Consider the following 110,241-nt stretch of genomic DNA (forward strand, 5'->3'; position numbering starts at 1 on the left):
GAGGAGGCGGCGCAGGAAGCGAGCGGCTCGGCGACGGTCGTGCGCGGCCGGCTACGCGTCAATGTCGATCCGTTCTTCTCGCAGGTGGTGCTCGCCGAGAATGCCGCGCATTTCCTCGAACGCCATCCACACGTGCGGCTCGAGCTCATCATGCGCGACTCGGTCGGCGATCTCGTGGCGGATGGCTTCGACCTCGCGCTGCGCTTTGGCGAACCACCGAACGGCTCGTTCGTCGCGCGCAAGCTGTTCGAAACGCGCGTGCTCACGGTCGCGTCGCCGGACTATCTCGATGCTCATGGACATCCCACGCACCCGGGCGAACTCGCCGACCATGCAACGATCGACTTCTGGGACGCCGCGCATGCGCGCGCCTATGACTGGGTGTTCCAGCGCAACGGCGAAACCCTGCCCGTGCGTGTCGACGCGCGACTCATGACCTCGGATGCGCCGACCTTGCTCGGCGCCTGCCTCGCCGGCTGCGGCATCGCCCAGGTGCTCGAATTCGCCACTCGTGCCCCGATCCACGATGGACGGCTCGTCGAGATTTTCCCGGACTGGCCGGACGAGCGCTTCCCGCTCTACGTGCTGTATCCGTCCCGCCATCATCGCGCGGCGAAGGTGCGGGCGTTCATCGACTTCGTGGCTGGTTTGCTTCCCACGAACGAGAACTGAGGGTAGCGAAGCGCTTGGACGCTCGCGCCGCGCGAGTCGCCCGTGGCCCGCGATTCTCCATCGCGTCGGTTACATGAGCCCTTGCTCGAGGGCCTGGTACACCGTCCGTACGTGGGGACGAAAACCCAGGCTGCGCGCGCGCGTGCCATCCACGTGCAGATGCCAGGGGTTCTCCAGCGGCGCAGCCGAAGACTCCAGCGTCACGCCAACCAGCGCGGCGAGCTCATGGATCGAACTCGGTGCCTCGTCGGTAACATTGGCGATGCGGCCATCGAACATGCCGTCCATGGCCAGATTGATCGCCGTGGCGATGTCGCGATGATGGATCGTGCTGATCCGCTTGGCCGGATGCCACTTGCCTGCAATGGCGTGCTTGGGCAGTTCTTCCAGATGGCCATCGCAGTCGCCGTAAACGAACGGAAACCTCAGCACCGCCCAGGTCAGACCGCTTTGCCGCAACGCGTCCTCGGCCGCGACCTTGCTGGCGGGATAGGCGTGTCTTGGATGGACCGCATCGTCCTCGCGTCCAGGATGAGCGCTGTCGGCGTCGTACACGTTGCTGGTGCTCGCAAGGATGAAACGCGCAGCCGGCGCGCGCTCCTTCACCGCCGTGATGAGATTTCGCGTCCCTTCGAGATTGCTCTTCCAGATGAGGTCGGTGTCGGGTGTGCGGAAAACCGCCGCGAGATGGATGACGTCCGAGATACCTTCGACCGCCTGCCCCAGGATCGAACGATCGAAAAGATCGCCCTCGACGCCCGTCACGCCCTCAGGAAGCTCGCTGCGCCCGCGCACGAGGGCGCGGCACTCCACGCCCGCCGCGACGAGGCGAGGCAGCAGGCGGCTCCCAACCAGTCCAGTCGCGCCGGTTACAAGGACGGCCATGCGTCACTTCCCTTCCGAAAACTTCTCGAGCCGCTCGGTCGCCGTCTTGAGAATGTCGATCGCTGCGGCAACGGCGGCTTTGTCCATGCCGGCGAATGCGACCCGATGAATGGCCGCCAGATCGGGCAACGCGTTCCAGAGTTTGAGGCCCGCCTTGCTCATCCGCAGACGCTTTTGCCGCTGGTCGATGCCGTCGGGCACCTGCTCGACCAGCCCCTTGCGGACGAGCACGGCAACAACCGCGCTCAACGTCGCCCGCTCGACCTCGAGGACTCTCACCAGGTCGCGCTGCGGAATGGGTCCATCCTGCGCCAGATGGTGGAGCACGTACCACTGCGTGGCGCCCAGATCGTAGGGGCGAAGCATCGCCTCCATCGCGGCGCGACCCGCGAGGTAGCACCGCTTTGCCCAAGTGGCGACGGACCCGTGGTGAATGTCGCTGGTATTGTTAGCCACCTGACAATAATGTCAGGTCCCATACAAAAGTCAAGGCGAGCGCCAGCGACATGGATCGCGGTGCATTCCGCCCTTGAAGACGGGTAGAACGCTCGAAGAAGCTCCCCGAGCCCCCTTCACTCCCACTCGATCGTCGCCGGCGGCTTGCCGCTGATGTCGTAGACGACGCGCGAGACGTGCGGGATCTCGTTGATGATGCGGTTGGACACCGTGCCGAGGAAGTCGTACGGCAGGTGCGCCCAGTGCGCGGTCATGAAGTCGATCGTCTCGACCGCGCGCAGCGCGACCACCCACTCGTACGCGCGCGCGTCGCCGACCACGCCGACGGATTTCACCGGCAGGAACACCGCGAACGCCTGGCTCGTGCGGTCGTACAGGTCGGCCTTGCGCAGTTCCTCGATGAAGATCGCATCGGCGCGCGCGAGGATGTCCGCGTACTCGCGCTTCACTTCGCCGAGGATGCGCACGCCGAGGCCGGGACCCGGGAACGGGTGGCGATAGACCATCTCGCGCGGCAGGCCGAGCTCGACGCCGATGCGCCGCACCTCGTCCTTGAACAGCTCGCGCAGCGGCTCGACCAGCTTGAGCTTCATCTGCTCGGGCAGCCCGCCGACATTGTGATGCGACTTGATCACGTGCGCCTTGCCGGTCTTGCTGCCGGCCGACTCGATCACGTCGGGATAGATCGTGCCCTGCGCGAGCCACTTCACGCCTTCGAGCTTGTGCGACTCCTCGTCGAACACCTCGACGAACAGGCGGCCGATGATCTTGCGCTTCGCTTCGGGGTCGGCGACGCCGTCGAGCGCGGCGTAGAAGCGATCCGCCGCGTTGACGCGGATCACGTGCACGCCCATGTGCTCCGCCATCGTCGCCATCACCTGGTCGCCTTCCTTCCAGCGCAGCAGGCCGGTGTCGACGAACACGCAGGTGAGGCGGTCGCCGATCGCCCGATGCAGCAGCGCGGCGACGACCGACGAATCGACGCCGCCGGAGAGGCCGAGCAGCACGCGATCGTCGCCGACCTGCGTGCGCACGCGCGCGATCTGGTCCTCGATGATGTTGGCCGCGGTCCACAGGGTCGCGCAACCGCAGATCTCGGTGACGAAACGCTGCAACAGCGCACTGCCCTGCTTCGTGTGCGTGACTTCCGGATGGAACTGCACGCCGTACCAGCGCTTCGCTTCGTTCGCCATCGCGGCGACCGGAATGCGGTCGGTCTTCGCGGTCACGACGAAGCCGGGCGGCGCTGCAGCGACGTGGTCGCCATGGCTCATCCAGACGTCGAGCGCCGCGGTCGGCGCGTGATCGGTGAGCCCGGCGAGCAAGGCGTCCTTCGCGACGATCTCCACGCGCGCATGGCCGAACTCGCGCGCGTCGGCCGCTTCGGTCGCCCCGCCGAGCTGCGCGGCCATCGTCTGCATGCCGTAGCAGATGCCGAGGATCGGCAGGCCGCTGTCGAACGCGGCCTGCGGCGCCTTCGGTGCACCGGCGAGCGTGGTCGACTCGGGGCCGCCGGAGAAGATGATGCCCTTCGCACCCCACGCGGCGATCTCGGCAGGGTCGTGGTCCCATGCCCAGATCTCGCAGTAGACGCCGAGCTCGCGCACGCGGCGCGCGATCAGCTGCGTGTACTGCGCGCCGAAGTCGAGGATGAGGATGCGGTCCTGGTGGATGCGGTCCAAGGATCAGAACTCCAGGGTTGCGGAGAGGCGCTTGCGCATCTCGATGTATTCGGAACTGTGGTCGCCCTGCTCGTCGAGCGCGTCCTGCAGCACGAGCAGCCAGGCATGGTCGCCCTTGCCGAGCGCGAACACTTCGTGGCTGATCGTGCTCGTCGCCAGCCGCACCGTCGAGGCGACGCCGGTGAGCGTACCGGCGTGTTCGGTGCGCAGCACGGCCTTCGCATGCTCGGCGGGCGCCTTCGCGCCGAGCGTCTTCTCGAAGCCCGCGGCGACGTCTTCCGGATCGCGCGCCTGCGTGGCCGGCTGCTCGAACACCATGATCACGGCGTCGTTGCCGTCGAGCGTCCAGCTGCGTGGCGGCGACGGATCGCTCTCCCACGGGAAATGCCGCGGATAGTCGAATTGCAGCGAGCCCTGCACGAAATGCCGCCACGGCATCTCGTCGACGCGCAGCCTCGCCTTCCTGCCACCGACGTCGACCTCGATCGGCGCGCCGGCGCTCGTCACGTACTCCCGGCCGTCGAATTGGATGCGCAGTTGCGTCGGTGGTTCGTCGCTGGCCGCGCTGCACGGGATGGCGAACAGCGCGGCGAGGAGCATCGGCGTGGTGCGCACGTTCAATCCAGGCGGTAGTTGGGGGCTTCCTTCGTGATCGTCACGTCGTGCACGTGCGACTCGCGCACGCCGGCACTGGTGATGCGCACGAACTGCGGCCGCGTGCGCATGTCCTCGATCGTCGCGCAGCCGACGTAACCCATCGACGCGCGCAGGCCGCCCGACAGCTGGTGCACGATGTTGCGCAGCGGACCGCGATACGGCACGCGTCCCTCGATGCCTTCGGGCACGAGCTTGTCGGCGTCCGCCTCGTCCTGGAAGTAGCGGTCCTTCGAGCCTTTCTCCATCGCGCCGAGTGACCCCATGCCGCGATAGCTCTTGTACGAACGGCCCTGGTACAGCTCGACCTCGCCCGGCGCCTCCTCGGTGCCGGCGAACATGCCGCCGATCATCACGCAGTCCGCGCCCGCCGCGATCGCCTTGGCGATGTCGCCCGAGTAGCGGATGCCGCCGTCGGCGATGAGGCCGACGTCGCTGTCCTTGAGGGCCTCGGCGACCATGCCGACCGCGGAGACCTGCGGCACGCCGACGCCCGCGACGATGCGCGTCGTGCAGATCGAGCCGGGACCGACGCCGACCTTGACCGCGTCGACGCCCGCATCGACGAGCGCGCGCGCGGCGTCGCCGGTCACGATGTTGCCGGCGACCAGCGAGATGTCCGGGAACGTCTTGCGCACCCAGCGCACGCGCTCGATCACGCCCTGCGAGTGGCCGTGCGCGGTGTCGACGATGATCGCGTCGACGCCGGCCTCGACCAGCGCGGCGATGCGCTGTTCGGTGTCGCCGGCGACGCCGACCGCGGCGCCGACGCGCAGGCGTTCGTGCGCGTCCTTGCACGCGTTCGGATTGTCGCGCGCCTTCTGGATATCCTTGACGGTGATCAGGCCGCGCAGGCGGAACGCGTCGTCGACGACGAGCACCTTCTCGATACGGTGCCGGTGCAGCAGCGCGAGCACTTCGTCCTCGGCCGCGCCTTCCTTGACCGTGACCAGGCGTTCCTTGCGCGTCATGATGTTCTTGACCGGATCCTCGGGCTTCTTCTCGAAGCGCAGATCGCGGTTGGTGACGATGCCGACGAGCTGTTCGCCCTCGACGACCGGCACGCCGGAGATGTTGTGGCGCCGGGTCAGCTGCATGACGTCGCGGATCGAGGTGAGTGGTTCGACCGTGATCGGGTCGCGGATCACTCCGGCCTCGAACTTCTTGACCAGTCGCACTTCGGCGACCTGGCGTTCGATCGTCATGTTCTTGTGGATGATGCCCATGCCGCCGCACTGGGCCATCGTGATCGCGAGGCGTGCCTCGGTCACGGTATCCATCGCCGCCGAAATGATCGGCAGGTTCAGGCGGATCCTGCGGGTGAGCCGGGTGGAGAGGTCGACGTCGCGCGGAAGGACGGCCGAATGGGCCGGTACGAGCAGGACGTCGTCGAACGTGAGGGCGTCGGTGAGTATGCGCATGCCCTATTTTACAGGGGTATCGACCTCATCGCCACCCGCCCATTCCCGCTGCGAGGCTCCTGCGCGGTTTGGCCGCATGCGCCGGCCGACTTCCGTCGTCCGGCCTACGCGTGGATCGCATGCCCGACCAGCGCGCCTTCCCAGCCGAACGCGCCGAGCAGCCGCTCCCAGGCCGGATCGAGCGGTGCCTCGAGCAACAGGGGCTCGCCCGTCGTCGGATGGCGCACCTCTAGCCGCCAGGCGTGCAGCAGCAAGCGGTGCACGCCGTAGTGCTGGCGGATCAGCCGGTTGTGGTCGCCGCGGCCATGGCTCGTGTCGCCGAGCAGGTGGTGCGAGATGTGATGGAAATGGCGCCGGATCTGCCGGTAGCGGCCGGTTTCGGGCGACACCTCGAGCAGCGAATAGCGCTGCTGCGGATAGCGGCCCTGGGCGATCGGCACCTCGACCGTCGCGAGCCTGCGCCAGCGCGTGAGCGCCGGCTTGGCCTCGCCGCTGAGGCTGGACCCCGACAGCGGGTAGTCGATCTCGCCGGTTTCCGCAGGCCAGCCGCGCACGACCGCGAGATAGGTCTTCTCCACCGAGCGCGCCATCAGCTGGCGACCGAGGTCGGCAGCCGCCGCCGCGTTGCGCGCGACGAGCAGCACGCCGCTGGTCGCGCGATCGAGGCGATGCACCGCATGCAGCGGCCCTTCGACCTGCAGGCGCAGGCGATCCATGAGGTAGTCGTCGTCGGCGCCGACGAGACGGCTGCGATGGACCGCGAGCCCTGCGGGCTTGTCGATCGCGAGCACGTCGTCGTCGGCATGCAGCAGGGGCAGTGTTGTCATCACGCCATTCTAGCCGTGGATGATCCCTGCCCCGTCCGCATTGCGTACGTGAGGACGACGGCGATCACCGCCGAATGTCCGCCGGAGCCCGCCATGCGCACGTCCTCGTTGTTCGTCCTTCCCCTCGCCATCGCCGCCGCGACGCAGGCACGCGCGCAGGCCGTCGATGGGGTCCTCGACACCTCGTTCGGCGGCGGCAGCGGCCAGAACGTCGTCGCGTTCGACCGTGGCGCCACCAACAAGGACTACGCCCGCGCGATCGTCGTCGATGGCGCGGGACGCAGCTACCTCGTCGGCGACGTCGACACCTCGACCGGACGGAAGATCGGTATCGTGCGCCTCCTCGCCAGCGGCGCGGCCGACGAGTCGTACGGCACCGACATGAACGCGCGTGTCGTCGCCCCGACCGGGCAGACCTCCATCACCGTGACGAGCGCGGCGTTCGATGCACAGGGCTACCTGCTCGTCGCCGGATCGAAACTGATCTCCGGCACGGACACGAGCTTCCTCGTCTGCCGCTTCGCTCCCGACGGCACCCTCGCCAACTTCGCGGGCGGCCAGACTGCGTGCAGCCAGCCCGACTTCAACGTCGGCGGTTTCCACACCGACACCGCCAACTCGATCCTCGTGCAGCCCGACGGCAAGATCGTCCTCGCCGGCTATGCCTCGAGCGACACCGGCACGACGCTCGCGATCACGCGACTGCAGCCGAACGGCGCACTCGACACCGGCTTCGGCAATGCGGGCAAGACGACCTATACGGGCGCACCGTTCGTGTCGTTCGACGCGACGCGGATCCGCCTCAACCCGGATGGCTCATTCATCACCGCCGGCTCGGCCTACGACGCCAACGCCGTGCACTTCGGCGTGCTCGTGCATGTCGGCGCCGACGGCGTCGTCGACACGGCATTCTCGGGAAATCACGGCTACGCACGTTCGCCCAGTTCGAAAATGGACTTCACGGACGTGATCTGGGACCCCCAATGGACGAACTACGTCGCCATCGGCAACCACTACGAAACGTCGGGCACCTATGGCGAAACCCATTGCTACCTGAAGAGCGGCGGCGGCGTCTCCTGCCCACACAACGGCGGCGGCGACTACCACATCGGCCATGACGTCCACTTCACGACATTGTTGCGCCAGGCCGACGGTCGCTGGCTCGTCGCCGGCGCCCACCGGGCGATCGAGGACGGACCGACGGACCTCTTCCTCGCGCGCCTCGATCCCGCGCTTGCGCTGGATACCGCGGAGTTCACCGCTCCTTCGGGCTACGCGGTCCACGACCTCGGCCTGCCCGGCCACCAGGAAGTCGGCACCGCGATGGCGCTGCAGCAGGGCCGGATCCTCGTCGCGGGCGCCGCGCTGCGCACGATGAACACGAACAACTACGACTTCGGCATCGCGGCCTTCACCCTCGACCGCATCTTCCAGACCGGTCTCGAGAAGCCGTGAGCCGCTCAGGCCGCCTCGAGTTCCTTCTGCAGGAACGCCTTCGCCGCGCGCGTGTCGCGCTTGATCGTCGGTTCGGACACGCCGAGCAGTTCGGCGATCTGCTTGACCTCGAGCCCGGCGAAGAAGCGCATCTCGACGACCTGCACGAGGCGCGGGTCGAGCAGCGCGAGCTTCTCCATCGCGCGGTCCATGCCGACGAGCTGGGCGGCCTGCTCGTCGACCGGCAACGGCGCGCCTTCGAGCACGTCGAGCGAAACATGCTCGGCACCGCCACCGCGACGCTCGGCGAGGCGCGCGCGTGCGTAGTCGATCACGACCTGGCGCATCGCACGCGCCGCGGTCGCGAAGAAATGCACGCGGTTCTCGAACACGCCGGCATGGCCCTCGAACAGCTTGAGGTAGGCCTCGTTGACGAGCACGCGCGTGTTCAGCGTCTCGCCGCGCCGATGGCGACCCAGTTCGGCGCGGGCGATGCGCAGCAGGTCGTCGTAGACGAGTCGCAGTGCTTCCTCGCGCGCGGCCGAGTCCCGTGCACTGGCGGCGATGACGCGGGTCAGTTCCGGATTGTCGCTGCTCATGGGACCCTCCTGTGGCGATGGTAATGCGGCCCCCGCCCGGCGTCAGCATCGCGGCGACGGGCGTGGCGATCCGGCCGCCGGACGCGACGGCGTAGAATCGACGAGGGGATGCGGAGGGGACGGATGGACGCGCAACGCTGGCGCCGTGCACGCGAATTGTTCGATGCGCTCGTGGACACGCCGCAGTCCGAATGGCGCGCGCGCGTCGCCGAGGCGTGCGCCGACGATCCGCTCGTGCACGACGAGGTGCTCGCGATGCTGCGCGCGGACCAGGCCACCGGTTCGCGCGCCGATTTCGACACCTGCCTGCCGGCCGCGGTCGCCGAACTCGCCGGACGCATCGCCGATGCGGCGGAGGACGAGGCGTCGCCGGCATGCGAAGGCCGCGCGGTCGGGCCGTTCCGCCTCGTGCGCGAGATCGGTCGCGGCGGCATGGGCGCGGTGTGGCTCGCCGAGCGCGCCGACGGTGCGTTCCGCCAGCGCGTCGCCGTCAAGCTCATCCGCAGCGGTTGGGACGTCGACGAGGTGCTCGCGCGATTCCGCGCCGAACGGCAGATCCTCGCCGGCCTGCAGCACCCGAACATCGCCCACCTCGTCGACGGCGGCGTGACCGCCGACGGCAAACCGTGGCTCGCGCTCGAGTACATCGACGGCGAGGACCTGCGCGCCTGGTGCGACGGCCGCCGGCTCGACCTCGGCGCGCGGTTGCAGTTGTTCCTCACCGTCTGCGACGCGGTCGCGCACGCGCACCAGCGCCTCGTCGTGCACCGCGACCTCAAGCCGTCGAACATTCTCGTCGGCCGCGACGGCGTCGTGAAGCTGCTCGATTTCGGCATCGCCAAGCTGCTCGACGCGGCCGACGGCGGCATCAGCGCGACGCGCGTGTTCACGCCCGAGTACGCCGCGCCCGAGCAGGTGCGCGGCGAGTTGCTGACGACGGCGGTCGACATCCACGCACTCGGCCTGCTGCTGTACGAGCTGCTGTGCGGGCGGCGCCCGTTCGAGGCGGAGCATGCCACTCCGGCGGCGTACGAGCGCGCCGTGCTCGACCAGGAACCGACGCGGCCGAGCCTCGCCGTGACGCGCGACGGCGACGACGGCGCGACGATCGCGGCGAGCCGCGACCTCGCGCCCGCGCGCCTGCGCCGCGAACTGCGCGGCGACCTCGACGCGATCGTGCTGAAGGCGCTGCGCAAGGAGCCGAACCAGCGCTACGCGAGCGTGCAGGCGTTCGCCGACGACGTGCGCCGCCACCTCGCGCGGCAACCCGTGCTCGCCCGTCGTGGCAGCTGGCGCTACCGCAGCGCACGCTTCCTGCACCGGCACGCGCTCGCGGCGGCGCTCGCGGGCATCGCGGCGCTCGCGCTGTGCGGGGGCCTCGGCGCCGCGTTGTGGCAGGCGCACGCGGCGGGCGTGCAGCGCGACAGCGCGCGCGCGGCGCTCGCGTTCATGCGTTCGCTGTTCGACAACGCCGACCCGGCGCACCGCAAGGGCGACCAGCTCAGCGCGCGCGACCTGCTCGATGCCGGCACGCGCACGATGCGCACCGCCCTGCCCGGCGAGGACGCCGCACGCGGCGACCTGCTGCTGACGATGGCGTCGGCCTATCTCGGGCTCGAGCAGCTCGAGGCGGCGGCACCGCTCATCGACGAGGTGCGTACCACCGCCGAGGCACGCGGCGACCGCGCCCAGCTCGCGGCCGCGCTCGTCCAGCAATGCCGCCTGCGCGACCTCGGCAATCATTCGGACGAGTGCCCGTCCCTGCTCGACCGCGCGGAGAGCCTGCTCGATACGCGCGATCCCGCGCAGGCGCGCCTCGTCGCCTATTCGCTCGCCTTGCGCGTGTACGGCCTGCAGCTCGCGAACCGCTACGACACGATCGTCGATTCGATGCGGCGTGGACTCACCCTGCTCGGCGACGGCCGCGAAGACCGTTACCTGCGCGTCGAACTCGCCTCGCACCTCGCATTCGCATTGAATCGGCTGGAGCGCCCCGCCGAGGCCGAACGCGTGCTCGCGCCGTGGCTCGCCGAACTGCGCCACGACGACGACACCGAGCGCGTGCTGCTCGTCGATACGCTCGGCACGCTGTCGAGTTCGCTCGGCGCGCTCGGCCGGCACGACGAAGCGATCGCGATGCAGCGCGAGGCGGTCGACGTCGCCGAGAAGCTGTACGGACGCGACGACCCGACCGTCGCGGAGTCGTACAACACGCTCGCGCGCACGTTGAGCGGTGCCGGCAGGCTCGACGAAGCAGTCGCCGCGATGCTGCGCGCGGTCGAGCTCGATCGCGGCAACGAAGCCGGCGGCAAGAACCCCGAACTCGCGAGCGCGCTCTGCAACCTCGCGGTGTTGCTGGTCAAGCAGGAACGCTACGACGAAGCGCGTGCCCGTCTCGACGAGGCGATCGCGGTGGCGCAGACCGCCGAGTTCGACGCGGACCTCGGTCGAAGCCTCTGGTGGCGCGCCGTCGTCCACCTCGTCGCCGGCCATGCTCCTGCCGCGCGCGCCGACGAGAAGCGCATGGTCGACGTGCTCGCGCCGACCCACGCCGCCGACGACGAAGCGATGCTGCGCGGTCGTGCACTCGCATTCGCGGCCGACCTGGTCGAGCGCGGGCCTGCAGCGGCGAACGACTCCGCGTGCGCCGATGCCGCCGCGGTCGCGGACGCGTTCTCGCGCACGCCTCAGCCCGCCGGCGCCGATGCGCGCTTCGCGGCGCACCTCGCCGCGTTGTGTGCGCAGCGATCGCCGCCGGCAACGCCGGTGCCGCCGCTCGCCGCCCACTACGCGCGCATCGCCGAACGCATCGGCGAGCCGTGGGCGCAGGTGCGATGAGTACGAAGGCATGTGAGGGTCGACGGACGCACGACGCTGGAGCGCAGGCGGATCGATGCAGACGTAGCCGTCCATCGCGCGTCCGCGCATGACCAGGGGGCGCGTGTCGCGCCCTTTGCGAAACAGGAGTCCCCGCTTGGACGTGGCGCCTACGAGGTTGCCATGCAACATGAAGCCATTGCCGCCGGACATCCGCACTTCGCGCACGTCACCAACATCGCGCAACGCGTCTCGAACGTGATTCGTGGATACCGGTTCCGGCGTCATCCAATGCCGCCCGACCAAGTGCAGTGGACGCGCGCGATATATGCTTGAGCGGACCGCTCGTTTCCAAGAGGCACGACATGCGCCCAAGCTTCGAATTGATGATGTTGGCAGCCGCGGGTCTGTGGGGCTTTGTGCAGCTGGTCGCGGCGGCGCAAGCCGCGAACGTTCAATATGGCCTGAGATGGGCGGCGAGCCCACGCGATGTCGAGATGCCCCCCCTCGAACGCATCCCCGGACGCATCAACCGTAACTTCCGCAACTACATGGAGACGTTTCCGTTCTTCGTCGTCGCCATTTTCACCGCCGAGCTGACCGGTGTTCACGACGCGCTGACGCACTGGGGTGCGGTGGCCTATCTCGGCGGGCGCATCGTCTACACCGTTCTTTACATATCGGGAATACCGCTCGTCCGATCGCTGTTCTGGAACGTCGCCGCCTTTGGCATGCTGGCAGCCTTGGCCGCGCCTTTCCTGCCTCGCTGACGGGCCGCTCACCGCCTGTCCGCGAGACGAAAACAATCTCTCGGCACGCGCAGTGCGCCCTGGCCGCCTGCTGGATCGAGTTCGGGCAGCGATCGCCGGCGCGAAGATCGTCGCGCTGTCGGCCGGCCTAGTCTGGTGCCGGTCGAGGCGGACACGGTCGAGGACGCATTGCGGCGCCGGCGCGCGCCCGCCGCGGTTCACCGCACGAGCGCGAGCGAAAGCTCCGGCCAGTAGGTGATCGCGAGCACCGCGCCGAACAGGATCAGGAAGAACGGCAGGCTCGCGCGCACGAGCATGATCACCGGCTTGTCGAAGCGCATGCTCGCGATGAACAGGTTCATGCCGACCGGCGGCAGGAAGATGCCGAGCTGCAGGTTGGCGAGGAACACGATGCCGAGGTGGACCGGGTCGACGCCGTAGTGCAGCGCGACCGGCAGCACGAGCGGCACGAGGATGATGATCGCCGGGAAGCCCTCGAGCAGCATGCCGAACACGAGCAGGAACACGTTGAGGATGAGCAGGAACGTGCCCCGGCTCGTGATGTGCGCCTGGATCGCCTGGAACAGCTTTTCCGGCACTTCGGCGTCGATGAGCCAGTTGGTCAGCGCGAGCGAGAAACCGAGGATGACGAGGATCGCGCCGACCAGCAGCATCGCCTCGCGTGCGATCGCGGGCAGCTTGCGCAGCGGGATCTCGCGGCGGACCAGCACCGTCACGACCAGCACGTACAACGCGGTCGCGGCCGCCGCTTCCGATGCGGCGAGCTTGCCCGAATAGATGCCGCCGAGGATCACGAACGGCAGCGGGATTTCCCAGGCCGCGCCCCGCAGTGCGGCGAGCAGTTCCTTCGCACTGACCTTCGCATGGGTCACGCCGACGCGTCGCGCGTGCCAGACGCTGTAGATGCCGAGCAGCAGCACCATCAGCGCGCACGGCAGCACGCCGGCCTTGAACAACGCGTCGATCGTGACGGGCGGCGTCGTGTGGAACTGCTGCGCGACGACGCCGTAGAGGATCAGCGGCATCGAAGGCACGAGGATGAGGCCGAGGCTGCCCGACGCGGTGAGCAGGCCGAGCGAGAACTTTTCGCCGTACTTCTGCTGCAACAGGGCCGGATACAGCACGGCACCGAGCGCGACGATGGTGACGCCGGTCGCGCCGGTGAACGCGGTGAACATCGCACAGGCGATCACCGCGACGATCGCGAGGCCGCCCGGCAGCCAACCGAGCAACGCGTTGGTCACGCGCACCATGCGTTGCGGCGCCTGGCTCTCGGCGAGCAGGTAGCCGGCGAGCGTGAACAACGGGATCGCGATCAGCGCCGGCATGTCGGCGAGGCGGTAGAACTCGACCGCGACGGCGACACCCTCCTGCCCCGCCGCATGGAAGCCGAGCAGCGCGACCGCGGCGATCAGCGCGAACAGCGGCGCGCCGAGCGCGGCGAGGAGGAGCAGTACACCCGCGATGAGCCAGGTCACGGCAGCTCCGGCGCGAGCGCGGGCGCATCGCTGCGCGGCGGCATGAACGCGCGCAGCGCGAGGCGCAGCGCGAGCAGGCCGAAGCCGACCGGAACGATCGCCTCGATCGCCCAGTTCGGGATGCCTGCGGTGGACGCACCGGAGTCGACGTCGAGCTGCACGAGGCCGACGCCGTGCCACGCCATCGTCGCGGACACGGCCGCGGCGAACAGCAGCGTGACCACGCGCAGCACGCGTCTCGTGCGGCCGTGCACGAAGTGCGTGACGAGGTCGAGGCCGATGTGCTTGTCGTCGCGCGCGGCGGCGAGCGCGCCGAGCATCGCCGCCCACAGCACCATCGCGCGCAGCAGCGGGTCGGCCCACGACAGGCCGCTTTCGAACACGTTGCGCAGCACGATCTGCGCGCCGGCGAGCACGACCATCGCGAGCACGAGCGCGGCGACGAGGCCAGTCTCGATGCGCTCGATCCAGCGCACGAGGGTCGCGCCCGGCGTCGTCATTTGGCCGGACCGCCGCGCGCTTCGGCGAGCGCCGCAGTCAGTGCCTTGAGCATCTCCGGCGACAGCGCGCCTTCGCCCTGCAGTTGCTTGAACACGTCGTCGCCGACCGCCTGCCAGTTCTTGCGCTCGGCGTCGGACGGCGCATCGAAGCTGATGCCCTGCTGCTTGAGCGCGTCGCGCGCCGAGGTGTTGTCGTTGCGGTTGCTCGTCTCGAGGCGCGCGAAGCCGGCGCCGAACTCCGCCTCGACGACCTTCCGGTCGTCGGCACCGAGCGCGTCGAATGCCTTCTTGTCGACGACGACTTCGCCGACGACGTAGCTGAGCGGCAGGTCGACGACGTGCTTGATCTTCGTGTGCCACTGGAACGCGAGCGCACCGGAGGTGGTGTTCGCGGCGGAATCGATGAGGCCGGTCTGCAGGCTCGTGTAGACGTCGGACAGCGGCAGCGGGATCGGCGTGACGCCGGCCGCCTTGAACGCGAGTTCGGCCACCTTGTCGCCCTGCGGCACCCACACCTTGGCCGCCTTGAGGTCGTCGCGCGTCTTGATCTCGCGCGTGCTCATGAGATACGCGAAGCCACCGCCGCTGACGCCGAGCAGTTCGTAACCGTCCTTGGCGAATTGCTGCTTCAGGAGCGGATCGAGCTTGGCGCGCACCTTGTCGACCTCGTCCTGGCTGCGGAACATGAACGGCAGGCTGTAGATCTGCGCGTCCCGGGTCATGATCGACGCTTCGCCGCCGGTGAACGCGCCGCCCTGCAACTGGCCGATCTTCATCTTGCGCAGCACGGTCGCGTCGTCGCCCATGACGCCGCCGGGATAGAACTTCATCTCGACGCGGCCTTCGGTCTTGGTCTTGATCGCGTCGCCGGCGGCGCGCATCTCGCGCATCCACGCGGTCCCGTCCGGAGCGATCGTGGCGATCTTCAAGGTCGCGGCGTCGGCTGCGCCCGCGGCGAGCGCGAGGGCGGCGGCGATCAGGGTCTTGTTCGAGAGATTCATGGTCGTTTCCATCGGTTCGTATGCGGGCGCGGGCGCCCTCAGAAGAAATCCTTGCCCGATTCGAGCAGCTTGCGCGCGCGCTGCTGCGCGAGCGTGTTGATCAGCGTGAGCCCCGGTGCGTGCGGATCGGTCGCGAGCACTTCGTTCAGCAGCTTGTCGTGCAGCTCCTGGTCGAACACGAGCCGCGCATAGTGCTGCGCATACAGCACGCGCACCATCTGGTTGCGCCCGCCCGACAAAGCAAGCGCCTTCTCGAAATCCGCCTTGCCCTCTTCCGGCTTGCCGCCGAGGCTGGCCGGGCGCAGGGTCGCGAGCACGCCGAGGTACATGTAGGGCTCGCCCTGCGCGTGTTCGGGCGCGATCGCGACGACGCGCTCGAGCAAGGCCTGCACCTTCGGGATGTCGGCGATCGCCTTCCAGTCGTCGCTGTTGGCCTGGATGCGGCCAGCCCACGCCGCCGCGAGCGCGTACAGCGTCGCGGCGTCCTTGCTTCGTGCGACCTCGGCCTGGAACGGCTCGAACGGCGCGTCGATCTGCTGGCACAACGATGCGCTCGTGATGCAGGTCGCCCGCCGGGCGTAGTCGAAACTGCGCGCGGACAGGCGTTTGGCGCGCGCCGGATCGTCGACGAAACCGCCGGCGTAGGCGCCGTACAGGCGTGAACCGGCCAGCAACGCGCCGGTGTTCTCCGGATCACCGTGGATCACGCCGTCGACCAGCAGCAACCACGACGGAATGCCGTCGCGGGCGAGTTCGACGTCGTCCTGGTCGAGGACGCCGGCCGTCAGGCTGTCGGCAAGCCGCTGGCTCGCGCGGTTGACCACGCCGGCGCAGCCACCCAGCACGAACAGCGTGGCGAGGAAGAGGATTCGAATGGGCTTCATGCGCATCTCGGCGTTCCGGCGCGGGCGAGGCCCGCGCGCTGCTTCAGTCGAAAAAGGTCCCCGCGGCTTCCAGCGTATTCTCCATAAGCGTCGCGACGGTCATCGGTCCGACCCCGCCGGGTACCGGCGTGATCCACGACGCACGCGCGGCCGCGGCTTCGAACTCCACGTCGCCGACCAGCCGGCCGTCGTCGAGGCGGTTGATGCCGACGTCGATGACGACCGCGCCGGGCTTGATCCATTCACCCTTGACCAGGCCCGGCTTGCCGGCCGCGACGACGACGATGTCGCCTTCGGCGACCTCATGGCGCAGGTCTTGCGTGAACTTGTGGCAACCGGTCGTGGTGCAGCCGGCGAGCAGCAGCTCGAGGATCAGCGGCCGACCGACGTGGTTCGACACACCGACCACGACCGCCTTGCGGCCGCGCACCGGACGATCGGTGTGCGCGAGCAGGGTCATCACGCCCTTCGGCGTGCACGGTCGCAGGCCGCGCTGGCGCAGCGCGAGGCGACCGACGTTCTCGGCCTGGAACCCGTCGACGTCCTTGCGCGCGTCGATGCGGTCGATCAGCAGCGTCGGATTGATGCCCGCCGGCAGCGGCAGCTGCAGCAGGATGCCGTGCACGCCGGGATCCGCGTTGAGGCGGTCGATCAGCTCGACGAGTTCGTCCTCGCGCGTGCCGGCCGGCAGGTCGTAATCGAACGAGCGGAAGCCGACGTGCTTGCAGGCGCGGCGCTTGTTGCGCACGTAGACCGCCGACGCAGGGTCCGCACCGACGAGGATCACCGCGAGCCCCGGCGCCTGCTTGCCCGCAGCGACGCGCGCGCGGACGCGGGCGGCGACGCTGTCGAGCAGGTCATCGGCGATGCGGCGGCCGTCGAGGAGTCGCGCGGTCATTTCGATTCCATGCGAAAGCGGGCATTATCCCACGCCCGTGCGGCGCGGCTCAAACCGCGCCGCGCACAGGAGGCGCCATGTCCGATCTCGAAACCGAACTCGAAGCAGCCGCGTTCCGCCACCTGCTCGACCACCTGCGCCGGCGCACCGACGTGCAGAACATCGACCTCATGATCACCGGCGGCTTCTGCCGCAACTGCCTCGCGGACTGGTATCGCGAAGCCGCCGAGGAACGCGGCGTGGAACTCGACAAGGACGCCGCGCGCGAGCGCATCTACGGCGAACCGTTCGCCCAATGGAAGGCGAAGCACCAGCCCGAGGCGACGCCGGAGCAGCTCGCTGCGTTCGCAGCGGCGCGGCGTGACCACGCGTAGGCGTCGCGGCGACGATGCCGGCTGCGCCGCGCGCCCGGCCTACGCAGCGCAGATCCGCGCGACGTCTTCGTAGCCGCTGAACGTCGCGGCCGTGCCGCAACCGGGACAGTAGGGATCGCGCGGCAACCGCAGCTCGCGGAACGTGCCGGCGAGCGCGTCGTGGCACAGCAGGCGACCGACCAGCGGCTCGCCGACGCCGAGCACGAGCTTGAGCACCTCGTTCGCCTGCAACAGGCCGACGATGCCCGGCATCACGCCGAGCACGCCCGCCTCGCTGCAATTCGGCGCGTCCGCCGCGGACGGCGGTTGCGGGAACAGGCAGCGGTAGCACGGCGAATCCGCGCGACGCGGATCGAACACGCTCACCTGGCCGCTGAAGCGGTGCACCGCGCCGTACACCAGCGGCAAACCGAGACGCACGCTCGCGGCGCTGAGGAGATAGCGCGTCGGGAAATTGTCGGCGCCGTCGACGACGAGGTCGTGCCCGCGCACGATCGCCTCGACGTTCGCCGCACGCAGGCGCTCGCGCACGGTTTCCACGTGCACGCCGGGATTGAGTGCATTGAGCGCCGTGCGTGCGGAGTCGACCTTCGGCTCGCCGATGCGCGCGTCGGCGTGGATGACCTGGCGTTGCAGGTTCGAACGCTCGACGACGTCGTCGTCGACGAGCGTGAGCGTGCCGACACCCGCGGCGGCGAGGTAGAGCGCGATCGGCGCGCCGAGTCCCCCTGCGCCGACCAGCACGACGCGCGCGCGCGCGAGTTTCTGCTGGCCCGCGACGCCGACTTCCGGAAGCACGAGATGCCGGGCGTAGCGCTCGGTCGCGTCGGCGTCGAGCGCGCCGTGTTCCATCGGCAGCCCGAGCTGGCGCCAGCGCGCGTGGCCGCCGCGCACGGAGCGCGCGTTCGCGTAGCCGAGTCCGCGCAGGGTCTTCGCCGCAAGCAGCGAGCGCGCGCCGCTCGCGCAGATCGCGAGAATCTCGCGGTCGCGCGACGGCGCGAGGTCGGCGATGCGCCGCTCGATCTCGCCGCGTGGCAGGCCGAACGAACCGCTCGCATAGCCGCCCGCGCGCTCGTCGTCCTCGCGCACGTCGAGCAGCAGCGCGCCGCCGTGCTGGCGTTCGAGCGCGGCGGCCGCGTCGATTTCCAGTGTGTCGGCAGGGTCGGGATTCGGATTCATCGCGTTCAGCCCAGGCCCGGCAGCGGCAGGATATCGACGACGGCGCCCGCTTCGAACTCGCGCGCGCCTTCCGGCAAAGCAACGAGGACATCGGCGTCGGCGATGCCGCGCAGCATGCCCGAGCCCTGCTTCTCGAGCGGGGTCGCCCAGCTGCCGCCGTCGTCGCGCCATTCGAGGTGCGCGCGCAGGTATTCGGCGCGTTCGTGGCGTTTCGCAAGCGGCACGGCCAGGCGCGCCTTGCGCGGCGCTGCGTCCGCTTCGTTCGATCCCTGCAACGCGAGCAGCGCCGGGCGTACGAACAGCTGGAACGTCGCGAGCGTCGACACCGGATTGCCGGGCAAGGCGAACACGAGCGCACCGTCGATGCCGCCGCAGAGGATCGGCATGCCCGGTTTCATGCGCACCTTCCAGAAATGCACGTGGCCGAGTTCGGCGACGAGGCGCGGCATGTAGTCGGCCTCGCCGGCGGAGACGCCGCCGCTGCTGATGACGACGTCGCAGCGCCGGGCCGCATCGAGCAGGGCCGCGCGCAACGCATCGGGATCGTCGCGCAGGTGGCCGACCGGCTCGGGTTCGATGCCGAGTGTGCGCAGCATGCCGCCGAGGCTGTAGCGGTTGCTGTCGTGGATCTGGCCGTAACCGAGCGCCTGCTCCGGCGGCACGAGCTCGTCGCCGGTCACGAACAGCGCGACGCGTGGGCGCCGGGCGACGCGCGCGTGCGCGTGGCCGCAGGCGGCGAGCACGCCGAGGCGCGCGGGCGTGAGCGTGTCGCCGCTGCGCAGCGCCTGTTCCCCCGCGCGGATGTCCTCGCCAGCGGGCCGCACATTCGCACCCGCGTGCTCGCCGGCCGCGACGACGACCACGTCGCCGTCGACGCGCACGTTCTCCTTGATCACGACCGTGTCCGCCCCGCGCGGCAACGGTGCGCCGGTCGTGATGCGCACGCATTCGCCGCGACCGAAGGCGACGTCGGCCGGCGCGCCCGCGAACATCTGCGCGGCGACGCGGAAGCGCCGCTCGCCTTCGCGCGGCAGTTCCTCGCCGCGCAGGGCGTAGCCGTCCATCGCCGCGTTGGCGAACGGCGGCTGGTCGCACGCGGCGACGAGGTCGGCCGCGAGCACGCGGCCGAGCGCGTTCTCGAGCGCGACCCGCTCGCTCGCGTGCCGCCGCTCGGCGCACAACGCGAGCACGCGCGTGCGCGCGTCGGCGACCGACAGCCGGGTCGGGAACTCAGCCGATGGAGCGTGGCCTGGCGGCATGGGCGATGAAGTCTTCCGGCGTGTTGAGGTTGTGGAACTGCTGGCCGCGGTCGGCGAAATCAAGCTCGCGCACGCCGATCGCATCCTGCCACGCCCACACGCCCTGCGCCGACGCCGCGGCCGACGCGGCGGAACCGGCGAGTTCGCGCCGGTACAGCGCGAACAGTGGCTGGCGCATCGCGCCGTCGTGGGCGACGACCGCGGACGCGGCGTGCGCGAGCGCTTCGCGCAACAGGCGTTCGGCGAGGTCGGAGGGAGGATCGGGGCAGTCCACCGGCACGGTGAGCAGCCAGGGCGTGTCGCACGCGACGCACGCGGCGGCGATGCCCGCGAGCGGCCCGTGGCGTTCGCCGTCCGCGTCCGCGACCGTGCGCGCGTAGCGCGCATAAGCGTCGTGGTTGCGGTTCGCGACGATGAGCATCGCGTCGACGCCGCGCAACGCAGCGACGACGTGTTCGACCAGCGGGATGCCGGCGAGCGGCTCGAGTCCCTTGTCGCGTCCGCCGAGTCGCGTGCCGGCGCCGCCGGCGAGGATGGCTGCGGTGATCGCCGGCGCCATCGCGGCGTTCTAGCGCTTGCCGCGCTTCGCGTTGCGGATCATGCGCGTGCGCCGGCGCTGCTGGCCCTCGGTGAGTTCATTGCGCTTGCCGGCGTACGGGTTCTCGCCGTCGCGGAACTCGATGCGGATCGGCGTGCCCTCGAGGCGATAGCGCTTGCGGAAGAAATTCTCGAGGTAGCGTCGGTAGCCTTCGGCGATGTGCTTGGTGCGCGCGCCATGGATGATGATCGTCGGCGGATTCGAACCGGCCGGGTGCGCGTACTTGAGCTTGGGCGTGTGGCCGCGTACGAGCGGTGGCTGGTAGGCCTGGTACGCCTGCTCCACCGCGCGCGTGAGTTCGGACGAGGTGAACTTGTGGTTGGCCGACGCGTAGGCGCGGTTGACCGCCTTCATGAGCTCGGCGATGCCGCTGCCGTGCAGCGCCGAGATGTACACCTGGCGCGCCCACGCGGCGAAGTCGAGCTTGCGCGCGAGCGAGGTCACGCACTGCTCGCGCTGGTACTTGTCGAGGCCGTCCCACTTGTTGACCGCGACGACGAGCGCGCGGCCGGATTCGAGCACGTGGCCGATCAGCGTCGCGTCCTGCTCCGATACGCCTTCGCGTGCGTCGAGCATGAGCACCGTCACGTGCGCGGCTTCGACCGACTGCAACGACTTGATCACGCTGAACTTCTCGAGCGCGTCCTCGATGCGCGCACGGCGCCGGATGCCCGCGGTGTCGATCAGCGTGTAACGCTTGCCGTCGCGTTCGAGCGCGATGCGGATCGAGTCGCGCGTCGTGCCGGGCACGTCGGACGCGATCACGCGCTCCTCGCCGAGCAGGCGGTTGACGAGGGTCGACTTGCCGGCATTCGGCCGGCCGACGATCGCGACGCGGATGCCGTCGTCGGCGGTCTCCGCGAGCGCATCGACGTCCACCTTCGGCAGCAGCGACTGCACCGTCGCGAGCAACGGCGTCACGCCGCGCGAGTGCGCGGCCGAGGTGAGGAACAGGTCGGCGACGCCGAGCGCTGAGAATTCGGCGATGACCCCGTTCTCGTCGAGCCCATCGACCTTGTTGACCACGAGCAGCATCGGCTTGCCCGAGCGGCGCAGGCGATCGAGGATCGCGCGGTCGGTCGGCAGCACGCCGTCGCGCGCGTCGACCGTGAGCAGCACGAGATCCGCTTCGTCGATCGCGAACTGCGCCTGCCGCGCGGTATGGCTGTCGAGGCCTTCGGCATTCTCGATGAAGCCGCCGGTGTCGACGACGACGAACGGCGCGGCGCCGAGGCGGCACACGCCGTAATGGCGATCGCGCGTCACGCCCGGCAGGTCGTGGACGAGCGCGTCGCGCGTACGCGTGAGCACGTTGAACAGGGTCGACTTGCCGACGTTCGGGCGCCCGACCAGGGCTACTACGGGCAGCATCACTCGCTCCGCGGAAAAAAACGAACCCCGCGCCGGCTACGGCGCGGGGGTATCAGGATAGCGGCACGGCGCAATCGCCGCGCGGGGCCGACGGGCCCGGCGTGGCGCCGGACCCGATGTGCGGTCACTGCCGGGCGCGATAGGCGCCGATATGGCCCTTCACGTCCTCGACGTAGACGAGGTCGCCGACGACCAGCGGCGCGCCTTCGATCGGCTTGCGGCTCAGGCGCTCGCGCGCGGCGAACTTGCCTTCGTCGAGGCTGAGCCAGTGCACGTAGCCCTCGATGTCACCGACGACGACGTACTTGCCCTGGATCGCCGGCGCGGTCAGCCAGCGATACTTGAGCTGGTCCTGCTTCCACAGGTTGACGCCGGTCTCCCGATCGAACGCCCACACGTTGCCGTCCGCGTCGATCGCGACGAGCGTGTTGCCGCTGACCGCCGTGCCCGTGTAGCTGGAGAGGTCGCGCTGCCACACCGGGCGACCGCTGTCGAGCGCGATCGCCGCGAGCTGGCCGCGATAACCGGCCGCGTACAGTGCCTGGCCGTCGGAGACGATGTTGCCATCGACGTCGGCGAGGCGCTCGACCTCGGTGCGACCTTCACCGCCCGAGAGCGTCTGCGACCACAGCTCGTTGCCGTCGTCGAGGCGCACCGCGACGACGCGGCCATTGTCGTAGCCGTCGTAGACGACGCCATTGGCGATCAGCGGCGCCGAATTGCTGCGCAGGCTCAGCGCGGGCACCGACTGGTCGAAGATCCACTTGCGGCTGCCGTCGGCGGCGTCGAGGCCGACGAGGCGGCCATCGTTGCTGCGCACGACGACGATGCCGTTGGCGATCGCGGGCGCGGCGACGATTTCCGAACTCATCTGTGCCTTCCAGCGCTCCGAACCGTCGGCTGCCGACAACGCGTAGACCTGGCCGTCGAGGCCACCGACGACGACGAGGTCGCCCTCGGCGGTCGGGCCGCCGGACCAGCGCAGCGAATTGTCGCGACGCGACCAGAAGCGCCAGCCATGGCGCTCGCCGAGGCGCGTGTGCCAGAGCGTGCGGCCGGTCGTCGCGTCGATCGCTTCGATGCTGCCGTCGACGCCTGCGGCATACAGGCGACCATCGGCGACGCCCGGCGCGAGGCGTGCACCGGAGGCACCGGCGCCGGAACCGACGCCTTCGCTCCAGACGCGATCGACCTGCGTGGTCGGCGCGAATTCGACGAGTTCGGTCGGCGGCTGGACGTTGTCCTTCTTGCCGAGGCTCTTCAGCCAGGTGCAACCGGACAGCGAAACGGCGACGGCTGCAGCGAGCAGGAGGGTGCGCTTCATGGGGCCGGCTTCTCCATGGCCGGAACGACGACCGCTGCGGCCGCGGGCGCGTTGCCGCCGAGATCGTCGAGCTTCATCTTGAGCGCGCTGTCCTGCCCCATCATCATGTCGGCGGTGTTGGCGAGCGCTTCGGCGTACGCCTTGCGCGCGTCGTCCGTGCGACCGAGCTTGAGGTAGGCGTCGCCGCGGAGTTCCGCGGCCGACGATGCGTAGCTGTCCGCGGGCAGTGCTTCGACGAGCTTGAGCGCGCCGTCGGCGTCGCCCTGCGCGAGCTTCACGCGCGCGCTGCGCAGCGCGATCAGCGCGGCGAGGCTGTCGTCCTGCGCATGCTCGCGTGCCCAGTCGAGCGCGCTCGCGGCACCGGCGAGGTCGTTCTTGCCGACCGCGATCTCGGCCTGTTGCAGGGCGGCGAGCACCGCGTACGCGGACTTCGGGAAATCGCTGCGAAGGGTGTCGGCGACCTTGGCGGCATCGTCCGGCTTCTTCGCCTCGACCGCCTCGGCGAGCGCCTGGTAGCGGCTCGCGGCGGCTTCGTTCTGGCTCGCCTGGTGGCTGTTCCACTGGCGCCAGCCGAAGATCAGGACCAGCCCCAGCGCGATGCCTGCCGCGATCGCCGCGGCGTTCTCGCGCAACCACTTCTGGACCAGTTCCCCTTGCTCGTGTTCGTCAAGAACGTCGAAAGACATGCATTCACCCGGAAGGACATCGATGCGGAAAGCCGGTCGCGCGGCGCGCCGGCCCAAAGGCGGTCAAGGTTAGCAGGAAACCGCGGCGGCGCGCCCGGCGCTGCGGGCGGCACGATTCAGCGGGCGCTCACCCGCGCGCGGTGGCAGGCCGGCGGCTTCCGCGATCGCGGAAGCCAACCGGTTGTCATTGCTCGACGCGACTGGGCCGCGCGGCGCTGCCGTCGGCGAGCAGCCTGAAATGTGCGACGTTGCCGCGCTGGAACTGCGCAAGGTCGAAGGCGCTGCCGTCGACGCTCACTTCGGCGCCCTGGGCGTTGCCGATGCGTACGGATACCTGCGCGTCGCTGCGGTAGGCGTGTTCGCTGCCGGCCGAAAGCATGCCGTACTCGAGGCGACGGCCGTCGACGGTAACGATCTCGACCCAGCTCTGCTGCGCGAGCTTGAGGTGGATCAGGTGTGCGCCCTCACCGGTGACCGTCGCCGGTGCGGGCGCTGCTTCCGCCTTCGGTTCCGCCGGCGCGACCGATGGGAACGGCGTCATCGACGCGACCACGGGCGCCTGTTCCTGGCCGGTCGCATCCGCCTGCGCCGCTGCCGCGGACTCGGCCGGCACGGCGTGCGCGTCCGGCGAGGACGCCATCGCGTCCGTCGATCCCGCCGCGTTCGACGCGGCGCCTGCCGGGATCTCCGCGAGCGCGACGTGCGCGGGTGGATCGAGCGGCGTGGTGCGCACGAGGTTCTGTTCGATCCCGCCGTGCGTGGCCAGCCATACGGCCGGCACGACGATGATCGCGGTGAGCGCGAGGTACGTCGCACTGCCGGAGTAGCGCTCGACCAGGTAGCGCGTATGCGAGATCGTGCCGGTCGCGACGAGCGGGGCGGTCTGTGCATGCGCCGCCGCGACGCGCGTCGCCTGCTCCTCGGGCACGCCGACCAGGCGCGCGTACGCGGACAGGTAACCACGCAGGAATACGCCGTCACTGATCCCCGCGTAATCGTCGCGCTCGAGGCGCTCGACCAGCTTGAGCGGAAGTTTGAGGCGCGCAGCGACATCGGCGCTGCTCAGGCCGCGCCTCTCGCGCTCGGTCGCAAGGCGCTGTCCAAGCGGAGCTTCGACACGGTCGCGCAGGTCCATCGGCGCCGTTTCATGGACGTCCTGCGATGCGGAATGCTCGTTCACTTCGGTGGCCTCTTCGGCTCTCATCGGGTGGATTCCTCTGGACAGGGGCAGCGCCAGCTGGCTGCACTCCGCGTCCGCCTCGTCAGGCCCGCACGTCCGCTGCGGGCTCCCCTTCGCTGCATGCGCCGCGGTCGCGTCGACCGCGATCCCGGAATACCGTTCAGTACCACTCACCGCTTCCCTACCCCTGCGAATTCAGCGACCGCGCTTCGGAAGAATCCGGGAAGTTGCGCAACAACTTGCGTGAATACTCGCTCGCACCACTCGCATTGCCCAGGCGCAGCTCGATGTTGCGACCGAGCATGAGCGCGTCGGCACGCGGCTGGGCGAGCGACTCGAACCGCTGCACGAACGCGCGCGCCTTCATGTAGTCGCCCTTGCCGTACAGGATCGAGCCGAGCGCGAGCAGCGCTTCGGCGTCGTTCGGATTGAGTGCCAATGCCTGGCGCAGCACCTTCTCGGCTTCCTCAGTCTTGCCCGCCTTGGTCAGGCAAGCACCCGAGTTGCCCAACGCGAGCGCCGGGGTCTGGTAGAACGGATCGGACAACGCGCGCGTGAAGTACTGCTGCGCTTCGTCATAGTGCCCCTGCGTGCAGAGGAAGCGGCCGTAGTTGTTGTTCTCGGCGCCGCCCTTCGGCTTCAGCTGCGCGGCGCGGCGATAGTGTTCCTCGGCCTTCGGCAGGTCGTTGATGCTCTCGTAGAGCACCGCGATCACCGTGTGTGCGTCGACGTAATCCGGGTTGAATTCGAGCGCCTTGTTGAGCTTTTCGAGCGCGAGTTCGAGCTTGCCCTGCTGCAGGTACTTCTGGCCGAGTTCGGTGTGCACGCGCGCGGCATCGTCGCGCTGGGTCGCGGGGTCGTCCTTCTTCACCACGCTCTCGGGGCCGCTCTGGCAGCCACCGAGCAGGCCGATGGACGCCGCGAGCAGCGCCGCGCGGATGACATGCTCACGCGGCATCGGCGACGCCCCCTTCGAGCTTGCGGCGGAATTCCGCCTGGCGCCGCGTGCGGTCCATCACCTGGCCCTTGAGCTGGCCGCAGGCTGCGTCGATGTCGTCGCCGCGCGTGCGGCGCACCATCGTCAGCACGTCGGCGTCGAGCAGGATCTTCTGGAACGCGCGGATGTCCGCTTCCTCGGAGCGCTCGAAACGCGTGCCGTGGAACGGGTTGAACGGGATCAGGTTGACCTTCGCGGGCAGCCGGCGCATGAGCTTGATCAGCTGGCGCGCGTGCTCGGGCTTGTCGTTGACGCCCTTCAGCATCGTGTATTCGAACGTGATCGTCGTGCGCGGGCGGCGCGAGGCGTAGCGCGCGCACGCCGCGAGCAGTTCGGCGATCGGGTACTTCTTGTTGAGCGGCACGAGTTCGGTGCGCAACTCGTCGTTCGGCGCGTGCAGCGAAACCGCGAGCGAGACGTCGCTCGATTCGGACAGCTTGTCGATCATCGGCACGAGGCCGGCGGTCGACAACGTCACGCGCTTGTTGGCGAGCCCGAAGCCGAGGTCGTCGCGCATGACGTCCATCGCGGTGACGACGTTGTCGAAGTTCAGCAGCGGTTCGCCCATGCCCATCATCACGACATTGGTGAGCTTGCGCTGGTGGTGCGGCACGTTGCCGAGATGCTTCGCCGCGACCCACACCTGGCCGATGATCTCGGCAGCGGAGAGATTGCGGTTGAAACCCTGCGTCGCGGTCGAGCAGAACTGGCAGTTCAGGCCGCAGCCGACCTGCGAGGACACGCACAGCGTGCCGCGCGAGGTTTCCGGGATGAACACCGCCTCGATGGCGTTGCCGCCGTCCATACCGAGCAGCCACTTGTGCGTGCCGTCGCTCGCCTGCTTCTCGAACAGCGTGTTCGGCGGCGTGATCTCGATCGCATCGGTGAGCTTGTCGCGCAAGGCCTTGCCGACGTCGGTCATCTGCGCGAAGTCGGTGACGTGGCGGTGGTAGACCCACTTCATGACTTGGTCGGCGCGATACGGCTTCTCGCCGAGCTGCGCGAACAGGTCGCGCAGCCCCTTGCGGTCGTAGTCGAACAGGTTGGCCTTCGCCGTCGTCACGATCGCTTTCCTCAGCGCGCGCTGATCTCAGTGTCCGCGAAGAAATACGCGATTTCCACCTTTGCGGTTTCCGGCGCGTCGGAGCCGTGCACCGCGTTGGCATCGATGGAGCTCGCGAAATCCGCGCGGATCGTGCCCGGCGCAGCATCCTTCGGGTTGGTCGCGCCCATGAGTTCGCGGTTCTTCAGCACCGCGCCTTCGCCTTCGAGCGCCTGGATCATCACCGGGCCGGAGATCATGAATTCGACGAGCGCGTTGAAGAACGGGCGCTCGCGGTGGACCGCGTAGAAACCTTCGGCTTCCTTGCGCGACAGATGCTTCATCTTCGCCGCGATGATCTTGAGACCCGCCTTCTCGAAACGGGTGTAGATCTCACCGATGACGTTCTTCGCCACTGCATCGGGCTTGATGATCGAAAGGGTGCGCTCCAGCGCCATGTGCCGGTTTCTCCAGTCAGGTCGGTTTTCTCGGGGACGGCCGGGCCGCGTTCTGGCGCCCGGATGCCGTTATATCGCCAAATCCGCGCCAATCCGCGGGCTTAGCTCACATTATCGTGCAAGATTCTAGCTAATTAATGGCGCGTTGGACACAACTTCTGTTCAGCCATTTGACCCGCCGGCACCGACTCGCCTAGCATTCAAACGATCGTTTGACCCCGTTCGCGAAGGCCGTGCGCAACGCAACCCCCAGCTTTTCGACCAAGGAACGCATCCTCGGCGTCGCCGAAACCCTGTTCGCGCGGCACGGATTCGCCGGCGCCTCGTTGCGCCAGGTGACCGCGGCGGCGAAGGTGAACCTCGCCGCGGTGAACTACCACTTCGGTTCGAAGGAGAGCCTCATCGAGGAGGTGTTCCGCCGCCGCCTCGACGAGCTCAACCGCCATCGTCTCGCCGCGCTCGCGGCCGTGCAGGCGTGCGCGGACCACACGCTCGAGGACGTGCTCGACGCCTTCATCCGACCCGCGCTCGAGCAGTCGATGGACAGCGCCGGCGGCGCAGCCTTCGTGCGCGTGCTCGCGCGCGCCTACGCCGAACACGACGAACGCCTGCGCAAGTTCCTGTCCGACAACTACGGCCACGTGCTGCGCGACTTCGCCGCCGCGTTCGCCCGGCTGCTTCCGCAGCTGGACAAGGAGGAACTCTACTGGCGGCTGGACATCGTCGCCGGCGCGCTCACCTACGCGATGGCCGATTTCGGCATGATCAAGCGCAAGAGCGACGTCAGCGAGCGCAGCCATCGCGAGCAGGCCGCGCAGCATCTCGTGCGCTTCGCGGCGGCTGGGCTCAGAGCTTGATGCCATCATCCTCGATTGCGGCTCCGACGTGGCACATCGCCTTGCGCGGCACTTCGGGCTCGTATCGTTCAAAACTGCCATCCATGGCCTTCATCGACGGCAACGCATCGCCGGCAACACCGGCATCCATTCTTCAATCCGGAGTCTTTCCATGAGTCACCCGCCCCTCCGTATCCGCAAGGCGGCCGTGCTCGGCGCCGGCGTCATGGGCGCGCAGATCGCCGCGCACCTCGCCAACGCCGACGTCCAGACGCTGCTGTTCGACCTGCCGGCGAAGGACGGCGACAAGAACGGCATCGCGCTCAAGGCGATCGCCAACCTCGCCAAGCTCTCGCCGGCCCCGCTCGCCGAGAAGGCGAAGGTCGGCGGCATCACGCCGGCCAACTACGACGAGCACCTCGAAGCCCTGCGCGGTTGCGACCTCATCATCGAAGCGATCGCGGAACGGCTGGATTGGAAGCTCGACCTTTACAAGAAGATTGCTCCGTATGTATCTGATTCTGCTGTAATCGCGAGCAATACATCCGGCCTCTCGATCAACGCTCTCGCGGAGGCGCTGCCGGCCGCGCTGCAGCCGCGATTCAGCGGCATCCACTTCTTCAACCCGCCGCGCTACATGCACCTGGTCGAGCTGATCCCCGACAGCCGCACCGACCGCGGCGTCCTCGCCGGCCTCGAGGCGTTCCTGACCACGACGCTCGGCAAGGGCGTCGTGCACGCGAAGGACACGCCGAACTTCATCGGCAACCGCATCGGCGTGTTCTCGATCCTCGCGACGATGCACCACACCGCGCAGTCCGGCCTCGGCTTCGACCTCGTCGACGCGCTGACCGGCCCGGTGATAGGCCGGCCGAAGAGTGCGACCTATCGCACGGCCGACGTGGTCGGCCTCGACACGATGGCGCACGTGATCAAGACGATGGCGGACACGCTGCCGGACGACCCGTGGCACGCGCATTTCCAGTCGCCCGCATGGCTGTCGGCGCTCATCGCCAAGGGCGCGCTCGGCCAGAAGACGGGCGCCGGCATCTACACCAAGCGCGGCAAGGACATCGTGGTGCTCGACCTCGCCCAGCAGGACTACGTGCCCGCGGCGGCGAAGCCGTCGGACGAGGTCGCCGCGATCCTGGCGATCAGGAACCCGGCCGAGAAGTTCGGCAAACTGCGCGCGGCGTCCGATCCGCAGGCGCAGTTCCTGTGGGCGGTGTTCCGCGACCTCTTCCACTACTCCGCCTACCACCTCGCCGACATCGCCGACACCGCGCGCGACGTCGACCTCGCGATCCGCTGGGGCTACGGCTGGAAGCTCGGACCGTTCGAGACCTGGCAGACCGCGGGCTGGGCCGACGTCGCGAAATGGATCGCCGAAGACATCGCGGCCGGCAAGGCGATGAGCACGGCACCGTTGCCCGCGTGGGTCGGCAAGGTCGACGGCGTGCATCACGCCGGCGGTTCGTATTCGCCGCGCACCGGCAAGGACGAGCCGCGCTCGTCGCACCCGGTGTACGCGCGCCAGCTGTTCCCGGACGCGCTCGTCGGCGAGACGTTCGATACCGGCACCACGCTGTGGGAAAACGACGGCGTGCGCCTGTGGCGACACGGCGGCGAGCGCGTCGGCATCCTCTCGTTCAAGACCAAGATGAACACGGTCAACGACGCGGTGCTCGACGGCATCCAGCTGGCGATCGGCTACGCCGAGAAGAACCTCGACGCGATCGTGATCTGGCAGGACAGCGACAAGGCGTTCTCCGCTGGCGCGGACCTCAAGGGCATGCTCGGCTTCGTGCAGGCCGGGCAGATCGATCGCCTCGAGACGATGATCGCGAACTTCCAGAAGACGAGCATGCGCATCAAGTATTCGCTCGTGCCGGTCGTCGCCGCGGTGCGTGGCCTCGCGCTCGGCGGGGGTTGCGAGTTCCAGATGCACTGCGCGCGCACGGTCGCCGCGCTGGAAAGCTACATCGGCCTCGTCGAAGCCGGCGTCGGCCTGCTGCCGGCGGGCGGCGGACTCAAGGAAATCGCGGTGCGTGCGTCTCAGCGCACCGCCGACGGCGACGCGTTCCCCGAGATCAAGCGCATGTTCGAGGCGGTCGCGCAGGCGAAGACGTCCGGCAGTGCGTTCGAAGCGAAGCAGCTCGGCTTGCTGCGTCCGGACGATGTCGTCGTGTTCAATGGTTTCGAGTTGCTCTACGTGGCGAAGCAGGTCGCGGCCGCGATGGCCGAGTCGGGCTATCGCCCGCCGTTGCCGGCGAACGCGGTGACGGTCGCCGGCGATGTCGGCCTCGCGACGCTGCGGATGGCGCTGGTCAACATGCTCGAGGGTCGCTTCATCTCGGCGCACGACGACGTCATCGCGACGCGCATCGGCGACGTGCTCTGCGGCGGCGCGATCGAACGCGGCTCGCAGGTCGACGAGCAGTGGCTGCTCGACCTCGAGCGCAGGCACTTCTTCGAACTCGCGCAGATGCCCAAGACGCAGGAACGCATCGCGCACACGCTGGCCACGGGCAAACCCTTGCGCAACTAGTCGACGTCGTCCCGCCGAACGCCGGGATCCATTCGGCCTTCCCGACGCAACGACGATTGGATGCCGGCTTACGCCGGAGTGACGAAAACCGATGACGAGCGCAGCACCGCGCGTGCTGCGCGGGAGAACACAATGAGCAAGCAGATCCAGGACGCCTACATCGTCTCCGCCGTGCGCACGCCGGTCGGCAAGGCGCCGCGCGGCGTATTCCGCAACACCCGTCCCGACGACCTGCTCGCGCACGTGATCCGTGCCGCGGTCGCGAAGGCGCCGGGCATCGACCTTTCGCAGATCGGCGACGCCGTGATCGGCTGCGCGATGCCCGAGGCCGAGCAAGGCATGAACGTCGCACGCATCGGCGTGCTGCTCGCCGGCCTGCCGGACAGCGTGCCCGGCGTGACGATCAACCGCTTCTGCTCCTCCGGCGTACAGGCGATCGCGATGGCCGCCGATCGCATCCGTCTCGGCGAAGCCGACCTCATGCTCGCGGGCGGCACCGAAAGCATGAGCATGGTGCCGATGATGGGCCACAAGATCGCGATGAACCCGGCCGCATTCAGCGACGAGAACGTCGCGATCGCCTACGGCATGGGCATCACCGCGGAAAAGGTCGCCGAACAGTGGAAGGTCAGCCGCGAGGACCAGGATGCGTTCGCGCTCGCCTCGCACCAGAAGGCACTCGCGGCGATCGCCACCGGCGAATTCGCCGACGAGATCGCACCGTTCACGCTCGCCGACCACTATCCCGACGTCGCGACGCACACGATCCGCGACGACGCGCGCGTGATCGCGGTCGACGAAGGCCCGCGCAAGGACACGAGCCTCGAGGGCCTCGCCAAGCTCAAGCCGGTGTTCCGCATGGGCGGCAGCGTGACCGCCGGCAATGCCTCGCAGATGTCCGACGGCGCGGGCGCACTGCTGATCGCGAGCGAGAAGGCGATCAGGCAGTACGGCCTCACGCCGATCGCGCGCTTCGTCGGATTCTCGGTCGCCGGCGTCAAGCCCGAGATCATGGGCATCGGCCCGATCGCGGCGATCCCCAAGGCGCTCGCGCAGGCGGGGCTGAAGCAGGATCAGCTCGACTGGATCGAGCTCAACGAAGCGTTCGCCGCGCAGGCGCTCGCGGTGATACGCGACGTCGGCCTCGACCCGGTGAAAGTGAACCCGCTCGGCGGCGCGATCGCGCTCGGCCATCCGCTCGGTGCGACCGGCGCGATCCGCGCCGCGACCCTGCTGCACGGCCTGCGCCGCCGCAAGCAGAAGTACGGCATGGTCACGATGTGCATCGGCACGGGCATGGGCGCGGCGGGCATCTTCGAAGCCCTCTGACGATGATCGTCGGACCCGTCGCCGTCGCGCTCGCCGGCACTGCGGCAGGCGTCGCCTGCTGCAGTGCGTGGATGATCGCGACAGCGCATGGCGAAGGTCTCCAGGCACCTGCATTGCGAGGGGCCGCGGCGATCCTCGCGTTCCTCGCCCTCGTCCTCCCCTGGGTACAGCTCGGCCTCGGCAGCCTGTTCGGCGGTTCGCTCGAACGGATACTGTCGTTCGACACGAACGCCTATGGAAGCCGCCGCCACATCGTCCCGCTGCTCGGGATGTGGGCCTGCTTCGCGGCCGCGCTGGAAGCGATCGCCGTCGCTGCCGTGCTCGCGCTGCGCCGGCGCTCGTAGCGTCAGGCGAGCCGCGTTCCGTTCGGCACCGGTCGTTCGATCGCGCCGACGACGACGCCCTGCTCTGTCGGGAAACCCGTGAGCAGGAACTCCGAAACGAACGGACCGACCTGCTTCGGCGGGAAGTTGATCACGCCGACGACCTGCCGGCCGACGAGATCGTCCGGTGCGTACAAGGCCGTTACCTGTGCGCTCGTCTTCTTCTCGCCGTACGGGCCGAAATCGACCCAGATCTTGTAGGCGGGCTTGCGCGCCTCGGGAAACCGTTCGACGCGCGTGACCGTGCCGGCAACGAGCAGCACCTTCTCGAAGTCGCTCCAGGCGATATGTTCCATGAGGTTCCTGCCGTGCACGAACATGCGGCCACGGTCGGCCGCGGGTAGACGATTGAAGCGCGATCGCCGTCGATCCGCGGCTCGTCGGCGACTAGGGCGACGCCGGACCGATCGCAGCGGATTCCAATCCGACCTGCACCCAGCCGAGGTTGATGCCGATACGCGTCGCTTCCGGATTCGTCCACGCATAGGCGAGCGTGCGTCCGCTCGCATCGTCGACGACCGACAGCTTGAGCACCGGGACGTTGCCGTCGCGATAGGTCAGGCGCTCGAGCGCGAGCGAGTAGCCCGACGGACGACCGTCGCGGTACGCGAGCGCGTAGCGTCCGCCTTCGTTGCCGAGGCCGACCTTGCGATCGGTGTGCCAGTCGTTGCTGTCCGCGGCCGCGGTCGGACCGCCGCCGTTGAGGGCAGCCCAGCCCTGGAAGCGCCGCACGAGCCGAAGATCCTCGCGTGCTTCGGCGCCGCGCGCCTGGTCGACGTAGAGCCGCACGCGCAACCATTCGCCGTCGCGCTCGACCGCGAGTGGAAGCAACGCGGCGCTGGCGCCGACGCCCGGCGCGATCACTGCGCACGCGTTCACGTCCGCGGCGAGCTGCAGGCCGTGCGCGCCGGCGCGGCCACGCAGCGCGCACGCGTCCAGCGCGATCCATTGCGCGACATCGAAGTCCTTGCCGCGGCCGGGCTCGGCGATCGTCGGGCGATGCGGCAACCAGACGATGCTGCCGTCCGCGGCCGTCGTCCGGCGCAGCGCCCACGCGGCTTCGATCGGCGTCGAGGCGTCGAGGCGCACGTGCCAGATCGTCCAGTCCTCGCGCGGCGTGCCTTCGATCGCGACGAGCACGTGCGGCGGCGCGATCATCGCCGTGTTCTCGCGCGCGCTCCAGACCTGCTCGTGGTTGTCGTATTCGCCCTGCACGGACGTCGTCGCCGGCGACGCGGCACCCGCCGGCGGCCGACCGAGCGTCTGGCACGCGGCCAGGGTGAGCGCGCACAGCGCGGCGAGCATGAATCGGAGGTCCATCGCGCAAGCATAGCAGCCGCGACCAGCGCGGCGATTCGGCGACGGACGGCGCTTCGCTCGCGACCGGCCCTCGCTATAGTGCGCGCACTTCCCCGGGGGTGGCATGACGACCGATATCCAGCGCGCCGATACCCGCCTGCGCCGAACGACCGCGCTCGTGCTCGCGCTCGCCGTACCCGCGGCGGCCGCGCTCGTGTACTTCGCGCAGCGCTGGTTGATCGAACGCGCGATCGCATCCTCGATCGAGGATCTCGTCGTGCAGATGCGCCACTGGATCGGCATCGCCGTCGCCGCGAGCGCCGCGTGCCTGTTCGTGCTGGCTATCCACGCGCTGCGCCGGGCCCGTGCAGCGGCCGCGCAGCAGCGCTGGCCGGTGGCGGGCGCGCGCGTCTTGCGCGACACGCCCGTGCGCCACGGCGAAGCCGCATTGCGCGCCGCGCGCCTGCTCAAGCTGGTTTCGCTGCTGCTGTTCGTGTTCGCGGCGGCGACGTTCGCCCTGAGCTGGCGCCTGTTCGGGGTCTGACCGGCTCGGCTACAGCCTCTGCAGCGCCGCCTCGAGATCGCCGACGAGCACGTCGGGCTCTTCCAGGCCGATCGACAGCCGGACGAAATTGAGCGGCACGCCCTGCGCGGGACGCATCGCCGCGTCGCGCGGGAACACCGCGCAGACCGGGAACGCGAGCGACTCGTAGCCGCCCCACGACACCGTCATGAGGAAACGCGTGAGGCCGTCGCAGAATCGCTCGACGGCGGCGACCTCGTCGGTCGCGAGCTCGATCGTGAGCAGCCCGCTCGCCCCTTTCAGCTGCCGCTCGGTCAGGCCGAGCTGCGCGTTGTCCGATGCCCGCGGCGAATGCACGCGGCGCACGCGCGGATGCGCCTCGAGGTAGGCGAGCACGACCGCGGTCGTCGCGGCGATGCGCTGCATGCGGATCGGCAAGGTGCGCAGGCCGCGGATCATGAGCCAGGCGTCGTGCGGCGCGAGGATCGCGCCGAGCGTCATGTACGGCCCACGGAAGACCTCGCGGACGAGTTCGGTGCGGCCGCACAGCACGCCCGCGACGACGTCGCTGTGGCCGTTGAGATACTTCGTCGCCGAGTGCGCGACGAGATCGATGCCGAGCGCGATCGGCGACTGGTTCAGCGGCGTCGCGTAGCTGTTGTCGCAGAGCGTGCGGATGCCGCGCGCGCGCGCGAGCGCGGCGACCGCGGCGAGGTCCTGCTGCTCGAACGTCATCGAGTTCGGGCTTTCGAGCACGATCAGGCTGGTGCGTTCAGTGAGCGCCGCCTCGAAGTTCGCCATGTCGGTGCCGTCGACGAACGTGGTGGCGACGCCGAATCGCCCGAGCAGGTCCTTCAGCACCGCGCGCGTCCAGCTGTACGGCCGGGCGACGCAGACGACGTGATCGCCGCCGGCGACGCAGGCGATCACGCCCGCCGAGATCGCCGCGGCGCCGCTGCCGAACATGAGGCAGTCCTCGGCGCCTTCGAGCGCGGCGACCTTGCGGCGCAGGATCTCGACGGTCGGATTGTTGCCACGCGTGTAGACGTGCCGGCCGAACTCGTCGCGGAAACCCGCGCGCATTGCTTCCACGCTCGGGAACGCGAAGATCGACGATTGCACGATCGGTGGCGCGACCGCGCCGAAATAGCGTTCGCGCTCCTCGCCGAGCTGGTTCAGGATGTAGCTGAGATCCATGCCGGAACGGTCACGCGGCCGCGATCACGCTCACGAACCGTCGCCGTACGGCGTGTCGAAACCTTCACGGAAGATCACGAGCGCATCGCTGTCGGTCGCGCTGGCCGTGGTCGAGTTCCACGTGGCGCTGACCGTGTTGTCGATCGAGTCGCCGCTCGCGTCGACGCGCACGGGCGCGTGCACGAGCCAGGTCAGGCTGTTGCCGGCGGGAATCGCCATGTTCGCGTCGACGAGCGGGCCGGAGCCACTGTCGGTGCAGGTCGCGCCGACGCCGCTCGGCAGGCAGATCCAGGTCGTGAAGGCGGCATCGAGCTGCGGCGGGAATGCGTTCGCGAGGGTCACGCCGGTCGCATCGGCGCCGCCGGTATTGGCGACCGTGACGGTGTAGTCGAGGTAGCCGCCGAGCCGGGCGAAATCATGCGAGTCGTCGATCGTGACCGTCAGCGCAGCCGGGCTGCCGGCGACGGCGAGGCGACTCGCGATGATCGATGCGAGCACCAGCGAAGCCGCGACGCCGCGGCGAAACCGGTCGATCCCTTCCATCGTTAGAGTCCCCTGTGCCGGGCTGCGACGGCCCCGGTGGAATTCTAGGCAAATGCTACGGCATGCGCCAGCGATCGCTGCCTGTACTGCACAACACCTGCGCCCGCCCGTCGCGACGTCTCAGCGCACGTCCGCGATGAATTCGCGCGTCGCCGGCGCGAGTGCCGGATCGGCGAGTGCCATCGCGAGCGTCGCCTTGACCAGGCCGAGCTTGTTGCCGCAGTCGAAGCGCGTGCCCTCGAAGCGGTACGCGAGCACGCTCTGCTCGCCGAGCAGCGCCTCGATCGCGTCGGTCAGCTGGATTTCGCCGCCGGCACCCGGCGTCGTCTTCTCGAGCAGTTCGAAGATGCGCCCGGGCAGCACGTAGCGGCCGACGATCGCGAGGTTCGAGGGCGCGACCTCCGGCTTCGGCTTCTCGACCACGAGCTTGACCTTCGCGGCACGTTCGGACACGGGCGACGCGTCGACGATGCCGTACTTGTTGGTCTGGTCGCGCGGCACTTCCTCGACCGCGATCACGCCCGCGTGCTGCGCGTCAGCAAGTTCGGCCATCTGGCGCAACGCGCCGGGCCCCTTGCCGTTCCAGATGAGGTCGTCGGGCAGCACCACGCCGAACGGCTCGTCGCCGACCACGGGTTTCGCGCACAGCACGGCATGGCCGAGGCCGAGCGCCTCCGGCTGCGTCACGAACACGCAGCGCACGTGCTTGGGCAGGGTGCCCTGCACCATCGCGAGCAGGTCGTTCTTGCCGGATTGGGCGAGCTTGCTCTCGAGTTCGTAGGCCTTGTCGAAATAGTCGGCGATCGCGTGCTTGTAGCGATTCGTCACGAACACGAGCGTGTCGGCGCCGGCGTCGACCGCCTCGTCGACCGCGTACTGGATCAGCGGACGGTCCAGCACCGGCAGCATCTCCTTCGCGACCACCTTGGTCGCCGGCAGGAAACGCGTGCCGAGTCCGGCGACGGGGAAGACCACCTTGCGCAAACGCTTGCTCATGCGATTGTCCTTGTTCGATGTCCTTGGGTTGTCCGGTTCAGCGCGTGCCGAACGTGACGACGTTGTCCTGCGCCGCCTCGATCGAAGCGAACTCGGGCAGCAACTGGTCGAGGATGCGACGCAATGCCTCCTGGTCGAATTCGCGCACTGCCGCTTCGGCCTTGCCGAGCTGTGCGGTCAGCAGCGGCCACGCCATGCTGCGCGGCTGGGCGAGGAAGATCTTCGCATGCGCGGTATCGGTATAGCGCTCCTGCGGGTGGAACAGTTCCTCGAACAGCTTCTCGCCGGGCCGCAGGCCGGTGTACACGATCGCGACGTCGCTGCCTTCGTGCTTGCCGGCGAGGCGGATCATCTGCTCGGCGAGGTCGCGGATCTTCACCGGCTCGCCCATGTCGAGTGCGAAGATCTCACCGCCCTGCCCGAGCACCGCGGCCTGCAGGATGAGCTGGCACGCCTCGGGGATGGTCATGAAATAGCGCGTGATCTCCGGGTGCGTCACGGTCACCGGGCCGCCCGCGCGGATCTGTTCGCGGAAGCGCGGCACGACCGAACCGGCGGAATCGAGCACGTTGCCGAACCGCACCGTGATGAAGTGCGTGCGCGAGTGCTGCGCGAAGTTCTGGCAGAACAGTTCGGCGACGCGCTTGCACGCGCCCATCACGCTGGTCGGGTTGACCGCCTTGTCCGTCGAGATCAGCACGAAACTGTCGGTGCCGTGGCGGTCGGCCGCCTCGGCGACGACACGCGTGCCGAGCACGTTGTTGCGGAACGCCTCGCGCACCTGCCCCTGCAGCAACGGCACGTGCTTGTAGGCGGCGGCGTGGAACACGACTTCCGGTCGCGCCTCGGCGAACACGCGCTCGCAGGCCATCGCGTCGCCGCAGTCGCCGAGCCAGGCGTTGAGCAGCAGGTCGGGATAGTCGCGACGCAGTTCCTGCTCGATCGTGTAGAGGTTGTACTCGGACTGGTCGAGCACGCTCAGCGATTCGACGCCGAGGCGCGCGACCTGGCGGCACAGCTCGGAGCCGATCGAACCGCCGCCACCGGTGACGAGCACGCGCCGCCCGGCGAGCCGCGTGCGAATCGCGGTCCAGTCCAGGCGCACGGGTTCGCGCCCGAGCAGGTCCTCGATCGCCACTTCCTTGAGTTCGTTGAAGCTCGAGCGGCCGGCGACGACATCCTCGAGCCGCGGCACGGTGCGAAACGGCAGGTCGGTCGCTTCGCACAGGTCCACCGCGCGGCGCATCTGCACCTTGTTCGCGGCCGGCATCGCGATCACGAGCATTTCCGCGGCCGTCTCGCGCGCGAGCTGCGGCAATTGGTCGATCGAACCGAGCACGGGCACGCCGTGCACGCGCGCGCCGCGCAGCCCAGGATCGTCGTCGAGGAAACCGACGGCGGCGTAACGGTTCTCGCGACGCAGGTCGCGCACGAGTGCCTCGCCGGCCTTGCCCGCGCCGAGCACGAGCACCCGCTGGCTCGGCGCACGCGACACGAAGTCGAGCCGGCTGTCCTTCCAGTAGCGGTACAGCAGGCGCGGCGCGCCGAGCAGCAACGCGAGCACGAGCGGATAGACGACGAGCACCGTGCGCGGCACGGTCTCGAGGCGGTTGTAGATCGCGAGCGCCATCGCGATCGCGAACGCGCCGAGCACGGCCGCCTTGGCGATGTTCCAGAGGTCGGGCAGGCTCGCGAAGCGCCACAGGCCCTTGTACAGCCCGGTCCACCAGAAGATCGCGCCCTGCGCGGCGATCACGATCCACACCTCCGGCCCGAACAGCGAGACCGGCGAAGGATTCGGTGCGAGCGACCAGCGCATCATGCTCACCGCGCTCCAGGCGAGCCACACCATGAACGTGTCGTGCACGACGACCGCGAGGCGCGGGTGGATCGCGGCGACGGCCCTACGCGGCAGCATGGGCGCTCCGTTGGCGCACGCGACGCACGCACCAGCGCTTGCCGACCCACCAGGCGGCGACGGCGAGGGTGTAGACGGCGACGGAGGGCGTGAGTCCTGCGGGCATCGGGATCTGCGGCGTGCGATTCATGTAGAGAGCGACAGGCAGCGCGACCAGCACGTTCCAGCCCATGTAGAACGCGACGACCCGGGCGTGCGAGAAGCCGCTGCGCACGAGCCACTGGTACAGGTGCTCGCGGTGCGCACTATACCAACGCCGCCCGCCGAGCATGCGCGACAGCAGCGTGCAGGTCGCATCGGTCGCGAAGGCGGAACAGAGGACGAGGCCGCTCGCCGCCGCGATCGTGTCATTGGCGACTTGCCAGATCACGGCCACCGCGAGGGCGAAACCGAGCGCGCCGCTGCCGACATCACCCATGAAGATCAGCGCGCGCGGAAAGTTGAACGGCAGGAAGCCGATGCAGGCGGCCGCACACGCCATGCACAGGGTGGCGCCATCGCCCTCGCGCCAGGCGAACAGCACGGCGAGCGCGGCGAACACGAAGATCGCCTGCCACGCCAGCAGGCCGTTGATGCCGTCCATGAAGTTGTGCAGGTTGATCGACCAGACGACGGCGAACATCGCGATCGATGCGGCGATCACCGCCCATACGTCGACATGCGTGTCGGGAATCGGGATCCCCCAGGACAGCAGCAAGGGCCCGGCGCACACCCACGCTGCCGCGACCGCGTGCATGGCCAGGCGCTTGAGTGCCGACAGCCCGCCGTGATCGTCGAGCCAGCCGACCCACGCGACGCCGAGGAACGGCGGCAACAGCAACGGCAGGTAGTCCGATCGGCCTTCCCGGATCGCCAGTGCGACGCCACCGGCGATCATCGCGGCGACGATCGCGATGCCTCCACCGCGAGGCGTCGCCACGTCGTGCGAACGACGCTGCCCGGGCAGGTCGTACAGGTGCCGGCGATGCGCGTAGCGGATCGCCAGCGCCGTGGCGATCGCCGCGACCGCGGCGGAGGCGACGATCGTCGCGAAACTCGACAGGGACACGCCGTATCCACCGGCCATGCGCGAGGCCGCCGCCCTACTCGCCGACCACGCCGTGGATCGGCCGCACCGAACCCCAGCTCTTGCAGCTCGGGCATTGCCAGTGGTGCGCCTTCGCGCCGAACCCGCAGCGGTTGCAGCGGTACATCGCCTTGCCCTCGACGAGCTGGCGCGTGAGGTCGCGCAGGGTGAGGAAATTCTCGCGCGCCTCGCCGCTCGCGGTGTGCAGGTTGACGTCGATGAGCGCCATCAGCGCGCGCACCGACGGCCGCTGGCGCAGCATGCGGTTGAGGAAATCGACCGCGGCGTCCTCGCCGCGCGTGGTCGCGTACAGCTTCGCCAGCGCGAGCACGGGCGACACGCCCTGGTAGCGCTCGGTGATGTCGAGCAGGAATTCCTCGGCGCGCTGCATCCGCTGCGCGCGCGCGTAGCTGTCGAGCAACGGCGAGAGGATTTCCGGCACGTAGTCGATGTCGAGGTCGGCGACGCGCTCGAACGCGCGGATCGCCGCGTCGAGGTCGCCGTTGGCCGCCTCGATGTGGCCGAGGATCATGCTCGCGCGCACGCACTCGGGCTCGACCGCGAAGGCGTCGTCGACGTGGCGCCGCGCGTCGTCGCGCGCGCCCTGCGCGCGCGCCTGGTCGGCGAGCTCGCAATGGAACTGCGCGATCATCGCACTCTGCGGCTCGCCGGTCGCGCGCTCGAGGCGCTGTGCGTGCTCGATCGCCTTGTCCCAGTCGCGTTCGTGCTGGTAGATCGCGATGAGGTGGCGCAGCGCCGACGGCGCCAGCGCGTCCATCGCGACGAGGTCGGCGAACAGGGTCTCGGCCCGATCGAGCAGGCCGGCGCGCATGTAGTCCTCGCCGAGTTCGAGCAGCGCGACGGTCTTCTCTTCCTGGCTCAGGTTCGGCCGCGCGATGAGGTTCTGGTGCACGCGGATCGCGCGGTCGACCTCGCCGCGGCGACGGAACAGGTTGCCGAGCGCGAGGTGCGTCTCGACCGTGTCGCGATTGATCTCGGCGAGCTTGAGGAACACCTCGATCGCCTTGTCCTGCTGCTCGTTGAGCAGGTAGTTGAGGCCGCGGAAGTAGCTCGTCGACAGTTCGCTCACGCGCGCGCCCGAGGTGCGCTCGCTGCGCCGCCGGCCGAGCACCCAACCGGAGAACGCGGCGACCGGCAGCAGCAGGAACAGCAGGGCGATCACGTTGTTCATGCGTCGTCACGGCCTTCGGCGCGGTGGCGATCGCGCGCGTGGAGGTCACGGATCGTGCGTTGCTGCCGGCTCAGCCGCGGCAGGTGGCCGAGCCAGGCGACGAGGCCACCGAGCAGCCAGCCGAGCACGAGCGCACCGAGCAGCGCACCGCCGAGCGGCAGTTCGCAACGGAAGAAGTAGAAGTCGACCCCGACCGGCGCGCCGTTGAGTGCGCCGAACAGCGCACCGGCCACGACGACGGACAGGAGCAGGACGATCAGGATCAGGCGCATGGAAGATCGCGGCGTTCGGACTCGCGGATGATAGCGGGTCCGGTGCCGTCGCCGCGCACCAGCAGGGTCAGGAAGCGTCGGACGACGCGTCGCCGTTGCCGTTCACGCGCTCGCGCAATTCCTTGCCCGGCTTGAAGTGCGGCACATGCTTGCCAGGCAGCGCGACCGAGTCGCCGGTCTTCGGATTGCGGCCCATGCGCGGCGGGCGGTAGTGCAGCGAGAAGCTGCCGAAACCGCGGATCTCTATGCGTTCGCCGGTCGACAGCGAATGGCTCATCTGCTCCAGCACGCTCTTGACGGCGAGTTCGACGTCATTGGCGGCGAGATGCTTCTGACGCTGTGCAAGGGCCTCGATCAGCTCGGACTTGGTCATCGCGGTTTTCGAAAATGGAGATTGCCGGTCCAAAAAAACGCGCACCGTCGCCGGTGCGCGCATGCAGCGGAGCGGCGCGCGGTGGACCCGCGCGCCGCGTGAAGCATCAACGGTTCAGCTGTTCCTTGAGCAGCGCGCCGAGCTTGGTCGTGCCGCCGGTCGCACTCTGGTATTCCTCCAGCGTGCTGGCGAGCTCGTCCTCGTCCTTCGCGCGGATCGACAGCTGCAGGCTGCGGCCCTTGCGGTCCATGCCCACGAACTTCGCTTCGACCTTGTCGCCGACCTTGAGGTACTGCGTGGCGTCGTCGACGCGTTCCTTGGCGATGTCGTTCGCGCGCAGGTAGCCCTCGATGCCTTCGCCGATGTCGATCGTCGCACCCTTGGCGTCCACTTCGCGCACGGTGCCGGTGAGGATGCTGCCGCGCGGATGCGACGCCATGAACTGGCCGAACGGATCCTGCTCGAGCTGCTTGATGCCGAGCGAGATGCGCTCGCGCTCCGGATCGACCGCGAGCACGACCGCCTCGATCTCGTCGCCCTTCTTGAAGTTGCGGACGAGGTCTTCGCCGGTGGTCTGCCACGAGATGTCGGACAGGTGCACGAGGCCGTCGATGCCGCCGTCCAGGCCGACGAAGATGCCGAAGTCGGTGATCGACTTGATCGTGCCGGTGACCTTGTCGTTCTTCTTGTGGATCGCGGCGAACGCTTCCCACGGGTTGGCGCGGGTCTGCTTCATGCCGAGCGAGATGCGGCGACGTTCTTCATCCACGTCGAGAACCATGACCTCGACTTCGTCGCCGACCTGGACGACCTTGGCCGGGTTGACGTTCTTGTTGGTCCAGTCCATCTCGGACACGTGAACGAGGCCTTCCACGCCCGGCTCCAGCTCGACGAAGCAGCCGTAGTCGGTGACATTGGAGACCTTGCCGAACAGGCGCGTGCCGGTCGGATAGCGACGCGAGATCGCGACCCACGGATCCTCGCCGAGCTGCTTGAGGCCGAGCGAGACGCGGTTGCGCTCGCGATCGAACTTGAGCACGCGCACTTCGAGCTCGTCGCCGACATTGACGACTTCGCTCGGATGGCGAACGCGCTTCCACGCCATGTCGGTGATGTGCAGCAGGCCGTCGATGCCGCCGAGGTCGACGAACGCACCGTAATCGGTGAGGTTCTTGACCACGCCCTTGACGACGGCGCCTTCGGTCAGCTTGTCGAGCAGCTGCTCGCGCTCGGCGCTGAACTCGCTCTCGACGACGGCGCGGCGCGAAACGACCACGTTGTTGCGCTTGCGGTCGAGCTTGATGATCTTGAACTCGAGTTCCTTGCCCTCGAGGTACGACGGGTCGCGCACCGGGCGCACGTCGACCAGCGAGCCCGGCAGGAATGCGCGGACGTCCTTGATGTCGACGGTGAAGCCCCCCTTGACCTTGCCGGAGATGCGGCCGGTGATGGCGGCATTGGCGGTCTGTGCTTCCTCGAGCTCGTCCCACACCAGCGAACGCTTGGCCTTCTCGCGCGAGAGCATCGTCTCGCCGAAGCCGTTCTCGATCGCGTCGAGGGCGACCTTGACGTCGTCGCCGACATGGATTTCGAGCTCACCCCGCTCGTTCTTGAACTGTTCGATCGGGATGATGCCCTCGGACTTGAGGCCGGCGTTCACGACGACGACGTCGGAACGGATCTCGACCACGGTACCGGTGACGATCGCGCCGGAGCGCAGCTTGGCGAGCGATTGGCTCTGCTCGAACAGTTCAGCGAAACTTTCAGTCATGTTGATTCCAGTGGGAACAGGCCGCCGCCCGGACCGGGTCGACAACCCACCTTCAGAAGGTGCGTTAGACGCCGCACCGTTGCGTTTGCCGGCACACGCCGGCGTTTTCCCCTCGCGCGATGGCTCAGCCGGGTCGCACCACCGCGAGCACGCGCGCGATCACCTGATCGATCGGAATCGCCGTGCTGTCGATGACCACTGCCCCTGCCGCCGGCTTCAGCGGCGCCACCTTGCGGGTCGCGTCGCGTTCGTCGCGGGCTTCGATCTCGCGCAAAAGGGACGAGAGTGTAACAGTCAACCCCTTTTCCTTCAACTGCTTATAGCGCCTCCTTGCGCGCTCCTCCGCACTCGCGGTGAGGAAGATCTTGTGCTCGGCGTCGCTGAAGACCACGGTGCCCATGTCCCGCCCGTCGGCGACCAGCCCGGGCGACCGGCGGAACGCGCGCTGCTTGTCGAACAAGGCGGCCCGCACGGCGGGAATCGCGGCGATCGCCGAGGCGGCCGCCCCGCAGGTTTCCGTGCGCAGTTCGTCGGTCGCGTCGTGGCCGTTGACGACGACCCGGGTTTCGCCGCCGTCCTTCGGGTCGCGGAACACGATTTTCGTGGTTTCCGCGCAACGGGTGACCGCGGCAGCGTCGGACAGGTCGATCCCGGCCATGCCCGCCGCGTAGCCGACCGCGCGGTAGATCGCGCCCGAATCGAGCAGGTGCCAGCCGAGCGCGTCGGCGACCGCGCGGCTGATCGTGCCCTTGCCGGAGCCGGAAGGCCCGTCGATCGTGAGCACGGGGACGGGCTTGTCGGGCTTGGTCATGGCGGCTCGGCTAGGCGAAAGGCGGCAATTCTATGTTGAGAACCGCCCGAACCGTGATCCCCATCGCAGACCGGACGGACCGGCGCGGCGCCGCCGCGCGTTCAGGTTTCGGCGAGGGCGAGGCCGATGCCGCGGGCGAGCGCCGGAAACCCGGGGAACGAGGTCGCCACGTTGGCGCAGTCGTCGATGCGCACGGGCGCCCGCGCGACCGCGCCGGCGACCGCGAAGCTCATCGCGATACGGTGGTCGCCCGCGCTGTCGACCTCGCCGCCATCGAGGCGTCCCCCGGCGATCGTGGCGCCGTCCGGCGTCTCGTCGATGGTGATGCCGAGGCGCCGCAGGCCTTCGGCCATGACCGCGATGCGATCGGACTCCTTGACCCGCAGTTCGGCCGCGCCGCGCACGCGCGTCGTGCCGTCGGCGACCGCCGCGGCGGCGAACAGCGCGGGGAACTCGTCGATCATGTCCGGCACGAGGTCGAGCGGCACGTCGATGCCGCGCAGGCGGGCGTGGCGCACCTCGAGATCGGCGACGGTTTCGCCGCCCTGCTCGCGCGCGGCGTGCTCGCGGATGTCCGCCCCCATCAGCCGCAAGGCCTGCAGCAGGCCGGTGCGCCGCGGGTTGAGGCCGACCGCGCGCAGCAGAACGCGCGAACCCGGCACGATGCTCGCCGCGACGAGGAAGAACGCGGCAGAGGAAAAGTCCGCCGGCACGACCACGTCGGTCGCGCGCAGGCGATGCCCGCCGGCGAGGCGCGCCCTGCCCGGCTCGAACGCGATCGGCCAGCCGAACGCGGCGAGCATGCGCTCGGTGTAGTCGCGCGTCGGGTGCGCTTCGCGCACTTCGGTTTCGCCCTCGGCATAGAGGCCGGCGAGCAGCACCGCCGATTTCACCTGCGCACTCGCGACGGGCGTCGCGTACGCGATGCCACGCAGCCGGCTGCCACCGGTGATGCGCAGCGGCGGCAGCCCGCCGTCGCGTGTGTCGATGCGCGCACCCATCGCGGCCAGCGGCTCGGTCACGCGGCCCATCGGCCGGCGCGACAGCGATTCGTCGCCGACGAGGGTCGACGCGAACGCCTGTCCGGCGAGTACGCCGCAGAGCAGGCGCATGCCAGTGCCTGAATTGCCGCAGTCGAGCGGCCGCGCTGCTTCGCGCAGGCCGTCCAGGCCGACGCCGTGCACGACGCGGCGCGACGCGTTCGGCGTCTCGATGCGCACGCCGAGGTCGGCGAAGATGCGCGCGGTCGCGCGCGTGTCCTCGCCTTCGAGGAACCCTTCCACCTGCGAAGTCCCGTCGGCGAGCGCGGCGAGCATGATCGCGCGGTGCGAGATCGACTTGTCGCCGGGGACGACGATTTCGCCGGCGAGCGCCGACGCCGGCCCGGTGGTCCAGGTGTGTCCGCTCACGGCAGCGCGTCCAGCAGGCGCTGGTTCTCCGCGCGGCTGCCGATGCTGATGCGCACGGTATGGCCGAGGCCGTAGCCGCCCATCGGACGCACGATCACGCCGCACTCGAACAGGTGGCGCTCGAACGAGGCCGCGTCGCACGCGAGATCGACGAGCAGGAAGTTCGTCTGCGACGGCAGTACCGCATAGCCGCGCGCCGCGAGGCCGTCGCGCAGCCAGGCCCGCTCGTCGCGGTTGAACGCGCGCACGGACGCGAGATGCGTGCCGTCGGCGAGCGCGGCGGCGGCGCCGGCGAGCGCGACGTGGTTGACGTTGAACGATTCGCGCAGGCGTTCGAGCACGGCGACGACGCTCGCGTGCGCGACGAGGTAGCCGACGCGCAGGCCGGCGAGCGCGTACGCCTTCGAGAACGTGCGCGTGACGACGAGGTTCGGATGGCGCTCGGCGAAGCGCAGCGCGGTGCCGAGGCCGGGTGCATCGACGTACTCATGGTAGGCCTCGTCGACGACGACGAGTACGTCGCCTGGCACGCGCGCGAGGAAGCGCGCGAGCGCATCGTCGTCGAACCACGTGCCGGTCGGATTGTTCGGATTGGCGAGATAGACGATGCGCGTGTCGCCCTGCACCGCCGCGGCGAGCGCGTCGAGATCGTGGCCGAACGGCGCCGAGGCATGGTCGCGCGGCAACGCGGGCACGCGGATCGGCTGAGCACCGGCAGCCGCGGTCGCGATCGGGAACACGGCGAAGCCGTACTGCGAGAACACGATCGAATGGGCCGGGTCGGCGAAGCATTGCGCGAGCAACATGAGCAGTTCGTGCGAGCCGTTGCCGAGCGCGATGCGGTCGGCGCCGACGCCGAGCCGCCGTGCGAGCGCGTTCTTCAGTGCCGCACCGCGCGGATCCGGATAGCGCCAGCTCTCGGCGAGCGCGGCGCGCATCGCCTCGAGTGCGAGCGGGCTCGGCCCGAGCGGATTCTCGTTCGAGCCGAGTTCGGCGATGGCCGCGCCGAAGCGCTGCCGCAGCGCCGGCAGGTCGTGACCGGGGTCGTACGCACGCAACGCCGCCGTGGCCGGATTGGCGAGCCGGCTGGCGTCGAACGACGCGCCGTCGCGCCGGGGTTCGGCGCTCACGGCACCGCCACCGGGTAGGATCCGAGCACCTTCACCTGCGCGGCGTGCTCTTCGAGTTCGTGCAACGCGGCCTTCATCGCATCGTCCTCGACGTGGCCGGCGAGGTCGATGAAGAAGCCGTATTCCCACTTCGCCTGGTGCGACGGCCGCGACTCGATGCGGTTCATGCTGATGCCGTGCCGCGCGAACGGACTCAGCACGTTGAACAGCGCGCCGGGCTGGTCCTTGATGAAGACGAGCACGGACGTGCGGTCGTGGCCCGAGCTCGGGAAGACCTGCCGGCCGAGCACGAGGAAGCGCGTCGTGTTGTCCGCGTGGTCCTCGATCGACTTCATGATGACCTTCTTGAGGCCGTAGACGTGGCCGGCCGATTCGCCGCCGATCGCCGCGGCGTCGTCCGCGTTGCGTGCGCGGCGCGCGCCTTCGGCATTGCTCGACACCGGGATCTTCTCGACCTTGGGCAGGTTCGAGCGCAGCCAGCCGGCCGTCTGCGCGAACGACTGCGGGTGCGCGTAGATGCGCTCGATGTCCTCGATGCGACCCGAGCGCGACAGCAGGAACTGGTGCACGCGCAGTTCCACTTCGCCGCAGATCTTGAGGTTCGAGGTGAGGAACATGTCGAGCGTGACCTGGATCGTGCCCTGCCCGGAATTCTCGACCGGAACGACGCCGAAGTCGGCGTTGCCCGCTTCGACTTCCTGGAACACCTCCTCGATGCTCGCCATCGGCAGGCCGTGCGCGGAACGGCCGAAATGCTTGTGCACCGCCTGTTGGCTGAACGTGCCCTCGGGACCGAGGTAGCCGACCTTCAGCGGCTCCTGCTGGGCGAGGCAGGCCGACATGATCTCGCGGAACAGGTGCACGAGCACTTCGTCGCTGAGCGGCCCCTCGTTGCGGTCGACCACCATGCGCAGCACCTGCGCTTCGCGCTCCGGCCGGTAATAGTCGACCGCCGCCGCGAGCTTGCCCTTCGCCTTGCCGACCTGGTGCGCGAAATTCGCGCGCTCGGCGATCAGCGCCTGGATCTGGCGGTCGATGCCGTCGATGCGCGCGCGCACCTCGGCGAGATTGGGTGCGGGGGGCGTCGCGGCGTCGTCGCTCATGGCTTCAGTTTCCGATCACGCGTACGGACAGGATGCCGTCGATCGAGGCGATCGCGGCGACCAGCGACTCCGGTACCGGCGAGTCGACGTCGATGAGGCTGTAGGCGAGCTCGCCGCGCGACGCGTTGTGCATCTGCGCGATGTTCACGCCGGCTTCGCCGAGCACGTGCGACAGCTGGCCGATCATGTTCGGGCGGTTGCTGTTGGCGATGCAGATGCGCGCGCTGCCCGTGCGCGCCATGCGCGTCTCCGGGAAGTTGACCGAGTTGCGCACGTTGCCGTGCTCGAGGAAGTCGCGCAGCTGGTCGACCACCATGAGCGCGCAGTTCTCCTCCGCCTCTCCGGTCGAGGCGCCGAGGTGCGGCAACGCGATCACGCGCGGATCGCCGAGCAGGTCCGCCTCGGGGAAATCCGACACATAGCGGCCGATGCGGCCGTCGGCGAGGCCCTTGCGCAACGCGGCGGCGTCGACGATGCCTTCACGCGCGAAGTTGAGCAGAACGATGCCCGGGCGCACGCTCTCGAGCGCCTGCGCGCCGAACGCACCGCGCGTCTTGTCGTTGAGCGGCACGTGGAACGTGAGGTAATCCGACGCCGCGAACAACTCGGCGAGCGAACCGGCTTTCGCGACTTCGGCCGACAGCTGCCATGCGCCGTCGACGGTCATGTGCGGATCGAAACCGATCACGCGCATGCCGAGCGCGTACGCCGCGTTGGCGACCTTCACGCCGATCGCGCCGAGGCCGACCACGCCGAGCGTCTTGCCGGCGAGCTCGGTACCGACGAAACGCTTCTTCTCCGCCTCGACCTTGTGGTGGAGGTCACCCGACGCGTCGAGGTCACGCACGAAGCCGAGCGCGTCGGCGATGTTGCGCGCCGCGAGCAGCATGCCGGCGACGACCAGTTCCTTCACCGCATTCGCATTCGCGCCCGGCGCGTTGAACACCGGCACGCCGCGCGCGGACAGATCCGTGACCGGGATGTTGTTGGTGCCTGCACCCGCGCGCGCGATCGCCTTCACGCTCGCCGCGATCGGCGCCTTGTGCATGTCGGCCGAGCGCACGAGCACCGCGTCGGGCGCCGCGACTTCGTTGGCGACGCTGTAGAGGTTCGCCGGCAGACGATCGAGGCCGTTGCGCGAAATGTTGTTGAGCGTCTGGATCTTGAACACGTTCGATCAGGCCTCTGGGCGAATGTACGGTGAAGGAAAAGATTGAAACACGAAGGAAACGAAGGACACGAAGGAAGCAGGCTGGCGAACGAGAAGCGAAAGATTGAAACACGGAGCACGCGGAGCACACGGAGAAAGCAAGAGCATGGGCATTCACCGGGACAGCGTCCCTGCGTGGGCTCCGTGTGCTCCGTGTCTCAGGCTTTTCTGAACTCCTCTTCCTTCGTGTCCTTCGTGTTTCAGGCTTGGCTTCGTGGCGTGACGTCACCCGTTGCGCGCAGCGAAGTCCTTCATGAAGTCGACGAGTGCCTGCACACCTTCGAGCGGCATCGCGTTGTAGATCGACGCGCGCATGCCACCGACCGCGCGATGGCCCTTGAGCGCGAGCAGGCCGGCCGCTTCCGACTGCTTGAGGAACGCGGCGTCGAGTTCCTCGCGCGGCAGCGTGAACGGGACGTTCATCCACGAGCGCGCCGACTTCTCGACCGGATTGCGGTAGTAACCCGAGCGGTCGATGTAGCCGTACAGGAGCTCGGCCTTGGCGCGATTGCGCGCGGCCATCGCGGCGACGCCGCCCTGCGCCTTCACCCACTTGAACACGAGGCCGGCGAGGTACCAGCCCCAGGTGTTCGGCGTGTTGAGCATCGAGCCCTGCGCGGCGTGCTCGGCGTAGTTGAAGATCTTCGGGATGTCCTTCGGGCAGCGCTCGAGCAGGTCGTCGCGCACGACCATGACGACGAGCCCTGACGGCCCGATGTTCTTCTGCGCACCGGCATAGAGCAGCGCGTACTTGGACACGTCGAACGGCCGCGACAGGATCGTCGAGGAGACGTCGCCGATCAGCGGAGCGCCGCCGACGTCGGGGATGTCGTGGAATTCGACGCCGCGGATCGTCTCGTTGGGCGTCACGTGCACGTACGCAGCCGAGGCGTCGAGGTTCCATTCCGCGCGCGCGGGGATGCGGTCGTAGTTGCTGTCGGCGGAACTCGCGGCGATGCGCACCTGCGCGAGCGGCTTGGCTTCCTTCGCCGCCTTCTCGCTCCAGTCGCCAGTGAGCACGTAATCGACCGCCTGATCGCGGCGCGCGAAGTTGAGCGGGATCTGCGCGAAATGCTGCGTCGCACCGCCCTGCAGGAACAGGACCTTGTAGTTCGACGGCACCGCGAGCAGGTCGCGCAGGTCCTGTTCGGCCTGCTCGGCGAGCGCGATGAAGTCCTTGCCGCGGTGGCTGATCTCCATGACCGACGCGCGCGCACCGCTCCACTCGAGCAGTTCCGCCTGAGCTTGGCGCAACACGTCTTCGGGCAGCACGGCGGGGCCCGCGCTGAAGTTGTATCCGCGACTCACGTAACTCTCCTGACGCCGAACCGGGAGAGCATTCCTACCGCATTATGCGGCGCCGCAGCAAGCCCCTCGCAGGCCTTATGCGAATTGATCAGATGCCGCGGTGGATGAGCAGCACGAGCAGGACGGCAATCAGCGCGGCGGCACCGATCAACCACCAGATGCCGCCGTGGGCGGAAACCACCTCGCCGTCGGCCGCGGGCGTCCCGGCGTCGCCGGCCGCGGCGTCGACGTCGCCGAACGGATCGGTCGCGCCGCCGCGTGCCGGCAGGCCCGGCGCCTCGACGACGAAATGGCTGTGCTCGAACGCGAGCTGGTCGCCGGCGTGGATCGCGGCGTTGTGCACGCGGATGCCGTTGACGAGCGTTCCGTCGCCGGAATCGAGATTGCGCAGCCAGAGGCGATCGCCCTCGAGTTCGACCACCGCATGGCGCGACGCGACGCGCGACTCGTCGAGGACGAGGTCGCAACCCGCACCCGTGCCGACGACGAGACGCTGGTTGACCGCGATCGCCTTGCCGAAATGGCGCCCGGAAACACCGCGCAGGACGACCCGCGCGGGTTGCGTCGGTGCCGCGGCCGCGGCGCGCACGGGCGGCAGCGTCGCGGCGCCGATCGCATCGGGCTCGGCGCGCAGCACGATCACGGTGCTGCCGAGGCAGACCGTGTCGCCGCAGCGGAGCAGCGCCTTCTCACGCACGGGCCGACCGTTGACGTGCGTGCGTGCGGTCGGGTCCATCACCTCGAGCACGATGCCGCGCGCGTCGAGGGCGAGCCGCGCATGCCAGGGCGCGACGTCCTTGCCCGCGAGCACGACCCCGTTGCCTCCCGCGCTGCCGAGGTTGACGACACCGCCATCCATGCTGAAGTCGGCGCGCTCGCCGCTCGCAAAACTGAGTCGCATCGCATTGATTCACTGGCCTATTCGGAACTCTAGCACAAGGCCCGCTGGACCTCGTCCACGGCGGCCGTCCCCATCCGCGCAGCGCATCGGGCATCATGTGCGCCCCGCCCCACCGGAGCACGAGGCACGCATGGCCGTCATCGACATCAGGCGCTCGCACACGAAGCCGCTCAAGACCGCGAAGGCCGCCGTCGAACGCGTCGCCAAGTCGATCGCGAAGGAATACGGCATCGAGCATCACTGGGACGGCGACAAGCTGCTGTTCGATCGCAGCGGCGTGAAGGGACACATCGCGGTCGGCAAGGCCGACCTGCACGTGCGCGTCGAACTCGGTTTCCTCATGAGCGCGATGAAGCCGATGATCGAGCGCGAGATCGAACGCAAGCTCGACGAGCAACTCGCTTGAGGCCGCCGTTCGTGCCGCAAGGCGCGAGTCATTCGACGACACTCGGCGGACGGGCACGCCTAGTGTGTCTGCTCTAGGCGAAGCCGAAAAGATCGCGCCACTCGCGGCGGACGCCGCATCCAGTGGAGACGCGACGATGGCCAAGCCCAAACTGAAAGCCCGCAGCAAGTCAGCTCCAGAAGCCGTGAAGGACGCGCGCGGCATCAGCAAGACCGTGATGGATTCGGCCCAGCAGATCTGGCTCGCCGGCCTCGGCGCATTCGCCAAGGCGCAGGAGGAAGGCAGCAAGCTGTTCGAGGCGCTGGTCAAGGAAGGCACCGCGCTCGACGCGAAGACGCGCAAGTTCACCGAAGCCAGGATGAACGAGGCGCGCGGCAACGTCGAGACGACGCTCGGCCAGGTGCGCGAGCGCAGCCAGGAAACCTGGGACAAGCTCGAGAAGGTGTTCGAGGACCGCGTCTCGAAGGCGCTCGGCCGCCTCGGCATTCCGGGCCAGACCGAACTCAAGGCGCTCAACGCGCGCGTCGACGACCTCTCGCGCGAGGTGAAGAAGCTCGGCGGCAAGCCGGCGGCGACGAAGCGTCCGGCGGCGAAACGCGCGGCGAAGTGACGCCACGCGGATTCCAGCGGTGATTCACGGGAGCGGGCTTCGGCCCGCTCCTTCGTTGAGGGCCGGCGAATACGACACCGCGCGCGGAGGATCGGCCGTCGTCATTCCGCCCAAGCGGGAATCGATGTCCACCGGCACGTCGAAACGTCACGAATGCCTGCTTCGCGGGCATGACGATGCGGCAGCAGTGAATCCGGGCGCAGTCGTTGCGACGCTTGCCGCTCACGTCGCTGGCTCGCCGGAACGGTGCAAGCGATGCCGGGGTTACGCGAGCCTTCGCCAGCAGCCGTGCATGGCCCACTGCCGCTCGCCATCCATGGCTCGCCGGAAACTCCTGCGCACGTTGCCTCAGAGCCGCGTGCAAGCGCATGAATTCTACCAATGCACCCCGCGCATGAGCGCGGCGAACGCGATCTGTTCGCTGGTCGGCTCGGATTCCGAGCGTCCCTTCATGCCCTTCGACGCCTGCGAGTCGGGGAACAGGCGGAACGCGGTGTTCATGACGATCTCGTAGACGCGCGGCGCGAGCGCGTAGAACACCTGCGCGAACGTGCCGAGGCGCGTCGCGATGCGCACCGGACGCTCGACGATCGCTTCGATGACGATGTCCGCGGCTTCGTCGGGCGTCAGCGTCGGCACCGACTCGTACATCTTCGTCGGCGCGATCATCGGCGTCTTCACCAACGGCATGTTGATCGTCGTGAAGCTGACGCCGTTGTCTGAATACTCCGCCTGCGCGCAGCGCGAGAACGCGTCGAGCGCGGCTTTCGAGGCGACGTAGGCCGAGAAGCGCGGCGAGTTGGTCAGCACGCCGATCGACGAGATGTTGATGATGTGCCCGCGGTGGCGTTCGGCCATGCCGGGCAGGAAGCCCATGATCAGGCGCAGCGCGCCGAAGTAGTTGAGCTGCATCGTGCGCTCGAAATCGTGGAAGCGGTCGTAGCTCGCGCTGATCGCGCGGCGGATCGAGCGGCCCGCGTTGTTGACGAGGACGTCGACCGCGCCGTGGTCCTTGAGCACCTGGGCGACGAACGCGTCGCACGAAGCCATGTCCGACAGGTCGACCTGGTAGGTGTGGCAGGCTCCACCCGCCGCTTCGACCTCCTGCTTCGTCTCGGCGAGCTCGTCCGCGCCGCGTGCGCAGATGACGAGCTTGGCGCCGGCGGCGGCGACCTTGAGCGCGGCGGCCTTGCCGATGCCCGACGAGCCTCCCGTGACGACGACCACGCGCCCCTTGACCTTGCCACCGAGCGAATGGTCGACGAAGAGATCGGGGTCGAGGTGGCGTTCCCAGTAGTCCCACAGGCGCCAGGCGTAGTCGTCGAGCTTCGGCAAGCGGATCTTCGTGCCCTTCAGCGCGCGCTCGGTTTCGCGGCAGTCGAAGCGCGTCGGGTAGTTGATGAACTTCATCACCGACGCGGGGATGCCGAGATCGCGCAGTAGCACGTTCACGACGCGGCGCACGGGCGGCAGGCTGCCGATCGCCGCTCGCACGCTGCCGGGGATGAAGCCGAACATGCGCGCGTCGAGGCGCATCGTCATCTGTGGCGCATGGCCTGCGCGCGCGAACAGGTTGAGCACCTCGCCGATGCGCCGCGGCGCGGGATCGGTCAGGTGGAACGTGTGGCCGTCGAGCGCGGGCTTGTGCGCGATGTGGTCCATCGCCGCGGCGACCCAGTCGACCGGCACGAGATTGAGGCGCCCACCCTCGAGGCCGATCGTCGGCATCCACGGCGGCAACGTCTGACGCATCTTCTTGATGAGCCGAAAGAAGTAGTACGGGCCGTCGATCTTGTCGATCACGCCGGTGCGCGAATCGCCGATCACGATGCCGGGGCGGTAGATGCGGTACGGCCGTGCGTAGTACTTGCGCACGAGCCCCTCGGAATCGTGCTTGGTGCGGAAGTACGGGTGGTCCAGTTCCTCCGCCTCGTCGAACATGTCCTCGCGGAACACGCCCGGGTAGAGGCCCGCGGCGGCGATCGAACTCACGTGGTGGAAGCAGCCGGCCTTGACCGCCTCGGCGAACTCGAGCGCATGGCGCGTGCCTTCGACGTTCGCGACCACCTGGCTCTGCTCGTCGGCGGCAAGGTCGTACAACGCGGCGAGGTGGAAGAAGTGCTTGATCTTGCCGCCGAGCTCCTTCTGCGCGGTCGGCGCGACGCCGAGCTTCGGCTTGGCGAGATCGCCGACCACGGCCACGAGGCGCTTTTCGTCGGCGCCGAGTTCCTCGCGCAGCGCCTTGAACTTCGCCAGTGACTCCTTGCGCACGAGGCAATGGATCGTGCCCTGGCGCTCGAGCAGGCGCTCGAGCAGGTGTCGCCCGATGAATCCGGTTGCACCGGTCACGAAATAGGTCATCGCCGCCGCTCCCCTGCCAGATCGATCGTCGCTCAAGCATAGCCTCGCACGATCGCCGATGGCTACGCGGGCGTGCACGGCATGACGCTCGCGCCGGCATGTTGCGATGCAATCGCCGCCGATCTTCGCGTCGCGCGATTGACCGCGCGCGGGGGCGCTGATGTAAGCTCGTGCTCCAGCCGACGCCCAGCGACCGGAACAGCCATGGCAGACATCAAAGCTCGCTTCGAAAAAGCCGCCGAAGACGTCAAGAAACTGTCCGAGCGGCCCGACAACGACACGCTGCTGAAGCTCTACGCGCTGTACAAGCAGGGCTCGGACGGCGACGTGTCCGGTCCGAAGCCGGGCTTCTTCGATTTCGTCGGCACCGCCAAGTACGAGGCCTGGGCGAAGCTCAAGGGCACCAAGCCCGAAGAGGCGCAGCAGAAGTACATCGACCTCGTGAAGAAGCTCGGCGGCTGACGCGAGCACCGCTTCGCCGCCGATGGCGGCTCCCTTCCGTTCCCGCGCGATGCGCCATCGATCACCGGCGCCTGCGCCGCGCGCAACCGCGACCCCCATGGCACGCCAGACCCGCGAGCGCATCCTCGAAACCAGCCTCGCGATGTTCAACGCGCAGGGCGAACCGAACGTCACGACGAACCACATCGCGGACGAGATCGGCATCAGCCCCGGCAACCTCTACTACCACTTCCGCAGCAAGGACGACATCGTCGAGCACCTGTTCGCGCGCTACGAGGCGCGCGTCGGCGAGGCGCTCGCCCTGCCCGACGGCCGCGCGCCGAACCTCGAGGACATCTGGCTGCAGTTGCACCTCGTGTTCGAGTCGCTGTGGAACTACCGCTTCCTCTACCGCGACCTCGTCGACATCCTCGCCCGCAACCGCAAGCTCAAGCTGCGCTTCGCGCGCATCATGAACCGCGCCGCCTCGAGCGCGACGGACCTGCTGCGCGGCCTCGTGCGCGCCGGCGTCATGCGCGCGAGCGCGGACGAGATTCACGCGCTCGCCGAGAACATCCTGCTCGTGGCGACGTTCTGGATGAGCTTCGATGCCGTGCGCGGCGGCAAGCACGAGGCGGGTGAAGTCGACCTCAGCCGCGGCATCCATCGCGTGATGATGCTGATCGCGCCGTTCCTGCGCGATGCCGAGCGTTACCACCTCAACACGCTCGCCGCGACCTACGTGCGCTGAACACCGGGCCGTGAAGCTCACGATCGGCTACCGCCTGTTCCTCGCGATCGCGGCGTCGATGGCCGTGCTCGCCGGCATCGGGCTCGGCGTAGTGCGCTGGCGCCTGTTCGCGGGGCCCGCGGCGGGTCCCCAAGCGATCGAGTCGACGGACGCCCTCGCAGCGTCCCTCGCCGCGCAGCATGCGTTGCATCGCGACTGGTCGTTCCTGCCGGCGGAACCCGGCGCGCGAACGGGCTGGTTGCGCGACGAATGGAAACGCGTCGCCGACCCCGCCGCCACGGCGGTACCGCTTCAGGATCGACGAATCGGCCTGCTCGACCAGGATGGCCACTACCTCGCCGGCGTCGTCGCGAGCCGGTTCCTGGTCGCATTCGCCTCGATCGACACCGTGCGCCGCGCCATCGAGCACGATGGCCGCACGGTCGGCTACCTCGTGCTCGCCACGCCGCAGGGAGCGGACGATGCGCTGGCGGTCGCGTTCCTGCTCGACCAGCAGGCGAACCTCGCGCTCACCGCGTTCGCGGCGATCGGGCTCGGCATGCTGGTCGCGGCCCTGCTCGCGGCGCACGTGCGCCGGCCGATACGCCGCCTCCTCGAGGCCACGCGCGCGATCGAAGGCGGACAGCTCGACCGCCGCGTGTCGCTGCGCCGAAGCGACGAACTCGGCGAACTGGCAGCCGCGTTCGACCACCTCGCGGCGAAGCTCGCCGACGCCGAAGCGTCGCGCCGGCAATGGGTGGCCGACACCTCGCACGAACTGCGCACGCCGCTGGCCGTCCTGCAAGGCCAGCTCGAGGCGCTTCAGGACGGCGTGCGCGTCCCGACCGCGGACAACGTCGCGCTCATGCTGCGCCACGTTCGCACGCTCGACGGGCTGGTCGACACGCTGTACCAGCTCGCGCGCGCCGACGTCGGGCGCATGGAGTTCGACCTGCGCGCCTGCGACGCCTGGCAGATCGCGTGCGAATCGATGCAGGCATGCGCCGACCGGTTCGTCGCAGCCGGCCTCGAGGCGCGTTCGGCCGCAGCGCCGGTGCGGGCGATCGTCGAAGGCGATGCGGAACGCCTGCGCGGCGTCTTCGCGAACCTGTTCGAGAACGCGCTGCGCTACACCGATCGCGGCGGCCGCGTGGAATTGTCCGGAACGGTCGTCGACGGCCATCTGCAGGTAAGCATCGACGATTCGCCCCCCACGGTTCCCGCCGCGCTGCTCGCGCGCCTCGGCGAACGCTTCTTCCGCGTCGATCCGTCGCGCAGCCGTCGATCGGGCGGCAGCGGCCTCGGCCTTGCGCTGGCTCGCGCGATCGTCGAGGCACACCGCGGCCACCTCGCGTTCGCCGCCTCGCCGCTCGGTGGCTTGCGCGCGACGATCGTGCTTCCGCTGGCGTCGCCATGAGCGCCGCGATCCTCATCGTCGAGGACGAGCAGGACCTCGCGTCGATCATCGCGGACTACGTCACCGCCGCCGGATATCGCGCCGACGTCGTCGCCGACGGCCACGCCGCGCTCGCCCGCATCCGTCGCGACTCACCCGACCTCGTCGTGCTCGACCTCATGCTGCCCGGCACGGACGGACTCGCCGTCTGCCGCGAAGTCCGCACGTTCTCCGACATCCCGGTGATCATGGTCACCGCGAAGGTCGAGGAGATCGATCGGCTGCTCGGCCTCGAAACCGGCGCGGACGACTACCTGTGCAAGCCGTTCAGCCCGCGCGAGCTGGTCGCGCGCATCAAGGCGATCCTTCGCCGCAGCGGGAAACCCGTGGAGGCGCCGCCGCTGGTGCGCATCGACGATGCATCGCGCACGGTCTTCGTGCGCGCGCGCGCGCTCGCCCTGACCGCGACCGAGTACGCGCTGTTCGTCGCGATGGCGCGACGCCCCGGCGTGATCTTCTCGCGCGCGCAACTGCTCGATCTCGCGCGACGCGACAGCTACGACGTGACCGACCGCGCGATCGACACGCACATCAAGAACCTGCGCCGCAAGGTCGCGGCCGTCGCGCCCGTCGATCTCATCCATTCCGTCTACGGCGTCGGCTACCGCGTCGAGCCGTAGCACCTCGTAGGCGAGCCGCGCGGCCCGCCCCCACAATGTCCTCACAGTGTTGTCGCAGCCTGCTCGGGTCGGATGCCGACATTGCAGACATGAGGACTCCATGCAACGCAAGCACATCATCGCCGCGACGCTCGCGCTCGCGGTCACCGCGGCGCTCGGCGTCGTGGCCTTCGTCGGCGCCGGCATGGGCCGGCACGGGCCGCCGCAGAAGGACCGCGCGATCGACGCGGGCGAGCGCGCGGCGCTCGTCGAGAACGCGATCGCCTTGCTCGACCGCTCTTACGTATACCCGGAAAAAGCCGCTGCGCTCGCCGTTTCGCTGCGCGCGCAACTGCACGAAGGCGCCTTCGATTCGATCGACAGCGCCGAGGCGTTCGCCGACGCGTTGACCGACGCGCTCCAGCACGACACGCAGGACCGCCACCTCGAGGTGCGATACTTCGAACAGAGCGTGCCCGACCGCCCCGCCGGCGAGGACGAATCGGCGGAGGACCAGGCGGCCGAGTTCCTGCAGCAGCAGCGCCTCAATTTCGGCTTCGCGGAAGTGCGTCGCCTGCACGGCAACATCGGCTATCTCGACATCCACCAGTTCGGCCGGCCGCAGGGCAGCGCCGAGCGGATCGCCGCGGCGATGACCCTGCTCGCCGACACGAGCGCGTTGATCATCGACCTGCGCAAATGCGGCGGCGGCGATCCGGACAGCGTGAAGCTCGTCGCGAGCTACCTCGTCGACCATCGCACGCACCTCAACGACATCTATTGGCGCGAGGAGAACCGCACCGAGGAACGCTGGACCCAGGATGACGTACCGGGCCGGAAATACGGCTCCGCGCGTCCGCTCTACGTGCTGACCAGCGGCGACACGTTCTCCGGCGGCGAGGATTTCGCCTACGCGCTGAAGAACGCGGGCCGCGCGATCCTCGTCGGCGAAACCACCGGCGGCGGCGCGCACCCGGGCAACCCGCGACGGCTCGCCGAGCACTTCATGATGTTCGTGCCGTCGGGTCGGCCGATCAGCCCGGTCACGCACACCGACTGGGAAGGCGTCGGCGTCACGCCGGACATCGCGGTCCGCGCGGGCAAGGCACTCGACATCGCGCAGATCGCGGTGCTGAAGCAGCTGATCGCGACGGAAGCGGATGAGGAATGGAAGGGGCGCCTGCAGGAGACGCTCGCAGAGCTCGAGTGAGCGCGCACAGCCGGCGCGACGAATCGGCCGCTCGATCTTCACATCGGCCGGCGTCAACGCAAGGCACGCGAGTGCGTTCCGCTTTCGAACGTCCATTGCCGCGAACGAGGCCGAACGATGCGAACCCTGCCGTCGACGACGATGACCGTCATCCTCGCACTCTGCCTCGCCGGCACCGACGCAGGCGCCCAGGGTTTTCCCGGCGGTGGCCGTGCAGGCGGTCGCGGCATGGGCGGCGCCCACGGCACGCACGCGCCCGCGGGCACGCCGCCTTCGGCGGCCCGGCAGGCCGCGGACCCGCTCGTCGTGTTCCTGCAAGGCCTCGGCGCGCTGCGCATCGACCTGCTCGTGCGTGCCGAGCAGGTCGATGCCTGGAGCGCGATGCACGATGCGCTGATCGTCGTCGCCGACGTCGAGCGCGACGCAGCCGCGTCGCGACCGGTCGCAAACGACGCTTCGCTGCAGCTGGATGCGTTCGTCGACGGCCTGCGCCGCCGCGCGGACGCGGCGAAGGCGGCCGGCGAGCGGATCAAGGCGGTGATCGGCCTGCTCGACGAGCGGCAGAAACCCGCGTTCCTTGCCCGTCTCGCCGACGCGATCGGCGCCAGCGAATCGCCTCCGACACCGTGAGCATCGGGCGACCGCGCCGTCGCCGGCACGGTCGCCACCGATGCCCGATGGTGCCTATTGCGGCGACGCGGCCGCGTGGATCGGCTCGCCGACGTCGATGCGATTGCCATCGGGATCGGCGAACACGAAACAGCGCAGGCCGAAGTCGGCGTCGCGGATCGCCTTGACGATGCGCACGTTGAGCGCTTCGAGATGCGCGTACAGCGCGGCGGCGTCGTCGACGAGGAGATGGGCGACGTTGAGTGTGCTGCCCTCGTGGCCGCGCTTGAGCGTGAGGTGCAGTTCCGCGCGGTCCTTCTCCAGGATAACGAAGCCGGCAGGACTGCCGTTCTCGAACGTCTTGGTGAACCCGAACACGCTGCAGTAGAAGTCGACGGCCTTGCCGATGTCGCTGACCGGGACCGTGGGCGCCATCCGCCCGAAGCGGACGGTCGAAGCATCACTCGTCATCGGCGCTCTCCGGAACGAAGCGCGTGGGGACGATCGAGGCGGTGCCCGAGGCGTCGACGCGCTTCAGTGGCGGAGCGGTGTCCGCAACGGGTGGAGTGTAGCAGCGGGCAGCGTCTGCCCGTCGTCGTCGCTCCGTCGCGGATTCGCGCCGGCTCGTCGCATCCTCGGCCGCGGACGCGATGGCAAATCCCGCGCGGCGCCGATGGCGTCCGTGAAGCGGGCCGCCGGCCCGCGACTTCCGGAGACGCCATGACCTGTTCCGCCACGCTTCGTCGACGCGCGACGCGATTCGCCCTGCTCCTCACGCTCGCGTTCGATGCGAGCCAGGCCACCACGCTCACCGTGACCAACACGAACGACTCGTGCACGTCGTGGCTGCTCGGCGGGCGCTGCCTGCGTTCCGCGATCGCCTACGCCAACCTGTTCGACGACACCGACCGGATCGAGTTCGCGATCCCGGGCAACCCCGAGCATTTCCAGCGCATCCTGCTGCAGTCGGGCCTGTCGATCACCGAGCCGCTCGAGATCGATGGTTACACGCAGCCGGGCGCATCGCCGAACACCGCGACGGACGGCATGAACGCGAAGGTCCGCATCGTCGTCGACGCGCTCGCGACGAGTGGCGCGGCCTTCGAGATCGCCGACACGACGGACCTGCGCGGCCTCGCGATCATCAACAGCGGCGGCCCGGGCGTGTACATCCGCGCGTGGGCGCCGGAGACGCGCGTGCGCGGCAACTACATCGGCACCGAAGCCACCGGCTTCGCCGCGGGCAACCGCGGCGGCGGCGTCATCGCCGACGGCGACTTCTGCGTGATCGGTGGTTCCGACGCCGGCGACCGCAACCTCATCTCGGCCAACCGGTCGTTCGGCATCCGCTCGACCGGACCGCGCAACGTCGTCATCGGCAACCTCATCGGCACCGATCCGTTCGGCAGTCCCGTGCTCGGCAACGACGTCGGCGTGGTCGTCACCGCGGGTCCGACGCGCGTCGGCGACTTCGGCGTGCCGCTGCCGAACGTGATCGCCGGCAACCGCTGCGACGGCGTGCGCGTCGCCGGTACCGACGTCGAAGACGTCTGGGTCGGCTCGCTGCTGTACGCGAACGCCGCGGACGGCGCGGACTGCCGCAGCATCGCGCTCGGCGGCAGCACCTACGTCAACGATGTGGACGATCTCGACGACGGCGCGAACGGCGCGCTCAACCATCCGGAGATCTCGTCGGTGCGCGAATCCGGCGGCGACCTCGTCGTCGAGGGGCGCATCAACTCCGCTGCGAGCACCGAGTACCACGTCCAGCTGTTCGCCGATTTCAGCGCGGGCGCCTGCGCGGATGCCGGCGCCCCGGGCGAAGGCGAGGCGGCGATGGCCGAGTTCACGGTCGCCACGCCGGCCGGCAGTGGCGTGCGCACCTTCACCTGGCGCGCTCCGTTCGCCGGCCTCGGCATCCGCGCGGTGGCCGCGACGGCGAGCGTCGGCGCGGCTGAAGTCGCGGCGTTCTCGACTTCGCCGTTCAGTCCGTGCGTGCTCGTCGCAACGGATGACGGCATCTTCCTCGACGGCTTCGAGCCAGCGACGAAGCTCGCTGCAGGGACGGTCGTCCTGCACTGACCGGAGGCACCGGCGGCGTATCGGGTGATCCGCCGCCGGTGGGAACGCATGAGCGTGCGCCTAGCGGCCGGGGCGTATCTGCTGCCGTTCCTGCTGGCGGTCCCACGCGCGCAGTTCGTCGCGGATGTGCGCGATGCGCTGGCGACCGAGCGCGTTGCGGCCTTCGTCGAGCACTTGCGCGTCGAGCAGTTCGGCGAGCCGCTGCGCGGTCGGCAGCAGCATTTCCCATGCGTCGAGCGCGGGCAGAGGGCCCGGCAAGGTCATGAACAGCGTGACGCCGGGCGTCTGCACGTCGTCGAGCTGGGCCATGTCGAAATGACCGGGCTTGACCATGTTCGCCATGCTGAACACCGGGCCGTCCGCCTTCTTGCCGAGCACGAGGCGGTGGAAGATCCCCATGTCGCCGAATTCGAGGCCGGCCTTTTCGGCGGCGACGACGATGTCGGGGCCGGCGAGCGGTTCACCCGCGCGCGATGCGACGAACAGGGTGACGATGCGTTCGATCGCCCGGTCGGGGCGCGCGCCGACGCTCGGGCGCGGCGATGCGGGACGCGCGGCCTCCGCCTCGCGGCCGGCCACGCTGGCACCGAGCCGCTCGAGTTCGCCGGCGAGCGAGACGTCGAGTTCACCCTGCGCCGGCGTCGCGTCCGGATCGCCGAACGTCGGCTCGACGCGCTCGTTGTCCAAACCCGAACGCCGCGGGGGCCGCCGCTCGCCCTGCTCGGGCTTCTTCGGCCTGCCGAACAGGTAGATCAGCAACAGCACGATCGCGCCGAGGACGATCAGCGGTATGCCGACGCTCGCGTTCCATTCCATGATGCTCGCCTCCGCCGTGGAACCGGGCGGCCCGCTCAGGCCGCGCCCGCGAGTTTAGCCGCTTCGGCGAGGTCGACCTGCACCAGGCGCGACACGCCCGGTTCGCGCATCGTCACGCCGCAGAGCTGCTTCGCCGCTTCCATCGTCGCCTTGTTGTGGGTGACGAAGATGAACTGCACCTGTTCGCTCATCTCCGAGACGAGCGACGAGAAGCGTCCGACGTTCGCCTCGTCGAGTGGCGCGTCGACCTCGTCGAGCAGGCAGAACGGCGCGGGGTTGAGGCGGAAGATCGCGAACACGAGCGCGACCGCGGTCATCGCCTTCTCGCCGCCGGAGAGCAGCGAGATCGAACTCACTCGCTTGCCCGGCGGGCGCGCCATGATCGCGACGCCGGTCGACAGCAGGTCCTCGCCGGTGAGCTCGAGGTAGGCGTGGCCGCCGCCGAACAGGCGCGGGAACAGCTCCTGCACACCCGTGTTGACGCGGTCGAAGGTTTCCTTGAAGCGCGCGCGCGTCTCCTTGTCGATCTTGCGGATCGCGCCTTCGAGCGTCTCGAGCGCGGTGCCGAGGTCGGTGAGCTGCGCGTCGAGGTAAGTCTTTCGCTGCGACTGCTCCTCGTACTCCTGGATCGCGGCAAGGTTGACCGGCTCGAGGCGGCGGATCTTCTGGTCGAGTTCGCCGAGGTCGGCCTGCCACTGCCCCGCGTCCGCCTCGCCCGGCAAGGTCGCGATCAGCGCCTCGTAGTCGAAGCCCGCTTCCGCGATCGCGCCGGCGAGCGCCTGCGCACGCAGGCGGTGCTCCTGTTCGCGCAGGCGCAGCTGCGCGACTTCCTCGCGCTGCTCGGCGAGCCCGGCCTCGAAGCGGTGCCGCTCCTGCTCGAGGCGACGCAACTCGGCTTCCTGCTCCTGCTGCGCCTGGCGCGCCTCGACCATCTGGCGGTCGACGAGCAGGCGCTGGTTGAGGCAGGTCTGGCGTTCGTCTTCGAGGCCCGCGAGCGGATCGTTGCTCGAGGCGAGCTGCGCGGCGATCTCGCCGCGGCGCGCGTCGAGTTGCGCGAGCTGGCCGTGCATGCGCTGCAGCGACTGCTCGAGCGCACCCGCGGCGGTGCGCCGCGACTCGGTCGACAGCGCCGCCTGGTGCGCGGCGTCGCGCGCCTCGCGCGCGTTCATGCGCGCCTCTTCGCGCGCCTCGAGCAGCTTGCGCCGCTCGCCATCGAGCGCCTGGCGGCGCTGCTCGAGGTCGCCCATGTGGCCGACCGCGGTCTCCAGGCGGCCGCGCGCCTCGCGCGCCTGCTCGCGATCGGCGTCGAGCTTGGCGACGACGTCCTCGAGTTCGCGCGCGACGCGGTTGAGGCGCTCCTGCGCGCTGTCGATGCGGCCGCGTTGGCTCTGCAGCTGGCCGCCGACTTCGGCGAGGCGGCGGTGCGAGGTGTACAGCTCGCGCTGCGCGTCCTCGCGCGCGCGCTCGGCGTCGATGCGCTCGAGCTTGCCGCGCTCGAGCGCATCGGCGTGCGCGTCGATCTCGGATTCGAGCGCGGCGATGCGTTCGCCGAGTTCGCGGATCTCGCGCTCGCGCGCGAGCACGCCGACCTGCGCGCCGGAGCCGCGCTGCACGCGCACCGTGCCGTGGCCGAACCACTCGCCTTCGGCGGTGACGATCGACTCGCCCGCGGCGAGCGTGGGCGCGTGCGTGCGCGCTTCGCCGAGCGAAGCCGCCGTGCGCACGCGCGCGAGCACCGCGCACGCGGCGGCCGGGCCGCGCACGTGCGCCGCGAGCGTTCCGGCCGCACCGCTCGCGCCGTCCTCGCGTGCGCCGATCAGCGCGACGTCGGCGTCGCGCAGCGCGGCGAGTTCATCGGCGAACGCGGCCGGCTCGTCCACGAGCACGGCTTCGAGCCAGCCGTCGAGCACGGTCTCGACCGCGCGCTCCCAGCCGGCGTCGACCTGCAGCGCCTCGCCGAGTCGACGTGCCTGGCCGAGGCCGAGGCCGTCGAGCCAGGTCTTCGCGGCGCCGCCCTCGCCGAGCGCGGCGTGCTGCAGCGTTTCGAGCGAACCGAGGCGGCCGCGCAGCTTCTCGAGCTCACCGCGCTTGCCGCTGAGCATCGCCTGCGTCGTGCGTTCGAGTTCGAGCGCGGCCTCGGCGGCGTGGCGGCGCTCGTCGAGGGCGGCCGTGTGCGCTTCGACGTGCTCGCGCAGCGCCGCGTGCTCGGTGTCGAGCGCTTCGAGCGCCTGGCCGAGTTCGTCGATGTTCGCCGCGGCCCGCTCGGCTTCGAGCGCACCGCGGCGCTGGTCGGCGGCGAGGCACTGCTTGTCGAGGTAGTCGAGGCGCGTGCGCTCGACTTCGGCCGCCTGCCCCGCCTGCGAGGTCGCGAGCGTGTGCTGGTCCCACTGCGTCTGCCATTCGGACAGCTGCAGCTCGCTCGTGCGCAGCGCCTCGGCCGCGGCCTCGTCGGCCTCGCGCAGGGTTTCGAGCTGCGGCGCGGCGTCGGCGAGCAACGCGCCGAGTTCCTCGAAGCGCTGGCGGTCGGTCTCGATGTGTTCGGCGAGTTCGGCGTGCGCGCGTTCGGTCTCGTGGCGCGCGCGGTCGAGCTGTTCGGCGAGCTGCTTGCTGTGCTGGATCTGCTGCTCGACGCGCGCGATCTCCGCGCCGACCTTGTACACCTCGCCCTGCACCGCGTTCATGTGCTCGACCGCGGCGGCATGCTTCTCGCGCCCGGTCTCGAGCGCGGCTTCGGTGTGGCGCTGCTCGGCGAGCTGCTGTTCGATCGCGAGCTCGGCCTTGCGCAGCGCGCCCGACTGGCCGTCGACTTCGGCCTGCGCCGAGCGCAGCGAAAGCGCCTTGACCTCGGCTTCCTTCTTCTTCTGCTCTTCCTTGAGCTGCTGCCAGCGCTCGGCGGTCTTGGCCTGGCGCTTGAGGTGCTCGAGCTGCTTGTCGACCTCGTCGCGCACGTCGCGCACGCGGTCGAGGTTCTCGCGCGTCGCCTTGATGCGGTTCTCGGTTTCCTTGCGGCGCTCCTTGTACTTGGAGATGCCCGCCGCTTCCTCGAGGTGGTTGCGCAACTGCTCGGGATCGGACTCGACGATGTCCGAGATCATGCCCTGCTCGATGATCGAATAGCTGCGCGGACCGAGCCCGGTGCCGAGGAACAGGTCGGTGATGTCGCGCCGGCGGCAGCGCACGCCGTTGAGGAAATACTGCGACTGGCCGTCGCGGCTGACCAGGCGCTTGACCGAGATCTCGTTGTAGCTCGCGTACTCGCCGACGATGAGGCCGTCGGAGTTGTCGAACAGCAGCTCGACCATCGCGCTGCCGACCGGCTTGCGCCCGTTCGAGCCGGAGAAGATCACGTCGGTGAGCGCGTCGCCGCGCAGGCGGCTCGCCGCGCTCTCGCCCATGACCCAGCGGATCGCGTCGATGATGTTGGACTTGCCGCAGCCGTTCGGACCGACGACACCGGTCATGTTGGTCGGCAGGTGCAAGGTGGTCGGGTCGACGAACGACTTGAATCCGGCCAGTTTGATCGTAGTCAGACGCATCTAGCGGTTACCTCGGGAATCCATGACGCGAGCTCCCCGCTCGCGGACGTGCAGGCGGCGATCGACTCAGCCCTCTTCCGGCGCTCGCGCGTCGATCGCGAGCGCGTGGATGTCGGTCTGCATGAGCTCGCCGAGCGCGGCGTACACGGCGCGGTGGCGCGCGAGCGGCAGCTGGCCGCGGAATGCGGCGCTGACGACGCGCACGCGGAAATGACCGCGGCCATCGCGCGCACCGGCATGCCCCGCGTGGCGATGGCTCTCGTCCTCGATCGCGAGTTCGAGCGGCGCGAGCGCGACGGTCAGGCGCTCGCGGATGCTGTCCACGCGCGCACTCAAGGCGCCACCTTGCGGAACGGCCGCACGCTGACCTCGGCGTAGACGCCGGCGGCAACGTACGGGTCGGCGTCGGCCCATGCCTTCGCCGCGGCGAGGTCGGCGAACTCGGCGACGATCAGGCTGCCGCTGAAACCCGCCGGGCCGGGATCCTCGGCGTCGATCGCCGGGAACGGACCGGCGAGCAGCAGCCGCCCCTCCTCGCGCAGGCGGTTCAGGCGCTCCAGGTGGGCCGGGCGCACCGAAAGCCGGCGCGCGAGGGAGTCGGGCACGTCGCTGCCGACGATCGCATACCACATGAACGGGGCATCCTGCGGACAAAGACATATGTTAGCCGAAGCGTCGCGCAACTCGGCGGCGACATGCGGCTGTCACGGCATTTGCGCATCGACGCGTTTCCCCGTAGTCTAGGGGTGAATCGAGAGGGCGGAGTCCCGCGCGCGCCGACGCGGAGCGTTTCCAGCCCACCTCCCGACCTTTTTAGGATTGCCGACCTCCGGATTCCCCAGGAACCGGGCGTCCTCGTTGCAGGCCTTGCGCGCCGACGGCGGTTGTTGCCGCGTGCGTCCGGCCGCACGCCGTGATCGTTGCACGACCCGCCGCGCCGTGAGGCGCCGGATGGCGTGGAATCGGGATCATCGATCGAGCATGAACCAGACCGCCGAACAGCCCAGCACAGACACACCGGCCAATACGTTCCCGCAGGTGCCGCAGCAGCAGGAGATCCCGCTCGCGGTCGTGCGCGGGCAGCCGGTGCTCGAGATCCCGCAGGACCTGTACATCCCGCCGGATGCGCTCGAGGTCATCCTCGAGGCGTTCGAGGGGCCGCTCGACCTCCTGCTGTACCTGATCCGGCGGCAGAACCTCGACATCCTCGACATCCCTATCGCCGAGATCACGCGTCAGTACGTCGACTACATCGAGATGATGCACGAGATGAAACTCGAGCTCGCGGCCGAGTACCTGGTCATGGCCGCGATCCTCGCCGAGATCAAGTCGCGCCTGCTGCTGCCGCGGCCGCCGGCCGAGGAAGGCCTCGAGGAGGACCCGCGCGCCGAACTCGTGCGTCGCCTGCAGGAGTACGAGCGGTTCAAGAAAGCGGCGGAGGACATCGACGCGATGCCGCGCCAGGACCGCGACTTCGCGCCGGCGCACGTCGTCGTCGACGACCGCAACGTGATCCGCCTGCCGCCGCCGGTGGAACTGCGCGAACTGCTGCTCGCGCTCAAGGACGTCATGAAGCGGGCCGAACTGTACGGCCATCATGCGATCCAGCGCGAGGCGCTCAACGTGCGCAGCCGCATGAGCGACGTGCTGAACGCGCTCGGCGACGGCGAATTCCATCGCTTCGAGCAGTTGTTCGACGCGACCGAAGGTCGGCGCGGCGTCGTCGTGACCTTCCTCGCGATGCTCGAACTCGCCAAGGAACAGCTCATCGAGATCGTGCAGGAAGCATCGCTCGCGCCGATCTACGTGAAGTCGCTCGCGACCGCCGACGGCAAGGCCGCGTCGTCCGGCGAGGCCGCGAACGACGCGCCCGAAGCCAGCGACGAACCGGCGAGCCAGGCGTCCTGAACGCTACACGGATTCCACCGCGGTCGACGCGACCGCACCGACAGGCCAACGAAATCCACCACTGATGGAACCGCAGCTACTCAAACGCATCATCGAGGCCGCCCTGCTCGCCTCCGCGCAGCCGTTGTCGCTGCCGCAGCTGTCGGGCCTGTTCGACGAGTTCGAGATGCCTTCGCACGAGGACCTCGCGAAGGCGGTCGAGGAACTCAAGGCCGACGCCGAGGGGCGCGGCATCGAACTCGTCGAGGTCGCCTCCGGCTTCCGCTACCAGGTGTGCAACGACGTGCACGCGCACGTCTGCCGCCTGTGGAGCGAGCGCCAGACGCGCTATTCGCGCGCACTGCTCGAGACGCTGTCGCTGATCGCCTATCGCCAGCCGATCACGCGCGCGGAAATCGAGCAGATCCGCGGCGTCGCCGTTTCGACCAACATCGTGCGCACGCTCGAGGAACGCGAATGGGTGCGCGTGGTCGGTTACCGCGACCTGCCCGGCAAGCCTGCGTTGTTCGGCACGACCAAGCAGTTCCTCGACTATTTCAACCTCAAGTCGCTCGACGAACTGCCGCCGCTCGGCGAGCTGCGCGACATCGAGGAACTCGACCCGCAGCTCGCGCTCGACGAGCCGCGCGGGCCGATCCACGCCCAGGTGGCGCCCGACGTCGCGGGCGACACCGCGGCCGCCGGCAGCGAACACGCTGGCGAAGACCCCATCGACGAGACCGCCATCGCCGCCGTCGCCGAGCACGGCGACGAACCGGCTCCCACCGACGACCGCGAAGCGCCGACCGACGGCGACGCACACGAAGACACCCCGGAATCCATCGCATGAGCACCTCCGCCCGTTCCATCCTCAAGCTCAAACGCCCGGCCGAAGCCGCCGATGCGCCCGCCGTCGAGGAGCGCCTGCACAAGGTGCTCGCGAACGCCGGGCTCGGCTCGCGCCGCATGCTCGAGGCGCGCATCGAAGCCGGCGAGGTACTGCTCAACGGCGGCGTCGCCACGCTCGGCCAGAGCGTGCGCAGCGGCGACCGCGTCGAAATGGATGGCAAGCGCTTCGTCGTCGTCGCCGACAACGCCGAGCACGCACAGGTCCTGCTCTACAACAAGCCCGACGGCGTGGTCGCCACGCGCGACGATCCCGAAGGCCGCCCGACCGTGTTCGAGCAGTTGCCGCAGCTCAAGGGCGCGCGCTGGATCGCGGTCGGCCGCCTCGACATCAACACGACCGGCCTGCTGCTGCTGACGACCGACGGCGATCTCGCCAACACGCTCATGCATCCGCGTTCGGAGATCGAGCGCGAATACATCTGCCGTGTGCACGGCGAGGTGCCCGACGAGGTGCTCGAGCGCCTGCGCACGGGCATCGAGCTCGAGGACGGTCCCGCGCACTTCGACGAAATCGGCGTGATCAGCCGCGGTGCGAGTCATTCCTGGTTCCGCGTCGTGTTGCGCGAGGGACGCAACCGCGAAGTGCGCCGCATGTGGGAATCGCAGGGACTCATGGTCAGCCGCCTCAAGCGCATCCGCTACGGCAGCATCGAGCTGCCGCGCGGACTGCTGCGCGGCCATTCGACCGAACTCGACGTCGCACAGGTCGCCGCGCTGCGCGAACGCTGCGGCGTCGGCACGCCGGACCCGCGCCTCACGCTCGCCCCGGTGATCGGCCAGCGCCGCGCCGCGCCGACCGAATTCCGGCCGATGCCGAAGACGCAGCAGGCCTGGACCGGCGCGCGCGCCGACGAAGCGCGCGAGTTCGCCGCGTTCGACCGCATTCGCGACGACGGCTGGCGCGGCGCCACGGCGAAGCCGCGCAAGGCGCGCGGCGGCGGCCCCGGTCGCAAGGGACGCCCCGGTGCGCAGGATGCGCAGACTCAGGGACAACGCCCCGCGCGCGGTCCGCGACAGGGACAGCGCCCGGGCCAGGGTCCGCGCCAGGGCCAGGGACAAGGACAGCGCCAGGGTCAGGGACCACGCCAGGGCCAGGGCCGTCGCGGCCAGGGCCAGGGACAAGGCCAGAACCAGGGCCACGACGCGCCGCGCGCCGCATGGGCGGCCGAACCAGGCCTCAGCCCGGCGGTGCTGCGCAGCTGGTTCCCGGAATCCGCACCGGGCCAGAAGCGTCGCGGCGCGCGCCCAGGCATGGAGCAGCCGTACCATTCCGGCCAGTTCCATCCGCAGGGGCGCGACGATCGCCACGGCAATCGCGCGGCACCGCAAAATCCGGGACGTGGCCCGCGCCCGCAGCGCAGTGGTTCACCCGGCAACTCCGTGCACGAGCTCCCGTACGGCCATCCCGATTCGCGTCCGCAGCACGGCGGCCCGCGTCGCGGCAGCGGCGCGCCCGGCAACTCGACGCATGACGCGGGCAACCGCGCACCCGGCGGCAACCGCGCGCCGGGCGGCAATCGCCCGCCTGGCGGCAATCGCCCACCCGGCGGCAATCGCGGGCGTGGTGGCGGCGGTGGCCGTGGCGGTCCGCGCTCGCGCTGACGCGGCCGACGACGAGCCCACCGCGCGCGCAGTGGGCAAAAAAAAGGCGGGCCGAAGCCCGCCTTTTTCATTCCTTCGAAACCGTCCTCAGTCGAGCTTGAGCGACTTGCGGTTGCTGTCGCGGCGCTTCTGTTCCTTCGCGTCGAACTCCGACTCGCAGCTGCCACGCTTGACCATCACGCAGTCGAGGTAATCGCTGATCTCGACGAGCGCGGCACCGATCGCCTTGCCCGCCGGCGTGTTCGACTCGTGCGCGAGGTCGCCGCCGAAACCGCCGCGGAACACGCCCACGCTCACGCCGCCGCCCGAGCTGCGACCTTCGATCGCGCGCGAGAAGTCGACTTCACCCGTGGTCGCGTTGACCACGCGCACGTCGATGCGGATGTACGCCTCGGACTTCTTGCCGCCGAGCGAAATGCCCTTGAAGCTGATGCCGCCGCCGGTGCTCGCGGTGTTCTCTTCGTACGCGGTCACCGTGCCGAACACGAGGTAGTCGGCGCCCGTGACCTGGCCCATCTTCGCGCCGGTGCCCGAACGCACGCGACCGGACGCGGCGAGGTTCTGCTCCTCGAGCACCTTCTCGAGCTTGGAGCGCTCGACCATGCGGAAGTCGCCCGTGCTCGACAGCTCGTTCGACAGCATGCCCGACAGCTCCCAGCCCACACCGCCGCGCCACCAGCCGGCCGCGGATTCGTTCTTGAACTCGGCGACGCCGATCGCCGGCTTGTTGGCCGCGAACGCGGCGCCGCAGGCGAATACGCCGGCCAGGGAAAGCATGACCGCACAAAACGACTTGCTCATCTCTCTCACTCCCATGGATGGAACCCCGATGCCCCCGTTCAGCAGGCCGCCCCAGAGACAGGCATGGGCCACCAGCCCTTCCGCGCCGGTCGCCCGCGTCGCCGTAACGATTGGAGACATTCTAGCAAACGGTTTTTGATGCCACCTCGGACACGTTCGGCGGACCGGGGCGGAACTGGTTCACGTCACGGGCGTGACGCGAGCGGCGTCGCGTGGAAAAAAAGAGGCCATCCCGGGAACTGCGCGGCGGGGAGAACGCGCAGGCGGGATGGCCGGGAAACCGGTCCGGCCGGAAATCAGAAGCCCGGCGGCGCGTCGAAGCCGTTGGCGAAGATCCGGTCCGGATCGCCGAACAGGCGCAGCAGGGCGAAATCGTGCGGCGCTACGTTCGGACGCGAGGTGTAGCCGCCGGCGAGGATGTCGCCGGAGACCTCGACCGCGACCGCGTAGGCGCCGTCCTCGACGGTCGACACCTGCGCGACCTTGAGTCCCTGCTCGCCGTAGGTCGTGTCGATGCTGCCGTCGGCGTTCCAGCGGCCGACGAAGAAGTCCTGGTGCGCCGCACCGGTCGCGCGGTTCGTCGCCGAACCCGCGGCGACGATCCTGCCGTTGCCCTGCAGCGCGAGCGCCGCCACGACATCCTCGTCCGCACCGCCGCTGAACTTGATCAGCGAGCGTCCCTGCTGGCCGAAGGTCGTGTCGAGCGAACCATTCGCGTTGAACCGCATCACCGCCATGCCGCGATCGTTGCCTTCGCCGGCGACGACGATGTGGCCGTCCCTGGTCAGGCGCGCCGACGCGAGCATGTACAGACCGCTGTAGACGCCACCGCTGTTGGCGGCCTGGAACGTCACGCGACCGGTGCCGTTGAACGTCGTGTCGACCGCGCCGTCCGCGGTGAGCCGGGCGAGGAACGAGGTGTTGCGGCCGAAGGTGTAGCCGCCGACGACGATGCGGTCGTCGGCAGCGAGGTTGCCGGCCTGGTCGAGCGCGATCGTGCTCAGCGTGTCGCCGGCCGCGCCGAAGAACGGCGCGAGCACGACGTAGCCCTGCCCGCCCGCGAACGTCGTGTCGAGCACACCGTCGGCGGTGAACCGTGCGACCGCGACCTGGCCGTACCAGAAGCCGTCGTGGAACACGCGCGTGATGCCCGCGAGCACGATCTTGCCGTTGCGCTGCAGCGCCATCGCGTACGGGTTGTCGTGCACGTCGGGACCACCGATGTCGAGGCGCACGTAGCCTTTGCGCGCGGCGCCTGCGTCGGCTTCGCCGAACGTCGTGTCGAGCGAACCGTCGGCGCGCAGCTTGACCACGCCGTAGTCGGAGTGCGAAGCGGTCGAGAGGGTGCCGCCGACGAGCACGCTGTTGTCCGACAGCACGCGCAGCGCGCGGCCCTCGTCGGACGCGCCGTCGACGTCGAGGTGGATCATTCCGCCGCTGCCGAAGCTCGCGTCGAGCGTGCCGTTCGGCAGGTAGCGCGCGACCGCGAGGTTCTCGCTGCCGCCGCTGCCGTTCGCGTTCGCGCCGGTGACCTTGCCGGTGACGACGAAGCGGCCGTCGCGCATCGGCGCGATCGCGTAGATCTGCTCGTCGGTGCCGAAGAAGTCGTTGGTGACGAAGCCGCCCTGGCCGAAGCCGCCGTCGATGTCGCCCGGGTGCGCGGCGAACGCGGCGCCGGTCGTGCATGCGAGTGCGATCAGGGTTGCGCCGAAGCGACGCACCAGCGCGCCGGGACGAACGCCCGTCGCGAGGTCATGGCAGGAACCGCGGCTCGCGGGCGGGTCGTTCGTGATTCGGTTGCGAGTACACTTCATCTTTCATCTCCCGTTCGGATTCGGTGGCCGCTTCGTCCGGCGGTTCGCCGGCATGCATCGGCATCCACCGGATCAGTACGGGAGGGCGGAAGATTTCCTATCATCGGCCGCAGGCGACGTGCGGACAGGCGCATGAACGAACCCTACGCAGCGAACGACGGACAGGACCAGCAGGCGGTGACGCGCCTGCTGCACGCATGGAACGACGGCGATGCCGCCGCGGCCGAACGCCTCACCGAACTCGTCTACGCGCAGGTGCGCGCGATCGCCGGCAAGCACCTGCGCCAGTTCGGCGGGCGCATGACCCTGCAGCCGACCGAACTCGCGCACGAACTGTTCCTGCGCCTCATGAACGCGGACGTCGCGTGGCAGGACCGGCGCCACTTCTACGGCGTGGTCAGCGTCGCGATGCGCCGCATCCTCGTCGATGCCGCGCGCGCGCGCGGCGCCGAGCGGCGCGGCGGCGGCGAGGTGCACGTGACGCTGTCGGCCGCCGACGAGGCCCCGGACACGGACGCGCAGGGCGAAGCATTCGCGCTCGAGGAGGCGCTCGCGGCGCTGCGCGAACTCGATGCGCGCAAGTGCGAGGTGATCGAACTCAACTACCTGCTCGGCCTCAAGCGCGAGGAGATCGCCGAAGTGATCGGCGTGTCGGTGCCGACCGTCGACCGCGAGCTGCGCTTCGCGCGCGCGTGGCTGAAGCAGAAGCTCGCCGCATGAGCGACCCGCGCTGGGAACGCCTGCAGATCCTGTTCGAAGGCCTGCTCGCGCGACCCGCGGGCACGCGGGAAGCCTGGCTTGCCGACGTCGAACCCGATCCGGACCTGCGCGCGGAAGCACTCGCGCTCGTCGCCGCCGAGGACGTCGGCGAAGACGGCATCACGCGCCAGCTGCGCGAAGCGGCCGCGCGCGTCATGTCGACGCCGACCAGCGGCCGCCAGCTCGGGCCGTACCGCCTCACCGGCGAGATCGGCAGCGGCGGCATGGGCACGGTGTTCCTCGCCGAGCGCGTCGACCAGCATTTCGACCAGCGCGTCGCGATCAAGCTGTTGCGCGGCTTGCCGACGCGAGAGTCGACCGAACGCATGCGCCGCGAACGGCAGATCCTCGCCGACCTCAGCCATCCGCACATCGCGCGCCTGCTCGACGGCGGCACTACCGCCGACGGCCAGCCCTATCTCGTGATGGAGTACGTCGACGGCGTACCGCTCAACGAGTTCTGCCGTTCGCACGACCTGCCGCTGCGCGAGCGCCTGCAGCTACTGGCGAAGATCTGCGGCGCGGTGCAGTACGCGCACCAGCGCCTGGTCATCCATCGCGACCTCAAGCCCGCCAACGTGCTCGTGCGCGGCGACGGCGAACCGGTGCTGCTCGACTTCGGCATCGCCAAGCTGCTCGGCGAAACCGGCGGCACCGCGCAGCAGACCGGCCTGCCCTGGTTCACGCCCGCCTACGCCAGCCCGGAACAGCGCAAAGGCCACCCGGTGAGCACGGCGACGGACGTGCACGGACTCGGGCTGCTGCTCTACGAGACGATCAGCGACAGCGTGCCGGGTCGCGACGACACCGGCCGGCTGCCGCCGCCGAGCCGCGTCGCCAAGCGTCGCCTGCCACCCGAACTCGACCTCATTGTCGCCAAGGCGACGCACGTCGAACCGGAGCGGCGATACGTGTCCGCGTCCGCGCTCGCCGACGACGTCACGCGCTTCCTGCGTGGCCGCCCCGTGCACGCGGCGCCGGACCGCCTGCACTATCGCCTCGCCAAGTTCGTGAGCCGGCACCGCCTCGCGACCGCCGCCGGCATCGCCGCGATCGCGCTCGCCGCATGGTTCACCTGGCGCCTCGCCAACGAGCGCGACCGCGCGCTGCGCGCGGAGGCGCTCGCGCAACAGCAGTCGGCGACCGCGAACAGCGTGGTCGACTACCTCGTCGCGCTGTTCCGCTCGGCTTCGCCCGAGGAAACCGGCACGCGCCCGATCGCACCGCGCGACCTCGTCGACCGCGGCCGCCGCGAGATCGACGCACGCCTCGCCGACGCGCCGCAGCAACGCGCGCGCCTGCTCGGCGCGCTCGGCAAGATCTACCTCGAACTCGGCCTGCCCGACGACGCGGCCGATAGCCTGTCGCGCGCGGCCGAACTCGAACGCACGCACGGCACGCCGCGCCAGCGCGCCGCGTACCTGTCCGACCAGGGCTACGCGATGAACCTCGCCGAACGCCCGGCTTCGGCGGAGCCGGTCTTGCGCGAGGCGATCGCCACGCTCGGAACGGTCGCGCCGGAAGACCGCAGGCTCGCCGCCGACATCCTTTCCACGCTCGGCCTTTCGCAGGCGCGCAACGGCGACGCGCAGGGCGGTATCGCCAGCGCGCGACGCGCGATCGACTACGCGGCCGCCGCGGAGGGCTCCGACAGCGTCAGCTACGCGCAGTGCCTGTACGCGCTCGCCGAAGCCGAGATGCGCAGCGGCCGTTTCGACGACGCCGAGCGCGACGCGCTGCGCAGCATCGAGACGATGCGCAAGCGCCTGCCCGACGACGCCGACGAAGTGATCCAGGCGAAGGGTTTTCTCACCGAGGTGTACGAACAGCAGGGACGTTACGCCGACGGCGAGCGCCTGCTGCACGAGATGCTCGAGACGCGCCTGCGCACACTCGATCCGGGCAGCGCCTGGGCGGTGACCGCGCGCAACAACCTGGCACAGGCGATCCAACTGCAGGGTCGTATCGTCGAGGCGACCGCGCTGCTGCAGCAAAACGTCGACCTCATGCGCGCGAACCACCAGGAGCAGACGCCGTCGTACGCGATCGGCCTCAACAACCTCGCGAGCCTGCTCGAACAGGCGGGCGACACCACGACATCGCTCGCGATGTTCCGCGAAGTGCTCGACAACGCGCTCAAGCAGTCGGTCGAAGCGGACGATCCGCGCCTGCCGATCTACCGGCAGAACCTCGGCCGCAGCCTCATGCTCAACGGCAAGCTCGACGCCGCGCGCGTGATGCTCGACATGCCGGTGGAAGGCAACGCGGACTCGATGGACCTGCGCATCGAACGCGCGCGCCGGCTCGCCCATCTGGGCGACTGGATGCGCCGCAGCCACCACTACGACGAGGCGATGAGCTACCTCGACCAGTCATCCGCCGCGTTCGCCGAACTGTATCCGCCGACGCACGCGCGCCATGGCGCGATCGCCCGCCTGCGCGGCCTCGTCCAACGCGATCGCGGTCGCCTCGGCGAAGCGGAGTCGGAATTGCGCCGCGCCGTCGAAATCCTGTCAGGTAGCGCCGGACCGCAGGCCAACTCGACCATCGACGCGAAACTGCAGCTCGCCGACGTGCTCGTCGCGCGCGGCAACCGCGAGGAAGCTCGCGCGCTGTATGACGCGATCACGCCGTTGCTCGCTACGCGTTTCGTCGAAGGGTCGTCCACGCGCCGACAGCAGATCGAACTCGGGCGCAAGCTCGGTGCGACCGTCGCTACCCGCGGTTGACGAGGTCGGCGTAGTCGGGATGGCGCTGGATCCACGCGGCGGCGTAGGAGCATGCCGGCACCACGCGCCAGCCTTCCCTACGCGCGGTGTCGAACGCGGCCGACACGAGCGCGCCCGCGATGCCGCGGCCGCCGACCTGCGCCGGTACGCCGGTATGGGTGATCGTCATCACGCCATCGTGCAGACCGTATTCGAGTACGCACGAAACGCCGTCGACGACGGCCTCGAAGCGGCGCTGCGCCGCGTTGTGCACGACATTCACTGCCATGGTTCCTCGTAGCGATCCACCGCGGCGGCTGCCGCGAAATCGCACGATACGTGTTTTCGCCACGGCGTGCGCGGTGTAGGCTCGGCGCTGCATCGAGGAGCCGCCGCATGGCCTTCGTCACCTTCGTACCGCCGCCGCCGTTGCATCCGTCGATCGAGCGGATCTGGGACTGGCGCGTCGAACCGGGCGAGCTGCGTTTCGAGCGCATCCTGCCGCAACCCGGTTCGGCGCTGATCCTCAACCTGCTCGAGGACGAAACGCGCGTCTACGACGACGACGGCGGCCACCATTGCGAACGGCTCGCGGGATCGGCCTACAGCGGCCAGTTCACGCGCAGCTTCGTCATCGACACGCGCGAACAGGTCGCGGTCATGGGTGTCGCGTTCCGCCCTGGCGGTGCGCGCGTGCTGCTGCGCGAGCGCATGGACGTGCTCGGCAACCGCCACCTCGCGCTCGAGGATCTGCTCGGGTCGACCACCCGTGCGCTGCGCGATCGCCTGTTGCACGCGGTGGACGCGCGCGAACGATTGGGCGTGCTCGCGCGCTGGCTGCTGCGCGGCTGCATCGGAGCGACGCTGCACCCCGCGGTGTCGCAAGCGCTCGCGACGATCGAGCGCGCACCGAGCCTGCCGCTCGTCGCGCGCCTCGCCGCCGACTGCGGCGTCTCGGCGCGCCGCCTCGGCACGTTGTTCCGCGAGCAGGTCGGCGTCGGCACGAAGGAATACCTGCGCCTGCAGCGCTTCCGTCGCGTCGTCACCGAAGCGCAGCGCTGCGGTGGCGTCGACTGGGCACGCGTCGCCGCGGACTGCGGTTTCCACGACCAGCCCCACCTTGCTCACGAGTTCCGCGCATTCTCCGGCATGACGCCCGCGGCCTACGTCGCGCGGCGCGGTGCGTACGTCAACCACGTCGAACTCGCCTGACGCGTTCCGAAATCTACAAGACGCACGCGAACCGCGACGCTACGCTGCCGACCCAGCCATCGACCGGAGCCGCCATGACGACGCTCGCCGCGAATACGACCTCGACGATCATCCCGAGCCTGCGCTACCGCGACGCGCCCGCCGCGATCGAATGGCTGTGCCGCGCGTTCGGCTTCGAGAAGCATGCCGTGCACGCCGACGGCGATGTCATCCACCACGCCCAGCTCGTGTTCGGCAACGGCATGGTCATGCTCGGCTCGGTCGCGAACCGCAGCGCCTGGGGCGAACGTATCGCGCAACCGGACGAGATCGGCGGACGCGAGACGCAATGCCCGTGCGTGATCGTCTCCGACTGCGCGGCGCACTACGCCCGCGCGAAGGCGGCCGGCGCGATCATCGTCGACGAACTCGAACACAAGGACTACGGTGGCGCCGGCTATTCCTGCCGCGACCCCGAAGGCCACCTCTGGTGGTTCGGCGAATACGATCCTTGGGGCGCGGAAGCCTAGAGGCTGGAAGATCCGAAACCAGAAGCCTGGAAGATTGAAACACGAAGGACACGAAAGACACGAAGGAAACGCAAAATCAGGAGGAAAACTTGAAACACGGAGCACACAGAGCACGCGGAGGAAGAGCTATCAGACAGGAAGCTCTTCCATCGTGGCCTTCGTGCTTCAAATCTCTTGCCCTTCGCTTGTTCACGACTCGTCGCGGCGACCGATGATGATCCGCGCGTGGCGCTGGTAGGTGACGTACGACCAGATCCACTCCGCCATGACGACGAGACGGTTGCGGAAGCCGATCAGGAAGAACACGTGCGCCCACAGCCAGAAGAACCAGGCAAGCGCGCCCGAGAAACGCAGTCGACCGAGGTCGACGACCGCCGCCATGCGCCCGATCGTGGCGAGGTTGCCGTAGTCGCGGTAGTGGAACGCGCGCGTCGCACCGCCCGCGATCCGCTCGCGGATCATCGCCGCCGCATGCGCGCCCATCTGCTTCGCCGCCGGCGCGACGCCGGGCACCGGCTTGCCGTCCTGCGCCACGGCGGCGAGGTCGCCGACCACGAAGACTTCCGGATGCGCGGGCAGCGAAAGGTCCTCCGCGACGCGCACGCGGCCGGCGCGATCGCGGTCGCCGCCGAGTTGCGCGCCGAGCGGCGACGCGGCGACACCCGCTGCCCACAGCACGGTGCGCGCGTCGATACGTTCGTCGCCGAGGTCCACGCCGCGTTCGTCGATCGCGGTCACCGGCTTGCCGAGGTGCACGCTCACGCCGAGCCGTTCGAGCTGCCGCCGTGCGCGGTCCGACAGCGACGGCGGCATCGACGCGAGCACGCGCGGGCCGGCTTCGACGAGATGGATCTTCGAACGGCGCGGGTCGCTGTGGCGGAATTCGCGCGGCAACGTATGGCGCGCGATCTCCGCGAGCGTGCCCGCGAGCTCGACGCCGGTCGGGCCGCCGCCGATGATGACGAAGTCGAGCCACTCGGCCTGCGCGCGCGGATCGACGGCGCGCTCGGCCGCCTCGAACGCCTCCAGCATGTGGCGGCGGATGTGCAAGGCGTCGTCGAGCGTCTTCAATCCCGGCGCATGGCGCGCCCATTCGTCGTGGCCGAAATACGCATGGCGCGCGCCGCTCGCGACGACGAGATAGTCGTAGTCGAGCGAGCCGCCGTCGAAGCGGACGCGACGATGCTCGACGTCGATCCCGCGTGCGACGTCCATGCGCACGACCACGTTGTGCTGGCGGCGCAGGATGTGACGCAACGGTGCGGCGATGTCGGGCGACGACAGGCCGGCCATCGCGACCTGGTAGAGCAGCGGCTGGAACAGGTGGTGGTTCGTGCGATCGACGAGCGTCACGCGCACGGGCGCCGAAGCGAGCGCGCGCGTCGCCCACAATCCGCCGAAACCGCCGCCGATGACGAGTACGTGGGGTAGCGCGTTGTCTGCCATCGCCTGGTCGCGTCGTGCCGCAGGCAGCTATTCTGCCCGAACGCGCGACGACTCCGCAGCCGCGCGCGGCGCGAGGCGATCGAAAGCGACGACGAGCAGTCCCGCGGCGACGAACAGCACAGCGATCGCAGCGGCGTTGCGCAACACGACCGCGATGCCGAGTGCATCGACGTCGATGAACGGATACGGATACTCGTGCAACCATGCGCCGCGCAGCAGGCTCCAGCCGAAGAACACGGCCGGGAACAGCAGCACGAGCAACGGGTCCATCCATTGCAGCCGTCGATGCGGCACGCAGGCGACCCACCAGCCGACGTAGAGCACCGGCACGACGTAGTGCAATGCAATGTCCGCGACGAGTTGCAGGCCGTGCGGCGACCAGGTCGAGGCGAGCAGGAAATGGTAGATCGCGCAGACGATCGCGATGCAGAGCGCGGTGCCGCCCTGCACGCGCGCGCTGCCGAAGAACCGCTGCCAGGCGGCGGCTCCGCCGCGCCAGGCCGCGCTCGTCGTCAAGGCGACGGCGAAGTTGCTCAGGATCGTGAAGAAGCTGACGTAGCGCAGCGTGCCGAGCCAAGGCCCGATGTCGCTCCAGGTCGCGACGATCAGCAGCACGTACTGGAGCACCAGCGTCGACCATGCGATCGTCGCGACGACGAGCGCGAACCTGCGTCCCGCGGATGGCATCTGCATGTTCCTCCGCCGCCGTGGCATCGGCTTGCCTGCGCTGCCATCATAGCGTGCCGCCGCCGACGATCACGATGCGATGAACGCACCCTCTTCCGACCTGTTCGCGAACCCCGCCGCGAACGCACCCGTCCGTGTCGGCATCGGTGGCTGGACCTACGCGCCGTGGCGCAACAACTTCTACCCGGCCGGACTCGTGCAACGACGCGAGCTCGAGTACGCGAGCCGGCAGGTCAACGCGATCGAGATCAACGGCACCTACTACGGCGCGCAGAAGCCGGCGACCTACGCGAAGTGGCGCAGCGAGACGCCCGACGGCTTCGTGTTCTCGCTGAAGGCGCCACGCTTCAGCACCGACCGCCGCGTGCTCGCCGACGGGGGCAAGACCGTCGATGCGTTCGTCCATGGCGGCCTGGCCGAACTCGGCGATCGGCTCGGCCCGATCAACTGGCAGTTCACCCCGGACAAGGCGTTCGAGCGCGACGATTTCGCCGCGTTCCTCGACCTGCTGCCGCGCGAGCTCGACGGCCGTCCGCTGCGCCACGTGCTCGAGGTGCGCCACGCCTCGTTCCTGTGCGACGACTACCTCGCGCTCGCACGCGCGCACGGCGTCGCCAGCGTGTTCACCGACTCGCCGAAGTACCCGTCGTTCGCCGATGTCACCGGCGACTTCGTGTACGCGCGGCTCATGCGCAGCGAAAGCGCGAACGCGACGGGCTATGCACCTGCCGCGCTCGATGCGTGGGCCGAGCGGGCGCGTGCGTGGGCCGCGGGCGGCGATCCGGCGGACCTGCCGCGCGTCGCGGCGCCATTGCCGTCCGCGGTCTCGCGCGACGTGTTCGTCTATTTCATCAGCGCGGCCAAGGAACGCAACCCTGCCGCGGCGATGGCGCTGCTGTCACGGTTCTGATCGTTTCGAAGGCGGTTTCGCCGCGAACCACGGTTGCAGCGATACCGACCAGATGTTGTAGTTTCCGTCGTCCCAGGCGAGCATGCGCGCGGTGTCGGCGTCCGCCTGCGCGCGCGTTCGCGGGAACGCGACCGGGACGACGCGCTCACTGCTGAAATACAGCGTCGCGTGATCGGCCCCCAGACGCGGCTCCGCGTCCGAACCGCTGCTGTTGACCCTGTCGCCGAGCCAGACCGGTTCGCCCCAGCCGTCGCCGTCGCGGAACGCGATGAACAGGTCGATGCCGACCTTCGGCCTGCGACCGGAACCGAAAACGACGAACGACTCGTCGGGCGCCACCGCAGGGTCGACGTCGGTCACGCTGCCGTCGCTGAACGGCAACGGCTTGGCCGCCTCGTAGCGGCCATCGCGGAACTGCGAGCGATACAGGCGGAACTTGCCGCTCGTCGCGTCGGGCGTCATGAACCAGAGGCTGCCGTCGCCAGCGACGCTCGGCGCGAACGTCGACGGATTCGGATTCACCGCATCGGGCAATCGCACCGGCTCGCTCCAGCCGCTGCCCTTGCGTTCGACGCGCCAGAGATTGCCACCCTTCTGCGTACCGCCGTTGTAGCTCGCCTCGATCGGCACTCCGCCGGGCTTCGCCGGCCGGTTCGACACGAACACGATCCAGGAACCGTCCGGCGCGAACGCGGGCTCCATGTCGTTCCACTCGCCCGAGAACGACGCAACGCCAGGTTCCGACCAGCGCTCGCCCTGCTTGCGCGAGACGTAGATCGTCGATTGCGCGGCGTTACTGCGCGTGAAGTAGACGGTCGCGCCATCGGGCGTGAACGCAGGCGCCGAATCGTGCGCGGGTCCGGAGATCGTACCGGGCGCGAACACGGCCGGCGGGTAGTGGATCGCGTCCACGATGCCGGCCGGTTCGAGCGCTACCGCGAGCGTCGTGCGTGCAACCCCTGCGGCCGCCGCCGCCATCATCATCCTTCGCATCGCCATGGACCCCGCCGATCGACCAGCCTCCTCGACCGCATCCGGCGACGAGGGTTCCCGTGGTCAGATCGGCTGCCACGGGTGCACGGCCATGCAAGCATCGAGCAGCGCGCGGGGTTCGGCACCGGTCGCGAACGGGGTGCCGTCGATGCTGGCGATCGGCATGACCGTGCACGAGGTGTTGGTGAAGAACGCTGCGCGGAATGCGCGCAGCCCGTCGAGGTCGATCCTGCGCACCTCCGTCGGCACGCCGCGCTTGCGCAACCCGTCCTGCAGCAGTTGCATCGAGATGCCCTGCAAGGCGGGCGCGTCCGGCCAGACGACGCGCTCGTCGTCGAGGAAGCCGACGTTCCAGATCGAGCCTTCCGCGACCGCCCCGCTGGCGTCGACGAACAACGCATCGTCGTAGCCGGCCGCCTGCGCGAGCCGCTTCTGGTGGTACAGGCCGAACGTTCCGACGTGCTTGATGTGCGGCGCTTCGCGCTGGTAGCGCACGCTGCGCACGTGCAGCGGCGTGGGAGCGAGCGTGCGCGCGGGCGCGGTCGCGACGAGCACGTCGGGCGCGGCCGGCTCTAGCAGGTGATCTCGATCGAGCGCGCGCGAGAACACGGTCACGCGCAGCGACAGCGCGCCACGCGCGCCGGCGACGGCCTGGCGCATCCATGCGCGCGTCGCATCGACGTCGAGTGCGGTCGAGAACAGCTCGTGCGTCGCGCGCCGCAGGCGCTCCAGGTGCAGGTCGAGGCCACGCACACCACCATCCTGCACCTGCATCGAGCTGAAGTGGCCGTAGTTGACCAGCGCGAGCACACGCAGGCCGTCGACGTCGACCGGACGGCCATTGAGTTCGATGCGCATGTCCATGCGACCCCCGTGGTGGAAAATTCGATTGACGCGCCCGGGCGACGCCCTAAGATGCGACTCCCCTCCGCATTCTCCCAAGACGTGACCACGCTGTCTCCCACGACGAAGGCGCAGCTGCAGATCCATTTCTGCGTGCTGCTCTGGGGTTTCACCGCGATCCTCGGCAAGCTCATAACGCTCGACGCACTTGCGCTGGTCTGGTGGCGCATGCTGGTCGTCGTCGCGGCGCTCGCGCTGCTGCCGCGCGTCTGGCGCGGCCTGCGCGCACTGACGCCGCGCCTGCTCGCCGCCTACGCCGGCGTCGGCGTGCTCGTCGCGCTGCACTGGCTTACGTTCTACGGGTCGATCAAGCTCGCCAACGCGTCGGTCGGCGCGACCTGCATCGCGCTCGCGACGCCGTTCACCGCGCTGGTCGAACCGAAGCTCGCGGGCCGCAAGTTCTCGCTGCGCGAACTGCTGCTCGGCGTCGCGGTGCTGCCCGGCGTCGCGCTCGTCGTCGGCGGCGTACCAGGCTCGATGCGCGTCGGCATCGCGGTCGGCGCGCTGTCGGCGCTGTTCGTCGCCCTGTTCGGTTCGCTCAACAAGCGCCTGGTCGAACACGCCGACGCGCTCGCCGTGACCGGCCTCGAACTCGGTGCCGGCGTCGCCGCGCTCACGCTGCTGACGCCGGTATTGCCCCACGTGTTCCCGGTGCTCGCCGGCAACCCGTTCGCGCTGCCCGGCCTGCGCGACACCGGCCTGCTGCTCGTGCTCGCGCTCGCCTGCACCCTGCTGCCGTTCACGCTCGCCCTGGTCGCGTTGCGCCACATGAGCGCGTTCGCCGCGCAACTGGCGACGAACCTCGAGCCGGTCTACGCGATCGTGTTCGCGGCGATCCTGCTCGGCGAGCAGCACGAGCTCACACCGACGTTCTACTGCGGTGCCGCGATCATCCTCGGCGCGGTGTTCGTCCACCCGTTGCTGCAGCGCCCGCAACGGATCTCCCATCCCGAAGTGCTCGGTACTTCCGAGGCGCACCGCGCCGACTGACGAACGTCCGCGCTCAGAACAGCGCGGACACGACCATGACCAGGCCGACCAGCGCGACCGCCCATACCGCGGTGCGCAGGAACGGAATGCCGATCGCATAGGCCGGAAGGTAGGCGACGCGCGCCCAGAACCAGATCTGCGCGCCGAGCATGGTGTGCTCGTTGCCCTTCTGCAGGAACGCGAGCATGAGCACGGCCGCGGCGAAGAACACGAACGTCTCGAGGAAATTGCGCGAGGCACGATCGAGGCGTCCGGCCAGTCCGGTCAGTGGGGCGGGCACGCCGTCGCGCGGCCCAATGTTCCACAGCAATCCGCGCTGCGCGGTCGACAGGCTCGCCGCGACCAGGACGTGCACGAGGCCGAGCACGATGGACCACGCCAGGATTTTCATTTCGATCGACATCGTCGCGTCTCCGATGGACTGGGTTGCAGTCGGGCGCGCCGGCGCGGGCGCGTCGGCGGGATCGTCGGATCGGCGTCCTCCCCGCGGCGAATCTTAACGGACGCCGACGCTCGTCCGGTCGCTTGTCGATCGGCGGGCTCCTGCTTCGTCGGGAAAGTGCGGCCATCGTCGCCGCCCACCCCAGAGGAGTCCGTCATGTCCTACGTCGATGGTTTCGTCGTCCCCGTGCCGAAGAACAAGCTCACCGCCTATCGCCGCCTCGCGCGCAAGGCCGGCAAGGTCTGGCGCGAGCACGGCGCCCTGCACTACGTCGAATGCGTCGCCGACGACGTCAAGGCGGGCAAGGTCACGTCGTTCCCGCAAGCGGTCAAACTCAAGCCGGACGAGGTCGTCGTGTTTTCGTGGATCGTCTACGCCTCGCGACGCGAACGCGATCGCGTGAACAAGAAGGTGATGTCCGACCCGCGGCTCAAGATGGACCCGAAGGACATGCCGTTCGACGGCATGCGCATGTTCTGGGGTGGATTCAAGCCGATGCTCGACCTTTGACCGCTGCGGCACGGTCGCGGCGATCACTTCTGCAGGCGGCTCGCATGACTCGCGGCGAGCTTCCAGCGGCCGTCGCGCCGCACCCAGGTGTCGGTGAACTGGAAGTCGGCCGCGAATGCGTCCGTGCCGGAGATGCCCTTGACCTCGGTGATGCCGGTCACGATTGCCGCGTCGCCGTACAGGCGCACCTTCTGCTCGCGGTTGCGGAACACCTCGTAGCGCGGCTCGCGCCGCGCGATCTCGTCGAGGTTCTGCGTCCGGTCGGTCACGCCACCGTGCGAATCGGTGAGCGTGAACGTTTCGTCGAGATCCTTGCGCGCGGTCGCTGCGTCGCCGCTCTCGAAGGCTCGGCAGAGTTCGGCTTCGACGCGCAGCAGGTCGCGCGTGTCCGCGGCGGCGTCGCGCGCGGACGCAGCGCTCGCGGCACACAGGGCGAACGTGGGGATCCACAGCCAGCGCATCGGCGTCATCGTGTCCTCGGCTTTCGGGGGCAGGTACCCCAGTGTAGGCTCGATCGGTGCGACGCAAGTGACCACGCTTGCGCGCTCGCGCTAAACCCTGCCCGCGCCGCGGGCATCGAACGGGACGTCATCCACCACTGCCCGGGCCTTTCCCTTGAACGATTTGCTGCAGCGCCTGACTGTCCTTCTCCTCGCCGCATCGATGTCGCACGCGTTCGCCGCCGAGCCGGCGGCACCTGCGCCTTCGCGGAGCATCGCGTTCGTGCACGTCAACGTCGTGCCGATGGACCGCGAACGCGTGCTGCGCGACCAGACCGTGGTCGTCGACGGCAACCGGATCGTGGCCGTCGGCTCGGCAATCGAGCTGCCTGCGCAAGCCGTAGTCATCGACGGCGGCGGCACCGCCTATCTTTCGCCGGGCCTCGCCGACATGCACACGCATGCCGACAGCGCGCGCGACATGGCGCTGTATCTCGCCAACGGCGTGACGACCGTGCTGAACATGGGCGAGGCATCGAACGAATTCCTCGCGCAGGTGCGCCCCGCGATCGATCGCGGCGACAAGCCGGGGCCGCACATCCATGCCGCGTTCCTCGTCGACGGCTCGCCGCGCTACGGCCACTTCACGGTGACGACCGCCGACGAGGCGCGCGCGATCGTGCGCCTCGCCAAGACCAACGGTTACGAATTCATCAAGGTGTACAACAACCTCTCGCCGACGACGTTTCGTGCCCTCGTCGACGAGGGGCGCCGGCGAGGCCTGCCGATCGTCGGCCACGGCGTCACCGCGGTCGGCATCGAACGCCAGCTCGACGCGGGCCAGCTGATGGTCGCGCACGCCGAAGAATTCCTCTACACCTACCTGCTGCAGCCGCGCGCGGGCCATCCCGATCCGCTGCCGGACGAAGCACGCATACCCGGCGCGATCGCCGCCGTCCTGCGCAACAAGGCGTTCGTGACTGCGGACCTCGATACCTACGAGACGATCGCGCGGCAATGGGGCAAGCCCGCGGTGGTCGAGCAGTTCCTGCGCATGGACGAAGTACGCTACCTCTCGCCCGACCGGCGCCTTTCCTGGCGGCACGCAGGCTACGCCGACCGCAACGGCAACCTCGACGACAACGTGGCATTCCTGCGCCGCTTCACCAAGGCGATGAGCGACGCCGGCGTCGCCCTCGTCGCCGGTACCGACGCGCCGACGATCCCCGGCCTCGTGCCGGGCTGGTCGCTGCACGACGATCTCGCCGCGCTCGAACAGGCCGGCCTGTCGCGCTACCAGGTGCTCGCGACCGCGACGCGCACGCCTGGCCTATTGCTGCACCGCGCGGCGCCGACTGCGATCGAATCGGGAACCGTGGAAACGGGCCGCCGCGCGGACCTGCTGCTGTCCGGAAGCAATCCGCTCGAGGACCTCGCGACCTTGCGCCGGCCGCTAGGCGTCATGGTCGACGGGCGCTGGCATGACGCGACCACGCTGCGCCGCATGCTCGAGGGCATAGCGGCCGACTACGCGGCAGCGGCGAGCCCGCGTTGAGCACCGGCGCTAGGCGGCGTCGCTGTCGACCGGCGCGGTCAGCGCGTAGAAGCGGTAGAGTCGCGATTCCTTCTCTTCGAGGTAGCGTTGCAGCACGCCGCGCGCCTCGTCGACGAGCGATGCCGGCGGCATGCCGGGGCGCGCACGCGAGAACAGGCCTTCGACGAGCCGCATGAAATGCCGCGCGAGCGCATTCGACTCGCGCCGCAGCGACGCGACCGCGGCGGCGCCGTCGGGATCGTCGACCATGCGGCGCGCGATCGTCGGGTAGAGCCGCAGCGCTTCGATGCGTTGTACATCGTGCAACTGGCGCGCACACCGCCTGATCGCCAGCGCCGCCGCCTCGAAAGACCCGCGCCGCCCCGCGTGCAGCGCGACCGAGTAGCTCATCGCGAGTTCGCGATTCGCGCGCCGCAGCTCGTCGATCAGGTCCGGATCGTGCCGCAGCGGCGTGCTCCAGGTGAACGGAGCGCCCGCATCCGCCTTGCCTACCATGGTCCACGCTCCCTAGCAGACATGAGGCACGCGCGGGTCGCGGCGGCACCCGGCCCGGTGCCGGGCGGGGACGGATGCCGCCGGCCCTCCTGCACGCCGACGGTTGCCTTCCCGCCGTCGATGCAACGCACTCGCCGTGGACGGACGCTCGTCCACCGCGAACGGTGCGTGCAGGTTCCTCCCCAACGCCGAATCTGCGTGCGGTACGGACGCTAGCAATCCGGGTCACCACGGTTCAAGACAGCTGCGGCGTTAGCACTGCTAACAGCAGCGACGCGATAGCGCAGGAGTCATGGCCGGCCGCGCACACGACGCAACACGCGCCGCGTGCATGCGCGCGCGATTCAGCGCCGGCCGGGGCGCACTTCCTCGAGCAGGTTCACGAGCATCTGCTTCGCGCGTGGCGACAGCAGGCGGAAGCGCTCCAGCAACACTTCCTCGGTCCAGTCCTGCGCGTAGACGTCGAGCTTGAGCGCGGGAATCGAGTCCGGATGCGGCCGCTTCTGGCGCCGTTCGCCGCGGCCGGTGGCGAGCCATTCGAAGCTGACGCCGGTCGCGGCCGCGATCTCCTGCAGGCGCGGCGTGCCGGGACTGGTGCCGTTCGGATGCTCCCATTGGGCCGCCGCACTCGGCGTGACGCCGACGCGCTCGGCGAGCGCGGTCTGGGTGAGTTTCGCGTCGCGTCGCGCCACGCGGATGCGCCCCGCGAGCTTGACCCGGTCATCCGAAGCCGTTCTTGAAATTTTCATGCAGCACCGATGTATTCGAAGAGGAACTATATACAGCGCGATGCGGAACTCTAGGGCACCCGAGCCCAGGTTGCCATCGTTTTTCGTCGGCACGGGCGCCCTGGCGACCCGCCTCAGCGTCCGATCGAGAAGACCGGCGGGTCCTGCAGCCACGCCCGCAACGCCACCCGGGCGAGTGGCGGGCTCACGTGATAGCCCTGCGCGAAGTCGCAGTGGTAGCGGCGCAACTGCTCCATCACCTCGCGCGTCTCGACGCCCTCGGCGACGATGCTGCGGTCGAGTTCGTGGCCGAGGTCGATGGTCGAGCGGACGATCGCCGCGTCCCGCTCGTTCGCGAGCATCTCGCCGGTGAACGAGCGGTCGATCTTCAGCTCGGTGAACGGCAAATGGCGCAGGTGCATGAGCGACGAGTAACCCGTGCCGAAATCGTCGATCGAAAGGCCGACGCCGATCGTGCGCAGGCGCTGGAAGATGTCGGTGGCGAGGACCGCCTGTTCGAGCAGGCTGCTCTCCGTGATCTCGATCGTCAACCGCTGCGCCGGCAAGCCGCCGCCGGCGAGCTCGCGCGCGATGAAGTCGGGCAGGTCGGCGTCGCGCAGGTTGTGCGCCGCAAGGTTGACCGAGACGCCGACATCGATGCCCGACTCGACCCAGTCACTGCAGTCACGGATCGCCGTGTGCAGGACCCAGCGCGCGATGCGGTCGATCAGTTCGCTCGACGCGACGAGCGGCAGGAACTCGTCCGGCAGCAGCAGGCCGCGCTCCGCATGATTCCAGCGCAGCAGCGCCTCGACGCGCGCGACCTTGCCGCTGCGCAGGTCGACCTGCGGCTGGTAGTGCAGTTCGAATGCGTCGCCGCCGATGCTGCCGCGCAATTCGTTGACGAGGCGTATGCGCGCCGGCGAGTGTGCGTCCTGCTGCGGGTCGTAGATCGTCGCGCCGGCGCGCGCGTTCTTCGCTGCATACATCGCGATATCGGCGCGCCGCATCAACGTGGTCGGATCGGTGCCGTGCTCGGGGCAGTGCACGATGCCGATGCTGGCGCCGACGACGAGCTTGTGACCCTCGACCTCGAACGGCTGCTCCAGCGTCGCGAGCAGCTCCGCGGCGGTGCGCCTCGACGCCTCCACGTCGTCGGCGTGGTCGAGCAGCACGGCGAACTCGTCGCCGCCGAGGCGCGCGATCACGTCCGCCTCGCGCAGGCGCGCGCGCAGGCGGTTGCCGACCTTCGCCAGCAGCGCGTCGCCGGCGAGGTGGCCGAACGTGTCGTTGATCTCCTTGAAACCGTCGAGATCGAGGAACAGCAACGCGAAGCGCCGGCCGTGACGGCGCATGCCGAGGATGCCCTGCTCGATGCGATCGTGCAGCAGCACGCGATTCGGCAAGCCGGTGAGCGCGTCGTGCAGCGCCTGGTGCTTGAGTGCGTCCAGGTGCGCCTTGCGGTCGCTGACGTCGCGCAGGATCGCGATCCAATGCGGCGGCTGGCGCACTTCGCTCGGCACGGGCATCGCGTGGAATTCGAGCGCGTAGACCGACGCGTCCGGCCGCACCGCGACGGCTTCCGCCTGGAACGGCTCGCCGCGGCGCACGCTGTCGGCGAGCGCGGCGAAGATGGCGCCCTCGCCCGCCGCGAGTCGAAGATGCGTCAGCGAACGGCCGACGACGTCGCTCGCGGGATAGCCCGTGATGCGCGAGAAGCCGTGGTTGACGAACACGATGCGCAACGGATCGTCGCCGTCGTGCTGTTCGAGGATCACGAAGCCTTCGGTCGCGTTCTCGACCGCCGATCCGAGCAGACGCAACTGTTCGGTCGCGCGTTCGAGCTCGCGCGCGCGCTTGTGCACGCGCGCCTCGAGCTGTTCGTTCGCTTCGCGCAGCTCTTCCTCGAGTCGCTTGCGCTGGAAGAACTCGGGCACGATACCGAGGCGCCCGCCGGCCGCCCTGGCGACGTGCGTGCCGCCGCGGCGTGCGTACGCTTGCAGGTGCCGTTCGATACTCGTGGGCGGCGCCATGATGAAGCGACAGTGTTCGCCACCCGCGGCGAGGCATTCGACCTCCACCGAGACGAGCGGCATCCCGAAACTCTCTTCGCACCATCCGGACGAATAGCCGGCGTTCATGATGCAGACGGGCGTCTCGCTGCGCTTGTGCTTGGCTAGCCACGAATGCGATTCGAACGAGAACGGGTGGTCGTACAGCAGGAAGTAGTTCTCGTCCGGCGACGGTCTCGACTCCGGCGAAATGTCGACGAACGCCCAGCCGGAGAAGGCGAAATGGATCGGCCCCGCGGAAAGGTTCGCGATCGGGTCGTGCAGCGACATCTTTTCGCGGAACGCACGCGCGTCGGCCCGCCCGAGCGCGTGCGCGAGGTCGAACAGCAGGTTGTTCGCGACCGCGCGCGCTTCGTCGACACCCTTGTCCTGGTACAACTTCATGACGAGTTCGACGAACTCGACCGACAGCGACGCCGCGCGCAGCAGCACATAACGCTCGCCGGCGATCGATATCGTCGCGGTGTCCGGGTGTTCGACCCGGTCGGCGAAGTAGCGCGCGACGTGGGCCTGCGCGTGCAGGAACGGCTGTTCGAACTCGGGCGGCACCTTGACCGTGGTGAGGCGGTCGATCGATGCACCAGCGCCATCCGTGCGCCGGCGGCGATCGAGTTCGGCTTCGAGTTCGGCGATGCGCGCGAACAATTGCTCGCGCGTCGGTTCCGGAGTGGAAGACGCGGACGCAGCCGACGGCGGCGGATTCACACGCTTCGTTCCCATGCCCCCCGGCCCGAAACAAGCGATGGCCGCAGTGTAGTGCATGGCGGGTCGCGCGGCGCGCGCTGTTTCGCGCGGCGGCCGTCCTTGGTCGCCGCGCCCCCGGGGAACGTGCCTCAGTGCAGCGACAGGCTCCCGTGCGGTTCTCCGTTGGACCGGCCCTTGGAATTCGCCGGTCGCCAAGCGAGGATCTTGTCGAACGACAGCGGCAAGCCGTAGACGTCGATGAAATCGTCGTTGCGATAGACCGCGTCCTGCCACTCGCCGTCACGCAGCTTGACCTCGATCTTCTGGCCTTCGATCGGCAACTGACTGTTCATGCGTTCTCCTCGCAGTGAGTGCGGATCGAACGTAAGCGAAAGCACCTAAGCGCCGCCTGAAGCGTGGCGCCCGGCTGTTCAGGGTGCAGTCGGAAAGTCAGGGCTCGAAACCGCTGCGGAAGATCAGATCGGGCTGGCGTTCGTACGCGCCGACGTCGACCGCGCCGCCGCGCGGCGCGCCGCGCTGGTCGGTCGCCGGTGCACCTGCAGTCGATCCACCGTCGATCGCCGGGCTGCCGGGCGGCAGCGCCATCGTCTCGGTCGGACCGCCGTTCGCCGCGGGGTCGGCGAGATTGGCGTTCGCGAACACGGTCCCCGGAGCGACGGCCGGTTCGCCCTGCCCCGCTGCGGGACGCGCCTGCGGCCATTGCAGGTTGCCGGCACCGTTCGCGGCGGGATGCAACATCGCCCATGGGTTGTAGGCGTTGCCGCCGACGTTGTCTTCGAACAGCACGTTGCGCAACGTCAGCGACGCTCCGCTGTCATTGGCGATGCCGGCGGCGAAGCATCCCGCGCACGGTGCGGCGTTGTGGGCGATCGTGAGGTTCTGCAAGGTCAGCGCGCTCGCCGCCTGGATCGCCATCGCACCCCCGAGGCCGCCGCGTGCGAGGTTGCCGACGAACGTCGAGTTGCTGATGCTGCCCTCGAGCACCCCGCCGTAGCCGAACAGCGCGAGGCCGGCGTAGCCGTTCGCGTCGTTGTCGCGGAACGTGCTGCCGCTGATCGCGATCGGGCTGCCCTGGATATACGCGCCGCCGGCGAGCTTGTCCGCCGCGCTGCTCGTGTTGCCCTGCACGGTGGAGTCCTGCAGTCGCGTGTGCGACGCATTGCTGTAGGTGACGGTGAACAGGCCGCCGCCGAACGCATTCGCCTCGTTGTCGATGAGCCGGACGCGACAGAGGTTGACGAAGCGGGCGTCGCCGTCGACGCCGATCGCGCCACCGTTGCCGCCGTTGCCTGGATTGCCGCCGCTGCCGGTCGCATGGTTGCCGGTGAACACGCTGTCGTAGAGGTTCACGCGCTTGGAGCCGAGCGAATAGAAGGCACCGCCGTTCGAACCGCTGTTGCCGTCGAACTGCCCGCGTACGACCGCGACTTCGGCCGCACCGACGACGTAGAGCGCGCCACCGCCGTCGTCCTGCGCGGAAGCGATCGCGTGGTTGCCGCTGAAGCGCACGTCGAAGAATCGCAGCGTCACCGCCTGCCACGGCCCGCCCGTCGCCTTGTAGAGGCCCGCTCCGCTCGCCGTGGGCGTGCTGCCGTCGGCGATGCTCCCGTGCGACAGCGTGAACGCGTAGGTCTGGTTCGCTGGATTCTGCACCTCGATCACGCGGCGCACGTGGTCCCCCGAGAGCGTCGCGCCGCCGAGATCGAACGTGGTCGCGCGCGTGACGCGCAAGGTCGCGCCGAGCGCGAGCGTCGACGCGCCGATGTCGAGGCGGATCGGCCCGCCTGCATCGAGCGCCTGCTGCACCTGCGCGGTGGTCACGCTGCCGGCGCCGCCGTTGCCGAGCACCACGGGCGCGACCAGAGACGGTGTTGCAGGCGCGACGCAGTCGAACGAGACCTGCGCGATACCCTCATCGGGGACCAGCGCTGCCGCGCATGTCAGGGCGACCGCGAAAGCGCGCGCGACGGCCGCCGCCATGGGATTCATCGTCCTTCCTCCGATCATGCGGCCATCGTAGGCCGATGCGCCCGGCGGTGGCGTGACGGTATCGTCATCGGGCGCGTCCCGCTGGTGCGCCGCCGTCGTGGTGCGAGCGCTACCTGCGGTACCGTCGATGCGACGAAACGCACCGCGGACGCGCCCGTCTGCAGTGGCTCCGGCTCGCGTCGCTGCAAGTGGTCCTGTTGCTGCGGGAGGTCGGACGCAAGACTCGGATGGATCGGACGGTGGCCGCGCCGCACGATGTCGCCCGCCGCCACCCGTCGAGGTCCGCATGAAAGCGAAGTTGCCGCCGTGCATCGTGTTCCCGCTCGCCCTCGCCATCGCCGGCTCGCCGGCGCGCGCGGAGGAAGCGCCGCAACTCGTGTACGGCTACGTGCAGCTCATGAACAACTACATCGGCCGCGGCCTTTCGCAGAGCGTGGGCGAGCCTTCGGTGCAGGCGGAGGTCGACGTCAACCCCGGCGAAGGCGTTTACGGCAATGCGAGCGCGGTGCGCATCGGCTGGATCGACAAGATCACGCCCGGCAATCGCGTGCACTACGAGATCGATGCCGTGCTCGGCTATCGCTGGCTGTTCGGCCACAGTGGCGAGGTCCGCGCCGGGGTGCTGCAACTGCAGTTTCCCGGTCACTACGTCGCGCACGCGCGACGACCGGACACGACCGAAGTCTTCGCCTTCGTCGGCTGGCACGGCCTCAATGCGCGCATCAACTACGACGTCACCGATTCGTTCGGCACGCCCGATTCACGCGGTTCGTGGTACCTCGACACCAACGCCAACTGGCCGGTCGCGCCGCGCTGGAACCTCGCCGCGCACGTCGGCCGGCGCCATTCGCGCGGCACCGACCCGCAGACCGGTGCGAGCAACGAGAAGCGCTTCTCGTACACCGACTACAAGCTGTCGGTCGCGCGCTCGTTCGTCCACGCGACGAGCCTCACGCTCGCGTACTCGTGGACGACGGCCGATCCGGCGATCTACACGCTCGACGGCTACGACGTCGGCGGCCGCCATGTTTCGGTCGTGCTCGAGAAGGATTTCTAGTCGCCGTTGCCCGCGGCGATCGCCGCGGGCACGGCGCTGTCGTCACAGCTGCAGCGTCTGCTCGACGTCCTGGGCACCGCGACGGGCCAGCGCGAGGTTCGACTTCGACTTGTCGAGCACGAGGTAAATGAACAAGCCGACCTTGGCCGCGACCGGGCGGATGATGTGGTACTGCTTGCCGAGCGTGATCAGGATGTCCTCGATCGCGTCGTTGAGGCCGAGCGACTTCATCGTCTTCATCTTCGCACGCACGACCTCGGTGTTGCCGGCCGCCGCTAGATCGAGGTCGAGGCCCGTCCCGATCTTTCCGAGCAACATGCCGCTGTTGGCGTCGACCACGGCGGCGCAGAGCGCGCCGTCGACTTCGAGCAGCTTCGCAAGACTATCGTTGATGTTGGCCATTGCCTTGTCTCCGAGACATCGGGTTGTATCGCCGCGAGCGGTGCCTCATCCGGCCGCGACTCATGGATCCAGCAATTTCGCCAGCGCCTGGCAGCAGCGTTGGGTCGCCCACAACAATTGCCCGAGCACCGCATCCTTGCCGGCGACGACGGCGAGCGACATCGAGCGGCTGCTGCCGACGCGCATGATCGTCACGGCGCCGCCGTTGCTCTCGATCGTGGTGCGCTCGAAGTCGCCCAGGCCCGCCTCGCCTGCCAGGGCGGTGCCGAGCGCGGCGAGCGAGCTGCCGATCGCCGCGAGGCGCGCCGACGCGGCGGCATCGGCCGCGTGCGACGCGATCTCGAAACCGTCCGAAGAGAACAGCACGGCGCACTGCACGCCGGCGACTTCGCCGTAACCCTCGAGCACCTTTCGCGCGAGTTCGCGCGACAGCTTGGCGGGTCGCACCTTGCTCATGCGGGCACCCCGTGGGCCGTGTGCGAACCGAGGATGCAGACGAGCGTGCGCACCAGCATCATGACGTCACCCTGCCTGCGCACGTCGACCGACAGCACGGGCGCGACGATGCCGCGCGCATCGAGGCGCGCCGCGAACGCGTCGGTGCTCGGCGCGTTCGGCACGTCGGTGCGACCGACGCCGACCACCAGCGCACCGTGCGCGACGTGCGGAATGAACGCGTCGACGAACACGTCGAGCTGGACGAGCGCGCCGGGCGCGCTCGCGTCGAGCAGGACGATCACGCCGGCCGCGCCGCGTCCGAGGATGTCCCACATGAAGCGATAACGCACCTGCCCGGGCGTGCCGTACAGGCGCACGACGCTGCCGTCGGCGAGCGTGATGCGGCCGAAGTCGAAGCCGACCGTGGTCGATTCCTTCGCGTGCGCGACGCGATCGGTGTTCTCGACCTCGGTGCGCACCGGTTCGCCTTCGCTGATCGCGGCGATCGCCGTGGTCTTGCCCGCGCCCATCGGCCCGGTGAACACGATCTTGAACTCGCCCGCTTCCACTCCGCTCATGCGGCGAGCCCCAGGTGGCGCCGCAGTCCGCCGAGGAAACGATCCCAGCCGCTCTGTACGCGACCGCGCGCGAGCAACGCCGGCGCCTGCTCGCTGCCATTCGCGACGAGCAAGCCGGCGAGCGAAGCCGCCGCGAGGAAGCGGTGCACGTCGGCCGCGGGCTGACCGCTCGCCTCGACCAGCGCAGCCGGCGTCCATGCGCGCACCGTGCTCATCGCGCACAGCTCGAGCATTCCGGTATTCACGCCGAGCCGACCGAAGTCGGGCCATCGCCGCAGCCGGTAGGCGACGTCGGCGAAAAGCCAGGGCGCGAGCCGCGCAGGCCCGCTCAATCCGACGTACCAGGCGAAATCGCAGGCGGCAATCGCCGGCGCATCGGCAGGCGGGCTCGTTCCCGTGGGATGGAACGCAGCGAGTTCGAGTTCGCCGGCGCGCAACCTCGCGATCGTTCGCGCCGCCGCCCTCACGAGGCCGTGGCCGAGCCACACCTCCTCGCCGAGCGGCGTGCGTGTGACGTGCCAGGCCGCATTGCCGGACTGCGGCATCAACGCGCGCAGCGATTCCGCCGCGCTCCAGCGGCTCGGGTCGCCGCGCTCGCGCCCGGGCGATGCGGCCAGCAGGTCGGCGACGTCGTCGAGCACGGAGAGCAGTTGCATCACGCGGAACGGGTGGCGCAACACGAACGGCGCGGGCGGCCAACTGCTGCGGTCGTCGATCACGAGCACGACCGGCTTGCCGGTGGCGCCCCATGCGGCGAACGTGCTGCCGTCTCCTTCGGAGGACGCGAACAGCACGTCGGCATGTTCGATCCCGGCGACCTGCCAGGCCGCCTTCGAGCGGCCAGCGACGATCTTCAACATGGAATGGAATGCGTGCGACGTGTCGGGTTGCAGACCCACGTCACATATCTTCAGCGTCTGCATCGGCGGCCTCCGTTCTCGCTCGCGGCTCGCCGCGCGGTTCGCCGCGCGACGCCGGGACACTTGTTGGCAGAATTTGTCCACATGTGACGTCGACCCCCTCCTCCTGAGTGCATCGAACCATCGCTGCGCCGCTACCCCGACGGCGCCTGCATCCGCCTTCGTCCGCTGGTGCCCGACACCTCCCCTTCCGTCGTCGTGCGACGCATCCGCCGCAGCGCTGATCACGACGATGCAATGCGTGAGCCAATGTATACGTCCACACATGTAGACTGCGGAAGAGGGTTGGAACCACCTCGGGCGCAGCGTGGACCCGATCGACAGCGACGCTGCGATCACAGCCGTATCCGCGCACTTCGATCAGTGCGGCTGATTGCGTCGGCGTAACGGCATGCTTGCCTTTCCTTAACCCGATGCATCGCATCCTTCGCGCGGCCGCATCATCGCGGCGATGTCGACGAGGGAGTCGCGGATGTGGACGGCGACGATGCGGAAGGCGACGTGGTGAGGCGTGCGTGGATGTGGGTCGCGGCACCGATCGGAGCTGCATTGGCGAGCAAGGTCGGCTCGACGGAAGCGGGAGCGAACCCGGGCGGTTGTCCCGGGCTCGTCGCGCACGTGACGCTCAGCGACTACGACGGCACGCACAGCCTGCCGCTGTGCGTGGCTCCCGGCGGCTTCAACGTCAGCGGCGGCGTCGTGACCTTGAAAGTCTACGACCCGGCATCCGACGGAATATTCCACAATGACTTCGATGCTTCCTAGTCAACACGGAATCTTAGTCGACACGTTTTGCCGCCCTTCCTTGCGTGGGGCGACGTCGGACGCGTTTCGAGGGATTCTCCGCGCCGAACCGCGCGGTTTTCCCGGCTGTGCCGGCCGATCGTTTGGTCTAGCCTGTGATCCACCCGAAGGAGAGCCGCCCGGTCGGCCGCCGCCAGCGAGGTAGCGGACGCCGGATGTTCGGGCCGCCGCAGCACCAGTGATCGAAGGCCAAGGGAGGGCTACTTCGAACTGGTGCTGCGGACCTTCCCCCTTCAACCCGCCCGGGTCACGATGCGCACGGCACCCTGCAGGGTCCGGTGCACGGGGCAGCGCTCGGCGATCTGCAGCAGGCGTTCGCGTGCGGGTTCCGGCACGACGCCGTCGATCCATATCGTGCGTTCCAGCCGGTCGATCTTCGCGCCGGCGTCCGTCTCGCAATGTTCGCAATCGACTTCGTGCACTTTCTCGTGCCGCACGAGGACGCGGATGCCCGAGACAGGCAAGGCCTTGAGCTTCGCGTAGGAGTGCATCGTCATCGCCGTGCACGCGGCAAGTGCTGCCGACAGCATGCCGTACGGCGAAGGCCCCTGGTCGGTGCCGCCGAGCGCGACCGGTTCGTCGGCGATCGCGGCGTGCCCCGCGATGTCGAGCGTCGTACGGAAGCCCGTGTTGTCGGATACCGCGTACGCCTCCCCTTCGCCGAGCGGCGTGCGCCCGGCGTCGAACCCTGTTCCGCCCATGATCGTCTCCTGCCGATGCGGGCGACCATGCTACCTTCGAAGGGCGCGGCGCGCCTCGCGCCGCGCGAACAGCATGCGCGACCCGCGTATCCGCCGGATGGTCACGCGCGACTCCAGGCGCATCCATCGATGCCGCACGATCGAATCGTCGAGCGGTTGCCGCGCGGAACGCCATCCGCAGCGCACACGATGCAGACTCGCCGATCGTGGTCCGCATTGCGCACGACGCGCCGCGTTGCAACGTCGCAGGTTCAAATTCCGTTTGTTGCGACGCGTTCAGCAACGCGATGCGAAACTGATCCTGCAACGATTGGTGAAACTCCCTCCCCTGAGTCAATCCCACGTTTGCGCCGCGCGTGAGCGCCGCATCAGGACAAGTCGCAATAATCGATCGCCATGGACGCGGCGAGGAGACGGCGGATCCGGCGCGAGTCGGGCCCGCCGTTTCCATTTGGTGAACCGAGATCGCGCATCGCGATCTCCGCCCGCTCGCACATGCGACGTTCAGCCAGGGTCGCCTAGCGTTGCCGGCGGGAAGACGGGTACGGAGAACTCTCCATGACGAAGATCGACATTCCCGATCTCACCGGCGGCAACGGCATGCTGCTGCAGTGCCCGCACTGCAATGCCTACAACCTCGATACGCCGCTGCTGCCGCGTGGAGACGACTACGTCGAATGCCTCACGTGCGGTGAGCTGTTCACCTATTCGTTCGTGGAGTCGTGCGCGCTCGCGAGCACGCGCGAGATGCTCGCCCGCGAGTTTCCGAACCTTCCGCTCGATCCGCTTTGACGGATTGCGCCGCCGCGGCACCGGCCGCGGCGTGAACGACGCCCGCTTCCGGCGTCGAACGGCGTGTTCCCTGGGTATGCCCACGGAGCCACGCCATGACCACGCCGTTCCGAGCCGCGTACCTGTCCATCGCGCTGTTCGCCGCAGCGACCACGCGAGCGGCGGCGCACGAAGCGTGCGTCTCGACCGCTGCAGAACTCCAGCAGGCGCTGGCCGACGCCTCCGACGGCGGGCCGTATGTGGCGGAGGACAACCTCGTCAAGCTCGCCACAGGCACCTATCGGACGGGAGCGGCAACGTCGAACGGCCCGTTCTTCTTCTACTCGAGTCATTCGACCACGAGCCTCACGCTCTACGGCGGATACGGACCCGGCTGCAGCGGCGGCCGCCATGCGGCCGCCGACACGATCCTCGACGGACGCGGCTCCACCGCCGTGCTCGTCCTGCGCAGCAAGCAGGGCCCGCTCGCCGTGACGCACCTGACCTTGCAGAACGGCGACAGCGACGCGCCCGGCGCAGGCCTGCAGATCAACTACCTCGTCACCGTCGAAAGTTCGGTGCAGGTCGACCACGTGATCATCCGCGGCAACCACAGCAGCGTCGATGCCGGAGGCCTCTACGCATCGGGCGCCGCATCGGCCGGATCGGCCGTGACGCTCACCGACGCCCTGATCGTCGACAACGCGTCGGACGCGAACTACGGCGGCGCCTACGTCACGCCGTACGGCGACACGGCGCTGGTCGATCACGCGACCATCGCGCGCAACGCCGCCGCAGCCACCAGCGATCGCGTCGGTGGCCTCTATTGCGGCGGAACCGCGTTGTGCAACGTCTTCGATACGATCGCCTGGAACAACAGCAACGTCGGCCTCTACTTCGATTCGCCGGCCGCGCTCGTCTGCGACGACTACGGCGCGATCGGCGGTGCGGTACCCGACTATGTCGCGAACGTGCATTCGGTCTCGCCGGCGTTCGTCGATGCAGAGAACGGCGACTACCACCTGGGAGCGGGGTCGCCGCTGTTCGGGCTCTGCGCGGCCGGCAACGGTACGACCGACCTCGACGATCATCCATTCCCGGGCCGCGGCAGCGCCGACGTCGGCGCCTACGAGGACACGATCTTCGTCGACGGCATCGACGGCTGAGAGCGTCGACGCGCACCAGCGCCGCGTACATGACCGACGGCGGTTCCCGCGCGAGAGGAACTGTTCTACGCTCGCCCGATGAACCCCGAACAGAAACGCACCGCCGGCGCGCTCGTGCGAGCGGTCGTCCTGCTGCAGCTGAAGCTGCTCCTGAACGCCGCGCGCGACCTCGTTCTGATCCCGCTCGCACTCATCGCCGCCGGCGCTGACCTCGTCCTGCTGAAGACGGACGAGCCGCGCTTCTTCCGCGCCGTGCTGCGCCTGGGCGAGCGGTCCGACCGCTGGATCGACGTCTGGTCGGGTGGGCGCGAAGCCCACGAGGATCCGCGCGAGAACGTCGACGCCCTGCTCGCCCGGGTCGAGGACGTCGTGCGTGATCCGCAAGCCGGTGCGCGACGCGCACGCGTGCTCAAGCGCTGGGCAGAACGCCAGGTGTCGCGCGCCCGGCAACGTGCCGCGCGACCGACGCTGGCTGACCCTGCCTCGGGCCGGCCACCACGGTCGGACATGACGCTGTAGGAATTTTCCTACACGAAGGCGCGGCGATCAGCCATCGCGCGCGCTTTCGGTGACGCGCAATCTGGCTTCGCCCGGGACCACCTCGCGCCAGGATTGGGCGCCCCGATGTGGGCACGGAAGCCTCCCCGGGCATTGCGCGACCGCTGCCACATTCTCCCGCGCCGTCGTGCCCCTCCCTGCTTCGGTTAAGCTCCCGTGGGCATCCACGGAGTCCCGCATGCGCGAGCTGTATCCGGACATCGAGCCCTATCGCACCGATCGCCTCGCGGTGGACGACCTGCACACCTTGCACATCGAGGAGTGCGGCAATCCGCACGGGCTGCCCGTCGTGTTCCTGCACGGCGGCCCCGGTGCCGGTGTTTCGACCTACCATCGTCGCTTCTTCGACCCCGCGCGCTACCGCATCGTGCTGTTCGACCAGCGCGGCGCTGGCAAGTCGACGCCGCACGCGGAGCTGCGCGACAACACCACGCAGCACCTCGTCGCCGACATCGAGAAGATCCGCGTCCATTGCGGCATCGAGCGCTGGGTCGTGTTCGGCGGTTCGTGGGGTTCGACGCTCGCGCTCGCCTATGCGCAGGTCCATCCGGAGCGCGTGCTCGGGCTCGTGCTGCGTGGCATCTTCCTCGGCCGCCCCGGCGAGCTGCGCTGGTTCAACGAGCTCGACGGCGGCGCGCGCTGGATCTTCCCGGAACGCTGGCAGCGCTATCTCGACTACATCCCCGAAGCCGAACACGGCGAGCTCGTCGAAGCCTACTGGCGCCGCCTCGACGATCCCGATCCCGACGTGCGGCTCGCCGCCGCGCTCGCCTGGGGCTGGTGGGAAGGCGGCAGCACGACGCTCGTGCACGACCCGCGGGAGAGCGGCAATTTCGAGGAACCCGCCATCGCGATCAGCGTCGCCCGCGCCGAGGCGCACTATTTCCGCCATCGCGTCTTCCTCGAGCCCGACCAGCTGCTGCGCGGCGTCGATCGGATCCGCCACATCCCGGCGACGATCGTGCACGGCCGCTACGACATCATCTGCCCGGTGAAGAGCGCGATCGACCTCGCCGCGGCATGGCCGGAGGCCTCGTTGCACATCGTGCTCGCCGGGCACAGCGCCGCCGATCCCGCTATCGTCGACGTGCTCGTCGGCGCGACCGACGCACTCGCGAATCGTTTCGCGGTTCGCTGACGCGGGAAGGACCCTCAGCCGCCCGCGCGCTTGAGGCAGCGCTGGTAGCGCTCGTCGACGCGACTCGCGAACCATGCGGTGGTGAGCTGGCGCGTGATCTTCGGGCTGTGCAGCGCGATGCCGGGCACGAGCGCGCGCGGCAGCGGCTCGTGTCCGCCGCGCTCGGCGAGTTCGAACACGCGCTCGTACAGGGACGAGCGCTCGAACGCTTCGCTTTCGCCGCGTTCGAGGGCGCGGCGGATGTCGCGCTCGTCGAGGTCGATGCGCCGCGCGAGGGTGCGCAGCGCCCGTTCGGTCTGGCCCGGATCATCGAACGACGCATCGGGTCGCAGCACGTCGCCGTCGAGCGCGAGCGGCACCCCGGAGGCGACGCTCGCCGCGTTCTGGAAGGCCGCGTTCCGGCTCGCATACCAGCCGGCGTTGAAATCGGCGAAGCGGTAGATCGCCTTCGGATAAGGCGCGCGATAGCCGAGCAGGTGCGCGGCGCCGAACCAGAGGCCGCCACGCCGGCTGAAGACCTCGTGGCGGATCGAACCGTCGATCGGGTACGGATAGCCCTTCGCGTGCGCCTCGGCGAATGCGATGCTCACCTGCATCGGCCCCGCCGTGTGCACCGGATTGAGCCTCCCGAACAGGCGCTGGCCGAGCGGCACCATGCCGATGAAGTCCTCGAACATCGCGCTCATGTCCTTCTCGGTGCGCACCGACGCGAGGCGTTCGCGATAGCTGCGTCCATCCGGCGAGTCGATGCGCAGGGCTGCGTCGACGAGGAAGTCGGGAACGTGCAGCGAGGCCGCACGTCGATCGATTTCCGCACGCGCGATCTTCGGCAGGCCGGGCACCGGCGGGTCGGCGCGGAACGTCGATTCCTGCTCGGCGACCGCGAGCACCGCGCAGAGGTTCGCGGCGGTCGTCTCTATCTCCTGCGTGCGCAAGGCCGCGTCGATGTCGGCCGCCCAGCCTTCGCGATCGGCGACCTGCGCGGGCATCAGCCGCACGATCTGGGCGCGCACGTCGGCGGGACGTCGCGGCGGCGCCTGCGTGCGTGGCGCGACGCAGCCAGCGAGCGCCGCGACCAGTGCGAACGGCGCGAGCCGCAACGCGATGATGCGATCCATCGATCCCTCTCCTGCCCTCGCACCCTGGTCGCGTGGCCAGGCTGTGCATCGATTCCATCATGCCTGCGCAGGAACTGCACAATCGCGGCCTAGCTTACGTTCTGCCGGAGGACGGCGCGACCCACGTCGAGGAGAACGACCATGGCGAAAATCCTGCCCATCCTGCGCAGCCCGCACGCGACGCTCGCCGAAACCCTGGACGTGCTCGAACGACGGCGCCGCGTGCTCGGCCTGCTCGGCGGCGTCGGCGCGCTCGCACTGCTGCCCGGCGCGCTGCGTGCCTGCACGTTGATCCCGCAGGAAACGGGAGGCCCGTATCCGGGCGACGGCACCAACGGGCCGAACGTGTTGACGCAGAGCGGCATCCTGCGCTCGGACATCCGTTCGAGTTTCGGCTCGTCGGGCACGAACGTCGCGCCCGGCACCCTGCTCGAACTCACGCTGCAGTTCCTCAGCACTACGACCGACTGCGGCCCGATCGAAGGGCTCGCGATCTATCTCTGGCACTGCAACGCGACCGGCGGCTATTCGCTCTACTCGCAGGGCGTCACCGGTGAAAACTACCTGCGCGGCGTGCAGGTCACCGACGCGCAGGGCCGCGTGACGTTCACCACGATCTACCCGGGCTGCTACTCCGGCCGTTGGCCGCACATCCATTTCGAAGTCTTCGCCTCGCTCGCCGACGCCACCAGCGGCAACAACGCCGGCCGCACGTCGCAACTCGCGATGCCCGAGGCACCGTCGCGCGTCGTGTACGGCCAGGCAGCGCTGTACCCGAACAGCACGAGCAACCTCGACCCGCTCTCGCTGCAGTCGGACAACGTGTTCGGCGACGACGGCGGCGTGCACCAGCTCGCGACCGTCGCCGGCGACAACGCGAGCGGCTACACGGCGTTCCTCGAAGTCGGCATCGCAGTCGACGCGACGTCGTCGGACATCATCTTCACGGATGGCCTCGACGGCTGACCGGCGCGTCGCGGACCGCTCGCGGCTCGCGACCTACGCCGGGGTCAATCCGCCGATCACGTGGTCGGCGAACGCACGCGCGGCCGGCTTCGCCGCGCGACCCGCGGGAAACACCGCGTGCACTTCGACCGAGCCGGTATCCCACTCGGGCAGCACGCGTTCGAGCGTGCCGGCCGCGAGCTCCTCCCGGCATCCCCACAGTGCGGTCGACACGATGCCGAGCCCGGCCACCGCCGCGACGATCGCGGCTTCGTGCGTGGTGATCTTCAGCCGGCTTTCGACGCGCACCGAATGCGAGCGACCGTCGCGCTCGAACGTCCACGCGGGCTGCCCGGGCCGCGACGGCCCGACGATCATCGCGTGTCCCGCGAGCTGCTCGGGCGAACGCGGCGTGCCGGCGCGCCGCAGGTAGGACGGTGCCGCGATGACGACGCGCGGCGACATACCGATCAGGCGCGCGGTCGCGCTCGAATCGGTGAGCGCACCGAAACGCAGCGCGACGTCGATGCTCTCGCCGACGAGATCCTGGCGCTGGTCGTTCATGAGCAGCTCGATGCGCAGCACCGGATGCCTCGCCATGAAGTCCGGGAGTCGCGGGATCACCTCGCGCGCGGCGAAACCCGACGATACGGCCACGCGCAGCACGCCACGCAACTCGCCCGTGCCGCGTGCGGCGTGATCCGCCTCCTCGAGCGCGTCGAGGATCGGCTCGATCCGAGCAAGGTAGTCCGAACCGGCGTCGGTGAGGCGCAACCCGCGCGTCGTGCGCGTCATGAGTGCGACGCCGACGTCCGCTTCCAGCCCGGCGACGATGCGCGACACCGACGGTTGCGACAACGCGAGTTCGCGCGCGGCCTTCGAAAAGCTGCCGGTGCGGGCGACCTGGGCGAACACGCGCAGCGCGAAGAGCCGGTCGGTCATGCACGAATCGAATATGTGCTAGTCGAATCGGCAGCCTATCCTCGCGGCGCCGAATGAACAAGAGTGTCGTCCGGCGCCAATCGGGCGCAAAAAATGAAGGACGGAACCCATGAACGCATTGAACGGCAAGGTCGCGGTCGTCACGGGCGCATCGAAGGGCATCGGCGCCGAGATCGCGCGCCAGTTCGCCGCGGCGGGCGCTGCGGTCGTCGTCAACTACGCGTCGAGCCGGCAGGATGCCGAGCGCGTGGTCGGCGATATCATCCGCGCCGGCGGCAAGGCGATCGCGGTGCAGGCGGACGTCGCGCGCGCCGACGACGTACGCCGCCTGTTCGCCGAAGCAAAGGACGCGTACGGCGCGCTCGACGTGCTCGTCAACAACGCGGGCGTGTACCGTTTCGAACCGCTCGAGGCGGTGACCGAAGCCGAATACCGTCGCCAGTTCGACCTCAACGTGCTCGGCACGATCCTCGCCGCGCAGGAAGCCGCGCGCCATTTCGGACCGCTCGGTGGCAGCATCGTCAACGTGAGTTCGATCGCGAGCGTGAACCAGATGCCGAACTCGGTCGTCTATTCGGCGACCAAGGCCGCAGTCGACTCGATCACGCGCGTGCTCGCGATCGAACTCGCGCCGCGCAACATCCGCGTCAATGCGATCGCACCGGGCGCGACCGCGACCGAAGGACTCGCCGCGATGGGCGGCGTCGGCACCGAGTTCGAGAAGACGCTCGTCGCCGGGATTCCGATGGGTCGCCTCGGCCAGCCCGCGGAGATCGCGAAGGTGGCGCTGTTCCTCGCCTCGAACGACGCGTCGTGGCTCACCGGCGAGCGCATCACCGCCTCGGGCGGCCAGCGCTGATCGACGTGACCCCGGGCTCCGGTGACGGAGTCCGGGGCTACGCAAGCAGGGATCGGCGGCGATGGCAGGCGTCTGCGTTCTGCTAAAGTCGGGCGCCTTCCAAGGGGAGCACCGATGGCACGTCCGCTTCCGCGCAGCGCATGCGCACTGCTACTCGTCGCGTCCGCGACATCCGTCGTCGCCGCGCCGATCGACGTCGTCACCGAACGCTACGACGCCGCGCGCCTCGGCGCGAACCTCGACGAAACCGTGCTCACCACCGCGAACGTCAACGCCGCGACGTTCGGCAAGCTGTGGGCGTATCCGGTCAGTGGATCGGTGTATGCGCAACCGCTGTACGTGCGCAACGTCGCGATCCCGGGCCAGGGCGTGCACGACGTCGTCTACGTCGTCACGATGAACGACCGCGTCTACGCGTTCGACGCGAACTCGTCGTCCGGCACGCCGCTGCTCTCGCTCGACATCACGAGCCAGGTGGCGGGTTCGACCGCGATCCCGATCCTCGACATCCTCGGCTACAACGACAACATCATCGGCAACGTCGGCATCGAGAGCACACCGCAGATCGACCTCGCGACGAACACGATGTACCTCGTCGCGCGCACGCGCGAGGCGGGCGCGAACTGCGGCCCGGTCAATCCGACCTTCTGCCAGCGCCTGCACGCACTCGACATCACCACCCTGGCCGAGCGCCCGGGCAGCCCGGTCGTGCTCGGCGGCAGCGTCCCCGGCAACGGCAACGGCAGCTCGGGCGGCATGCTCGCATTCAACCCGAAGATCCAGGACCAGCGCGCGAGCCTCGCGCTCGCGAACGGACGCGTGTTCATCGCCTGGGGCGCGCACAGCGACCAGTTCGCCTATCACGGCTGGGTCATGGTGCACGATGCGGCGACCTTGCAGCGCACCGCGATCTGGACGTCGACGCCGGACGGCACCGCGTTCAATGGCGGGGGCATCTGGATGGCCGGTCGCGCGCCCGCGGTCGACGCCGACGAGAACGTCTACTTCATGACCGGCAACGGCACCTACGACGGCGTGCGGAACTTCGGCGAATCGTTCGTGAAGTTCGGCCCGACGCCGGACACGCCGATGCTCGACTGGTTCACGCCCTCGGTCTACGACGAACTCAACCAGGCCGACGCCGATCTCGGCGGATCCGGCCCGATCCTGCTGCCGGGCACCGATCTCGTCGTCGGCGCCGGAAAGAGCGGCGTGTTCTACGTCATGCATGCGTCCTCGCTCGGCCACGAATCCGCGGGCGACGCGAACATCGTGCAGGTGTTCAGCAACGGTGGCCAGCAGATCAAGGGCGGCCCCGTGTACTGGAACCGCGAGAGTGGCGTCGGTCCGTGGATGTACGTCTGGTCGGACGGCCACAGCCCGATGAAGGCGTATCGCTTCAATGCCGCCGCGGGCACGTTCGACACGACACCGGCCTCGCAGTCGACGCTGTTCTCCAACAACGGCTCCGCCGGCGGCGTGCTCGCGCTGTCCGCCAACGGCAGCACGCCGGGCACGGGCGTGCTGTGGTCATCGATGGCCTTCAGCGGCTCCGATCCGAACAGCGGCGTGCACCCGGGCGTGCTGCGCGCGGTCGACGCCGACGACCTCACCCACGAGCTGTGGAACTCCGAGCAGAACAGCACGCGCGATCGCGTGGGCAACTGGCCGAAGTTCAGCCCACCGACGGTCGTCGGTGGACGCGTCTACATGGCGTCGTTCCCGAGCGACGGCGTCGGCGCGGCTGCCGTGAGCACGTACGGACTGCTGCCGACCGCGGACTTCACGCTCGCCGCCTCACCCCCGAATCCGGGCGTGCATCCGGGCGACAGCGTCGTCTACGCGATCACGACGAGCGCGCAGCAGGGTTACACCGGCACGCTCCACCTCGACGTCGACGGCCTGCCGCCGGGCGCGACCGCATCGTTCGCATCGAACGACTTCGCCGCGGGCGGCAGCACGACGCTCACCGTGCAGACCGGCGCGCCCATGCCGCCGGGTACGAGCGACCTCGTGATCACCGCGACGGACGGCACGCTCGTGCACACGGGGACGGTCGGCCTGCACGCGAGCGACGTCGTCGCGGGTGCAGGCACGATCAGCGTCGACTTCGTCGGTACGGGCACACCGATGGGTGCGCGCGAGAGCGCGGGCGCGGTCGCCGCAGTGAACTGGAACACGCTCGCCGGATCGAGCGGCAGCGGCGTCGCGCTCGTCGACGAAACGGGCAACCCGAGCGGTGCGACGATCGACTGGTCCGCGGCTGGCGTGTGGAAGCCGGTGATCGGCGATGCGCCCGGTGACTTCCGCATGATGGACGGCTACCTCAGCGCGACCGATACGCCGGTCGCAGTCGAGGTCAGCGGCCTTCCCGACGACGACGCCGGCTACTACGTGCACGTGTATGCCGATTCCGACAACGCACGCGCGATGTCGACCGCGTCCTGCACGGTCGCGACGAACGGCGATGCACCGCACACGATCGACATCGTCGACGCGACCGGCACCGACTTCGATGGCAACTACGTGCAAGCCGACGGCAGCCCCGGCAACCACGCCGTGTTCTTCGTCCCCGGCAACGCATTCACGCTCACCGTCGCCGCGACGGCACCCGGCTCGCCGCCGCGCGCCGCCTTGAACGGACTGCAGATCGTGCACGGCGACCGCATCTTCGGCGACGGATTCGAGGAATCCGCGGCGCGTCGATAGGCGCGCTTCGCCGGCACCGGCGCCTCACTAAAGATTTCGACAGCGGCCGCTGCCCTGCGCGGTGTCTAGTGCGAACCTCCTTCCAGCGAGGTTCGCACGATGCACTCCGCCACCCCTCCGCGCGCCGTCGTCGGCGCCTTCCTGCTCGCCGCGACGGCCGCCTTCGCGGCGCCGGCACATGCTTCCGACCACCTCGACACACCGACGGTGATCGCCGACCCGCGCGCGGACATCGGCGATCTCTACGCGTGGACGTCGGCCGACGGACGCCGGCTCGAACTCGTCATGACGATCGTCGGCCATACGTTCTCGGACCGCCTCGACTACGTATTCCACGTCGACAGCGGCTCGAAGTTCGGACACACGACCGCGACGACGACGATCACTTGTCACCTTGCGACCCCGGACGAAATGGAATGCCGCGCGGGCCATGGCGACTGGGCACGCGGCGGCAACACGATGCCGGACGGGCTCGAAGGACGCGATGCGCGCTTTCGCGTCTTCGCCGGCCCGCGCGACGATCCGTTCTTCAACAACGTGAAGGGCACGCGCGCGGCGTACCAGGCCGCGGTCGCCGCGATCCACGCCGGTGCAGCGATCGATGTCGCCGGTTGTCCCGCGTTCGACGCGACGACCGCGCACGAGATCCACGAGCAATGGCGCCACACCGAAGGCGGACCGGCGAAGAACCTGCTCGCCGGATGGACGCCGGCGTCGCTCGTCGTCTCGATCGACATCGCGAGCGTGGCAAAGGGCGGGCGCTCGCTCGCGATCTGGGCAAGCACGTCCGAAGGCGATCGCCGCATCGATCGCGCCGGGCGACCACTCACCGGCAATGCGCTGCTCGGCACCAGCGCGAGCGACGAGGTCGCCGACCGCCTCAAGGAGGCGTACAACGCGGCGACGCCGTCGACGTCGGGCCGCTTCGTCGCGGAGATCGAGAAGAATCTCGCGTTGTACGACGGCTTCGACGGCCGGTGCGGCAACGCGTTCCTCGCCGATGCGAAGGTGCGCGCACACCGCTACCGCCCGCTCGCGCGCCTGCTCGCCGACGATCGCCTGTGGGTCAATGCCGCGTCGGCGACGTGCACGCAGCCGTTCGCGGTCGAGCTCGCCGCACTCGGCGGCCATGCCGAATGGGCGAACGATTGCGGCGGACGCACGCCGCTGTACGACGCGGTCGACGTCTACCGCTCGCTGCTCGCGAACGGCACGACGCGCGGCATCGACGACGGCGTCGATCGCGACGAGCATGACCATTCGGCCACGGTGTTTCCGTTCCTCGCTGCGCCGGATGCCGCGGGGTACACGCGATGAAGTGCCGGCACGCCATCGCCGCCTGGGCGCTCGCGGTCGGCATGGCCACGGCAATCCCGGCGTCGGCGCACACCGGAACGGGATTGCGCGGCGGCCTCGTCGCCGGCGCCCTGCATCCGCTCACGGGCTTCGACCACCTGCTCGCGATGGTCGCGGTCGGTCTGTGGGGTGCGTTCCTCGGCCGCACGCTCGTCGTCGCGCTGCCGATCGCGTTTCCGCTGCTGATGGTCGTCGGCGCCGTGCTCGGCATGCACGCGGTGCCGCTGCCGCCGGTCGAACTCGGCATCGCCTGTTCGGTGCTCGTGCTCGGCGCGTGCATTGCCTGCGCCTGG

109 protein-coding genes (2 of these 109 running past the window's edge) are annotated in these 110,241 nt (G+C 69.2%); 41 read left to right on the forward strand and 68 right to left on the reverse strand.

Going from position 1 to position 110,241, the window contains the following annotated elements; genetic code table 11:
* A protein-coding gene (locus FHW12_RS02105; RefSeq protein ID WP_182529332.1) for a LysR family transcriptional regulator crosses the window boundary here: on the forward strand, positions 1–672 show its 3' portion. The gene continues 240 nt to the left of window position 1, outside the view; only the last 672 of its 912 coding nucleotides appear in the window; its start codon lies off the left edge, out of view; its stop codon occupies positions 670–672.
* Positions 673–741: 69 nt separating this feature from the next.
* On the opposite strand, the gene FHW12_RS02110 is transcribed toward FHW12_RS02105, so the two are convergent.
* From FHW12_RS02110 to FHW12_RS02135, 6 genes are all read right to left on the reverse strand, one after another.
* On the reverse strand, positions 742–1,557 hold the full coding sequence (locus tag FHW12_RS02110) for an NAD-dependent epimerase/dehydratase family protein (RefSeq protein WP_182529333.1): 816 nt from the start codon (positions 1,555–1,557) through the stop codon (positions 742–744).
* 3 nt (positions 1,558–1,560) lie between these two features.
* Positions 1,561–1,923, reverse strand: a complete 363-nt coding sequence (locus FHW12_RS02115) for a MarR family winged helix-turn-helix transcriptional regulator (protein WP_220484282.1) — start codon at positions 1,921–1,923, stop codon at positions 1,561–1,563.
* Positions 1,924–2,129: 206 nt separating this feature from the next.
* Positions 2,130–3,695 (reverse strand): glutamine-hydrolyzing GMP synthase, encoded by a 1,566-nt coding sequence (gene guaA / locus FHW12_RS02120; RefSeq protein WP_182529335.1) that lies wholly within the window; start codon positions 3,693–3,695, stop codon positions 2,130–2,132.
* Positions 3,696–3,698: 3 nt separating this feature from the next.
* A complete protein-coding gene (locus FHW12_RS02125) occupies positions 3,699–4,310 on the reverse strand; it encodes a hypothetical protein (RefSeq protein ID WP_182529336.1) in 612 nt (203 codons plus the stop codon).
* A gap of 2 nt (positions 4,311–4,312) precedes the next feature.
* Entirely contained in the window at positions 4,313–5,770 is a 1,458-nt protein-coding gene (gene guaB / locus FHW12_RS02130) for an IMP dehydrogenase (RefSeq protein WP_182529337.1), read from the reverse strand.
* 104 nt (positions 5,771–5,874) lie between these two features.
* The gene (locus FHW12_RS02135; protein ID WP_182529338.1) at positions 5,875–6,597 is read right to left on the reverse strand and encodes a pseudouridine synthase; all 723 of its coding nucleotides are present in this window, start codon (positions 6,595–6,597) and stop codon (positions 5,875–5,877) included.
* A 93-nt stretch (positions 6,598–6,690) separates the two neighbouring features.
* Here FHW12_RS02135 and FHW12_RS02140 point away from each other — a divergent pair, with 93 nt between their 5' ends.
* Positions 6,691–8,052, forward strand: coding sequence for a delta-60 repeat domain-containing protein (locus tag FHW12_RS02140; RefSeq protein ID WP_182529339.1), 1,362 nt, complete (start codon positions 6,691–6,693; stop codon positions 8,050–8,052).
* Positions 8,053–8,057: 5 nt separating this feature from the next.
* Here FHW12_RS02140 and FHW12_RS02145 read toward each other — a convergent pair whose 3' ends face one another.
* On the reverse strand, positions 8,058–8,630 hold the full coding sequence (locus FHW12_RS02145) for an ECF-type sigma factor (RefSeq protein WP_182529340.1): 573 nt from the start codon (positions 8,628–8,630) through the stop codon (positions 8,058–8,060).
* A gap of 123 nt (positions 8,631–8,753) precedes the next feature.
* Between FHW12_RS02145 and FHW12_RS02150 the strand changes: the two genes are divergently transcribed.
* The gene (locus tag FHW12_RS02150; protein WP_182529341.1) at positions 8,754–11,468 is read left to right on the forward strand and encodes a protein kinase domain-containing protein; all 2,715 of its coding nucleotides are present in this window, start codon (positions 8,754–8,756) and stop codon (positions 11,466–11,468) included.
* A gap of 344 nt (positions 11,469–11,812) precedes the next feature.
* Entirely contained in the window at positions 11,813–12,217 is a 405-nt protein-coding gene (locus FHW12_RS02155) for an MAPEG family protein (RefSeq protein WP_182529342.1), read from the forward strand.
* 197 nt (positions 12,218–12,414) lie between these two features.
* Here the strand turns inward: FHW12_RS02155 and FHW12_RS02160 are convergent, their stop codons facing one another.
* Genes FHW12_RS02160 through folD form a run of 5 tightly spaced genes read right to left on the reverse strand, consistent with a single transcriptional unit; the run spans position 12,415 to position 16,978 of the window.
* Positions 12,415–13,695, reverse strand: coding sequence for a TRAP transporter large permease (locus FHW12_RS02160; protein WP_182529343.1), 1,281 nt, complete (start codon positions 13,693–13,695; stop codon positions 12,415–12,417).
* Positions 13,692–14,195 carry a TRAP transporter small permease gene (locus FHW12_RS02165; RefSeq protein ID WP_182529344.1) on the reverse strand — a complete coding sequence of 168 codons (504 nt, stop codon included), beginning with the start codon at positions 14,193–14,195 and terminating at the stop codon, positions 13,692–13,694. Before FHW12_RS02165 ends, FHW12_RS02160 begins: the two co-directional genes overlap by 4 nt.
* A complete protein-coding gene (gene dctP, locus FHW12_RS02170) occupies positions 14,192–15,196 on the reverse strand; it encodes a TRAP transporter substrate-binding protein DctP (RefSeq protein WP_182529345.1) in 1,005 nt (334 codons plus the stop codon). The genes FHW12_RS02165 and dctP overlap by 4 nt, the downstream gene beginning before the upstream one ends.
* 38 nt (positions 15,197–15,234) lie before the next feature.
* Positions 15,235–16,080 carry a TRAP transporter TatT component family protein gene (locus FHW12_RS02175; RefSeq protein WP_182529346.1) on the reverse strand — a complete coding sequence of 282 codons (846 nt, stop codon included), beginning with the start codon at positions 16,078–16,080 and terminating at the stop codon, positions 15,235–15,237.
* A 43-nt stretch (positions 16,081–16,123) separates the two neighbouring features.
* Positions 16,124–16,978 (reverse strand): bifunctional methylenetetrahydrofolate dehydrogenase/methenyltetrahydrofolate cyclohydrolase FolD, encoded by an 855-nt coding sequence (folD, locus tag FHW12_RS02180; RefSeq protein WP_182529347.1) that lies wholly within the window; start codon positions 16,976–16,978, stop codon positions 16,124–16,126.
* A 77-nt stretch (positions 16,979–17,055) separates the two neighbouring features.
* On the opposite strand from folD, the gene FHW12_RS02185 reads away from it, so the two are divergent.
* Positions 17,056–17,352, forward strand: a complete 297-nt coding sequence (locus tag FHW12_RS02185) for a DUF1244 domain-containing protein (RefSeq protein ID WP_182529348.1) — start codon at positions 17,056–17,058, stop codon at positions 17,350–17,352.
* 39 nt (positions 17,353–17,391) lie between these two features.
* Here FHW12_RS02185 and moeB read toward each other — a convergent pair whose 3' ends face one another.
* The 10 genes from moeB to ndk form a co-directional block, all read right to left on the reverse strand.
* Positions 17,392–18,531, reverse strand: a complete 1,140-nt coding sequence (gene moeB / locus FHW12_RS02190) for a molybdopterin-synthase adenylyltransferase MoeB (RefSeq protein ID WP_182529349.1) — start codon at positions 18,529–18,531, stop codon at positions 17,392–17,394.
* 5 nt (positions 18,532–18,536) lie between these two features.
* On the reverse strand, positions 18,537–19,790 hold the full coding sequence (locus tag FHW12_RS02195) for a molybdopterin molybdotransferase MoeA (protein WP_182529350.1): 1,254 nt from the start codon (positions 19,788–19,790) through the stop codon (positions 18,537–18,539).
* Positions 19,762–20,349, reverse strand: coding sequence for a molybdenum cofactor guanylyltransferase MobA (mobA, locus tag FHW12_RS02200; RefSeq protein ID WP_182529351.1), 588 nt, complete (start codon positions 20,347–20,349; stop codon positions 19,762–19,764). Before mobA ends, FHW12_RS02195 begins: the two co-directional genes overlap by 29 nt.
* Before the next feature lie 9 nt (positions 20,350–20,358).
* Positions 20,359–21,759 (reverse strand): ribosome biogenesis GTPase Der, encoded by a 1,401-nt coding sequence (gene der / locus FHW12_RS02205; protein WP_182529352.1) that lies wholly within the window; start codon positions 21,757–21,759, stop codon positions 20,359–20,361.
* A 124-nt stretch (positions 21,760–21,883) separates the two neighbouring features.
* Positions 21,884–23,083 (reverse strand): outer membrane protein assembly factor BamB, encoded by a 1,200-nt coding sequence (gene bamB, locus FHW12_RS02210; RefSeq protein WP_182529353.1) that lies wholly within the window; start codon positions 23,081–23,083, stop codon positions 21,884–21,886.
* Complete coding sequence (locus FHW12_RS02215; RefSeq protein WP_182529354.1) at positions 23,080–23,769, reverse strand: YfgM family protein; 690 nt, start codon at positions 23,767–23,769, stop codon at positions 23,080–23,082. The genes bamB and FHW12_RS02215 overlap by 4 nt, the downstream gene beginning before the upstream one ends.
* A 184-nt stretch (positions 23,770–23,953) precedes the next feature.
* Entirely contained in the window at positions 23,954–24,973 is a 1,020-nt protein-coding gene (locus FHW12_RS02220) for a helix-turn-helix domain-containing protein (RefSeq protein ID WP_182529355.1), read from the reverse strand.
* 157 nt (positions 24,974–25,130) lie between these two features.
* Positions 25,131–25,907 (reverse strand): type IV pilus biogenesis/stability protein PilW, encoded by a 777-nt coding sequence (gene pilW, locus FHW12_RS02225; protein WP_182529356.1) that lies wholly within the window; start codon positions 25,905–25,907, stop codon positions 25,131–25,133.
* A complete protein-coding gene (gene rlmN / locus FHW12_RS02230) occupies positions 25,897–27,024 on the reverse strand; it encodes a 23S rRNA (adenine(2503)-C(2))-methyltransferase RlmN (protein WP_182530112.1) in 1,128 nt (375 codons plus the stop codon). The genes pilW and rlmN overlap by 11 nt, the downstream gene beginning before the upstream one ends.
* A complete protein-coding gene (ndk, locus tag FHW12_RS02235) occupies positions 27,021–27,446 on the reverse strand; it encodes a nucleoside-diphosphate kinase (protein ID WP_182529357.1) in 426 nt (141 codons plus the stop codon). The genes rlmN and ndk overlap by 4 nt, the downstream gene beginning before the upstream one ends.
* A 233-nt stretch (positions 27,447–27,679) precedes the next feature.
* On the opposite strand from ndk, the gene FHW12_RS02240 reads away from it, so the two are divergent.
* A complete protein-coding gene (locus FHW12_RS02240; RefSeq protein ID WP_182529358.1) occupies positions 27,680–28,303 on the forward strand; it encodes a TetR family transcriptional regulator in 624 nt (207 codons plus the stop codon).
* Here the strand turns inward: FHW12_RS02240 and FHW12_RS02245 are convergent.
* Complete coding sequence (locus FHW12_RS02245) at positions 28,293–28,433, reverse strand: hypothetical protein (RefSeq protein ID WP_182529359.1); 141 nt, start codon at positions 28,431–28,433, stop codon at positions 28,293–28,295. The two genes, FHW12_RS02240 and FHW12_RS02245, sit on opposite strands and share 11 nt — an antisense overlap.
* Before the next feature lie 21 nt (positions 28,434–28,454).
* On the opposite strand from FHW12_RS02245, the gene FHW12_RS02250 reads away from it, so the two are divergent.
* The 3 genes from FHW12_RS02250 to FHW12_RS02260 all read left to right on the forward strand — a co-directional run bounded on the left by FHW12_RS02250 (position 28,455) and on the right by FHW12_RS02260 (position 32,503).
* Positions 28,455–30,830 (forward strand): 3-hydroxyacyl-CoA dehydrogenase/enoyl-CoA hydratase family protein, encoded by a 2,376-nt coding sequence (locus tag FHW12_RS02250; protein ID WP_182529360.1) that lies wholly within the window; start codon positions 28,455–28,457, stop codon positions 30,828–30,830.
* A 132-nt stretch (positions 30,831–30,962) separates the two neighbouring features.
* A complete protein-coding gene (locus tag FHW12_RS02255) occupies positions 30,963–32,159 on the forward strand; it encodes an acetyl-CoA C-acyltransferase (protein ID WP_182529361.1) in 1,197 nt (398 codons plus the stop codon).
* Between the two features lie 2 nt (positions 32,160–32,161).
* A complete protein-coding gene (locus FHW12_RS02260; protein WP_182529362.1) occupies positions 32,162–32,503 on the forward strand; it encodes a hypothetical protein in 342 nt (113 codons plus the stop codon).
* A 2-nt stretch (positions 32,504–32,505) separates the two neighbouring features.
* On the opposite strand, the gene FHW12_RS02265 is transcribed toward FHW12_RS02260, so the two are convergent.
* Complete coding sequence (locus FHW12_RS02265; protein WP_182529363.1) at positions 32,506–32,838, reverse strand: tRNA-binding protein; 333 nt, start codon at positions 32,836–32,838, stop codon at positions 32,506–32,508.
* 91 nt (positions 32,839–32,929) lie between these two features.
* Complete coding sequence (locus tag FHW12_RS02270) at positions 32,930–33,862, reverse strand: hypothetical protein (protein ID WP_182529364.1); 933 nt, start codon at positions 33,860–33,862, stop codon at positions 32,930–32,932.
* Positions 33,863–33,965: 103 nt separating this feature from the next.
* On the opposite strand from FHW12_RS02270, the gene FHW12_RS02275 reads away from it, so the two are divergent.
* Positions 33,966–34,385 (forward strand): hypothetical protein, encoded by a 420-nt coding sequence (locus tag FHW12_RS02275; RefSeq protein ID WP_182529365.1) that lies wholly within the window; start codon positions 33,966–33,968, stop codon positions 34,383–34,385.
* 9 nt (positions 34,386–34,394) lie between these two features.
* Here the strand turns inward: FHW12_RS02275 and FHW12_RS02280 are convergent, their stop codons facing one another.
* The 16 genes from FHW12_RS02280 to FHW12_RS02355 form a co-directional block, all read right to left on the reverse strand.
* Positions 34,395–35,561 (reverse strand): trans-sulfuration enzyme family protein, encoded by a 1,167-nt coding sequence (locus FHW12_RS02280; RefSeq protein ID WP_182529366.1) that lies wholly within the window; start codon positions 35,559–35,561, stop codon positions 34,395–34,397.
* Between the two features lie 30 nt (positions 35,562–35,591).
* Positions 35,592–36,104 (reverse strand): DUF11 domain-containing protein, encoded by a 513-nt coding sequence (locus FHW12_RS02285; protein WP_182529367.1) that lies wholly within the window; start codon positions 36,102–36,104, stop codon positions 35,592–35,594.
* Between the two features lie 120 nt (positions 36,105–36,224).
* A complete protein-coding gene (gene galU, locus FHW12_RS02290) occupies positions 36,225–37,100 on the reverse strand; it encodes a UTP--glucose-1-phosphate uridylyltransferase GalU (protein ID WP_182529368.1) in 876 nt (291 codons plus the stop codon).
* A 37-nt stretch (positions 37,101–37,137) separates the two neighbouring features.
* Positions 37,138–39,018: a polysaccharide biosynthesis protein gene (locus tag FHW12_RS02295; RefSeq protein ID WP_182529369.1), complete on the reverse strand. Its 1,881-nt coding sequence runs from the start codon at positions 39,016–39,018 to the stop codon at positions 37,138–37,140.
* Complete coding sequence (locus tag FHW12_RS02300; RefSeq protein ID WP_182529370.1) at positions 39,005–40,066, reverse strand: MraY family glycosyltransferase; 1,062 nt, start codon at positions 40,064–40,066, stop codon at positions 39,005–39,007. Before FHW12_RS02300 ends, FHW12_RS02295 begins: the two co-directional genes overlap by 14 nt.
* A 34-nt stretch (positions 40,067–40,100) precedes the next feature.
* Complete coding sequence (gene lapB, locus FHW12_RS02305; protein WP_182529371.1) at positions 40,101–41,276, reverse strand: lipopolysaccharide assembly protein LapB; 1,176 nt, start codon at positions 41,274–41,276, stop codon at positions 40,101–40,103.
* A complete protein-coding gene (locus tag FHW12_RS02310) occupies positions 41,273–41,548 on the reverse strand; it encodes a lipopolysaccharide assembly protein LapA domain-containing protein (protein WP_182529372.1) in 276 nt (91 codons plus the stop codon). Before FHW12_RS02310 ends, lapB begins: the two co-directional genes overlap by 4 nt.
* A 67-nt stretch (positions 41,549–41,615) precedes the next feature.
* Entirely contained in the window at positions 41,616–41,921 is a 306-nt protein-coding gene (locus tag FHW12_RS02315) for an integration host factor subunit beta (protein WP_182530113.1), read from the reverse strand.
* Between the two features lie 106 nt (positions 41,922–42,027).
* Positions 42,028–43,692 (reverse strand): 30S ribosomal protein S1, encoded by a 1,665-nt coding sequence (rpsA, locus tag FHW12_RS02320; RefSeq protein ID WP_182529373.1) that lies wholly within the window; start codon positions 43,690–43,692, stop codon positions 42,028–42,030.
* A 124-nt stretch (positions 43,693–43,816) separates the two neighbouring features.
* A complete protein-coding gene (gene cmk / locus FHW12_RS02325) occupies positions 43,817–44,503 on the reverse strand; it encodes a (d)CMP kinase (RefSeq protein ID WP_182529374.1) in 687 nt (228 codons plus the stop codon).
* Between the two features lie 101 nt (positions 44,504–44,604).
* Complete coding sequence (gene aroA / locus FHW12_RS02330) at positions 44,605–45,912, reverse strand: 3-phosphoshikimate 1-carboxyvinyltransferase (protein WP_182529375.1); 1,308 nt, start codon at positions 45,910–45,912, stop codon at positions 44,605–44,607.
* Positions 45,909–47,042, reverse strand: a complete 1,134-nt coding sequence (hisC, locus tag FHW12_RS02335; RefSeq protein ID WP_182529376.1) for a histidinol-phosphate transaminase — start codon at positions 47,040–47,042, stop codon at positions 45,909–45,911. Before hisC ends, aroA begins: the two co-directional genes overlap by 4 nt.
* On the reverse strand, positions 47,039–48,145 hold the full coding sequence (pheA, locus tag FHW12_RS02340; RefSeq protein WP_182529377.1) for a prephenate dehydratase: 1,107 nt from the start codon (positions 48,143–48,145) through the stop codon (positions 47,039–47,041). Before pheA ends, hisC begins: the two co-directional genes overlap by 4 nt.
* 4 nt (positions 48,146–48,149) lie before the next feature.
* Complete coding sequence (locus FHW12_RS02345) at positions 48,150–49,316, reverse strand: phosphoglycerate dehydrogenase (protein ID WP_182529378.1); 1,167 nt, start codon at positions 49,314–49,316, stop codon at positions 48,150–48,152.
* A 264-nt stretch (positions 49,317–49,580) separates the two neighbouring features.
* A complete protein-coding gene (serC, locus tag FHW12_RS02350; RefSeq protein WP_182529379.1) occupies positions 49,581–50,663 on the reverse strand; it encodes a 3-phosphoserine/phosphohydroxythreonine transaminase in 1,083 nt (360 codons plus the stop codon).
* Positions 50,664–50,751: 88 nt separating this feature from the next.
* A complete protein-coding gene (locus FHW12_RS02355) occupies positions 50,752–51,564 on the reverse strand; it encodes an FHA domain-containing protein (protein ID WP_182529380.1) in 813 nt (270 codons plus the stop codon).
* Between the two features lie 130 nt (positions 51,565–51,694).
* Here FHW12_RS02355 and FHW12_RS02360 point away from each other — a divergent pair, with 130 nt between their 5' ends.
* Positions 51,695–51,970, forward strand: a complete 276-nt coding sequence (locus FHW12_RS02360; protein ID WP_182529381.1) for a polyhydroxyalkanoic acid system family protein — start codon at positions 51,695–51,697, stop codon at positions 51,968–51,970.
* Positions 51,971–52,106: 136 nt separating this feature from the next.
* Positions 52,107–52,580, forward strand: coding sequence for a phasin family protein (locus FHW12_RS02365; RefSeq protein ID WP_182529382.1), 474 nt, complete (start codon positions 52,107–52,109; stop codon positions 52,578–52,580).
* A gap of 375 nt (positions 52,581–52,955) precedes the next feature.
* Here the strand turns inward: FHW12_RS02365 and FHW12_RS02370 are convergent, their stop codons facing one another.
* A complete protein-coding gene (locus FHW12_RS02370; protein WP_182529383.1) occupies positions 52,956–54,941 on the reverse strand; it encodes an SDR family oxidoreductase in 1,986 nt (661 codons plus the stop codon).
* A 204-nt stretch (positions 54,942–55,145) separates the two neighbouring features.
* Here FHW12_RS02370 and FHW12_RS02375 point away from each other — a divergent pair, with 204 nt between their 5' ends.
* The 6 genes from FHW12_RS02375 (at position 55,146) to FHW12_RS02400 (ending at position 60,007) form a co-directional block, all read left to right on the forward strand.
* Positions 55,146–55,403, forward strand: coding sequence for an acyl-CoA-binding protein (locus FHW12_RS02375; protein ID WP_182529384.1), 258 nt, complete (start codon positions 55,146–55,148; stop codon positions 55,401–55,403).
* 97 nt (positions 55,404–55,500) lie between these two features.
* Positions 55,501–56,133, forward strand: a complete 633-nt coding sequence (locus FHW12_RS02380) for a TetR/AcrR family transcriptional regulator (RefSeq protein ID WP_182529385.1) — start codon at positions 55,501–55,503, stop codon at positions 56,131–56,133.
* A 10-nt stretch (positions 56,134–56,143) separates the two neighbouring features.
* Positions 56,144–57,529 carry an ATP-binding protein gene (locus FHW12_RS21535; RefSeq protein ID WP_182529386.1) on the forward strand — a complete coding sequence of 462 codons (1,386 nt, stop codon included), beginning with the start codon at positions 56,144–56,146 and terminating at the stop codon, positions 57,527–57,529.
* The gene (locus tag FHW12_RS02390; protein WP_182529387.1) at positions 57,526–58,188 is read left to right on the forward strand and encodes a response regulator; all 663 of its coding nucleotides are present in this window, start codon (positions 57,526–57,528) and stop codon (positions 58,186–58,188) included. Before FHW12_RS21535 ends, FHW12_RS02390 begins: the two co-directional genes overlap by 4 nt.
* Before the next feature lie 100 nt (positions 58,189–58,288).
* Positions 58,289–59,377: a S41 family peptidase gene (locus FHW12_RS02395; protein WP_182529388.1), complete on the forward strand. Its 1,089-nt coding sequence runs from the start codon at positions 58,289–58,291 to the stop codon at positions 59,375–59,377.
* A gap of 117 nt (positions 59,378–59,494) precedes the next feature.
* A complete protein-coding gene (locus tag FHW12_RS02400) occupies positions 59,495–60,007 on the forward strand; it encodes a hypothetical protein (protein WP_182529389.1) in 513 nt (170 codons plus the stop codon).
* Between the two features lie 54 nt (positions 60,008–60,061).
* On the opposite strand, the gene FHW12_RS02405 is transcribed toward FHW12_RS02400, so the two are convergent.
* Entirely contained in the window at positions 60,062–60,457 is a 396-nt protein-coding gene (locus FHW12_RS02405) for a VOC family protein (RefSeq protein ID WP_182529390.1), read from the reverse strand.
* Positions 60,458–60,706: 249 nt separating this feature from the next.
* Between FHW12_RS02405 and FHW12_RS02410 the strand changes: the two genes are divergently transcribed.
* Positions 60,707–62,068 carry a hypothetical protein gene (locus FHW12_RS02410; protein WP_182529391.1) on the forward strand — a complete coding sequence of 454 codons (1,362 nt, stop codon included), beginning with the start codon at positions 60,707–60,709 and terminating at the stop codon, positions 62,066–62,068.
* A gap of 60 nt (positions 62,069–62,128) precedes the next feature.
* Here the strand turns inward: FHW12_RS02410 and zipA are convergent, their stop codons facing one another.
* The 4 genes from zipA to FHW12_RS02430 form a co-directional block, all read right to left on the reverse strand.
* Positions 62,129–62,884 carry a cell division protein ZipA gene (zipA, locus tag FHW12_RS02415; RefSeq protein WP_182529392.1) on the reverse strand — a complete coding sequence of 252 codons (756 nt, stop codon included), beginning with the start codon at positions 62,882–62,884 and terminating at the stop codon, positions 62,129–62,131.
* 35 nt (positions 62,885–62,919) lie between these two features.
* Complete coding sequence (smc, locus tag FHW12_RS02420; protein ID WP_182529393.1) at positions 62,920–66,420, reverse strand: chromosome segregation protein SMC; 3,501 nt, start codon at positions 66,418–66,420, stop codon at positions 62,920–62,922.
* Between the two features lie 66 nt (positions 66,421–66,486).
* Positions 66,487–66,756: a BolA family protein gene (locus FHW12_RS02425; RefSeq protein ID WP_259392800.1), complete on the reverse strand. Its 270-nt coding sequence runs from the start codon at positions 66,754–66,756 to the stop codon at positions 66,487–66,489.
* On the reverse strand, positions 66,753–67,052 hold the full coding sequence (locus FHW12_RS02430; RefSeq protein ID WP_182529395.1) for a YciI family protein: 300 nt from the start codon (positions 67,050–67,052) through the stop codon (positions 66,753–66,755). The genes FHW12_RS02425 and FHW12_RS02430 overlap by 4 nt, the downstream gene beginning before the upstream one ends.
* A gap of 349 nt (positions 67,053–67,401) precedes the next feature.
* Here FHW12_RS02430 and FHW12_RS02435 point away from each other — a divergent pair, with 349 nt between their 5' ends.
* The 3 genes from FHW12_RS02435 to rluB all read left to right on the forward strand — a co-directional run bounded on the left by FHW12_RS02435 (position 67,402) and on the right by rluB (position 70,818).
* On the forward strand, positions 67,402–68,328 hold the full coding sequence (locus FHW12_RS02435; protein WP_428993606.1) for a segregation and condensation protein A: 927 nt from the start codon (positions 67,402–67,404) through the stop codon (positions 68,326–68,328).
* A 64-nt stretch (positions 68,329–68,392) separates the two neighbouring features.
* Complete coding sequence (gene scpB / locus FHW12_RS02440; RefSeq protein ID WP_182529397.1) at positions 68,393–69,157, forward strand: SMC-Scp complex subunit ScpB; 765 nt, start codon at positions 68,393–68,395, stop codon at positions 69,155–69,157.
* Positions 69,154–70,818 (forward strand): 23S rRNA pseudouridine(2605) synthase RluB, encoded by a 1,665-nt coding sequence (gene rluB / locus FHW12_RS02445; protein ID WP_182529398.1) that lies wholly within the window; start codon positions 69,154–69,156, stop codon positions 70,816–70,818. Before scpB ends, rluB begins: the two co-directional genes overlap by 4 nt.
* A gap of 87 nt (positions 70,819–70,905) precedes the next feature.
* On the opposite strand, the gene FHW12_RS02450 is transcribed toward rluB, so the two are convergent.
* Entirely contained in the window at positions 70,906–71,619 is a 714-nt protein-coding gene (locus tag FHW12_RS02450) for a CsgG/HfaB family protein (RefSeq protein ID WP_182529399.1), read from the reverse strand.
* A 296-nt stretch (positions 71,620–71,915) separates the two neighbouring features.
* On the reverse strand, positions 71,916–73,433 hold the full coding sequence (locus FHW12_RS02455; protein ID WP_182529400.1) for a hypothetical protein: 1,518 nt from the start codon (positions 73,431–73,433) through the stop codon (positions 71,916–71,918).
* A 132-nt stretch (positions 73,434–73,565) separates the two neighbouring features.
* On the opposite strand from FHW12_RS02455, the gene FHW12_RS02460 reads away from it, so the two are divergent.
* Together FHW12_RS02460 and FHW12_RS02465 are read left to right on the forward strand one after the other, a co-directional pair.
* Positions 73,566–74,153 carry an ECF-type sigma factor gene (locus FHW12_RS02460; RefSeq protein ID WP_182529401.1) on the forward strand — a complete coding sequence of 196 codons (588 nt, stop codon included), beginning with the start codon at positions 73,566–73,568 and terminating at the stop codon, positions 74,151–74,153.
* Positions 74,150–76,921, forward strand: a complete 2,772-nt coding sequence (locus tag FHW12_RS02465; RefSeq protein WP_182529402.1) for a serine/threonine-protein kinase — start codon at positions 74,150–74,152, stop codon at positions 76,919–76,921. The genes FHW12_RS02460 and FHW12_RS02465 overlap by 4 nt, the downstream gene beginning before the upstream one ends.
* Here the strand turns inward: FHW12_RS02465 and FHW12_RS02470 are convergent.
* Positions 76,908–77,189 (reverse strand): GNAT family N-acetyltransferase, encoded by a 282-nt coding sequence (locus FHW12_RS02470; protein ID WP_182529403.1) that lies wholly within the window; start codon positions 77,187–77,189, stop codon positions 76,908–76,910. The two genes, FHW12_RS02465 and FHW12_RS02470, sit on opposite strands and share 14 nt — an antisense overlap.
* 107 nt (positions 77,190–77,296) lie before the next feature.
* Here FHW12_RS02470 and FHW12_RS02475 point away from each other — a divergent pair, with 107 nt between their 5' ends.
* Complete coding sequence (locus FHW12_RS02475; RefSeq protein WP_182529404.1) at positions 77,297–78,112, forward strand: helix-turn-helix domain-containing protein; 816 nt, start codon at positions 77,297–77,299, stop codon at positions 78,110–78,112.
* A gap of 74 nt (positions 78,113–78,186) precedes the next feature.
* Positions 78,187–78,621: a VOC family protein gene (locus FHW12_RS02480; RefSeq protein WP_182529405.1), complete on the forward strand. Its 435-nt coding sequence runs from the start codon at positions 78,187–78,189 to the stop codon at positions 78,619–78,621.
* A 189-nt stretch (positions 78,622–78,810) separates the two neighbouring features.
* Here the strand turns inward: FHW12_RS02480 and FHW12_RS02485 are convergent, their stop codons facing one another.
* Both FHW12_RS02485 and FHW12_RS02490 read right to left on the reverse strand, forming a co-directional pair.
* Positions 78,811–80,067 carry an NAD(P)/FAD-dependent oxidoreductase gene (locus tag FHW12_RS02485; protein ID WP_182529406.1) on the reverse strand — a complete coding sequence of 419 codons (1,257 nt, stop codon included), beginning with the start codon at positions 80,065–80,067 and terminating at the stop codon, positions 78,811–78,813.
* 27 nt (positions 80,068–80,094) lie between these two features.
* Positions 80,095–80,760 (reverse strand): Pr6Pr family membrane protein, encoded by a 666-nt coding sequence (locus FHW12_RS02490; protein WP_182529407.1) that lies wholly within the window; start codon positions 80,758–80,760, stop codon positions 80,095–80,097.
* A 73-nt stretch (positions 80,761–80,833) separates the two neighbouring features.
* Here FHW12_RS02490 and FHW12_RS02495 point away from each other — a divergent pair, with 73 nt between their 5' ends.
* Positions 80,834–81,664 carry a DUF72 domain-containing protein gene (locus tag FHW12_RS02495; protein WP_182529408.1) on the forward strand — a complete coding sequence of 277 codons (831 nt, stop codon included), beginning with the start codon at positions 80,834–80,836 and terminating at the stop codon, positions 81,662–81,664.
* Here the strand turns inward: FHW12_RS02495 and FHW12_RS02500 are convergent.
* Both FHW12_RS02500 and FHW12_RS02505 read right to left on the reverse strand, forming a co-directional pair.
* Positions 81,653–82,663, reverse strand: a complete 1,011-nt coding sequence (locus tag FHW12_RS02500; protein ID WP_182529409.1) for a PD40 domain-containing protein — start codon at positions 82,661–82,663, stop codon at positions 81,653–81,655. The genes FHW12_RS02495 and FHW12_RS02500 overlap by 12 nt on opposite strands.
* A 57-nt stretch (positions 82,664–82,720) precedes the next feature.
* Positions 82,721–83,521 carry an aminotransferase class IV family protein gene (locus tag FHW12_RS02505; RefSeq protein WP_182529410.1) on the reverse strand — a complete coding sequence of 267 codons (801 nt, stop codon included), beginning with the start codon at positions 83,519–83,521 and terminating at the stop codon, positions 82,721–82,723.
* Between the two features lie 51 nt (positions 83,522–83,572).
* On the opposite strand from FHW12_RS02505, the gene FHW12_RS02510 reads away from it, so the two are divergent.
* On the forward strand, positions 83,573–84,550 hold the full coding sequence (locus FHW12_RS02510; RefSeq protein ID WP_182529411.1) for a DMT family transporter: 978 nt from the start codon (positions 83,573–83,575) through the stop codon (positions 84,548–84,550).
* A 13-nt stretch (positions 84,551–84,563) separates the two neighbouring features.
* Here the strand turns inward: FHW12_RS02510 and FHW12_RS02515 are convergent, their stop codons facing one another.
* Complete coding sequence (locus FHW12_RS02515; RefSeq protein WP_310735116.1) at positions 84,564–84,941, reverse strand: MAPEG family protein; 378 nt, start codon at positions 84,939–84,941, stop codon at positions 84,564–84,566.
* A gap of 207 nt (positions 84,942–85,148) precedes the next feature.
* Here FHW12_RS02515 and FHW12_RS02520 point away from each other — a divergent pair, with 207 nt between their 5' ends.
* Positions 85,149–85,502: a DUF1428 domain-containing protein gene (locus FHW12_RS02520; protein ID WP_182529413.1), complete on the forward strand. Its 354-nt coding sequence runs from the start codon at positions 85,149–85,151 to the stop codon at positions 85,500–85,502.
* 23 nt (positions 85,503–85,525) lie between these two features.
* Here the strand turns inward: FHW12_RS02520 and FHW12_RS02525 are convergent, their stop codons facing one another.
* Positions 85,526–85,972, reverse strand: a complete 447-nt coding sequence (locus tag FHW12_RS02525) for a nuclear transport factor 2 family protein (RefSeq protein ID WP_259392801.1) — start codon at positions 85,970–85,972, stop codon at positions 85,526–85,528.
* Positions 85,973–86,117: 145 nt separating this feature from the next.
* Here FHW12_RS02525 and FHW12_RS02530 point away from each other — a divergent pair, with 145 nt between their 5' ends.
* Positions 86,118–87,497 (forward strand): amidohydrolase family protein, encoded by a 1,380-nt coding sequence (locus FHW12_RS02530; RefSeq protein ID WP_182529414.1) that lies wholly within the window; start codon positions 86,118–86,120, stop codon positions 87,495–87,497.
* Positions 87,498–87,506: 9 nt separating this feature from the next.
* Here the strand turns inward: FHW12_RS02530 and FHW12_RS02535 are convergent, their stop codons facing one another.
* The 5 genes from FHW12_RS02535 to FHW12_RS02555 all read right to left on the reverse strand — a co-directional run bounded on the left by FHW12_RS02535 (position 87,507) and on the right by FHW12_RS02555 (position 93,486).
* Positions 87,507–87,992 (reverse strand): hypothetical protein, encoded by a 486-nt coding sequence (locus FHW12_RS02535; RefSeq protein WP_182529415.1) that lies wholly within the window; start codon positions 87,990–87,992, stop codon positions 87,507–87,509.
* Positions 87,993–88,336: 344 nt separating this feature from the next.
* Positions 88,337–88,741, reverse strand: a complete 405-nt coding sequence (locus tag FHW12_RS02540) for a helix-turn-helix domain-containing protein (protein ID WP_182529416.1) — start codon at positions 88,739–88,741, stop codon at positions 88,337–88,339.
* A 113-nt stretch (positions 88,742–88,854) separates the two neighbouring features.
* On the reverse strand, positions 88,855–91,512 hold the full coding sequence (locus tag FHW12_RS02545; RefSeq protein WP_182529417.1) for an EAL domain-containing protein: 2,658 nt from the start codon (positions 91,510–91,512) through the stop codon (positions 88,855–88,857).
* Positions 91,513–91,625: 113 nt separating this feature from the next.
* A complete protein-coding gene (locus FHW12_RS02550; RefSeq protein WP_182529418.1) occupies positions 91,626–91,829 on the reverse strand; it encodes a hypothetical protein in 204 nt (67 codons plus the stop codon).
* 97 nt (positions 91,830–91,926) lie between these two features.
* The gene (locus FHW12_RS02555; RefSeq protein ID WP_182529419.1) at positions 91,927–93,486 is read right to left on the reverse strand and encodes a right-handed parallel beta-helix repeat-containing protein; all 1,560 of its coding nucleotides are present in this window, start codon (positions 93,484–93,486) and stop codon (positions 91,927–91,929) included.
* Positions 93,487–93,772: 286 nt separating this feature from the next.
* Between FHW12_RS02555 and FHW12_RS02560 the strand changes: the two genes are divergently transcribed.
* Positions 93,773–94,543, forward strand: coding sequence for a TorF family putative porin (locus FHW12_RS02560; protein ID WP_182529420.1), 771 nt, complete (start codon positions 93,773–93,775; stop codon positions 94,541–94,543).
* 42 nt (positions 94,544–94,585) lie between these two features.
* Here the strand turns inward: FHW12_RS02560 and FHW12_RS02565 are convergent, their stop codons facing one another.
* From FHW12_RS02565 to FHW12_RS02580, 4 genes are read right to left on the reverse strand one after another with little or no spacing between them, the layout of a single operon-like run.
* On the reverse strand, positions 94,586–94,945 hold the full coding sequence (locus FHW12_RS02565; RefSeq protein WP_182529421.1) for a hypothetical protein: 360 nt from the start codon (positions 94,943–94,945) through the stop codon (positions 94,586–94,588).
* Positions 94,946–95,005: 60 nt separating this feature from the next.
* Positions 95,006–95,401, reverse strand: a complete 396-nt coding sequence (locus tag FHW12_RS02570; protein WP_182529422.1) for a roadblock/LC7 domain-containing protein — start codon at positions 95,399–95,401, stop codon at positions 95,006–95,008.
* Positions 95,398–95,961 (reverse strand): GTP-binding protein, encoded by a 564-nt coding sequence (locus FHW12_RS02575; protein ID WP_182529423.1) that lies wholly within the window; start codon positions 95,959–95,961, stop codon positions 95,398–95,400. The genes FHW12_RS02570 and FHW12_RS02575 overlap by 4 nt, the downstream gene beginning before the upstream one ends.
* Positions 95,958–96,884 (reverse strand): hypothetical protein, encoded by a 927-nt coding sequence (locus FHW12_RS02580; protein ID WP_220484285.1) that lies wholly within the window; start codon positions 96,882–96,884, stop codon positions 95,958–95,960. The genes FHW12_RS02575 and FHW12_RS02580 overlap by 4 nt, the downstream gene beginning before the upstream one ends.
* 471 nt (positions 96,885–97,355) lie before the next feature.
* Here FHW12_RS02580 and FHW12_RS02585 point away from each other — a divergent pair, with 471 nt between their 5' ends.
* The gene (locus FHW12_RS02585; RefSeq protein ID WP_182529425.1) at positions 97,356–97,646 is read left to right on the forward strand and encodes a hypothetical protein; all 291 of its coding nucleotides are present in this window, start codon (positions 97,356–97,358) and stop codon (positions 97,644–97,646) included.
* Positions 97,647–97,918: 272 nt separating this feature from the next.
* Here the strand turns inward: FHW12_RS02585 and FHW12_RS02590 are convergent, their stop codons facing one another.
* Entirely contained in the window at positions 97,919–98,386 is a 468-nt protein-coding gene (locus tag FHW12_RS02590) for an OsmC family protein (RefSeq protein WP_182529426.1), read from the reverse strand.
* A gap of 558 nt (positions 98,387–98,944) precedes the next feature.
* Here FHW12_RS02590 and FHW12_RS02595 point away from each other — a divergent pair.
* From FHW12_RS02595 to pip, 4 genes are all read left to right on the forward strand, one after another.
* Positions 98,945–99,178, forward strand: coding sequence for a hypothetical protein (locus FHW12_RS02595; RefSeq protein WP_182529427.1), 234 nt, complete (start codon positions 98,945–98,947; stop codon positions 99,176–99,178).
* A gap of 95 nt (positions 99,179–99,273) precedes the next feature.
* Positions 99,274–100,323: a hypothetical protein gene (locus FHW12_RS02600; protein WP_182529428.1), complete on the forward strand. Its 1,050-nt coding sequence runs from the start codon at positions 99,274–99,276 to the stop codon at positions 100,321–100,323.
* A 78-nt stretch (positions 100,324–100,401) separates the two neighbouring features.
* Entirely contained in the window at positions 100,402–100,842 is a 441-nt protein-coding gene (locus tag FHW12_RS02605; RefSeq protein WP_182529429.1) for a hypothetical protein, read from the forward strand.
* A gap of 217 nt (positions 100,843–101,059) precedes the next feature.
* On the forward strand, positions 101,060–102,019 hold the full coding sequence (gene pip, locus FHW12_RS02610) for a prolyl aminopeptidase (RefSeq protein ID WP_182529430.1): 960 nt from the start codon (positions 101,060–101,062) through the stop codon (positions 102,017–102,019).
* A 14-nt stretch (positions 102,020–102,033) separates the two neighbouring features.
* Here the strand turns inward: pip and FHW12_RS02615 are convergent, their stop codons facing one another.
* Positions 102,034–103,137 (reverse strand): DUF1615 domain-containing protein, encoded by a 1,104-nt coding sequence (locus FHW12_RS02615; RefSeq protein WP_182529431.1) that lies wholly within the window; start codon positions 103,135–103,137, stop codon positions 102,034–102,036.
* A gap of 141 nt (positions 103,138–103,278) precedes the next feature.
* Between FHW12_RS02615 and FHW12_RS02620 the strand changes: the two genes are divergently transcribed.
* The gene (locus tag FHW12_RS02620; RefSeq protein WP_182529432.1) at positions 103,279–104,103 is read left to right on the forward strand and encodes a 3,4-dioxygenase subunit beta; all 825 of its coding nucleotides are present in this window, start codon (positions 103,279–103,281) and stop codon (positions 104,101–104,103) included.
* A gap of 33 nt (positions 104,104–104,136) precedes the next feature.
* On the opposite strand, the gene FHW12_RS02625 is transcribed toward FHW12_RS02620, so the two are convergent.
* Positions 104,137–105,024, reverse strand: a complete 888-nt coding sequence (locus FHW12_RS02625; protein ID WP_182529433.1) for a LysR family transcriptional regulator — start codon at positions 105,022–105,024, stop codon at positions 104,137–104,139.
* A 109-nt stretch (positions 105,025–105,133) separates the two neighbouring features.
* Between FHW12_RS02625 and FHW12_RS02630 the strand changes: the two genes are divergently transcribed.
* The 4 genes from FHW12_RS02630 to FHW12_RS02645 form a co-directional block, all read left to right on the forward strand.
* The gene (locus FHW12_RS02630) at positions 105,134–105,883 is read left to right on the forward strand and encodes an SDR family NAD(P)-dependent oxidoreductase (protein WP_182529434.1); all 750 of its coding nucleotides are present in this window, start codon (positions 105,134–105,136) and stop codon (positions 105,881–105,883) included.
* Positions 105,884–105,997: 114 nt separating this feature from the next.
* Complete coding sequence (locus FHW12_RS02635; RefSeq protein WP_182529435.1) at positions 105,998–108,592, forward strand: PQQ-binding-like beta-propeller repeat protein; 2,595 nt, start codon at positions 105,998–106,000, stop codon at positions 108,590–108,592.
* Positions 108,593–108,691: 99 nt separating this feature from the next.
* A complete protein-coding gene (locus FHW12_RS02640; RefSeq protein WP_182529436.1) occupies positions 108,692–109,909 on the forward strand; it encodes a DUF4331 family protein in 1,218 nt (405 codons plus the stop codon).
* On the forward strand, positions 109,906–110,241 hold the 5' portion of the coding sequence (locus FHW12_RS02645) for a HupE/UreJ family protein (protein ID WP_182529437.1). It continues 261 nt past the right edge of the window; 336 of the gene's 597 nt are visible here — the first part of the coding sequence; its start codon is at positions 109,906–109,908; the stop codon falls past the right edge of the window. The genes FHW12_RS02640 and FHW12_RS02645 overlap by 4 nt, the downstream gene beginning before the upstream one ends.

The organism is Dokdonella fugitiva (genome assembly GCF_014138265.1).
GTDB lineage: Bacteria > Pseudomonadota > Gammaproteobacteria > Xanthomonadales > Rhodanobacteraceae > Dokdonella_A > Dokdonella_A fugitiva_A.

Excerpts from the sequence above, each read along its gene's own strand:
- rpsA (WP_182529373.1), bottom strand. The coding sequence starts at position 43,692 with ATGACTGAAAGTTTCGCTGAACTGTTCGAGCAGAGCCAATCGCTCGCC.
- ndk (WP_182529357.1), bottom strand. The coding sequence starts at position 27,446 with ATGGCGCTGGAGCGCACCCTTTCGATCATCAAGCCCGATGCAGTGGCG.
- FHW12_RS02250 (WP_182529360.1), top strand. The coding sequence starts at position 28,455 with ATGAGTCACCCGCCCCTCCGTATCCGCAAGGCGGCCGTGCTCGGCGCC.
- FHW12_RS02580 (WP_220484285.1), bottom strand. The coding sequence starts at position 96,884 with ATGCAGACGCTGAAGATATGTGACGTGGGTCTGCAACCCGACACGTCG.
- moeB (WP_182529349.1), bottom strand. The coding sequence starts at position 18,531 with ATGAATCCGAATCCCGACCCTGCCGACACACTGGAAATCGACGCGGCC.
- FHW12_RS02575 (WP_182529423.1), bottom strand. The coding sequence starts at position 95,961 with ATGAGCGGAGTGGAAGCGGGCGAGTTCAAGATCGTGTTCACCGGGCCG.
- lapB (WP_182529371.1), bottom strand. The coding sequence starts at position 41,276 with ATGAACAACGTGATCGCCCTGCTGTTCCTGCTGCTGCCGGTCGCCGCG.
- FHW12_RS02620 (WP_182529432.1), top strand. The coding sequence starts at position 103,279 with ATGGCGAAAATCCTGCCCATCCTGCGCAGCCCGCACGCGACGCTCGCC.
- pip (WP_182529430.1), top strand. The coding sequence starts at position 101,060 with ATGCGCGAGCTGTATCCGGACATCGAGCCCTATCGCACCGATCGCCTC.
- FHW12_RS02140 (WP_182529339.1), top strand. The coding sequence starts at position 6,691 with ATGCGCACGTCCTCGTTGTTCGTCCTTCCCCTCGCCATCGCCGCCGCG.
- FHW12_RS02625 (WP_182529433.1), bottom strand. The coding sequence starts at position 105,024 with ATGACCGACCGGCTCTTCGCGCTGCGCGTGTTCGCCCAGGTCGCCCGC.
- FHW12_RS02455 (WP_182529400.1), bottom strand. The coding sequence starts at position 73,433 with ATGAAGTGTACTCGCAACCGAATCACGAACGACCCGCCCGCGAGCCGC.
- FHW12_RS02150 (WP_182529341.1), top strand. The coding sequence starts at position 8,754 with ATGGACGCGCAACGCTGGCGCCGTGCACGCGAATTGTTCGATGCGCTC.
- galU (WP_182529368.1), bottom strand. The coding sequence starts at position 37,100 with ATGAGCAAGCGTTTGCGCAAGGTGGTCTTCCCCGTCGCCGGACTCGGC.
- FHW12_RS02310 (WP_182529372.1), bottom strand. The coding sequence starts at position 41,548 with ATGCGCCTGATCCTGATCGTCCTGCTCCTGTCCGTCGTCGTGGCCGGT.
- FHW12_RS02255 (WP_182529361.1), top strand. The coding sequence starts at position 30,963 with ATGAGCAAGCAGATCCAGGACGCCTACATCGTCTCCGCCGTGCGCACG.
- smc (WP_182529393.1), bottom strand. The coding sequence starts at position 66,420 with ATGCGTCTGACTACGATCAAACTGGCCGGATTCAAGTCGTTCGTCGAC.
- guaB (WP_182529337.1), bottom strand. The coding sequence starts at position 5,770 with ATGCGCATACTCACCGACGCCCTCACGTTCGACGACGTCCTGCTCGTA.
- FHW12_RS02565 (WP_182529421.1), bottom strand. The coding sequence starts at position 94,945 with ATGGCCAACATCAACGATAGTCTTGCGAAGCTGCTCGAAGTCGACGGC.
- FHW12_RS02540 (WP_182529416.1), bottom strand. The coding sequence starts at position 88,741 with ATGAAAATTTCAAGAACGGCTTCGGATGACCGGGTCAAGCTCGCGGGG.
- FHW12_RS02245 (WP_182529359.1), bottom strand. The coding sequence starts at position 28,433 with ATGGATGCCGGTGTTGCCGGCGATGCGTTGCCGTCGATGAAGGCCATG.
- der (WP_182529352.1), bottom strand. The coding sequence starts at position 21,759 with ATGCTGCCCGTAGTAGCCCTGGTCGGGCGCCCGAACGTCGGCAAGTCG.
- FHW12_RS02405 (WP_182529390.1), bottom strand. The coding sequence starts at position 60,457 with ATGACGAGTGATGCTTCGACCGTCCGCTTCGGGCGGATGGCGCCCACG.
- folD (WP_182529347.1), bottom strand. The coding sequence starts at position 16,978 with ATGACCGCGCGACTCCTCGACGGCCGCCGCATCGCCGATGACCTGCTC.
- FHW12_RS02630 (WP_182529434.1), top strand. The coding sequence starts at position 105,134 with ATGAACGCATTGAACGGCAAGGTCGCGGTCGTCACGGGCGCATCGAAG.
- FHW12_RS02435 (WP_428993606.1), top strand. The coding sequence starts at position 67,402 with ATGAACCAGACCGCCGAACAGCCCAGCACAGACACACCGGCCAATACG.
- FHW12_RS02135 (WP_182529338.1), bottom strand. The coding sequence starts at position 6,597 with ATGACAACACTGCCCCTGCTGCATGCCGACGACGACGTGCTCGCGATC.
- FHW12_RS02155 (WP_182529342.1), top strand. The coding sequence starts at position 11,813 with ATGCGCCCAAGCTTCGAATTGATGATGTTGGCAGCCGCGGGTCTGTGG.
- FHW12_RS02560 (WP_182529420.1), top strand. The coding sequence starts at position 93,773 with ATGAAAGCGAAGTTGCCGCCGTGCATCGTGTTCCCGCTCGCCCTCGCC.
- FHW12_RS02270 (WP_182529364.1), bottom strand. The coding sequence starts at position 33,862 with ATGGACCTCCGATTCATGCTCGCCGCGCTGTGCGCGCTCACCCTGGCC.
- FHW12_RS02590 (WP_182529426.1), bottom strand. The coding sequence starts at position 98,386 with ATGGGCGGAACAGGGTTCGACGCCGGGCGCACGCCGCTCGGCGAAGGG.
- FHW12_RS02550 (WP_182529418.1), bottom strand. The coding sequence starts at position 91,829 with ATGAACAGTCAGTTGCCGATCGAAGGCCAGAAGATCGAGGTCAAGCTG.
- FHW12_RS02555 (WP_182529419.1), bottom strand. The coding sequence starts at position 93,486 with ATGAATCCCATGGCGGCGGCCGTCGCGCGCGCTTTCGCGGTCGCCCTG.
- FHW12_RS02595 (WP_182529427.1), top strand. The coding sequence starts at position 98,945 with ATGACGAAGATCGACATTCCCGATCTCACCGGCGGCAACGGCATGCTG.
- FHW12_RS02640 (WP_182529436.1), top strand. The coding sequence starts at position 108,692 with ATGCACTCCGCCACCCCTCCGCGCGCCGTCGTCGGCGCCTTCCTGCTC.
- FHW12_RS02175 (WP_182529346.1), bottom strand. The coding sequence starts at position 16,080 with ATGAAGCCCATTCGAATCCTCTTCCTCGCCACGCTGTTCGTGCTGGGT.
- FHW12_RS02395 (WP_182529388.1), top strand. The coding sequence starts at position 58,289 with ATGCAACGCAAGCACATCATCGCCGCGACGCTCGCGCTCGCGGTCACC.
- FHW12_RS02295 (WP_182529369.1), bottom strand. The coding sequence starts at position 39,018 with ATGCTGCCGCGTAGGGCCGTCGCCGCGATCCACCCGCGCCTCGCGGTC.
- FHW12_RS02285 (WP_182529367.1), bottom strand. The coding sequence starts at position 36,104 with ATGGAAGGGATCGACCGGTTTCGCCGCGGCGTCGCGGCTTCGCTGGTG.
- FHW12_RS02410 (WP_182529391.1), top strand. The coding sequence starts at position 60,707 with ATGACCTGTTCCGCCACGCTTCGTCGACGCGCGACGCGATTCGCCCTG.
- FHW12_RS02510 (WP_182529411.1), top strand. The coding sequence starts at position 83,573 with ATGCGACTCCCCTCCGCATTCTCCCAAGACGTGACCACGCTGTCTCCC.
- FHW12_RS02215 (WP_182529354.1), bottom strand. The coding sequence starts at position 23,769 with ATGTCTTTCGACGTTCTTGACGAACACGAGCAAGGGGAACTGGTCCAG.
- FHW12_RS02220 (WP_182529355.1), bottom strand. The coding sequence starts at position 24,973 with ATGAGAGCCGAAGAGGCCACCGAAGTGAACGAGCATTCCGCATCGCAG.
- FHW12_RS02265 (WP_182529363.1), bottom strand. The coding sequence starts at position 32,838 with ATGGAACATATCGCCTGGAGCGACTTCGAGAAGGTGCTGCTCGTTGCC.
- FHW12_RS02520 (WP_182529413.1), top strand. The coding sequence starts at position 85,149 with ATGTCCTACGTCGATGGTTTCGTCGTCCCCGTGCCGAAGAACAAGCTC.
- FHW12_RS02545 (WP_182529417.1), bottom strand. The coding sequence starts at position 91,512 with ATGGGAACGAAGCGTGTGAATCCGCCGCCGTCGGCTGCGTCCGCGTCT.
- FHW12_RS02450 (WP_182529399.1), bottom strand. The coding sequence starts at position 71,619 with ATGAGCAAGTCGTTTTGTGCGGTCATGCTTTCCCTGGCCGGCGTATTC.
- scpB (WP_182529397.1), top strand. The coding sequence starts at position 68,393 with ATGGAACCGCAGCTACTCAAACGCATCATCGAGGCCGCCCTGCTCGCC.
- FHW12_RS02375 (WP_182529384.1), top strand. The coding sequence starts at position 55,146 with ATGGCAGACATCAAAGCTCGCTTCGAAAAAGCCGCCGAAGACGTCAAG.
- FHW12_RS02315 (WP_182530113.1), bottom strand. The coding sequence starts at position 41,921 with ATGACCAAGTCCGAGCTGATCGAGGCCCTTGCACAGCGTCAGAAGCAT.
- FHW12_RS02280 (WP_182529366.1), bottom strand. The coding sequence starts at position 35,561 with ATGGATCTCAGCTACATCCTGAACCAGCTCGGCGAGGAGCGCGAACGC.
- dctP (WP_182529345.1), bottom strand. The coding sequence starts at position 15,196 with ATGAATCTCTCGAACAAGACCCTGATCGCCGCCGCCCTCGCGCTCGCC.
- FHW12_RS02110 (WP_182529333.1), bottom strand. The coding sequence starts at position 1,557 with ATGGCCGTCCTTGTAACCGGCGCGACTGGACTGGTTGGGAGCCGCCTG.
- FHW12_RS02475 (WP_182529404.1), top strand. The coding sequence starts at position 77,297 with ATGGCCTTCGTCACCTTCGTACCGCCGCCGCCGTTGCATCCGTCGATC.
- FHW12_RS02165 (WP_182529344.1), bottom strand. The coding sequence starts at position 14,195 with ATGACGACGCCGGGCGCGACCCTCGTGCGCTGGATCGAGCGCATCGAG.
- FHW12_RS02535 (WP_182529415.1), bottom strand. The coding sequence starts at position 87,992 with ATGGTAGGCAAGGCGGATGCGGGCGCTCCGTTCACCTGGAGCACGCCG.
- cmk (WP_182529374.1), bottom strand. The coding sequence starts at position 44,503 with ATGACCAAGCCCGACAAGCCCGTCCCCGTGCTCACGATCGACGGGCCT.
- FHW12_RS02390 (WP_182529387.1), top strand. The coding sequence starts at position 57,526 with ATGAGCGCCGCGATCCTCATCGTCGAGGACGAGCAGGACCTCGCGTCG.
- FHW12_RS02570 (WP_182529422.1), bottom strand. The coding sequence starts at position 95,401 with ATGAGCAAGGTGCGACCCGCCAAGCTGTCGCGCGAACTCGCGCGAAAG.
- FHW12_RS02615 (WP_182529431.1), bottom strand. The coding sequence starts at position 103,137 with ATGGATCGCATCATCGCGTTGCGGCTCGCGCCGTTCGCACTGGTCGCG.
- FHW12_RS02465 (WP_182529402.1), top strand. The coding sequence starts at position 74,150 with ATGAGCGACCCGCGCTGGGAACGCCTGCAGATCCTGTTCGAAGGCCTG.
- FHW12_RS02470 (WP_182529403.1), bottom strand. The coding sequence starts at position 77,189 with ATGGCAGTGAATGTCGTGCACAACGCGGCGCAGCGCCGCTTCGAGGCC.
- zipA (WP_182529392.1), bottom strand. The coding sequence starts at position 62,884 with ATGGAATGGAACGCGAGCGTCGGCATACCGCTGATCGTCCTCGGCGCG.
- FHW12_RS02495 (WP_182529408.1), top strand. The coding sequence starts at position 80,834 with ATGAACGCACCCTCTTCCGACCTGTTCGCGAACCCCGCCGCGAACGCA.
- pilW (WP_182529356.1), bottom strand. The coding sequence starts at position 25,907 with ATGCCGCGTGAGCATGTCATCCGCGCGGCGCTGCTCGCGGCGTCCATC.
- FHW12_RS02430 (WP_182529395.1), bottom strand. The coding sequence starts at position 67,052 with ATGTGGTATGCGATCGTCGGCAGCGACGTGCCCGACTCCCTCGCGCGC.
- FHW12_RS02635 (WP_182529435.1), top strand. The coding sequence starts at position 105,998 with ATGGCACGTCCGCTTCCGCGCAGCGCATGCGCACTGCTACTCGTCGCG.
- FHW12_RS02370 (WP_182529383.1), bottom strand. The coding sequence starts at position 54,941 with ATGACCTATTTCGTGACCGGTGCAACCGGATTCATCGGGCGACACCTG.
- FHW12_RS02490 (WP_182529407.1), bottom strand. The coding sequence starts at position 80,760 with ATGCAGATGCCATCCGCGGGACGCAGGTTCGCGCTCGTCGTCGCGACG.
- rluB (WP_182529398.1), top strand. The coding sequence starts at position 69,154 with ATGAGCACCTCCGCCCGTTCCATCCTCAAGCTCAAACGCCCGGCCGAA.
- FHW12_RS02380 (WP_182529385.1), top strand. The coding sequence starts at position 55,501 with ATGGCACGCCAGACCCGCGAGCGCATCCTCGAAACCAGCCTCGCGATG.
- FHW12_RS02500 (WP_182529409.1), bottom strand. The coding sequence starts at position 82,663 with ATGGCGATGCGAAGGATGATGATGGCGGCGGCGGCCGCAGGGGTTGCA.
- FHW12_RS02505 (WP_182529410.1), bottom strand. The coding sequence starts at position 83,521 with ATGGACATGCGCATCGAACTCAATGGCCGTCCGGTCGACGTCGACGGC.
- FHW12_RS02525 (WP_259392801.1), bottom strand. The coding sequence starts at position 85,972 with ATGACGCCGATGCGCTGGCTGTGGATCCCCACGTTCGCCCTGTGTGCC.
- FHW12_RS02115 (WP_220484282.1), bottom strand. The coding sequence starts at position 1,923 with ATGCTTCGCCCCTACGATCTGGGCGCCACGCAGTGGTACGTGCTCCAC.
- FHW12_RS02485 (WP_182529406.1), bottom strand. The coding sequence starts at position 80,067 with ATGGCAGACAACGCGCTACCCCACGTACTCGTCATCGGCGGCGGTTTC.
- FHW12_RS02195 (WP_182529350.1), bottom strand. The coding sequence starts at position 19,790 with ATGCCGCCAGGCCACGCTCCATCGGCTGAGTTCCCGACCCGGCTGTCG.
- FHW12_RS02360 (WP_182529381.1), top strand. The coding sequence starts at position 51,695 with ATGGCCGTCATCGACATCAGGCGCTCGCACACGAAGCCGCTCAAGACC.
- FHW12_RS02275 (WP_182529365.1), top strand. The coding sequence starts at position 33,966 with ATGACGACCGATATCCAGCGCGCCGATACCCGCCTGCGCCGAACGACC.
- FHW12_RS02185 (WP_182529348.1), top strand. The coding sequence starts at position 17,056 with ATGTCCGATCTCGAAACCGAACTCGAAGCAGCCGCGTTCCGCCACCTG.
- FHW12_RS02515 (WP_310735116.1), bottom strand. The coding sequence starts at position 84,941 with ATGAAAATCCTGGCGTGGTCCATCGTGCTCGGCCTCGTGCACGTCCTG.
- FHW12_RS02355 (WP_182529380.1), bottom strand. The coding sequence starts at position 51,564 with ATGCGACTCAGTTTTGCGAGCGGCGAGCGCGCCGACTTCAGCATGGAT.
- FHW12_RS02480 (WP_182529405.1), top strand. The coding sequence starts at position 78,187 with ATGACGACGCTCGCCGCGAATACGACCTCGACGATCATCCCGAGCCTG.
- bamB (WP_182529353.1), bottom strand. The coding sequence starts at position 23,083 with ATGAAGCGCACCCTCCTGCTCGCTGCAGCCGTCGCCGTTTCGCTGTCC.
- FHW12_RS02600 (WP_182529428.1), top strand. The coding sequence starts at position 99,274 with ATGACCACGCCGTTCCGAGCCGCGTACCTGTCCATCGCGCTGTTCGCC.
- FHW12_RS02460 (WP_182529401.1), top strand. The coding sequence starts at position 73,566 with ATGAACGAACCCTACGCAGCGAACGACGGACAGGACCAGCAGGCGGTG.
- FHW12_RS02145 (WP_182529340.1), bottom strand. The coding sequence starts at position 8,630 with ATGAGCAGCGACAATCCGGAACTGACCCGCGTCATCGCCGCCAGTGCA.
- mobA (WP_182529351.1), bottom strand. The coding sequence starts at position 20,349 with ATGGCGCCGGCGATCACCGCAGCCATCCTCGCCGGCGGCGCCGGCACG.
- FHW12_RS02605 (WP_182529429.1), top strand. The coding sequence starts at position 100,402 with ATGAACCCCGAACAGAAACGCACCGCCGGCGCGCTCGTGCGAGCGGTC.
- FHW12_RS02400 (WP_182529389.1), top strand. The coding sequence starts at position 59,495 with ATGCGAACCCTGCCGTCGACGACGATGACCGTCATCCTCGCACTCTGC.
- pheA (WP_182529377.1), bottom strand. The coding sequence starts at position 48,145 with ATGAGCGACGACGCCGCGACGCCCCCCGCACCCAATCTCGCCGAGGTG.
- FHW12_RS02365 (WP_182529382.1), top strand. The coding sequence starts at position 52,107 with ATGGCCAAGCCCAAACTGAAAGCCCGCAGCAAGTCAGCTCCAGAAGCC.
- FHW12_RS02260 (WP_182529362.1), top strand. The coding sequence starts at position 32,162 with ATGATCGTCGGACCCGTCGCCGTCGCGCTCGCCGGCACTGCGGCAGGC.